At 69.7% G+C, this 115343-nt stretch carries 99 protein-coding genes (1 of these 99 running past the window's edge); 61 read left to right on the forward strand and 38 right to left on the reverse strand.

All coding sequences use genetic code 11. The features are described from left to right. Positions 1-329 precede the first annotated feature (329 nt). From AB0C28_RS34105 to AB0C28_RS34125, 5 genes are all read left to right on the forward strand, one after another. Complete coding sequence (locus tag AB0C28_RS34105; protein ID WP_346114820.1) at positions 330-1313, forward strand: LacI family DNA-binding transcriptional regulator; 984 nt, start codon at positions 330-332, stop codon at positions 1311-1313. A gap of 155 nt (positions 1314-1468) precedes the next feature. Further along, entirely contained in the window at positions 1469-2824 is a 1356-nt protein-coding gene (locus AB0C28_RS34110) for an extracellular solute-binding protein (protein WP_357859481.1), read from the forward strand. Between the two features lie 5 nt (positions 2825-2829). Then, positions 2830-3696: a sugar ABC transporter permease gene (locus tag AB0C28_RS34115; protein ID WP_357859478.1), complete on the forward strand. Its 867-nt coding sequence runs from the start codon at positions 2830-2832 to the stop codon at positions 3694-3696. Further along, the gene (locus tag AB0C28_RS34120; RefSeq protein ID WP_357859475.1) at positions 3693-4625 is read left to right on the forward strand and encodes a carbohydrate ABC transporter permease; all 933 of its coding nucleotides are present in this window, start codon (positions 3693-3695) and stop codon (positions 4623-4625) included. The genes AB0C28_RS34115 and AB0C28_RS34120 overlap by 4 nt, the downstream gene beginning before the upstream one ends. Before the next feature lie 4 nt (positions 4626-4629). Next, positions 4630-6138, forward strand: coding sequence for a glycoside hydrolase family 13 protein (locus AB0C28_RS34125; protein WP_358080017.1), 1509 nt, complete (start codon positions 4630-4632; stop codon positions 6136-6138). Between the two features lie 80 nt (positions 6139-6218). Here the strand turns inward: AB0C28_RS34125 and AB0C28_RS34130 are convergent, their stop codons facing one another. Beyond that, a complete protein-coding gene (locus tag AB0C28_RS34130) occupies positions 6219-7706 on the reverse strand; it encodes a nitrilase-related carbon-nitrogen hydrolase (protein WP_358080018.1) in 1488 nt (495 codons plus the stop codon). A 138-nt stretch (positions 7707-7844) separates the two neighbouring features. Here AB0C28_RS34130 and AB0C28_RS34135 point away from each other — a divergent pair, with 138 nt between their 5' ends. Beyond that, entirely contained in the window at positions 7845-8375 is a 531-nt protein-coding gene (locus tag AB0C28_RS34135; protein WP_358080019.1) for a carboxymuconolactone decarboxylase family protein, read from the forward strand. Positions 8376-8447: 72 nt separating this feature from the next. On the opposite strand, the gene AB0C28_RS34140 is transcribed toward AB0C28_RS34135, so the two are convergent. The 8 genes from AB0C28_RS34140 to AB0C28_RS34175 all read right to left on the reverse strand — a co-directional run bounded on the left by AB0C28_RS34140 (position 8448) and on the right by AB0C28_RS34175 (position 17973). Next, positions 8448-9428 carry a phosphotransferase gene (locus tag AB0C28_RS34140; RefSeq protein WP_358080020.1) on the reverse strand — a complete coding sequence of 327 codons (981 nt, stop codon included), beginning with the start codon at positions 9426-9428 and terminating at the stop codon, positions 8448-8450. Between the two features lie 2 nt (positions 9429-9430). Next, positions 9431-10426 carry a LacI family DNA-binding transcriptional regulator gene (locus AB0C28_RS34145; protein ID WP_357859460.1) on the reverse strand — a complete coding sequence of 332 codons (996 nt, stop codon included), beginning with the start codon at positions 10424-10426 and terminating at the stop codon, positions 9431-9433. A 33-nt stretch (positions 10427-10459) separates the two neighbouring features. Further along, complete coding sequence (locus AB0C28_RS34150; RefSeq protein ID WP_358080021.1) at positions 10460-11830, reverse strand: GH1 family beta-glucosidase; 1371 nt, start codon at positions 11828-11830, stop codon at positions 10460-10462. Beyond that, entirely contained in the window at positions 11827-12630 is an 804-nt protein-coding gene (locus tag AB0C28_RS34155; protein WP_357859454.1) for a carbohydrate ABC transporter permease, read from the reverse strand. Before AB0C28_RS34155 ends, AB0C28_RS34150 begins: the two co-directional genes overlap by 4 nt. Then, on the reverse strand, positions 12627-13589 hold the full coding sequence (locus AB0C28_RS34160; protein ID WP_357859451.1) for a sugar ABC transporter permease: 963 nt from the start codon (positions 13587-13589) through the stop codon (positions 12627-12629). The genes AB0C28_RS34155 and AB0C28_RS34160 overlap by 4 nt, the downstream gene beginning before the upstream one ends. Beyond that, the gene (locus tag AB0C28_RS34165) at positions 13586-14884 is read right to left on the reverse strand and encodes an ABC transporter substrate-binding protein (RefSeq protein ID WP_357859448.1); all 1299 of its coding nucleotides are present in this window, start codon (positions 14882-14884) and stop codon (positions 13586-13588) included. Before AB0C28_RS34165 ends, AB0C28_RS34160 begins: the two co-directional genes overlap by 4 nt. A gap of 214 nt (positions 14885-15098) precedes the next feature. Next, complete coding sequence (locus AB0C28_RS34170; RefSeq protein WP_357859445.1) at positions 15099-15989, reverse strand: serine/threonine-protein kinase; 891 nt, start codon at positions 15987-15989, stop codon at positions 15099-15101. 151 nt (positions 15990-16140) lie between these two features. After that, complete coding sequence (locus AB0C28_RS34175; protein ID WP_358080022.1) at positions 16141-17973, reverse strand: N-6 DNA methylase; 1833 nt, start codon at positions 17971-17973, stop codon at positions 16141-16143. 76 nt (positions 17974-18049) lie between these two features. On the opposite strand from AB0C28_RS34175, the gene AB0C28_RS34180 reads away from it, so the two are divergent. Together AB0C28_RS34180 and AB0C28_RS34185 are read left to right on the forward strand one after the other, a co-directional pair. After that, on the forward strand, positions 18050-18820 hold the full coding sequence (locus tag AB0C28_RS34180) for a protein phosphatase 2C domain-containing protein (protein WP_346105901.1): 771 nt from the start codon (positions 18050-18052) through the stop codon (positions 18818-18820). Positions 18821-19001: 181 nt separating this feature from the next. Continuing rightward, the gene (locus AB0C28_RS34185; RefSeq protein WP_357859439.1) at positions 19002-19958 is read left to right on the forward strand and encodes a CHAP domain-containing protein; all 957 of its coding nucleotides are present in this window, start codon (positions 19002-19004) and stop codon (positions 19956-19958) included. Between the two features lie 15 nt (positions 19959-19973). On the opposite strand, the gene AB0C28_RS34190 is transcribed toward AB0C28_RS34185, so the two are convergent. Then, positions 19974-21029 (reverse strand): glucose 1-dehydrogenase, encoded by a 1056-nt coding sequence (locus tag AB0C28_RS34190; RefSeq protein WP_358080023.1) that lies wholly within the window; start codon positions 21027-21029, stop codon positions 19974-19976. 118 nt (positions 21030-21147) lie between these two features. Between AB0C28_RS34190 and icmF the strand changes: the two genes are divergently transcribed. Continuing rightward, positions 21148-24333: a fused isobutyryl-CoA mutase/GTPase IcmF gene (icmF, locus tag AB0C28_RS34195; RefSeq protein WP_358080024.1), complete on the forward strand. Its 3186-nt coding sequence runs from the start codon at positions 21148-21150 to the stop codon at positions 24331-24333. A gap of 84 nt (positions 24334-24417) precedes the next feature. After that, entirely contained in the window at positions 24418-24918 is a 501-nt protein-coding gene (gene tpx / locus AB0C28_RS34200; protein ID WP_357859431.1) for a thiol peroxidase, read from the forward strand. A gap of 43 nt (positions 24919-24961) precedes the next feature. Here the strand turns inward: tpx and AB0C28_RS34205 are convergent, their stop codons facing one another. Further along, the gene (locus AB0C28_RS34205) at positions 24962-25768 is read right to left on the reverse strand and encodes an SAM-dependent methyltransferase (RefSeq protein ID WP_358080025.1); all 807 of its coding nucleotides are present in this window, start codon (positions 25766-25768) and stop codon (positions 24962-24964) included. Between the two features lie 87 nt (positions 25769-25855). Between AB0C28_RS34205 and AB0C28_RS34210 the strand changes: the two genes are divergently transcribed. Continuing rightward, the gene (locus tag AB0C28_RS34210; RefSeq protein WP_357859424.1) at positions 25856-26602 is read left to right on the forward strand and encodes a helical backbone metal receptor; all 747 of its coding nucleotides are present in this window, start codon (positions 25856-25858) and stop codon (positions 26600-26602) included. A 15-nt stretch (positions 26603-26617) separates the two neighbouring features. Here AB0C28_RS34210 and AB0C28_RS34215 read toward each other — a convergent pair whose 3' ends face one another. Genes AB0C28_RS34215 through AB0C28_RS34235 form a run of 5 tightly spaced genes read right to left on the reverse strand, consistent with a single transcriptional unit; the run spans position 26618 to position 31815 of the window. After that, positions 26618-27775, reverse strand: a complete 1158-nt coding sequence (locus tag AB0C28_RS34215) for an ROK family transcriptional regulator (RefSeq protein ID WP_357859421.1) — start codon at positions 27773-27775, stop codon at positions 26618-26620. Between the two features lie 3 nt (positions 27776-27778). Then, complete coding sequence (locus AB0C28_RS34220) at positions 27779-28624, reverse strand: carbohydrate ABC transporter permease (RefSeq protein ID WP_346105915.1); 846 nt, start codon at positions 28622-28624, stop codon at positions 27779-27781. Further along, entirely contained in the window at positions 28611-29477 is an 867-nt protein-coding gene (locus AB0C28_RS34225) for a sugar ABC transporter permease (protein WP_357859418.1), read from the reverse strand. Before AB0C28_RS34225 ends, AB0C28_RS34220 begins: the two co-directional genes overlap by 14 nt. A gap of 53 nt (positions 29478-29530) precedes the next feature. Beyond that, positions 29531-30895: an ABC transporter substrate-binding protein gene (locus tag AB0C28_RS34230; RefSeq protein WP_357859415.1), complete on the reverse strand. Its 1365-nt coding sequence runs from the start codon at positions 30893-30895 to the stop codon at positions 29531-29533. Positions 30896-30927: 32 nt separating this feature from the next. Beyond that, entirely contained in the window at positions 30928-31815 is an 888-nt protein-coding gene (locus AB0C28_RS34235) for a sugar phosphate isomerase/epimerase family protein (RefSeq protein WP_358080026.1), read from the reverse strand. A gap of 113 nt (positions 31816-31928) precedes the next feature. On the opposite strand from AB0C28_RS34235, the gene AB0C28_RS34240 reads away from it, so the two are divergent. Then, on the forward strand, positions 31929-32963 hold the full coding sequence (locus AB0C28_RS34240; RefSeq protein WP_357859409.1) for a zinc-binding dehydrogenase: 1035 nt from the start codon (positions 31929-31931) through the stop codon (positions 32961-32963). Further along, the gene (locus AB0C28_RS34245; RefSeq protein ID WP_357859406.1) at positions 32960-33745 is read left to right on the forward strand and encodes a sugar phosphate isomerase/epimerase family protein; all 786 of its coding nucleotides are present in this window, start codon (positions 32960-32962) and stop codon (positions 33743-33745) included. Before AB0C28_RS34240 ends, AB0C28_RS34245 begins: the two co-directional genes overlap by 4 nt. 1184 nt (positions 33746-34929) lie before the next feature. On the opposite strand, the gene AB0C28_RS34250 is transcribed toward AB0C28_RS34245, so the two are convergent. After that, positions 34930-36033, reverse strand: coding sequence for a zinc-binding dehydrogenase (locus AB0C28_RS34250; protein ID WP_358080027.1), 1104 nt, complete (start codon positions 36031-36033; stop codon positions 34930-34932). Further along, positions 36026-36967: a Gfo/Idh/MocA family oxidoreductase gene (locus AB0C28_RS34255; protein WP_357859400.1), complete on the reverse strand. Its 942-nt coding sequence runs from the start codon at positions 36965-36967 to the stop codon at positions 36026-36028. Before AB0C28_RS34255 ends, AB0C28_RS34250 begins: the two co-directional genes overlap by 8 nt. A gap of 119 nt (positions 36968-37086) precedes the next feature. On the opposite strand from AB0C28_RS34255, the gene AB0C28_RS34260 reads away from it, so the two are divergent. Both AB0C28_RS34260 and AB0C28_RS34265 read left to right on the forward strand, forming a co-directional pair. After that, entirely contained in the window at positions 37087-38049 is a 963-nt protein-coding gene (locus AB0C28_RS34260) for a glucosyl-3-phosphoglycerate synthase (RefSeq protein WP_357859397.1), read from the forward strand. Then, positions 38046-39161: a glycosyltransferase gene (locus tag AB0C28_RS34265; RefSeq protein ID WP_357859394.1), complete on the forward strand. Its 1116-nt coding sequence runs from the start codon at positions 38046-38048 to the stop codon at positions 39159-39161. Before AB0C28_RS34260 ends, AB0C28_RS34265 begins: the two co-directional genes overlap by 4 nt. 140 nt (positions 39162-39301) lie before the next feature. Here the strand turns inward: AB0C28_RS34265 and AB0C28_RS34270 are convergent, their stop codons facing one another. Next, the gene (locus AB0C28_RS34270; protein ID WP_357859391.1) at positions 39302-40096 is read right to left on the reverse strand and encodes a universal stress protein; all 795 of its coding nucleotides are present in this window, start codon (positions 40094-40096) and stop codon (positions 39302-39304) included. 79 nt (positions 40097-40175) lie between these two features. Here AB0C28_RS34270 and AB0C28_RS34275 point away from each other — a divergent pair, with 79 nt between their 5' ends. Both AB0C28_RS34275 and AB0C28_RS34280 read left to right on the forward strand, forming a co-directional pair. After that, positions 40176-40478 carry a hypothetical protein gene (locus AB0C28_RS34275; protein ID WP_357859388.1) on the forward strand — a complete coding sequence of 101 codons (303 nt, stop codon included), beginning with the start codon at positions 40176-40178 and terminating at the stop codon, positions 40476-40478. Positions 40479-40651: 173 nt separating this feature from the next. Then, a complete protein-coding gene (locus tag AB0C28_RS34280; RefSeq protein WP_358080028.1) occupies positions 40652-41587 on the forward strand; it encodes a phosphatase PAP2 family protein in 936 nt (311 codons plus the stop codon). A 618-nt stretch (positions 41588-42205) separates the two neighbouring features. On the opposite strand, the gene pip is transcribed toward AB0C28_RS34280, so the two are convergent. From pip to mscL, 3 genes are all read right to left on the reverse strand, one after another. Continuing rightward, positions 42206-43189 (reverse strand): prolyl aminopeptidase, encoded by a 984-nt coding sequence (gene pip / locus AB0C28_RS34285; protein ID WP_358080029.1) that lies wholly within the window; start codon positions 43187-43189, stop codon positions 42206-42208. Between the two features lie 229 nt (positions 43190-43418). After that, positions 43419-43997, reverse strand: coding sequence for a hypothetical protein (locus tag AB0C28_RS34290; protein ID WP_357859379.1), 579 nt, complete (start codon positions 43995-43997; stop codon positions 43419-43421). A 130-nt stretch (positions 43998-44127) separates the two neighbouring features. After that, on the reverse strand, positions 44128-44550 hold the full coding sequence (gene mscL, locus AB0C28_RS34295) for a large conductance mechanosensitive channel protein MscL (RefSeq protein WP_357859377.1): 423 nt from the start codon (positions 44548-44550) through the stop codon (positions 44128-44130). 225 nt (positions 44551-44775) lie between these two features. Between mscL and glgX the strand changes: the two genes are divergently transcribed. Genes glgX through treZ form a run of 3 tightly spaced genes read left to right on the forward strand, consistent with a single transcriptional unit; the run spans position 44776 to position 51236 of the window. Beyond that, the gene (gene glgX, locus AB0C28_RS34300) at positions 44776-46869 is read left to right on the forward strand and encodes a glycogen debranching protein GlgX (protein WP_357859374.1); all 2094 of its coding nucleotides are present in this window, start codon (positions 44776-44778) and stop codon (positions 46867-46869) included. Continuing rightward, positions 46862-49531: a malto-oligosyltrehalose synthase gene (gene treY, locus AB0C28_RS34305; RefSeq protein ID WP_358080030.1), complete on the forward strand. Its 2670-nt coding sequence runs from the start codon at positions 46862-46864 to the stop codon at positions 49529-49531. The genes glgX and treY overlap by 8 nt, the downstream gene beginning before the upstream one ends. Beyond that, complete coding sequence (treZ, locus tag AB0C28_RS34310) at positions 49521-51236, forward strand: malto-oligosyltrehalose trehalohydrolase (RefSeq protein WP_357859367.1); 1716 nt, start codon at positions 49521-49523, stop codon at positions 51234-51236. The genes treY and treZ overlap by 11 nt, the downstream gene beginning before the upstream one ends. A gap of 145 nt (positions 51237-51381) precedes the next feature. Here the strand turns inward: treZ and AB0C28_RS34315 are convergent, their stop codons facing one another. Continuing rightward, complete coding sequence (locus AB0C28_RS34315; RefSeq protein WP_357859364.1) at positions 51382-52362, reverse strand: hypothetical protein; 981 nt, start codon at positions 52360-52362, stop codon at positions 51382-51384. Between the two features lie 1976 nt (positions 52363-54338). Here AB0C28_RS34315 and AB0C28_RS34320 point away from each other — a divergent pair. Continuing rightward, on the forward strand, positions 54339-55403 hold the full coding sequence (locus AB0C28_RS34320; protein WP_357859361.1) for a serine hydrolase domain-containing protein: 1065 nt from the start codon (positions 54339-54341) through the stop codon (positions 55401-55403). Positions 55404-55454: 51 nt separating this feature from the next. On the opposite strand, the gene AB0C28_RS34325 is transcribed toward AB0C28_RS34320, so the two are convergent. The 8 genes from AB0C28_RS34325 to AB0C28_RS34360 all read right to left on the reverse strand — a co-directional run bounded on the left by AB0C28_RS34325 (position 55455) and on the right by AB0C28_RS34360 (position 63511). Continuing rightward, complete coding sequence (locus AB0C28_RS34325; RefSeq protein ID WP_357859358.1) at positions 55455-57050, reverse strand: FAD-dependent monooxygenase; 1596 nt, start codon at positions 57048-57050, stop codon at positions 55455-55457. 92 nt (positions 57051-57142) lie between these two features. Then, positions 57143-57433 (reverse strand): MTH1187 family thiamine-binding protein, encoded by a 291-nt coding sequence (locus AB0C28_RS34330; protein WP_357859355.1) that lies wholly within the window; start codon positions 57431-57433, stop codon positions 57143-57145. 111 nt (positions 57434-57544) lie between these two features. After that, entirely contained in the window at positions 57545-57871 is a 327-nt protein-coding gene (locus tag AB0C28_RS34335) for a hypothetical protein (RefSeq protein ID WP_358080031.1), read from the reverse strand. A gap of 10 nt (positions 57872-57881) precedes the next feature. Then, the gene (locus tag AB0C28_RS34340; protein WP_346105960.1) at positions 57882-58559 is read right to left on the reverse strand and encodes a uracil-DNA glycosylase; all 678 of its coding nucleotides are present in this window, start codon (positions 58557-58559) and stop codon (positions 57882-57884) included. An 83-nt stretch (positions 58560-58642) separates the two neighbouring features. After that, entirely contained in the window at positions 58643-59542 is a 900-nt protein-coding gene (locus AB0C28_RS34345) for a carbohydrate ABC transporter permease (protein WP_357859351.1), read from the reverse strand. Next, positions 59539-60918, reverse strand: a complete 1380-nt coding sequence (locus tag AB0C28_RS34350) for an ABC transporter permease subunit (protein ID WP_358080032.1) — start codon at positions 60916-60918, stop codon at positions 59539-59541. The genes AB0C28_RS34345 and AB0C28_RS34350 overlap by 4 nt, the downstream gene beginning before the upstream one ends. Positions 60919-60930: 12 nt before the next feature. Continuing rightward, complete coding sequence (locus tag AB0C28_RS34355) at positions 60931-62256, reverse strand: ABC transporter substrate-binding protein (protein WP_357859345.1); 1326 nt, start codon at positions 62254-62256, stop codon at positions 60931-60933. A 7-nt stretch (positions 62257-62263) separates the two neighbouring features. Then, positions 62264-63511 carry an ABC transporter substrate-binding protein gene (locus AB0C28_RS34360; protein WP_357859343.1) on the reverse strand — a complete coding sequence of 416 codons (1248 nt, stop codon included), beginning with the start codon at positions 63509-63511 and terminating at the stop codon, positions 62264-62266. Positions 63512-63640: 129 nt separating this feature from the next. Between AB0C28_RS34360 and AB0C28_RS34365 the strand changes: the two genes are divergently transcribed. The 3 genes from AB0C28_RS34365 to AB0C28_RS34375 are packed head-to-tail and all read left to right on the forward strand — an operon-like array spanning position 63641 to position 67136. Beyond that, a complete protein-coding gene (locus AB0C28_RS34365; protein WP_357859340.1) occupies positions 63641-64147 on the forward strand; it encodes a PadR family transcriptional regulator in 507 nt (168 codons plus the stop codon). Continuing rightward, positions 64144-64872 carry an ABC transporter ATP-binding protein gene (locus AB0C28_RS34370; protein WP_106248131.1) on the forward strand — a complete coding sequence of 243 codons (729 nt, stop codon included), beginning with the start codon at positions 64144-64146 and terminating at the stop codon, positions 64870-64872. Before AB0C28_RS34365 ends, AB0C28_RS34370 begins: the two co-directional genes overlap by 4 nt. Beyond that, positions 64869-67136, forward strand: a complete 2268-nt coding sequence (locus tag AB0C28_RS34375; protein WP_357859337.1) for an FtsX-like permease family protein — start codon at positions 64869-64871, stop codon at positions 67134-67136. The genes AB0C28_RS34370 and AB0C28_RS34375 overlap by 4 nt, the downstream gene beginning before the upstream one ends. Here AB0C28_RS34375 and treS read toward each other — a convergent pair. Continuing rightward, complete coding sequence (gene treS / locus AB0C28_RS34380; RefSeq protein ID WP_357859333.1) at positions 67123-68835, reverse strand: maltose alpha-D-glucosyltransferase; 1713 nt, start codon at positions 68833-68835, stop codon at positions 67123-67125. The two genes, AB0C28_RS34375 and treS, sit on opposite strands and share 14 nt — an antisense overlap. Positions 68836-69098: 263 nt before the next feature. Continuing rightward, complete coding sequence (locus AB0C28_RS34385; protein WP_357859330.1) at positions 69099-70733, reverse strand: asparagine synthetase B family protein; 1635 nt, start codon at positions 70731-70733, stop codon at positions 69099-69101. 70 nt (positions 70734-70803) lie between these two features. Here AB0C28_RS34385 and AB0C28_RS34390 point away from each other — a divergent pair, with 70 nt between their 5' ends. The 6 genes from AB0C28_RS34390 to AB0C28_RS34415 all read left to right on the forward strand — a co-directional run bounded on the left by AB0C28_RS34390 (position 70804) and on the right by AB0C28_RS34415 (position 79277). Beyond that, complete coding sequence (locus AB0C28_RS34390) at positions 70804-72648, forward strand: glycosyltransferase family A protein (protein WP_357859327.1); 1845 nt, start codon at positions 70804-70806, stop codon at positions 72646-72648. A 12-nt stretch (positions 72649-72660) separates the two neighbouring features. Further along, a complete protein-coding gene (locus AB0C28_RS34395) occupies positions 72661-73284 on the forward strand; it encodes an anticodon-binding protein (RefSeq protein WP_358080033.1) in 624 nt (207 codons plus the stop codon). Between the two features lie 124 nt (positions 73285-73408). Then, a complete protein-coding gene (lysA, locus tag AB0C28_RS34400) occupies positions 73409-74791 on the forward strand; it encodes a diaminopimelate decarboxylase (RefSeq protein WP_357859321.1) in 1383 nt (460 codons plus the stop codon). After that, complete coding sequence (locus AB0C28_RS34405; RefSeq protein ID WP_357859318.1) at positions 74788-76077, forward strand: homoserine dehydrogenase; 1290 nt, start codon at positions 74788-74790, stop codon at positions 76075-76077. The genes lysA and AB0C28_RS34405 overlap by 4 nt, the downstream gene beginning before the upstream one ends. 210 nt (positions 76078-76287) lie before the next feature. Continuing rightward, the gene (locus AB0C28_RS34410; RefSeq protein ID WP_358080034.1) at positions 76288-77364 is read left to right on the forward strand and encodes a family 2 glycosyl transferase; all 1077 of its coding nucleotides are present in this window, start codon (positions 76288-76290) and stop codon (positions 77362-77364) included. 242 nt (positions 77365-77606) lie between these two features. Beyond that, the gene (locus tag AB0C28_RS34415) at positions 77607-79277 is read left to right on the forward strand and encodes a glycosyltransferase (RefSeq protein ID WP_358080035.1); all 1671 of its coding nucleotides are present in this window, start codon (positions 77607-77609) and stop codon (positions 79275-79277) included. A gap of 172 nt (positions 79278-79449) precedes the next feature. Here AB0C28_RS34415 and AB0C28_RS34420 read toward each other — a convergent pair whose 3' ends face one another. Continuing rightward, the gene (locus AB0C28_RS34420; RefSeq protein WP_357859309.1) at positions 79450-80880 is read right to left on the reverse strand and encodes a glycosyltransferase; all 1431 of its coding nucleotides are present in this window, start codon (positions 80878-80880) and stop codon (positions 79450-79452) included. Between the two features lie 198 nt (positions 80881-81078). On the opposite strand from AB0C28_RS34420, the gene thrC reads away from it, so the two are divergent. The 24 genes from thrC to AB0C28_RS34540 all read left to right on the forward strand — a co-directional run bounded on the left by thrC (position 81079) and on the right by AB0C28_RS34540 (position 105585). Beyond that, entirely contained in the window at positions 81079-82137 is a 1059-nt protein-coding gene (thrC, locus tag AB0C28_RS34425) for a threonine synthase (RefSeq protein ID WP_346105981.1), read from the forward strand. A 39-nt stretch (positions 82138-82176) separates the two neighbouring features. Continuing rightward, entirely contained in the window at positions 82177-83082 is a 906-nt protein-coding gene (gene thrB, locus AB0C28_RS34430; protein ID WP_357859306.1) for a homoserine kinase, read from the forward strand. Between the two features lie 457 nt (positions 83083-83539). Continuing rightward, a complete protein-coding gene (rho, locus tag AB0C28_RS34435) occupies positions 83540-85630 on the forward strand; it encodes a transcription termination factor Rho (RefSeq protein WP_358080036.1) in 2091 nt (696 codons plus the stop codon). Positions 85631-85772: 142 nt separating this feature from the next. Continuing rightward, entirely contained in the window at positions 85773-87041 is a 1269-nt protein-coding gene (locus tag AB0C28_RS34440) for a sensor domain-containing protein (protein WP_358080037.1), read from the forward strand. A 59-nt stretch (positions 87042-87100) separates the two neighbouring features. Further along, entirely contained in the window at positions 87101-87736 is a 636-nt protein-coding gene (locus AB0C28_RS34445) for a response regulator transcription factor (protein ID WP_346105985.1), read from the forward strand. 159 nt (positions 87737-87895) lie between these two features. Next, the gene (rpmE, locus tag AB0C28_RS34450; RefSeq protein ID WP_357859296.1) at positions 87896-88114 is read left to right on the forward strand and encodes a 50S ribosomal protein L31; all 219 of its coding nucleotides are present in this window, start codon (positions 87896-87898) and stop codon (positions 88112-88114) included. Between the two features lie 84 nt (positions 88115-88198). Continuing rightward, positions 88199-89251 carry a peptide chain release factor 1 gene (prfA, locus tag AB0C28_RS34455; protein ID WP_358080038.1) on the forward strand — a complete coding sequence of 351 codons (1053 nt, stop codon included), beginning with the start codon at positions 88199-88201 and terminating at the stop codon, positions 89249-89251. Continuing rightward, entirely contained in the window at positions 89248-90102 is an 855-nt protein-coding gene (gene prmC / locus AB0C28_RS34460; RefSeq protein WP_357859290.1) for a peptide chain release factor N(5)-glutamine methyltransferase, read from the forward strand. The genes prfA and prmC overlap by 4 nt, the downstream gene beginning before the upstream one ends. 119 nt (positions 90103-90221) lie before the next feature. Continuing rightward, on the forward strand, positions 90222-90869 hold the full coding sequence (locus tag AB0C28_RS34465; RefSeq protein ID WP_357859287.1) for an L-threonylcarbamoyladenylate synthase: 648 nt from the start codon (positions 90222-90224) through the stop codon (positions 90867-90869). A gap of 88 nt (positions 90870-90957) precedes the next feature. Continuing rightward, the gene (locus AB0C28_RS34470) at positions 90958-93960 is read left to right on the forward strand and encodes a hypothetical protein (protein WP_358080039.1); all 3003 of its coding nucleotides are present in this window, start codon (positions 90958-90960) and stop codon (positions 93958-93960) included. Then, positions 93960-94319 (forward strand): hypothetical protein, encoded by a 360-nt coding sequence (locus tag AB0C28_RS34475; protein ID WP_357859281.1) that lies wholly within the window; start codon positions 93960-93962, stop codon positions 94317-94319. The genes AB0C28_RS34470 and AB0C28_RS34475 overlap by 1 nt, the downstream gene beginning before the upstream one ends. Positions 94320-94656: 337 nt before the next feature. Then, positions 94657-95922 carry a serine hydroxymethyltransferase gene (gene glyA / locus AB0C28_RS34480; RefSeq protein WP_358080040.1) on the forward strand — a complete coding sequence of 422 codons (1266 nt, stop codon included), beginning with the start codon at positions 94657-94659 and terminating at the stop codon, positions 95920-95922. Positions 95923-95979: 57 nt separating this feature from the next. After that, positions 95980-97272: an MraY family glycosyltransferase gene (locus AB0C28_RS34485; protein ID WP_358080041.1), complete on the forward strand. Its 1293-nt coding sequence runs from the start codon at positions 95980-95982 to the stop codon at positions 97270-97272. Positions 97273-97402: 130 nt separating this feature from the next. Beyond that, positions 97403-97825 carry a hypothetical protein gene (locus AB0C28_RS34490; protein ID WP_357859273.1) on the forward strand — a complete coding sequence of 141 codons (423 nt, stop codon included), beginning with the start codon at positions 97403-97405 and terminating at the stop codon, positions 97823-97825. A 65-nt stretch (positions 97826-97890) separates the two neighbouring features. Continuing rightward, positions 97891-98106 (forward strand): AtpZ/AtpI family protein, encoded by a 216-nt coding sequence (locus AB0C28_RS34495; protein WP_245956295.1) that lies wholly within the window; start codon positions 97891-97893, stop codon positions 98104-98106. Between the two features lie 67 nt (positions 98107-98173). Next, positions 98174-98971, forward strand: coding sequence for a F0F1 ATP synthase subunit A (gene atpB, locus AB0C28_RS34500; RefSeq protein WP_357859270.1), 798 nt, complete (start codon positions 98174-98176; stop codon positions 98969-98971). A 71-nt stretch (positions 98972-99042) separates the two neighbouring features. Further along, entirely contained in the window at positions 99043-99273 is a 231-nt protein-coding gene (gene atpE, locus AB0C28_RS34505; RefSeq protein WP_138666586.1) for an ATP synthase F0 subunit C, read from the forward strand. Positions 99274-99304: 31 nt separating this feature from the next. Beyond that, positions 99305-99865, forward strand: a complete 561-nt coding sequence (locus AB0C28_RS34510; RefSeq protein WP_357859267.1) for a F0F1 ATP synthase subunit B — start codon at positions 99305-99307, stop codon at positions 99863-99865. Then, positions 99865-100674 (forward strand): F0F1 ATP synthase subunit delta, encoded by an 810-nt coding sequence (locus AB0C28_RS34515; protein WP_357859264.1) that lies wholly within the window; start codon positions 99865-99867, stop codon positions 100672-100674. The genes AB0C28_RS34510 and AB0C28_RS34515 overlap by 1 nt, the downstream gene beginning before the upstream one ends. A 23-nt stretch (positions 100675-100697) precedes the next feature. Further along, positions 100698-102347, forward strand: a complete 1650-nt coding sequence (gene atpA, locus AB0C28_RS34520) for a F0F1 ATP synthase subunit alpha (protein ID WP_357859261.1) — start codon at positions 100698-100700, stop codon at positions 102345-102347. A 3-nt stretch (positions 102348-102350) separates the two neighbouring features. Beyond that, positions 102351-103253 (forward strand): F0F1 ATP synthase subunit gamma, encoded by a 903-nt coding sequence (locus AB0C28_RS34525; RefSeq protein WP_357859258.1) that lies wholly within the window; start codon positions 102351-102353, stop codon positions 103251-103253. Between the two features lies 1 nt (position 103254). Further along, the gene (gene atpD / locus AB0C28_RS34530) at positions 103255-104703 is read left to right on the forward strand and encodes a F0F1 ATP synthase subunit beta (RefSeq protein ID WP_358080042.1); all 1449 of its coding nucleotides are present in this window, start codon (positions 103255-103257) and stop codon (positions 104701-104703) included. A gap of 69 nt (positions 104704-104772) precedes the next feature. Next, positions 104773-105174, forward strand: a complete 402-nt coding sequence (locus AB0C28_RS34535; RefSeq protein ID WP_357859255.1) for a F0F1 ATP synthase subunit epsilon — start codon at positions 104773-104775, stop codon at positions 105172-105174. Between the two features lie 30 nt (positions 105175-105204). Beyond that, a complete protein-coding gene (locus tag AB0C28_RS34540) occupies positions 105205-105585 on the forward strand; it encodes a DUF2550 domain-containing protein (RefSeq protein ID WP_357859253.1) in 381 nt (126 codons plus the stop codon). Positions 105586-105645: 60 nt separating this feature from the next. Here the strand turns inward: AB0C28_RS34540 and AB0C28_RS34545 are convergent, their stop codons facing one another. Further along, the gene (locus AB0C28_RS34545) at positions 105646-106236 is read right to left on the reverse strand and encodes a cob(I)yrinic acid a,c-diamide adenosyltransferase (protein ID WP_357859249.1); all 591 of its coding nucleotides are present in this window, start codon (positions 106234-106236) and stop codon (positions 105646-105648) included. Between the two features lie 228 nt (positions 106237-106464). Between AB0C28_RS34545 and AB0C28_RS34550 the strand changes: the two genes are divergently transcribed. The 4 genes from AB0C28_RS34550 (at position 106465) to AB0C28_RS34565 (ending at position 110066) form a co-directional block, all read left to right on the forward strand. Continuing rightward, positions 106465-107361 carry an ATP-binding cassette domain-containing protein gene (locus AB0C28_RS34550; protein WP_357859246.1) on the forward strand — a complete coding sequence of 299 codons (897 nt, stop codon included), beginning with the start codon at positions 106465-106467 and terminating at the stop codon, positions 107359-107361. Beyond that, on the forward strand, positions 107358-108470 hold the full coding sequence (locus AB0C28_RS34555) for an ABC transporter permease (protein ID WP_357859243.1): 1113 nt from the start codon (positions 107358-107360) through the stop codon (positions 108468-108470). The genes AB0C28_RS34550 and AB0C28_RS34555 overlap by 4 nt, the downstream gene beginning before the upstream one ends. After that, a complete protein-coding gene (locus AB0C28_RS34560) occupies positions 108471-109664 on the forward strand; it encodes a histidine kinase (protein ID WP_357859240.1) in 1194 nt (397 codons plus the stop codon). 84 nt (positions 109665-109748) lie between these two features. Next, complete coding sequence (locus tag AB0C28_RS34565) at positions 109749-110066, forward strand: STAS domain-containing protein (protein WP_357859237.1); 318 nt, start codon at positions 109749-109751, stop codon at positions 110064-110066. A gap of 113 nt (positions 110067-110179) precedes the next feature. Here AB0C28_RS34565 and AB0C28_RS34570 read toward each other — a convergent pair whose 3' ends face one another. From AB0C28_RS34570 to nucS, 3 genes are all read right to left on the reverse strand, one after another. Continuing rightward, positions 110180-110722 carry a TetR/AcrR family transcriptional regulator gene (locus AB0C28_RS34570; protein ID WP_357859234.1) on the reverse strand — a complete coding sequence of 181 codons (543 nt, stop codon included), beginning with the start codon at positions 110720-110722 and terminating at the stop codon, positions 110180-110182. Between the two features lie 144 nt (positions 110723-110866). Continuing rightward, positions 110867-112336, reverse strand: a complete 1470-nt coding sequence (locus tag AB0C28_RS34575) for an aldehyde dehydrogenase family protein (RefSeq protein ID WP_358080043.1) — start codon at positions 112334-112336, stop codon at positions 110867-110869. 311 nt (positions 112337-112647) lie between these two features. After that, complete coding sequence (gene nucS, locus AB0C28_RS34580) at positions 112648-113310, reverse strand: endonuclease NucS (RefSeq protein ID WP_357859228.1); 663 nt, start codon at positions 113308-113310, stop codon at positions 112648-112650. 80 nt (positions 113311-113390) lie between these two features. On the opposite strand from nucS, the gene AB0C28_RS34585 reads away from it, so the two are divergent. The 3 genes from AB0C28_RS34585 to AB0C28_RS34595 form a co-directional block, all read left to right on the forward strand. Beyond that, entirely contained in the window at positions 113391-113681 is a 291-nt protein-coding gene (locus AB0C28_RS34585; RefSeq protein WP_106248199.1) for an ATP/GTP-binding protein, read from the forward strand. An 11-nt stretch (positions 113682-113692) separates the two neighbouring features. Next, positions 113693-114397, forward strand: a complete 705-nt coding sequence (locus tag AB0C28_RS34590; protein WP_357859490.1) for an alpha/beta fold hydrolase — start codon at positions 113693-113695, stop codon at positions 114395-114397. A 171-nt stretch (positions 114398-114568) separates the two neighbouring features. Continuing rightward, positions 114569-115343, forward strand: the start of a protein-coding gene (locus AB0C28_RS34595; protein ID WP_358080044.1) for a LamG-like jellyroll fold domain-containing protein. 2480 nt of this gene lie beyond the right edge of the window; 775 of the gene's 3255 nt are visible here — the first part of the coding sequence; the start codon lies at positions 114569-114571; the stop codon falls past the right edge of the window.

Below are 115343 nucleotides of genomic sequence, written 5' to 3' on the forward strand. Positions count from 1 at the left end.
CCAGGTTGGTGTCGGCCGCCGCTAGTGCGGCGGGTGGTGGGGAGATGAGGACTCCGGCGAGTAACGCAAGGGCGGCAAGCAGTGCTCTCATGGGGGTGGCCCTTCGGGTCAGGCGGATGGCCGAACCATAAGATGTCGAGCAGATAGCCGCAATATTTCGATGAGATTGCGCAAACATTCGACTGACTCACGTCGTGCCGTGCTGTTCAGAAGTCCTGGTCAGGAAGCGGGGAATGGCAGGAAGTCCGCCGTGGGCGTGGTGCAAACGACGACGTCCGATCTACGTAAGCGGTTGCAAGCGCTTGCGTGGATAGCCGTATAGTTTGCGCATGACGCGACGACTCGCAGAGGTGGCCAAGAAGGTCGGGGTGAGCGAGGCGACCGTGAGCCGCGTGCTCAACGGCAAGCCCGGGGTGTCCGACGCGACCCGCGAGGCCGTGCTGACCGCGCTCGACGTGCTCGGCTACGAACGCCCCACCCAGCTGCGCGGCGACCGTGCCCGGCTGGTCGGCCTGGTGCTCCCCGAGCTGCAGAACCCGATCTTCCCCGCCTTCGCGGAAGTCGTCGGCGGCGCCCTGGCGCAGCAGGGCTTCACCTCGGTGCTGTGCACCCGCACGGTCGGCGGCGTCTCCGAGGCCGACTACGTGGACCTCCTGCTCCAGCAGCAGGTCAGCGGCGTGGTCTTCGCCGGCGGCCTGTACGCCCAGGCCGACGCCGCGCACGGGCACTACGAGCTGCTGCACGAGCGCAAGCTGCCCACGGTCCTGGTCAACGCCGCCGTCCAGCACCTCGACTTCCCCCAGGTGTCGTGCGACGACGTGGTGGCCGCCGAAATGGCCATCGCCCACCTGCGGGCGCTCGGCCACGAGCGGATCGGCATGGTGCTCGGGCCCAAGGACCACATGCCCTCGCGGCGCAAGCTGGAGACGTTCCAGGCGCAGGGCGGCGACGCGGAGCTGGTCGAGCACACGATGTTCTCGCTGGAGGGCGGGCACGCGGCCGCCGCCCGGCTGGTCAGGCGCGGGGTCACCGGCGTGATCTGCGCCAGCGACCTGCTCGCGCTCGGCACCGTGCGCGCCGCCCGCCGGGCCGGCCTCTCCGTTCCGGCCGACATCTCGGTCATCGGCTTCGACGACTCGGCCCTGATGAACTGCACCGAGCCGCCGCTGACCACCGTCCGCCAGCCCATCGACGCCATGGGCCGTGCCGCGGTCGACCTCCTGGTCGCCCAGATCGACAAGGCCGTGGTGCCCGCCGACGAGCTCCTCTTCGAGCCCGAGCTGGTCGTCCGCGCCTCCACCGCCCGCGCCTGACCCCGGACCGCCGCAGGCCCGTCCCCTCGGCAGGGGCGGGCCTGCGGACGCATGCGGCGTGACGGAGTCGTTATCTTGCAATGTGAAGTCGAAATATTGCGCACTTCGGTCGCTGAACCTATGGTGTGGGCACCTCGCATCAGAAGGGTCAGACCATGCAGAGATCCACCGGACTCTCGCTCGTAACCGTGCTGGCGCTGGCGACCACGGCGGCTTGTGGCTCGGGCGAGCCGCCCGCCCCCGCGGCCGGCGGCGGCGCCAAGGCCGTCTCGATCACGGTGGCCTGCCAGCCGGCGAAGTCCGCGCCGAAGGAACGGCAGGCCTGGGACGACGACGTGGCGACGTTCATGAAGGACCACCCCGGCGTGACGGTCAAGAGCACGGACCAGCAGCCGTGCTTCGACCCCAAGACGTTCGGTCCCAAGCTGGCGGGCGGCCAGATGGAGACGGCCTTCGTGGTGCCCGTGACCAACTACAACGACGTGATCGGCAAGGGCCAGGCGCTGGACATCACGCCGTACACGAGCGCCATCAAGAACTGGAACGACCTGCGCGCCGACCACAAGGAACTGCTCACCAAGGACGGCAAGGTCTACGGCGTCCCCAACGTGCACTACAGCGTCGGCCTGGTCTACAACCGCGCCCTGTTCACCAAGGCCGGGCTCGACCCCAACAGCCCGCCGAAGACCTGGGCCGAAGTCCGCGAGGCGGCCAAGAAGATCGCCGGGCTCGGCGCGGGACACGTCGGCTTCGGCGAGTACTCCGGCGGCAACACCGGCGGCTGGCACTTCACCCAGGCCGTCTACGGCCGCGGCGGCAGCATCCTGACCCCCGACGACAAGAAGGCCGCGTTCAACTCGCCCGAAGGCAAGGCCGTGCTGCAGACCCTGCACGACATGCGCTGGGTGGACAACAGCATGGGCACCAAACTGCTGGTCGGCTGGGAGTCGCTCATGGTCGCCATGGGCAGCGGCAAGGTCGGCATGATGCTCGGCGCGCCCGACGTGGTCACCGACGTGGTGAACAAGTTCAAGGGCAACGTGGCCGACTACGGCATCACCGGCTTCCCCGAGGCCAAGGCGTCGCTCAGCGGCGGCGAAGCGTTCATGATCAACCCGAAGGCCACGCCTGAGGAGGCCAAGGCCGCGCTGGAGTGGATCGACTTCCGCTTCAACACCGTCGGCAAGGGCCGCTTCGACTTCGCCCGCGGCAAGAGCATCGGCAACCCCGTCGGCGTCCCGGACAACGCCGTCTTCGGCGACTCGCCGACCGGCCAGGCCATCCAGGCCGACCGGGTCAAGAACGCCTCGCTCCCGGTCGAGAACTACGCCTCCTACGTCGAGGCGGCCGGCACGATCCCGCCGAAGGCCGAGCCGGTGCACGCCCAGGAGCTGTACGCCATCCTCGACGTGCCGATGTCGGGCGTCCTGAGCCGTAAGGAAGCCGACATCGACCAGCTGCTCGCGGACGCCGAGACCAAGGCCAACTCGGTGCTGGCGGCCAAGGGCTGACCCGTATGCAGATCTTGAGGCGCAACCTGACGGCCTACGGGTTCCTGTGCGCGGCGCTGGCCTGCTTCACGGTGTTCGCCTGGTATCCGATGGTCAGGGAGTTCATCCTGAGCTTCCAGAAGACCGACCTGATCAACGAGCCGATCTGGGTGGGCCTGGACAACTTCAAGACGGCCTTCCTGGACCCGGCCTTCGGCGAAGCCTGGCTGAACACCCTGGAGTTCACGCTCCTCGCCCTGCTGTGCGGCTATGCCGTGCCGTTCGTCGTCGCGCTCGTGCTCAACGAGCTGCGCCACGCCCGGGCCTACCTGCGGTTCGTGGTCTACCTGCCGGTCATGCTGCCGCCGATCGTGGCGGTGCTGCTGTTCAGGTGGTTCTACGACCCGGGGCCCGGGCTATTCAACCAGATGCTCGACGTCCTCGGCCTGCCGCCGCTGGCCTGGCTGGACAGCTCGTCCACCGCCCTGATCTCCCTGGTCATCGTCTCGACCTGGATGAACATGGGCAGCGCGACGCTGATCTACCTGGCCGCGCTGCAGAACATCCCGCCCGAGCTGTACGAGGCGGCCGAGCTCGACGGCGCCGGCATCTGGAAGCGGATCAGGCACGTCACGATCCCGCAGACCCGGCTGATCCTGCTGCTCATGCTCATGCTGCAGATCGTGGCGACCATGCAGGTGTTCATCGAGCCGTACATGCTCACCGGCGGCGGGCCGGAGAACGCGACGGTCACGGTCGCGTACCTGATGTTCCAGAACGCGTTCACGCTGCAGGACTACGGCTCGGCCGGGGCGCTCGGCATGATGCTGATGATCGTGCTGCTCGTCTTCGCGGCCTTCCAGCTCCGGCTGACCAGGGAGGACAAGGCGTGATCTCCGTCGGGGCCCGGGCGACCACCGGGCACAAGCGGGGCAGGAAGAGGTCGCCGAAGCCCATCGAGGTGCAGTTCCGCACGATCGTCTCGCCTCATCAGCTCAACAGCAGGTGGGGCCGGCGGATCTACTGGCTCGTGCTGGCCGCGGTGCTGGTGACGTTCACGCTGGCCTTCGTCTTCCCGCTCTACTGGATGGTGACGGGCGCGCTGAAGACGCCGGAGGAGCTGGCGCAGATGCCGCCGACGCTCGTGCCGGCCGAGCCGAGCACGGACGCGTTCTTCGAGGCGTGGGACCTGTTCGACATCGGCACGCTGCTGGTGAACACCGCCTACTACTCGCTCGGCGGCTGGGTCGTCTGCATGGCCGTGGACGTCTCGGCGGCGTACGCGCTGTCGAAGCTGCGGCCGATGTTCGGCAACGTCATCCTCGCCATGATGCTGGCCACGCTGATGATCCCGGCGATGGTCGTGCTGATCCCGCTGTACGTCACGGTCGTCGACCTGGGCCTGCTGAACAACCCGTGGGCGCTGTGGCTGCCCGCGGCGGCCAACGGCTTCAACATCTTCCTGCTCAAGCGCTTCTTCGACTCGATCCCCAGGGAACTGATCGAGGCCGCGCAGATCGACGGGGCGGGGCCGGTGCGCATCCTGCGCTCGGTGGTCCTGCCCATCTCCAGGCCCATCCTGGGCGTGGTCTCGATCTTCACGATCGTCACCTCGTTCAAGGACTTCGTCTGGCCGCTGCTGGTCATGACCGACAGCGACAAGATGACGATCAGCGTGGGCCTGTCGCAGACGGCCGGCGCCGTCACCCAGAACCAGGTCATGGGCGGTCTGCTGATCACCAGCATTCCCATGATCGTTGTTTTCTTCATCTTCCAACGGCACATCATGGCGGGCCTGACCGCCGGAAGCATCAAGGGATGAGCGCATGTCGCAAACGTGGTGGCGGGGGGCCGCGATCTACCAGGTCTACCTGCGTAGCTTCGCCGACGGGAACGGCGACGGCGTGGGAGACCTCGCCGGCCTGCGCGCCCGCCTGCCGTATCTGAAGGAACTCGGGATCGACGCCATCTGGCTCAACCCGTGGTACCCGTCGCCGATGGCCGACGGCGGCTACGACGTGGCCGACTACCGGGACATCGAGCCCGTCTTCGGCACGCTCGGCGAGGCCGAGCGCTTCATCGAGGAGGCGCACGACCTCGACGTCAAGGTCATCATCGACGTGGTCCCGAACCACAGCTCCACCGAGAGCGCCTGGTTCAAGGAGGCCCTGGCGGACCCGGCCGCCCGCGACCGGTTCTGGTTCGCCGACGAGCCGATCAACGACTGGCAGTCGATCTTCGGCGGCCCGGCGTGGACGCAGCTCCCCGACGGCCAGTGGTATCTGCACCTGTTCGCTCCCGAGCAGCCGGACTTCAACTGGACGAACCCCGAGGTGCACCGGGAGTTCGAGGACGTGCTGCGCTTCTGGTTCGACCGCGGCGTGGACGGCGTCCGCATCGACTCGGCGGCGCTGCTGATCAAGTCCGACACCGCGTACGAAGACCTCGACGAGGTCCACGACGTCTACCGCCGGTGGCGCGAGGTGGCCGACGAGTATGGCGAGCGCGTCCTGATCGGGGAGGTATGGCTCCCCGATCAGGAGCGTTTCGCGCTCTACCTCCGCCCCGACGAGCTGCACACGGCCTTCAACTTCGACTTCCTGTCCTGCGCCTGGGACCCGGCCGACCTGCGCAGGTCGATCGAGCTGACGCTGGCCACGCACACCCCGGTCGGCGCCCCGCCGACGTGGGTGCTGTCCAACCACGACGTGACCAGGCCGGTCACCCGGTACGGCCGCGCCGACACCTCGTTCGCGCACGGCGGAGCCCTGCACGGCACCCCGTCGGACCCCGAACTGGGCTACCGCCGGGCCCGCGCCGCGGCGCTGCTGGCCATGGCCCTGCCCGGCTCGCTCTACGTCTACCAGGGCGAGGAGCTGGGCCTGCCGGAGGTGGAAGACCTGCCGGACGAGCTGCGTCAGGACCCGATGTACGCCCGCTCGGGCGGCACCAACCCGGGGCGCGACGGCTGTCGCATCCCGTTGCCGTGGTCAGGCGACGAGCCCCCGTTCGGGTTCGGCGACGGGACACCCTGGCTGCCGCAGCCGGAGAGCTGGCGCAAGCTGACGGCCGAGGCCCAGCGGACGGACCTCGACTCGATGCTCAACCTCTACCGCAGGGGCCTGGAGCTGCGGCGCAGGCTGCTCGGGGACGGGACGCTGACCTGGCTGCCGCTGGGGGAGGAGGTGCTGGCCTTCACCCGCGACTCGGGCCTGACCAGCGTCACGAACCTGGGCCAGGACCCGATCCCACTGCCCGCGGGCACGGTCGTGCTGGCCAGCGGCCCGATCGAGGACGGCCTGCTGCCCTCGGACACCACCGCCTGGCTGACCTGACCTGACTGACGGACCTGACGGCCCCCGGGCGGTCCTGCCGCCGCCCGGGGGCGCTCAGGGCCTTTCGCCGGTGGGCCCGGTCAGGCTTGGCTTCGCTCGGGGACGGCCCGGCTCGCGCCGTCCCCATTCCCGCGCGTCGTGCGGGACTCTCCCGTACGGGCTGACGGGCGCCTGCGGCGGATGGCGAGCAGTGCGGCCAGCGTCATGGCCACGCACACCCAGCCGAACCAGTCGCCGAAGCGCGCGTAGAACGTGGGTCCTGAGGGCCCGGCGGGCACGTCGGCGACGGCCGTGACGAACGGCTCGCGCGTCCCCTCCGTGTCGGCCGAGGCCAGCACCCGCCCCCACGGGTCGGAGATCATCGGTGTGCCCCACTGCGCCGCCCAGGCCAGCGAGAACCCACTCTCCACCCCGCGCAGCAGCCCCATCCGGCTGTGCTGCCAGCCGTTGCCGTACTCGTCGGCCGCGGGCACCGCCAGCAGCCGCGCCCCCGCCCGCCCGTAGCCCCGGCTGGGGTCGGGGAAGTTGAGGTCCATGCAGTTCGCCAGGCCGACCAGCCCGTCACTGGAGAACGCGAGCTCTGTGCCCTTTCTGAACGGAGCGCCCGGCGCGAAGTGCCACTTCGCGTAGTACACGTGCTTCGTCCCGTCGGCGGGGAGCAGCACCGAGTAGTTGTACTTGAGCCCGGGAGCCTTGTGCACGACTCCCACCACCACGTCGGTGCCGCGTGCCCGCCCGGCCTCCGCGAGCGGGCCGACCACGGTGGGCAGGCTGGTCTCGTCGGTGCCGAACGCCCCCTCGGGCAGCACCACCGTACGCACTCCGCCGGGCAGGGCCGCGATCTGCTCGACGTACGAACGCACCAGATCACGCCCGCCCGCGCTCGCGGCGTCCGGCGCCCACTGGTACCTGGTCGCGGCCAGCACCGCCACCCGCCGCGAGCCGTCGTCGCCGGCGCCGGCCAGTCGCCACGCTCCGAACCCCAGCGCGAGCCCGCAGACCAGCACGGCCGCCAGCCCGCCGCGCAGCCGGGCCCGCGCGTCCGCCCCCGGCGACAGCAGCGCCGCCACCGCGCACGGCACGAACAGCACCAGGAACTCCACGCCCCAGGCCCCCGTCACTGAGGCGAGCTGGACGACGACCGGCACCTCGGCCTGGTTGGTGGCCAGCGGCCAGATGATCCCCGACGGGTTGACCAGCGTGAACAGGTGCAGGGCGGCCACCCAGAGCGCCGGCGCGGCGAACGCCGCCGCCGTCGGACGCCCGCGCCGCACTAGCGCGCGGAAGAGCAGCACCGGCAGGCCGAACAGCAGCGAGCTGCCCACCACGATGAGCATCCCGATCGGCAGCGGCACCGACGGCGTCCGGAGAAAGAACTCGATCTGCCCGGCCAGCCCCAGCAGATAGGCCAGAAAGGTGACTCCGTAGGCCGTCCGGCCGCTCACCCTGGGCGCCAGCCAGAGGATCGGCAGAGGCGCGATCCACGTCAGCGCCGGGATCGGCGCGAAGCCGGTGCCGAGGAAGAACAGCCCGGCCGAGGCGGCGAGCGCCACGACCGAGTACGTCACCGCTAATTTCCCCCGAATCATGTATACACCGTAAACAGCGATTGTTTACGGTGTCAACGTAGGGGCCGCCTCCGCGCGGGCCCGGCCGTCGTATCCTCCAGGCGACGACGGTGAACGCCCCGAGGAGAGGGAACCAGAGTGACCCCACGGCTGCGCAGAACGCTCCCGCACGACCTGGACGCCGAGACGAGGACGCTCTACGACAAGATCACCTCGGGTCCGCGCGGCGGGTTCATGGTCGACGGGGAGGGCGGACTCACCGGGCCGTTCAACGCGATGTTGCTCAGCCCGCCCGTGGGCGATCCGCTGCAGGAGCTCGGGGCGGCGCTCCGCTACCGCTCGACGCTCACCGACCGGGCGCGGGAGCTGGCGATCCTGGTGGTGGCCGGGCACCAGGACAGCGCGTTCGAGCAGGCGGCCCACGAGCCCATCGCCCGCGGTCTGGGCTTCACCGAGGCGCAGTTGCGGGCGTTGCGCGCCGGCTCGCCGCCGGCGTTGTCCGATCCGGGGGAGGCGGCGGTGCTGCGGGTGGCCCGCGCGCTGGTGACGAAGGGGGATCTGGACGACGAGGAGTACGCGGTGCTGAGGGAACGGGAGCTGTTCGAGCTGACCACGCTGGTCGGCTACTACTCGACCCTGGCGCTCCAGCTCCGGGTCTTCCGCGTCTGACTCCTCAGCCGTCGGTCGGCGGCGGGGGTCAACTCCGGCTGCCAGCGGCGGGTCCGTCCCGTCAGCCGTTGGTCAGCGGGTGGCGCCGCTGGGGTCGCGGAGCCAGGCATCCAGGGCGGCTCGGGCGCCGGCGGCGTGCTCGGGGAAGCGCAGCGCCCTGACCAGCACCCACAGCGTGCCCTGCAGCCCGCGCGCCGCGACGAACGTGCGCAGCTCCGGGTCGTCGGGATCGGCCCCGTACGCCCGCACGGCTGCCCGCCCGTCGAGGCGGGTCGTCCGCGACAGGCAGGCCAGGTCCCATCCCACGGGCGCGGACATGCACTCCTCGAAGTCGTTCCACAGCAGCCCGGCCGGCGTGGCCAGCAGATTGCCCGGATGCGCGTCCCCGTGCACGACCTGCGCCGGCGGCGCCTGCTCGGCTCCGCTCGTCCGGACGTCCCCGCCCGCCTGCCCGCCCTGCCCGGTGCTGAGGCCGGCGCCGAGGCGTTCCGCCAGGGCGGCGTGGGCGGTGCGGAGGCGGTCCAGCGCCTCGGGGTCGATCTTGCCCGAGAGCAGCTCCAGCAGCCGTACCGGCTCCTGAAGCACCGGCCCGAGCAGCGGCAGCTCGCCGGGGAACGCGCGCAGGACCGCGTGCAGCTCGGCCAGCATCCGCCCGGCCGTGTCCGGTGTCGGCACGTGGCCTGGATCGTGCTCGGCGTAGGCCCAGAGGGACAGCGTCACCCCGTCCCGTACGTGCGGCCCAGGGGGCAGCAGGTCGCTCGGCGGCACCACCGGCGCCCCGGACGCGTGCAGGTAGGACGCGACGGCCAGCTCGCGTTCCAGCGCCTCGGCGGGCCGGGGACGGCCGAGCGCGGTGACGGTGGGGATCCGCGCCACGATCGGCGCGGGCCGCAGGTGGACGCGCAGGTTGAAGGAGTCGTTGAGCACGACCGGCTCCCGCACCCGCACGCCGTGCTCCTCCGCCAGAGCGACGGCAGCGGACACGGCGGTGGACACAGCGACGGGCCCGTCGGCGGGCCCGTCGGCGGATCCGGCGGCGGCGCGGGAGACCATGCTCAGGCGGACTCTCTGACCACGAGCTCCGTGGGCAGGATGATCGGATCGGTCGGCCCGCCCTCGAAGAGGTTGAGCAGCAGCCGCACCATGGCCGCCGCCTGCTCCGTGACCGGATGCCGCAGCGTCGTCAGCGGCGGCTCGGTGTATTTCGCCGCCTCGATGTCGTCGAAGCCCACCACGGCCACGTCGTCCGGCACCCGCCGGCCCGCCTGCCGCAGCGACTGCAGCGCCCCGACCGCCATCAGGTCGTTGGCCACGAAGACGGCGTCGAGCCCGGGATCGTCGCCGAGGAGCTGGCGCATGGCCACCGCCCCTGACTCGCGGGTGAAGTCGCCGACGGCCACGATCGAGCGGCGGTCGGAGTCGCGCAGCACGTTGCGGTAGCCGGACAGCCGGTCCTGGCCGGCGATCATGTCCTGCGGCCCGGCGATCGTGGCGATCCTGCGCCGCCCGCCCTCGACCAGGTGCCGCACCCCGGCCTCGGCCCCGCCCACGTTGTCGTTGTCGACGAAGGGGATGTCGACGGGGACGGCGGGCCGCCCGTACGAGACGACGGGGACGCGCAGCCGGGACAGCGCGGACGGCAGCGGGTCGGCGCCGTGCATGGACAGCAGCATCACGCCGTCGACGTGACCGCCGGAGATGTAACGCTCCACCCTGGCGTGACTCTTGGGTGAGGACGCCAGCATCAGCACGACCTGCTTGTTGATCGCCTCCAACTCCATCGAGGCGGACCTGATGGCGGTGGAGAACAGCGGGTCCTCGGAGAAGACGCGGGTGCCCGGCTCGCTGACCACCAGGGCGACCGAGTCGGTGCGCTGGGTGACCAGGCTGCGGGCCGCCGAGTTGGGCACGTAGCCCAGCTCGTCGATCGCGCGCTGCACCGCGTCGCGGATGTGGGGGGCCACCGTCGTCTGCCCGTTGACCACCCGGGACGCGGTGGCACGCGAGACACCCGCCCGGGCGGCGACCGCCTCCAGGGTCGGGCGTCTCATGACTGTCTCAGAAGGGAGAGCACGGGCAAAAATCTACAGCCCGTTGCGGCCGATGACGTCCCGGTACCACAGCGCACTGTCCTTGGGCGTCCGGGTCTGCGTGGCGTAGTCGACGTGCACGATGCCGAACCGGCGCCGGTAGCCCTCGGCCCACTCGAAGTTGTCGAGCAGCGACCACACCAGGTATCCGCGCAGGTCGGCGCCCGCCTCGATGGCCTTGTGCACCTCACGCAGGTGCCCGTCGAGGTAGGCCACCCGATCGTCGTCGTGCACGCGCCCGTCCTCCACGACGTCGTCGAAGGCCGCGCCGTTCTCGGTCACCATGAGTCCGACCTGCGGATAGTCCTTGGAGAGCCGGATGAGTAGCCGGGACAGGCCGTCGGGGACGATCGGCCAGCCCATCGCGGTCGTGGGCGCGTCCGCGGCGGCGAACTTGACGTCCTCCGAGCCCGGCCACGCGGCGTCGGCGGGCAGCCCTGGGCCCGACTCGACCACGCACGGGTTGTAGTAGTTGATGCCGATCAGGTCGATGGGCGCGTTGATCAGCTCCAGGTCGCCGTCCTTGACGTGGCCGGTCCCGCCGTTGCGCTCGGCGGCCGCCAGCACCTCCTCCGGGTACGTGCCGCGCAGGGCCGGGTCGAGGAACTGCCGGGTGAGCAGCGCGTGGATGCGGTCGGTGGCGGCCGCGTCGGCCTCCGAGGCCACCGCCGAGGGGTCGTTGACCTGGGCCGGGGTGAGCACGGGCGCGGAGTTGACCACCAGCATGATGCTGCGCGCCCCCGCCTCGCGCAGCCGCCGCGCCGCCAGGCCGTGGCCGAGCAGCAGGTGGTGCGCCGAGCGCAGGGCGTCGGCCGGGTCGCGGCGGCCCGGCGCGTGCACGCCGTTGCCGTAGCCGAGGAAGGCGGCCACCCACGGCTCGTTCAGCGTCGCCCAGTCGGTGACCCGGTCGCCGAGCTTGTCATAGACGGCCTGGGTGTAGTCGGCGAAGCGGTAGGCGGTGTCGCGGTCGGTCCAGCCGCCACGGTCCTCCAGCGCCTGGGGCAGATCCCAGTGATAAAGGGTGACATATGGCGAAATGTTGGCGGCCAGGAGTTCGTCCACGAGCCGGTCGTAGAACGCCAGGCCGCGCGGGTTGATCGGGCCTTCGCCGTCCGGCTGGATGCGCGGCCACGCCACGGAGAACCGGTAGGCCCCCAGCCGCAGCTCACGCATCAGCCCGACATCGTCCCGATAGCGGTGATAGTGGTCGCAGGCCACGGCGCCGGTGTCGCCGTCGGCCACGTTCCCGGGGGTGTGGGAGAAGGTGTCCCAGATCGACTGGCCCCGCCCGTCCTCCTTGACCGCCCCCTCGATCTGATAGGAGGCCGTGGCGGCTCCCCAGACGAAGTCCTCGGGAAAGATCATCCCTTAACAGCTCCTTGCATGATTCCACCGATGATTTGCTTGCCGAACAGGGCGAACACGGCCACGAGCGGCAGGGTCCCGATCGCGGTGCCCGCGAGGCCGAGCACGTAGTCGTTGACGTACCCACTGGCCAAGGTCGACAGCGCCACCTGGACGGTCGGATTGTCCGGGCTCAGCACGACCAGCGGCCAGAAGTAGTCGTTCCAGGCCGACATGAACGTCAGCATGCCCAGCACCGCCGCCGCCGGCCGCGCGGACGGCAGCACCACGTGCCAGAACAGCCCCCAGGTGCTGCACCCGTCCACCCGGCCCGCCTCCAGCAGCTCGTTGGGCAGGGCGCGGGAGAGGTACTGGGTCATGAAGAACACGCCGAACGCGTTGACCAGCGCGGGCACGATCAGCGCGTAGTTGGTGCCGGTCCACTCCAGCTTCACCATGAGCATGTAGAGCGGGATGATGCCGAGCTGCGCCGGGACCATCATGGTCGCGACGGTGATCACGAGCATGACGTTCCTGCCCCTGAACCTCAGCTTGGCGAAGGCGAACCCGGCCAGCGTCGAGAAGAACATCACCGCGATCGAGATCGACCCTGCCACGATGACCGAGTTGACCAGCGCGAGCCCGAAGGGCACGGTGTCGAAGACCCGGGCCACGTTGGCGAAGAAGTTCCCGCCGGGCAGCAGCGGCGGCGGCACCTCGGCCAGCGCGGAGTTGTGCCTGGAGGCCACCACGACGCTGTAGTAGAGCGGGAAGGCCGAGAAGAAGGCCACCGCGGTCAACGTCAGATAACGCAGCTTCACAGCACACCGCCCTTCACCTTGCGGGTGATGAGGAAGTTGATCCCGGCGACGATCACCACGGCCAGGAACATCAGCCACGACGCCGCGGAGGCGTAACCGAAGTCGAACGTCGAGTTCGCGAAGGCCTGCTCGTAGACGTACAGCGCCAGGGTCTGGAACTGACGGTCGGGGCCGCCCGTGGCGATGCCGCCACCGCCGCCGCTGCTCTGCCCGAACAGCAGGGGCTCGGCGATGATCTGCATGGCGCCGATCGTGGAGACGATGACCACGAAGATGATCGTCGGCCGGATCATCGGGATCGTGATCCGGCGCAGCTGGGTGAAGTTGCTCGCGCCGTCGAGGGTGGCCGCCTCGTACAGCTCACGCGGTACGGCCTGCATGGCCGCCAGGAAGATCAGCGCGTTGTACCCGGTCCAGCGCCACATGATCATCACCGACAGCGCGATGTGCGAGGTGGCCGTGCCCGCCGCCCAGTCGATGTTCCCGGCCCCGAACCAGGACAGGATCCAGTTGATCATGCCGAAGTCGCGGCCGAAGAGCTGACTGAAGATCACCACCACCGCCACCACGCTCGTGACGTTGGGCAGCAGCAGCGCGACCCGGAACAGCGTCTGGAAGCGCAGCCGCCGGTTCAGCAGGTGCGCCAGCCAGATCGACAGCGCGAGCTGCGGCACGGTCGACAGCACGCCGATGGACAGGGTGTTGAAGGTGGCGTTCCAGAAGTAGTCGTCGGCGAGCAGCGTCGTGTAGTTGGCCGCTCCGACGAACTCCTGCGTCTCCGACAGCAGGGTCCACTCGTGCAGGCTCACCCAGGCCGTGTAGATCAGCGGGAACAGGCCGAAGGCGCAGAACAGCAGGAAGAACGGGGCCACGTAGGCGTACGGCGACACCCTCACGTCGAGGGTGTGCCGCACGCCGCGCCTACGCCGTCGCGACACCGCGAGGGGAAGGGTGCTCATTTGATCTTCTTGACGTCCTCGAGCACCTGCGCCCACGCCTCGTCCGGCGTCTGCTTGCCCTGCTCGACCCGGCCGAGGCCGTTACCGATGACCGTGCGGACGTCGGCCTCCTTCGGGCCGAGGTGCTGCGGCTTGAGCGCCTTGGCGGCCTCGGAGTAGATCTTGCCGATGGGGGCGTCGCCGAAGAACGGCTTGGTGAAGTTCTGGATGGACGGGTCGTCGTAGAGGGACGGGATCGACGGGAAGGTGCCCTCCTCCTTGAACACCTTGGCCTGGTTGTCCTTGGAGGTGAGGAAGTCGATCAGTTCGGCCGCCTCCTTCGGGTGCTTGCTCTGCTTGGGCACCATCAGGTGCGAGCCGCCGCTGTTGCCCGAACCGCCGGGCACGGCCGCGATGTCCCACTTGCCGGAGGCGTCCTTGGCCTGCTCCTGGATGAAGCCGGTCATCCAGGCCGGGCAGATGATCGTGGCGAACGAGCCCTTGGCGAAGCCGGTGTTCCACGGGGGCGAGAAGGCCGCCAGCTTGGCGGTCAGGCCCTCCTGGGTGAGCCGGTTCGACAGGTCCCAGGCCTTCTTCACCTCGGGGTTGCTCTCCACGATGATGTTGTCCTGGGCGTCGTACAGGCCGACGGGCGCCTGGTTGACCATGGCGCGGAAGATCTCACCGGGAGAGTCCACGAACTTGGCGCCGGCCACGTTCGCCCCGGCGAACTTCTTGCCGGTCTCGATGTACTGATCCCACGTCGGCCAGAGCGCCGCGACCTCCGTGCGGTCGTCCGGCAGCCCGGCCTTCTTGAACAGGTCCTTGCGGTAGCACATGGCCAGGCCGCCCACGTCGGTGCCGAGGCCGAGGACCTGCGTGCCGTCCTTGCTCAGGCCCTGCTGCCACTTCCAGTCGAGGTAGTCGGCCTGCCGCTTGTCCAGCCCGAACTGCTTGAGGTCGGTGAACTTGCCCGGCTGGGCGGTGAACGTGCTGATGTAGCCGACCTCGACCGCCGCGACGTCCCCCGCGCCGGCGTTCGTGGCCAGCCGCTTGACCAGGTTGCTGTGGTGGTCGTTGAACTGCGTGACGTTCTCGACGATCTCGACGTTCGGGTGCGTCTTCTTGTACTCCTCGTAGAGCGGCTTGAAGCCGAAGTCGCCGAACAGGTCGACGGTCAGTTTGATCTTCTCTCCTGGCTTGGCGCTCGACTCCGCCGCGGTGTTGCCACCGCCGCCGCCACCGCACGCGGTCGCCAGGGCGAGGACGGACGCGGTGAGCACGGGCAGGCCGAGCCGCCGGATGCGAGGGGTCATGGAAACCCTCCATGGTTGGAGCTGGGGGACGAGTGAGAGAGCGCTCTCTCAAGAGATTGTTGGAGCTCACACGCTGCTGTCAACGGGTGTTAAATAACGATCCGAATTCTGCGAGAGAGCGCGTTCACTGATTCCCCAGCGTGCCGGGGGCCATGGGGGAAGGGCGGGAAAGAGCCGTCGCGGCCGGTCAGGCGGCGAGGGAGGTCGCGGCCGGTCAGCCGGTGAGCGCGCGTCCCGCCATGCGGGCGTACATGCGGCCGGGGCTCGGGGCCTGTGTCAGGAAGCCGGGCAACATGGGCAGATCCACCGCGAAGGGGTCGAGGCGCTCGTACAGCTCGTTCGCGTCGGCGGGACGGTCGTCCGGCTGCTTGGCCAGCAACTGCGCCAGCAGCGCGCCCAGCGGCCCCGGCAGCCCTGGTATGGTCGGCGGGCGCTCCTTGACCTGCTGCTCGAAGACCACGTAGTCGGTGGGCCCGGTGAAGAGCTGGCGGCCGGTCAGCATCTCGTGCAGGACGCAGCCGAGCGAGTAGAGATCGCTGCGCGGCTCGGCCACGCCGTGCTGGATCTGCTCGGGCGCCATGTACGCCGGCGTGCCCAGGATCTGCCCGATCCTGGTGAACGTGGTGACGTCGGCGTCCCGCAGCATGGCCAGGCCGAAGTCCAGCACCTTCACGCTGCCGTCCGGGCAGAGCATGAGGTTGGTCGGCTTGAGGTCGCGATGGCAGATCGCCAGCGCGTGGGCGGCCGACAGCACCGCGCACGCCTGGGCCGCGATGGCCGCCGCCCACGGCACGGGCAGCGGCCCGTGCTCGTGCACCACGTCGGCCACCGTGACGCCCTCGATGAACTGCATCACCTGGTAGAGCCGCTGCTCGTGGGTGCCGAAGTCGTAGAGCACGGGCGCGCCCGGATGCTCAAGCCTGGCCAGGATGCGCGCCTCGCGGATGAACCTGCGCTCCAGCTCGTGATCGGGCCCGCTGGGCAGCCGCAGCAGCTTCACCGCGACCCGCCGGTCGAGGTGGCGGTCGTGACCCGCGTAGACCGCGCCCATGCCGCCCTGCCCAAGAGGAAGGTCGTCGAGCACATAGCGGTCGCCGATGACCATTACCGTCCCTCCCGCATCCTTCCGGGAAAAACTACACTGTCGGACGGCTGAGCCCGCCTCATAAAGCGAGACGATTCCGGTGCTGGGCGACGACGTGCGGCGAACAGGGCGGCGATCATTGCGCCGATCACTGGGCCAATCACTGCGCCGATCACTGGGCCCCGTGGGCGGGGGGATGGAGGTGGCCGTCGGCCAGGCCGTCGAGACCGAGTCTGATGAGCGTCTGACCCAGCGTCGAGGTCTCGCGGATGGCGTCGTCGAGCACCGCCAGTTGCCTGAACGCCTCGCCGTACGCCTTCTGCTCCTTCAGCGACAGCCGGGGCAGCCGGGTGCGGCGCACGTCGAACCGGCTGGAACCGGTCGTCACCCGCCCGCCGGCCGCGCGCAGGAAGCCGGCCAGGAAGTCGGGGTCGAGCCGACGGCCGTCGACCCGGTAGAGGGTCAGGTGGGGGCCGAGCACCGCCCCTGCGCCGTCCTCCATCACGCGTACGGCGGAGTAGGAGGCCACCACGTCGCCGGGCCTGATCGCGACCAGCCCCTGCTGCACGGTGGTCGAGCCGGACGGCGCGCCGCCGGTGAAGACGTCGTCGGCGGTCAGCACCGGCACGTCGCCCCCGTCGGCGGCCATCTTGGGCGGGGCCTGCGACGTGCTCACCAGGCCTTCCTTGATCAGGTCGCCCAGCGTGGTGGCGGGCTGGTCGAGCGGCTGCTCCAGCACCTTGAGGTCCGGCGGCACGGCGGTGGCGGCGAGGAAGCGGTCGCGTGCCTCGGCGAAGGCCCGCCCGAGGTCGTCGCGCCGCTGGTGCCTGGCCGGGGTCATGTCGACCTCGTCGGCCAGCAGGTCGATGATGCGCACGGTCTGATCGGACCGTTCCTCCAGATACGCCTGCCAGGCCGGCTCCACCACCGACATGTCGGCCGTGGCGTCGAGGATCAGCACCTCGGACGGTGGCCGGTCACCCGCCGCCGGGCGGCGCAGCAGCCACAGGTCGGAGCCGGGCAGCGCCACGACCGCGCGCAGCGCGCCCGCGCGCAGCAGGTTGGCCCGGATGCGGCGGCCCGCCTTGCGGCTGGCGGCGGCCGGGGGCATCAGGATGGCGACCAGGCCGCGCGGCTTGACATGGGTGAGGCAGTGCTGCACCCAGGCCAGCTCGGGCTCGCCACGGGGCGGCAGGCCGTACTCCCAGCGCGGATCGCCGGTCAGCTCCTCGTAGCCCCAGGCCCGCTCGTTGAACGGCGGATCGCACACGACCGCGTCGGCGCGCTCGCCGGCGAACCCGTCGTGACGCATGGCGTCGCCGGCCACGACCCTGGCCGCCAGGCCGCGCAGCCGCAGCCTGGCGGCGGCGATGGCGGCCGAGGTCTCGCTGAGCTCCTGGCCGAGCACCCGTGCCGCACCGGCGGGGGAGAGCAGCAGCGTGCCGACGCCGCAGGCCGGGTCGAACAGGGTCGCGCCGTCGGCGCTCACGAGCCGGACCATCAGCGCGGCGACGTCCTCGCGGGTGATCGACAACTGCCGCGAGTGGGCTTCGAGATAACGCTCACACAGGAACTCGTACGCGGCCCGCGCGCCGTGCTGCTCGCCCAGTTCGAGAACGAGCTCCGCCAGCTCGGGCTCCAACTCGCCGGCCACGCGGGGATCGCGGGCGCCCGGCAGATCATCACGGGATCCCGCGCCGTCACTCGCGGCGGCGGAGGCCCTGGTGAGCAGGGCTCCGGCCTGGGCCACCAGCTCGCCGAGCCGCAAATCGCCCGCGGCTTTCAGGCGTTGCCACACCCGATCTCCCAGGGAGACCTGGTAGGACTTCCCATAGCGCCGCAGCCACGACTCGACCTGCCGCAGGGAGAACAGCGGCTGATTGGCGGTGCCGCCGATGGGCTGGGGGAAGTCGTCGTGGCGACGGCGCCAGTTGCTCACCGCGGCACGCCCGACACCGGCGAGCCGGGCGATGTCCCCGGCATTGACGGTCGGGTCGTGGCTCATGGAGCCCACAGTAGTTCACAAGAGTCTTCAGCGCATCTGCTTGTGAAGTCTTTCAACCAATGATTTACTGCTGGGTATGAAGCACAACATCCGCTATGCCGCCGGATCAGACGTGGGCCGCCGCAGGGAGCAGAACGAGGATTCTGGCTATGCGAGCGGCCGGTTGCTCGTGGTGGCTGACGGGATGGGTGGACACGCGGCCGGCGAGCTGGCGAGCTCGGCGGCGATCGCCGTCATGCGCGAGCTGGATGCCACGCTTCCCGAGACGGGCTCCGACCTGGAGGCGGCCCTGGAGGGCGCCGTGCACGAGGCGGCGCGCAGGCTGGTCGAGCTGGCCGACATCGACCCCGCCCGCAGGGGGATGGGGACCACGGTGACCGCCATGCTGTGGGACGGCTACCGGTTCGCCCTGGCTCATCTCGGTGACTCCCGCGGATACTTGCTTCGCGATGGTGCTCTCTACCAGATGACCAAGGATCACACACTTGTGCAGTCGATGGTGGACGAAGGACGGATAACGGAGGATCAGGCCGCCGTGCACCCCCGTCGTTCCATGGTGCTGCGCGTGCTGGGCAGCGAGGGCCGGGCGGAGCCGGACATGGCGCTGCGCGAAGCCGAGCCTGATGATCGCTACCTCCTCTGCTCCGACGGGCTCACGACCGTGCTCGGGCCCGAGGTCCTGCACGAGGTGCTGACCACGGTGGCAGACCCGGCCGCGGCCGTCCAGCGTCTGATCGATCTGGCCAACGAGGGCGGCTCGCCGGACAACGTGACCGTGGTCGTGGCCGACGTGGTCGCGCCGGGCGCGGGAGACGCGGGCATCTTCCGCGTGGGCGCCGGCGCCTGACCATCGTAGTAGCGCGTCACACCAGCCTCAGCAGTCACATTGCCGAAATTTCGGCTCATAGCAAGACACTTTCCGAATGACACGCGCACTTTCGCGATGGCGCTATTACAGTCCATCGTGATTTGTCGGTTTTCTGGGAGGAGTCGCCCTGGACCCGATCGCGGACGAGCTGCTGAAGACGGTGCGGCAGGAACTCGGTTACAAGGAGAAGAGCAGCCAGTTCACCAAGTTCGGCCAGTGGTACGCGGATCGCGTCCAAGACCCCCAATATCGCGACGCGCCCTGGTGCGACATGTTCCTCGCCTGGGCCGCGAACAAGTCCGGCCTCACCGACTACGTCGGCGAGTTCGCCTGGACGCCCTCCCACGCGGCCTGGTTCATCCAGCGGGGCGCCTGGTCGCAGAAGCCCGAGCCCGGAGCGCTGGTCTTCTTCGACTGGCGCGGCGGCAAGAGCTACAAGGGCATCGACCACGTCGGCGTGGTCGAGCGCGTCAGCGGCAAGAAGATCCACACCATCGAGGCGAACGTCGACCGCGTCTGGCTCAAGCGCAAGACCAGGGAGACGGACAAGGTCGTCGGGTACGGCCTGCCGCGCGTGGTCAAGGCCAACGCCGACAAGCTGGACGAGATCCGCTCGACCGAGCGCCCGTTCGCGTCGCCGCCGCCCGTGCGGGTCGGGCAGGGCTCGCCGCTGGACGTCTTAGGCACGCCGCCCGCGCTGCTCGCCGCCATGGTGATCATGACCATCGTGCTATCGCTCCGCGTCTCGGGCCGCCGCCGTGGCACCCACCGCCGCCTCGCCTGGGCCTGGCCCCTGCGCCGCCTCAACCCGCCCGCGCAGCCGCCGTCCGGCCCGAAGGTCCCGTCCCCCAGAAACCCGCTGACCCCGCCCGCCGCCGACGGCGCGAAAGCGCCGCGCGAGAAGCCGCCGGCCCGCCAGAAGGCACCGCCCCGCGAGAAGACTCCGGTCCGCGAGAAGGCCCCGGTTCCGAAGAAGACCCCGGCCCCCGAGAAGGCTTCCGAGAAGGCTCCCGAGAAGCCCGCCCGTCCGGTCAGGAGCCGGGTGCCAGCCGGTTCGGGCGGTTCCGCCGCGAAACACCCCACCGCGTCGAGACGCAGACCGTACGAACGGGACTAACCCCGGCAAACAGCGCTAAGCGGTCAGGTCGATGACGGTCTTGACATTGTCGTGGCCGGCGGGCTCGAACGCCTCCAGGGCACGCGTCAGCGGCACCCGCCGCGTGATCAGCCGCTCCAGCCAGGCCAGGTCCGCCTTGGCCAGCGCCGCCGCCGCGTCGCGGTAGTGCCGCAGGTTCCCGTTCACCGTTCCGAAGACCACGTCGTTCTCCAGCACGATGTCCCGGTTGATCACACCGGCGTCCACCCGGTGCGACCGCCCGCCGGACGCGAGCCCGCACAGGCAGACGATGCCCGCGGCGGCGGTGGTGGTCATGGCGTCGATGACGAGCGGCCCCGCTCCCGTGCACTCGATGATGAGGTCCGGCTTGGCCTCGGCGAACTCCGCCAGCGACGAGCCGGAGTGGTACGTCGCGCCGATCCCCTCCACCAGGCTCGACTTGAGCCCGGGGCCGGACCGGTCGAGGACATGCACCTCCAGCCCCCGCTGCCGTCCGAGCAGCGCCGCCAGCAGCCCGATCGGCCCGGCGCCGGTGACCAGCAGCGTGCGCGGCTCGAACCAGGACCGCGCGCCGATCCGCTCGATCTGCTCCCACGCCTTGGCGACCACCGACGCGGGCTCGACCAGCGCGCCGACGCTCTCCAGCGAGCGCTCCACCTTCACGGCGTAGCCGGCCTCGACGGTCCAGCGCTCACTGGCGAACCCGTCGAGCTCCTTGATGCCGCGCTCGGTGTAGCCGCCGTTGCGGCACATGTCGAACTCGCCCCGCGCGCAGGCTCCGCACGGCACGGGGTCGGGGCGGCGCACGACGCCGGCGACGAGCTCTCCCGGCGAGAACGCGGACCCGTCGGGGGCTTCGAGCACCCGCCCGAGCGACTCGTGGCCGATGACCATGCGCTCCTCGCCCGGTGGCGGCCAGCCGTAGCCGGCGCCGATCAGCTCCCTGTCGGTCCCGCAGATGCCGACGGTCAGGCCCTCGACGAGCAGCTCGCCCTGACCCCGCCGCGGGTCGGGCACCTCCCGCACGTCGAGCGTGCCCTCACTCCCCGGTTCGAACGTCAGCGCGCGCATCCCCGCCACCTCCTCGGAAGGGCCCTACCCACGCTGCCCCCGTCCACCTCGCTCTTGGGAAATAGTAGGACGTCCTAGTATCTTCGTAAGTGAAGCCTCCACGAAGGAGTGATCAGGCGTGCACGTCCCGCGACACCCCGTCCGTTTCGTGACCGCCGCGGCCCTGTTCGACGGGCATGACGCGGCGATCAACATCATGCGGCGCATCCTCCAGTCCCAGGGTGCCGAGGTGATCCACCTCGGGCACAACCGGTCGGTCGACGAGATCGTCACCGCCGCGATCCAGGAGGACGTCCAGGGGGTGGCGATCAGCTCCTACCAGGGCGGGCACGTGGAGTTCTTCACCTACCTGGTGGACCTGCTGCGCGAGCGCGGCGCCGGCCACGTGAAGGTGTACGGCGGCGGCGGGGGCGTGATCGTCCCCGAGGAGATCGAACTGCTGCACTCACGCGGCGTCGCCCGGATCTTCTCGCCCGAGGACGGCCAGCGCTACGGCCTGCCCGGCATGATCAACAAGCTGATCGAGGAGTGCGACGTCGAGCTGGGTGACCCGCCCTCGGTGGAGGCCGTGGTCTCGGGCGACCAGGCGGCGCTGGCCCGCGCGATCACCCTGATCGAGAGCGGCCGGGCCCCCGCCGAGCTGGTGGCGGGCCTGGCCACGGAGCGGCGCGCGCCCGTCCTCGGCATCACCGGCACCGGCGGCTCGGGCAAGTCCTCGCTCACCGACGAGCTGGTCCGCAGGTTCCGTGTGGACAACGACGACAAACTGCGCATCGCGATCATCGCCATCGACCCGACCCGCAGGCGCGGCGGCGGCGCTCTGCTGGGCGATCGCATCCGCATGAACAGCCTGGGGCCCCAGACCTACTTCCGCTCCCTGGCGACCAGGGGAGCGGCCAACGAGGTGCCCGCCTGCCTCGACGACGTGATCAACGCCTGCCGCGCGGCCGGCTACGACCTGGTGATCGTGGAGACGCCCGGCATCGGCCAGGGCGATGCGGGCATCGTGCCGCACGTGGACGTGCCCATCTACGTGATGACGCCCGAGTTCGGGGCGGCCTCGCAGCTGGAGAAGATCGACATGCTCGACTTCGCCGAGGCCGTGGTGATCAACAAGTACGAGCGGCGCGGCGCCGAGGACGCCCTGCGCGACGTGCGCCGCCAGCTCGTACGCAACCGCGAGGCGTTCGGCGTCTCACCCGAGGACATGCCGGTCTTCGGCACCATCGCCGCCCGCTTCAACGACGCCGGAGTCACCGCCCTCTACCACCACCTCAAGCCCCTCCTCCCGACCGGCGCGAGCCCCGGCCTGCTGGCGCCGGTCCAGGGCCGCACCTCGCAGGCGTCGGCCGCCATCGTCCCGCCCGCCAGGGTGCGCTACCTGGCCGACATCGCCGAGACCGTGCGCGGCTACCACGCCGAGACGCTGGCCCAGGCCGAGGTGGCCCGCCGCCGCCAGCAGCTGGCCGCCGTACGCGACCTGCTCAGCGAGGCGGGTGCGCGGGAGATCGGCCGCGTCGAGGGGGAGCTGGCCGAGGAGAGCCGCGCGCTGCTCGACGGCTGGCCCGCCGTCAAGGAGCGCTACAGCGCCGACGAGCTGGTGGTGAAGGTACGCGACCGCGAGCTGCACACCCCGCTCTGGCGCGAGACGCTGTCCGGCAACCGCATCCCCAGGGTGGCCCTGCCCCGCTACACCGACCACGGCGACCTGCTGCGCTTCCTGCGCTCGGAGAACCTGCCGGGGATGTTCCCGTTCACCGCCGGGGTGTTCCCGTTCAAGCGCGACGACGAGGATCCGACCAGGATGTTCGCCGGCGAGGGCGACCCGTTCCGCACCAACAGGCGCTTCAAGCTGCTGTCCGAGGGACAGCCCGCGACCCGGCTGTCCACCGCGTTCGACTCGGTCACGCTGTACGGCCACGACCCCGACCTGCGCCCCGACATCTACGGCAAGGTCGGCACTTCGGGCGTCTCGATCGCCACGCTCGACGACATGAAGGTGCTCTACGACGGGTTCGACCTGGCCGCGCCGAACACGTCGGTGTCGATGACGATCAACGGCCCGGCGCCCACGATCCTGGCCTTCTACCTCAACGCCGCCGTCGACCAGGCCATCGACCGCTTCCGCGCCGAGCAGGGCCGCGACCCCGACGAGGCCGAGGCCCGCGAGCTGCGCGCCCGCACGCTGGCCACGGTCAGGGGCACGGTGCAGGCCGACATCCTCAAGGAGGACCAGGGGCAGAACACCTGCATCTTCTCCACGGAGTTCAGCCTGCGGATGATGGCCGACATCCAGGAGTGGTTCATCGCCAACGGGGTCAGGAACTTCTACTCGGTCTCGATCTCCGGCTACCACATCGCCGAGGCCGGGGCCAATCCGATCAGCCAGCTCGCGTTCACGCTGGCCAACGGGTTCACGTACGTGGAGGCGTACCTGGCCAGGGGCATGAGGATCGACGACTTCGCGCCGAACCTGTCGTTCTTCTTCTCCAACGGCATGGACCCCGAGTACAGCGTGCTCGGGCGGGTGGCCCGCCGGATCTGGGCGGTGGCCATGCGCGAGCGCTACGGCGCCGGCGAGCGCTCGCAGAAGCTGAAGTACCACGTCCAGACCTCGGGCCGGTCCCTGCACGCCCAGGAGATGAACTTCAACGACATCCGCACCACCCTCCAGGCCCTGATCGCCGTCTACGACAACTGCAACAGCCTGCACACCAACGCCTTTGACGAGGCCGTCACCACCCCCTCGGCCGACTCGGTGCGCCGCGCGATGGCCATCCAGCTCATCATCAACCGCGAGTGGGGCCTGGCCAGGAACGAGAACCCGCTGCAGGGCTCGTTCATCATCGAGGAGCTCACCGACCTGGTGGAGGAGGCGGTGCTGAGCGAGTTCGAACGGCTGTCGGACCGCGGCGGCGTCCTCGGCGCGATGGAGACGGGCTACCAGCGCGGCAAGATCCAGGACGAGTCCATGCTGTACGAGATGCGCAAGCACGACGGCTCCCTGCCGATCGTCGGCGTCAACACCTTCCGCAACCCGCGCGGCGAGGACGAGGCCGAGCCGCACCAGGTGGAGCTGGCCAGGGGCACCGAGGAGGAGAAGCGCTCACAGCTCGACCGGCTGCACGCCTTCCACGAGCGCAACCGCTCCGAGGCGCCCGCGCAGCTGGCCCGGCTGCGGGAGGTGGCGATGTCGGAGGGGAACGCGTTCGAGGTGCTGATGGAGGCGGCCAGGGTCTGCTCGCTCGGCCAGATCACCGACGCCCTCTTCGAGGCGGGCGGCCAGTACCGCCGCAACGTCTGACCGAGCTGCATGCCGGGACGGGGCCGGACATGGGACGCCGATAGGATCACGGTTCTGGGGAATATCCGTATTCTGGAGGATTTCATGTCCGACGTCACGCTCAGAGGTAACCCGATCACGGTCGGCGGCACCTTCCCGAAGCCCGGCGACAGCGCGCCGGCCTTCCGGCTCGTGGGCTCCGACCTGGCCGATCGTTCGCTCGACGACTTCGGTCAGAAGACCAAGGTCCTCAACATCTTCCCGAGCGTCGACACCGGCGTCTGCGCCGCCTCGGTGCGCCGCTTCAACCAGGTGGCCGGTGAGCACCCCGACGTGGCCGTGCTCTGCGTCTCGGCCGACCTGCCCTTCGCCCAGGGCCGTTTCTGCGGCGCCGAGGGCGTGGAGAACGTGACCATGCTCTCGCTCATGCGGGGCCGCGAGTTTCTCACCGACTACGGCGTGGCGCAGGAGTCTGGCCCGATGGTCGGGCTGGCCGCCCGCGCGGTGGTCGTACTCGACGGCGACAACAAGGTGATCTACTCGGAGCTGGTGCCCGAGATCTCCCAGGAGCCCGACTACGAGAGCGCGCTGTCCGCCCTCAAGTGAGCCGCCGCTGAGCGAGCCGCCCGCGTACGTCGCGGGCGGCGCCTCAGCGCTTGACGCCCACGCCGCACAGAGCCAGCGACGACTGCGGACCGGCGGCGGCGAAGTCGATCATGTCCGACAGATCCGGCCGCCACTGCGGCAACCACACCAGACCCGGATCCACCAGCTCGAACCCCTCGAACAGCGCGCCGATCTCGTCGCGGTCGCGCGGGGTGAGCGGCAGGCCGGCGCTCCGGTAGACCTCGGTGCACCGCTCGACCGCGGCCGGCCGGGCCTCGCTGGTGCCGTGGGACATGACCAGGAAGCTGCCCGGCGCCACGGCCTCGCGCAGCGCCGCGACGACCTCGCCGGGCCGGTCGGAGTCGGCGAGGTGATGCATGACCGCCACCAGCAGCACCCCGAGCGGACGGCCGAAGTCGATCGCCTCCAGCACGCCGGGCTCGCGCAGGATCGCCCCGGGCTCGCGCAGGTCGCCATGGACGACGGTGGTGCCGCCCTGGCCCTCCAGCAGCGCGCGGGCGTGCACCAGCACCACCGGGTCGTGGTCGACGTAGACCACCCTCGCGCCCGGATCGACCTCCTGGGCGACCTCGTGCACGTTGCCCGGCGCCGGCAGGCCGGTGCCGAGATCGAGGAACTGGGTGATGCCGTTTCGCGCGAGATGGCGCACCGCCCGGCCGAGAAACGCCCGGTTCGCCCGGGCCGCCGCGGGTAACTCGGGAGCCACCTCCAGGATCTTCTCGGCCGCCGCGCGGTCGGCCGCGAAGTTGTCCTTCCCACCGAGGAAGTAGTCGTAGAGCCTGGCCACGCTGGGCGTGCTGGGATCGAAGCCGAGTGACTCCCGCTCCAACCGTGGTCCCCCGATCAACGAGTGAAACGATCTTAGGCTCGGATCATACGGACGCCGACCGACATTCGCAGGATCTAGGCTGCATACGTGGACGACCTCGGTGTGCCCGTGCGGATTCCCGCGACCGTGAGCCGCATCGTGTCCCTGGTGCCGTCGCTGACCGAGTCGGTCGCGGCGAGCCTGCCGGGGGCGCTGGTGGGCGCGACCGACTGGTGCTCGCACCCGGCCGGCCTCGACGTGACCAGGGTCAGGGGCACCAAGAACCCCGACCTCGACGCGATCAGGCGGCTGCGACCGGACGTGGTGCTGGCCAACGCCGAGGAGAACCGCGCCCCCGACATCGAGGCGCTGCGGGAGTCGGGAGTCGCGGTCTGGGTGACGAAGATCGAGACGGTGGCGGAGGCGTTCACGTCGCTGGAGCGGATGTTCACCCTCGCCTGCCGGGCGGAGCCGCCCGGATGGCTGGAGGAGGCGCGGGAGGCGTGGCGGGCGCCGTACGAGGGGCCGCGGCGGACGGCGATCGTGCCGATCTGGCGGCGGCCGTGGATGGTCGTGGGCCGTGACACGTTCACCGGCGACGTGCTGCGCCGGCTCGGCGTGGACAACCTGTACGCCGGCCACCCCGAGCGCTACCCGAAGATCCCGCTCGCCGAGCTGACCTCGCGCCGCCCCGACCTGGTGGTGCTGCCCGACGAGCCCTACGCCTTCAGCGAGACCGACGGCCCCGAGTCGTTCCCCGGCCTGACCTGCGTCCCCGTCAGCGGGCGGCTGCTCACCTGGTACGGCCCCTCCCTGGTGCGGGCCCCGGAGATCCTGCGCCGCGCCCTCGCCTGACCTGGCCGTGCGGGGTCAGCTCGCCGCGTCGGTCCTGGCGGCCAGGGCGGCGTCCACGGAGGCAGGGGAGAGCACGTGCTCCATGACGATCACTGCCATCCCCACGATCCCCGCACGGTCACCCAGCGAGCTCGTGACGATCTCCAGGTTCCTCGTCGTGTACGGCAGGCTGCGCCGGTAGACGACCTCCCTGATGCCCGTCAGATAGTGCTCCCTGGTCCGCGCCATGTCCCCGGCCAGCACCAGCACGCCCGGGTTGAGCAGGCTCACCGCCGTGGCCAGCACGACCCCCAGCGTGCGCCCGGCCTCTTGGACCCGTGCGATGGCCTCGGCGTCCCCCGCCTGCACGAGCTGGACCACCTCGCGGCTCGACGTCTTGCCGAGGTCGGTGGCCAGGGCGTGGCCGCTGGCCAGCGAGGCCACGCAGCCGCGCGAGCCGCAGGTGCAGACCCGGTCGTCGGTCTCGCGCAGCCGGACGTGCCCGATGTTGCCGGCCGCCTCCTCGACGCCGCGATAGATCTGGCCGTCGAGCACGATGCCGGTGCCGATGCCGGTGGAGACCTTGATCAGGATCAGCGAGTCGGTGCCGCGCCAGGACGACCACCACTCGCCCAGTGCCATCGCGTTGGCGTCGTTCTCCACCAGGATCGGCACGTCGAACATGGATCCGATGGCCTCGCCCACCGGATGGTCGTCCCAGCCGGGCATCAGGAACGACCTGATCACCCGCCCGGTGGTGTGGTCGACCGAGCCGGGCAGGTCGAGACCGACCCCGCACACGTCTCCGGCCGGCCGTCCGGCTCGGTCGAGCATCCGCTGGAACGCCTGCCGCACCCACGACAGCACGGCGTCAGGACCGAGCTCGATGCGCATCTCGGCGCGCTCCTCGGCCATCGGCTTGGCGGCCAGGTCGGTGAGCGCCACCCTGGCGTGGGTGGCGCCCAGGTCGGCCACCAGCAGCAGGCGCCTGGTGGCGTCCACGTCGAGGACGGACGGCGGCCGCCCGCCCCCGGAGACGCCCACGCCGGACTCGTGGATGTAGCCGGCATCGATGAGCCGATCGACCCGGTCGGTGATGGTCGAGCGGGACAGGCCGGTGTACTCGATCAGTTCTTTGCGGGTACGGCAGGTGCCCTTGCGGATCAGCTGGAGGATCTGCCCTGCCGTCAGCATGGTCTATCCCTTCTCCGCTCCTGCGGTGAGGCCCTCCGTCAGCAGGCGTTCGCCGGCGAAGAACACGATCACGATGGGCAGCGTGAGCACCACCGATCCAGCCATCAGGACCGTCGTCGGGATCTCGATGCTCCCCGCCAGCTGAGAGAGCCCCAGGGACACGGTCCAGCTCTCCCGGCTCTCCACCAGGAAGAGCAGGGCGAACAGGAACTCGTTCCACGCGATCATGAACGCGTAGAGGCCGGTGGCCATCAGCGCGGGCTTGGACAGCGGCAGCACCACGCGCCAGATGGTCGACAACCTCGTGCACCCATCGATCGCGGCCGCTTCCTCCACGCTGCGCGGCACGGTCTCGAAGTAGTTGCGGAGCATGTATACCGTGACGGGCACCGTTTGCGCGATATACACGAGGATCAATCCGATCAGCGATCCACGCAGCCCGATCATGGTGAAGAGCACAAACAGCGGGATGGCCAGCACGATCGCCGGGAAGAGGTACACCGCCAGGAACAGGAAGTGCACCTGGCGCCGGCCGAAGAAACGCAGCCGCGCGACCGCGTACGCGCCCGGGATCGAGATCAGCAGCGTGACCGCCACCGAGGCCACCGCGACGATCGCGCTGTTGCGCAGGAAGGTCAGGAAGCCCTGCTTGGTCAGCACGTTCACGTACGTGTCCAGGGTGAAGGCACGCGGCCAGAGCGAGCCGGGGTCCAGGATGAGCTCCTGGATGTCGCGTACCGACAGCATCACCATGTAGAGGAACGGGAACGCGGTGATCAGGAAGAGGAACGCGATCACCAGCGGCTTGAGCACCTTGAGCAGGGCCCGCTCGAACCTATCCCTGCTCACGTTCGCCTCCCGCGAAGAACCTCAGGTAGACGGCCAGGAAGACCACCAGGAAGATCGCCAGCACGATGGCCTGAGCCGCCGAGGCGCCGATGTCGTCGCGCGAGGTGAGGAAGTTGTAGACCCGCACGCTGACCACCTCGGTGCCGGCGCCGCCGCCGGTCAGCAGGTAGACGTCGTCGAACTTGGTGAAGGTGAACACGAAGCGCAGCACCGACAGCAGCGCGATGATCCGCCACAGCTGCGGCATGATCACGTACCGGAAGCGCTGCGTGGGCGTGGCGCCGTCCACGACCGCGGCCTCGTCCAGCTCTTTCGGCAGCGCCTGCAGCCTGGCCAGGATGAACAGGAACGCGAACGGGAAATACCGCCACGCCTCGAACGCGATCACCGTGAGCAGCGCCACCGGCACCTCGATGCCGAGGAACTCGCCCCTGGCCTGGGTGAGGAAGGCGATCGGCTCGTCCAGCCAGGTGTTGACGATGCCGTACTGCGGGTTGAGCATCGTCTCCCACAGGAACGTCACGGCCACCACCGGAGCCACGTACGGGATCAGGATCGAGGCCCTGACCAGGGTGCGCCCCCGGAACCTGTCGCGCAGCGCGAGCGCGGTCACCAGCCCGATCACGATCGACGACGCGGTCCCCGCGACCGTGTAGACGAGCGTGTTGACCAGGGACGTCCAGAAGCCCGGCTCGGACATCACGTACGTGAAGTTCTCCAGCGTGTAGTGACCGAAGATCCCGACCCGCCGGATGTTGATCAGCCGCGCGTCCTGGAACGCCAGCATGATCGCCCACAGCAGAGGAAGCACCACCACGACCAGCGTGATGATCAGCGTGGGCGAGATGAGCACCAACCCCGCCCGAGCTTCCTGTTCCCTTAGTGTGCGGCCGGATGCGGCTGACTTCACTGCCGGATCCCGCGCTTGATGGACTCGACCTCGGTCTTAGCCTGGTTGGCGGCGGCCTGGGGGGTCAGGGAGCCGTCGACGACCATGCTGAGCGCCTTGGGCACGGGCAGTTCGCCCATCGTGGCGCCGACCAGCTTGCCCTGGCCCTGCGGGATCCCCCACCTGGCGAAGGTGTCGGGGCTCTTGCGCAGGGCTTCGAGCACGTCGGCCGGGTAGACGTCGGCCAGCGGCTTCTTGGTGTCGACCCCGGCGGGCAACTTGTTCCACTTGTCCTCGAAGCCCTTGCGCGCGGGGAACTTGCCCTCGGGGGCCATGCCGATCCAGCGCTCGTAGCCCTCGTTCATCATGTAGGAGACGAACGTGCTCGCCGGGTCGGTGGCGGCGCCGTTCGTGATCGCCCAGGAGACGATCTCGCCGTACTGCGCGGGCGCGCCGCCGTCGGGGCCCTTGAGTGCCGTGACGACGCCGGTGTTCTCGGCCAGCCACTCGGGGTTCGCGCGGCACTCCTGGCAACTGGGCAGCGCGTCCTTACGCAGCCCTGCCATCTCGTCGAGGATGAACGACGACCAGATCATCATGGCCGCCTTGCCGGAGAAGTAGGTGGCCCTGGTGGTGTCGACGTCCTGCTTGCCCTTGACCGAGTAGTCCTTGGCCAGCTTCGCGTAGAACTCGAACGCCTTCGCACACTGCGGCGTCCCAAGGGCGACATTTCCGGAATTGTCGACCAGCTGGCAGCCGTTCGCCAGCGCCACGTGCTCGAAGCTCTGCGCTGTGAACGAGTCCTTCGGCGCGATCGCCAGCGTGATGCCCGCGACCCCGCCCGTGTTGAGTTTGGCCGCGGCCGTCTCCAGCGCCTCGTACGTGTCCGGCGGCTCAAGCCCGGCCTTGTCGAACAGGTCCTTGCGGTAGAGGATCAGCTGTGCCCACCCGTCGCTGGGCACCGCCAGCAGCTTGCCCCCCGAGGTGTCGAGCTCCAGCGCCCGCGGAGAGAAGGTGTCGCGGCCGAGCCGATCCACGATCCTGCCCGGCGTCTCGGTGTCGAGCAGGTCGTTGGCCTCCAGCTCGCGGATCGAGGCCAGCGGCAGCGCCCCGATCACGTCGGGCAGGTCGTCCGCGGCGGCGGCCGCCGTGATGGTCTGGCTGAACTGGTCCTCGGCCACGCCGACCAGCTTCACCTTGATCCCGGTCTTCTGGGTGAACTCGGAGACGATCGCGTTCTGCACGGCCATCCGGTCCTCGAGGTTCTCCTCGGTCCAGACCGTGATCTCGTCGGACGACTGCTCGCCACCGCCGTCGCCGCAGGCCGCCAGGGCGACGGCGAGCAGCGTGGCGGAGAGGACGGCGGTTACCTTCGTCGGCATGGCGCGCTCCTCTGGTTGGGGATATGCCGCCCTTACCCCCGGACGAGGTGACGCAACGTGCGGTAGGCGATACCGAGACCGGTCTGTACCCTCTCCGTGCTTCCGCTCCAGACGGCGTCCTCGTGCTCGACGGAGACCACCCCGTCGTAGCCTCCCTCGTGCAGCGCGTCGATCACCCGGGTCCAGTCGACCTGGCCGAGGCCGGGCACGCGGAAGCGGTACCAGCCCTTCTCGCCGCTGATCGGGCCGTGGAAGCCGTACCGGTCGATCTTGCCTGCCAGGATCTGCGTGTCCTTGGCCTGCACGTGCGCGATGTTCGGGATGTACGGGGTCAGCGCCGCGACCGGGTCGATGCCCAGCGCCACCAGGTGCGAGGGGTCCCAGTTGAGCTTGAGCCCGAGGGTGAACATCCACTCCCACAGCTCGGGGGAGTAGGCCAGGTTGCCGGGATATCCGTCGGGATGCCAGCTCTTCATCACGCAGTTCTCGATCACGATCTCGACGCCGTGCCGGGCGGCGTACTCGACCAGCGGGCCGAAGACGTCGGCGGCCCGCTTGAGGTTGTCGTGCACGGTCAGCCCGGGGTCGCGGCCCACGAACGTGCCGACCGTGGGGCAGCCGAGCGCGGCGGCGGCGTCGACGCAGCGCCGTACGTGGGCGTTCACCTGCGGCCCAGCCTCAGGGTGCAGATTGTTCTCGTAGTACGCGATCGAGGAAAGCGTGAGTCCGCTCTCTGCGAAGATTCGCCCGACTCGCGAGCATTCGACGTCGTCGAAACGATCTACTCTGATGTGATTTCGGTCATCCGGAGAGGGCCACCCGGCGACCTCTAGCGCCTCGAAACCCCGGCTGGCAGCCCAGTGTGCAATGTCGGTAAGGTCGCTTTCCGGAAGACACGCTGTCAGAAACCCCAATTTCATCAGTCACCTCCGACAGAAGTCGTAGACTTCAGAGTGTTATCAGCACCACTATCGTGTGCAAACAAGACCTAAATCTTCTACTTTTGTTTGATCAAAACGCATAAGTGTGGGGAATGCGCGTCATCACCTTCCAAGAGCCAGGCAAAGTCCGCGTCAGCCTGGAGTCGCCCGCCGAACTGGTGGCGGGCACAGTGCGCGTGCGCACTCTCTATTCAGGAGTCTCAGCGGGCACAGAACTCACCGCCTATCGCGGTACAAATCCCTATCTGAGTCGCAAGTGGGACACCGAGCGACGGCTCTTCGTCGAGGGCCAGACTCATGCCTACCCGCTGGCCGGCTGGGGCTACCAGGAAGTCGGCGAGGTGGTGGAGGCCGCGCCCGATGTGGCCGACCCGCCGGTCGGCAGCCTGGTGTGGGGCATCTGGGGCCATCGCGCCGAGGCCGTGCTGCCGGCGGAGAAACTCGTCGGCCACGTGCTGCCGCCCGGCGCCGACCCCGTGACCGGCGTGTTCGCCCGGGTCGGGGCCATCGCGCTCAACGCGGTCCACGCCGCCGACATCCACCTGGGCGACCAGGTCGCGATCTTCGGCCAGGGCGTCATCGGGCTGCTCGCCACCCGCCTGGCCGTGCTCAGCGGTGCCCGCGTGGTCGCCGCCGACGGCATCGCCGACCGGCTGGAGCTGGCCAGGAAGTTCGGCGCCGCCGAGACGTTCGACATCGCCTCGGGGTCGGTGGCCGAGTTCATGCGCAAGCGGGTCGAGGGCGCCGACACCGCCATCGAGCTGAGCGGCAGCCACGCCGGGCTGCACGAGGCGATCAGGACCGTGCGCAAGGGCGGCCGGGTCGTCGCCGCCGGCTTCTACCAGGGTGACGGCGTCGGGCTACGGCTCGGCGAGGAGTTTCACCACAACCAGGTCCAGCTCGTCTCCTCCCAGATCGGCGGCGTCGCCTCGTGGCTGGCGCACCGGTGGGACGTCGAGCGCATGCAGCGCACGTTCATGGAGCTCGTGCACCGGGGGGAGGTCGACGCCCGCGAGCTCGTCAGCCACATCATGCCCCTCGACCGGGCCGCCGAGGCGTTCGACCTGATCGACAAGCACCAGTCCGAGGTGCTCCAGCTCGTCTTCGAATTTGAGGAGTCACAGTGAAGCTCGCCGTACAGGAGCAGCTTCTCCCCGGTCGTACCCTCCAGGAGAAGTACGCGTTCGCGCTCGATGCCGGATTCGACGCCATCGAGCTGCGCGGCAAGGGAGACTTCCACTTCGCGGGGCGGCTCACCGAGCTGAAGCGGGCGCTGGCCGACGGCGTGGTGATGCCGACGGTGTGCGTGGACATGCCCCACTTCATCGGCGACTTCGACCCGGCTAAGCGCAAGGACGCCATCCAGCAGCTCAGGTCGCAGCTGACGGTGATCGCCGAGCTGGGCGGCATCGGCGTGATGACCCCCGCCTCCTGGGGCCAGTTCTCGCGCCGGCTGCCCCCGTTCGAGCCGCCGCGCGGGCCCGAGGAGGACCGCGAGGTGCTGGCCGAGGCGCTGGGCATCCTCGGTGAGCACGCGCAGCGCAACGGCGTGCTGATCATGCTGGAGCCGCTCAACCGCTACGAGAACCACATGGTCAACACCCTGGCCGACGCCGTCTCCTACTGCGCGATGGACTCGATCAGGATCGTCGGCGACACCTACCACATGAACATCGAGGAGGACGACCCCTGCCGGGCGCTGATCGACGCGGCCCCGTACATCGCCCACATGCAGATCAGCGAATCCAACCGCAACCAGCCGGGCACCGGCCACCTCGACTGGGGCGCGCAGCTGGCCACGCTCGACGCCGTGGGCTTCGACGGCTACCTCGCCCTCGAATGCCGCCTGCGGGGCGAACCCGAGATCGTCCTGCCGCAAACCGCTGCCTTCGTCAGGAAATATCTATGATCCTCCGCGACGCTGTGCGCGTCCTCGTGAGCAACTGGGACGGCGCGCACACGGTCCCCTCCCGTCGCCTCTACCCCCACCAGTGGAGCTGGGACTCCGCCTTCATCGCGATCGGCAACGCCCGCTGGTCGCCGCGCAGGGCCAGGTCGGAGCTGCTGTCGCTGTTCGGCGCCCAGTGGGCGGACGGCCGGGTGCCGCACATCGTGTTCAACCCGCGGGTGGCGGCCGGCGCCTACTTTCCCGATCAGGGCTTCTGGCAGGCCAAGGCGCCCTCGGGGGCCGAGACCTCCGGCATCGTCCAGCCTCCAGTCCACGCGCTGGCCGCCTGGAAGACGCATCTGGCCGAGCCCGACACCGCGTTCCTACGCCGGATCTACCCCCGGCTGGTGGCCCAGCAGGAGTTCCTGCGCCGCGACCGGCGCTCGCCCGAAGGGCTGATCTCTGTCGTGCACCCCTGGGAGTCGGGCATGGACAACAGCCCGGCGTGGGACCTGCCGCTGCGCGCGGTGAAGACCGGCGCGTCGGGGTTCACCCGCAAGGACCTCGACAGCGTCAACGCCGCCGAGCGGCCCACCGACCGCGACTACGAGCAGTACATCGGGCTCGCCACCGCCTACCGCGACTCCGGCTACACCGGTCCGGGCGCGTTCGAGGTGGAGGATCCGCTGTTCAACGCCGCGTACGGGCTGGCCGAGTCCACCCTGGCCAAGATCGCGAACACGCTGGGCCTGGACGCCGAGCCCCACGAGCGCGAGGCCGAGGCGATCACCCAGGCCATGGTCGAGCACCTCTACGACGGCGGCCTGTTCCAGGCCCGCGACGTGCGTACCGGCTTGCTGACCGACACGGCCAGCGCGGCCGGGCTGACCCCGCTCATGCTGCCGGGCCTGCCCGTCGAGGTGGCCGAGACGCTGATCGCCACCGCGCTCGACCGCTTTCGGATCAAGGACCTGCCGCTGCCGAGCTACGCCCCGGACACTCCCGAGTTCGACCCCGCCCGTTACTGGCGCGGGCCGAGCTGGATCAACGTGAGCTGGCTGCTCTGGCAGGGGCTGAAGGACCGCCGCCCCGACCTGGCGGCGACCCTGGCCGACTCGGTGCTGAGCGCCGTGGTCAAGTCGGGGTTTCGCGAATACTTCGACCCGTTCACGCTGCGCGGGCACGGTTGCCGCGACTTCAGTTGGTCAGCCGCCCTCGTCCTCGACATGGTCGCAGAGCACAGCCTGCACGGTCTGAAGCCGTCCGCCCGCGAGGCCGGTCAGAAAGTCTGGAGCGTCGGCGAAACCCACCAGGTTGGTGATCACGCGCTCACGTAGCGGTCGCCCGCGCTCCCTGAGCAGGCCGATGGTCTCGTGCGAGAGCCGTTCCCTGTCCCAGGCGTGCGCCAGGCCGCGCGGCACCCGGCCGATCTGGGCGCAGCGCACGGTCAGCCCGTTGTGGTGGAACTCCTCGCCGAGCCGCACCTCCTGCGCGCCCTGGGTGTAGAAGGCCAGGTCGACCAGGGTGCCTTGAGGGCGCAGCAGGCGCAGCCCGAGCGCCAGCGCCCTGGTCTGGCCGCGGCACTGGAAGACCACGTCGGCGCCACGGTCGTTGGGGCCGTGGCGCCAGCGCCGCTTGAGGTCCACCGCGGGGTCGTCGCCGGCGGCCATCGTGTCCGCGCCGAGCGCCGCGGCGATCTCCAGCCGCTCCGGGGTCTCGTCCACCACCACGACCTCGGCCGCGCCGCAGGAGAGCGCGAAACAGGCCGTCAGCAGCCCGACGACGCCCGCGCCCACGACCGCGACCCGCCGCCCGCGCACGCCGTCGCCCAGGTGCCGCACGGCCGGGCCGTGCAGGTCGTGGGCGGCGTGCAGGAGGCCGTTGGCGCAGATGGGGCCCATGTGGGCGACGTAGATGCCGAGGATGGGGTCGAGGTCGTCGGGCAGCTCGACGAACCGGTCGGTCATGGAATCGGCCACGTACGCGGTGCGGTGCCCGTAGCACATGGCCACCAGCGAGCCCTCCCGCACGGCCCGCGTCCGCGTCTCGACCACCAGGCCGACCTGCATGTAGCCGATCCCACGCACGGGATAGGACACCGACGGCTCCCCCTCGCGGAACAGCCCGAGCGCCGGATCCCAGCTCGCGCCCAGGTAGGGGTTGGTGCCCTTGACGTAGGTCAGCTCGGTGCCGGCGGAGACGCCGCTGTGCGTGGTGGCCACCATGAAGCCGCCCTCGGGCAGGTCGGGCAGCTTCTCCTCGATCAGGCGCACCTCGCCGGGCGCCTCGATGCTCAGCACTTCAGTCATGCAGGGTCACCGGCCTCCGTTCGGTGGCGGACCGCGCGAGCGCGAGCGCCACACGATGAGTGCGCAGCGCTTCACCGTACGGTACGCGGACATCGGCCGGTCTGCCCTGCACCGCGTTGATGAACTCCCGGTCCACCCGGGTCTTCGCCCGGCCGTCGTCCTCGATCGCGCGTTCGCCGTCCACGAGCAGCCGCGTCTCGCTGAGTTCGAGCGCGATCCCCTCCGCGCACACCTCCAGCCCCACCCGGTGCTTGCGCGTCAGCAGGCACGAGGTGGCCAGCAGGCCGGAGGCGCCGCCGGCGAAGCGCATGACGGCGGAGGTGGCCCGGTCGACCTCACCGTCCACGCTGTCGCCCGCCGGAACCGCGTGCACCATCTCCACCTCGCCCACCAGGAGTCGCGCGAGGTCGAGCACGTGGACCGCCTGCTCGACGATCTGGCCGCCGGACATCTCCCGTTTGAGCCACCAGCCGACCGGGGGCACCTTGTCCAGCCAGTGGCCGAGCGCGAGGCGTACGGGACGGCCGGAGAGCAGGTCACGGGCCTGTTCGACGATGTCGAGATAACGCCAGTGGTGACCGACGGCAGAGGGCAGGGATCTCCGCTCTATTTCGGTCGCGATTTTTTCCGCGGTTTGGAGGTCTAGTGAAAGGGGTTTTTCAACAAATAGCGGGAGATTGCACGACAGAACATCATGTTCCGGGTTGCCGTGCGCGAAAGGAGGCACACAGACGTAAACAGCATCGAGACCGCCGGCACTGAGCAGGTCGGCATGGCCGCCATAGGCGGGGGAGCCGTGCTTCGAGGCCAGAGCCTCGGCCCTGTGGGGATCGGTGTCGGCGATTCCAGCGATCGTGACATCGGGGAAGCCGGACAGGACGTCTGCGTGGCGAGCGGCGACATTTCCGGCACCTACGATGCCGACACGGGTCATTGGGGACACAACCCGGCATATGCCACGTCCAGGCGTCATCAAACAAACATGTTCGTAAGCCTAACCGCTGGGCAGAAGCCGTGACCTCATGAGATCGGGGCTGATGCATGGAGACAGATATGCGAGCCTTGGCCAGGGTCCAGGAATGGTACGGCCCGCACTCGAGCACGTCAGCCGAGTGGCCGGTGGACGCCTTAATGATGGCCAAAGGAGAGACCACGATCAGCGTGGTCCTGCCCGCGCGTGACGAGGAGAGCACGGTGGGCGACATCATCACCACCATTCGCAGAGACCTCATCGAACGCACACCACTCGTCGACGAGATCCTCGTCGTCGACTCCAACTCCACCGACGCCACCGCCGAACGGGCGCGCGAGGCCGGCGCCCGGGTCGTGGCGCAGAACGACGTCCTGCCCCACCTCCCGCCCCTCACCGGCAAGGGAGAGGCCCTGTGGAAGGGGCTGGCGGCCTCCAAGGGCGACATCGTCGTCTACATCGACTCCGACCTGCGCAGCTTCGGCGCGCACTACGTGACGGGCCTGGTCGGGCCCCTGCTGGTGGACGCAGGCATCCACTTCGTCAAAGCGACCTACGAACGGCCCTACGTCGCCGCCGACGGCTCCGTCCAGCAAGGCGGAGGCGGGCGCGTGACCGAGCTGGTGGCCAGGCCGCTGCTCAACATGTTCTGGCCGGAACTGGCCGGATTCGCCCAACCGCTCGGCGGCGAGTACGCCGCCCGCCGCGACGTGCTCGAACGACTGCCCTTCGTCACCGAGTACGGCGTGGAGTTCGGCCTCCTCGTCGACCTGCTCCAGCTCGTCGGGCTGGACGCCATGGCCCAGGTCGACCTGGGCCACCGCACCCACACCCACCAGCCGATGGCCGCCCTGGGCCGGATGGCCGGGCAGATCATGCAGACCGCGTGGTCCCGCCTGGAACGCCAGGGCCGCGTGCTCGCGTCGGAGCCCCCGGCGCACACCCTGCTGCAGTTCGGACTCGAAAACGATGTCGCTGTCGTGGACGTGGCGGTGGCGGAACGACCTCCGCTCGCCTCCCTCGTGCTTGAGGAGGACCTGGCGTGAAAGTCCTGGTGAACGCGGGCCCGTGGCTGGAGGTTCCGCCCGCGGGCTACGGCGGTATCGAGAACGTGGTGGCCACCCTCGTGCCCGCGCTGCGCGAGCGCGGCGTGCACGTCGTGCTGGCCTCCGTCGGCTCCAGCGGGCTGGAGGTGGACGAGCTGATCAGCGCGTACGACGAAGGTCAGTTCACCGAGCTGCAGAAGCCGTACAACCAGGTCATGGGCATCGCGCACGCGCACCTGGCCAGGGTGGCGGCCGAGCTGCGGCGGCGCGACGACATCGACCTCGTGCACGATCACGTCGAGGTGGTCGGCCCGGCCGTGCTCTCGGCGCTCGGCGGGCCGCCCGTCCTGCACACCCTGCACTGGGACCTGCGCAAACATCCGGCCTTCTATGGCGCGTTCCCGCCCGGGATCGCGGTCAACGGCGTCTCCGAGTCGCAGATCGCCCGCGCCCCCGACGCCCTGCGCGCAGCCGCGCTCGGCTCCATCCACCTGGCCACCCCGCTGGTTGACCGCGAACCACGGGTGGAGCGGGGTGAGCATCTGATGGTCATGGGCCGCATCTGCGCGCTCAAGGGCCAGCACGTGGCGGCCAGGATCTGCCAGAAGCTCGGCCTGCCCCTCGTCCTGGCCGGCCCCGTCAGCGGCCGCGACACCGCCGCCGAGCTGGACGTCGTCGCCCAGAACCCGTACCACCCGCTGCACAGCCACCCCGACGTGCGCTACCACCTGGACCAGGTGGCCCCCTACCTGGACGGCGACCTGGTCCGCTGGGTCGGCGCGGTCGGCGGCGCAGAGCGGGACAACCTGTACGCCTCGGCCCGCGCAGCCCTGTTCCCCATTCAGTGGGACGAACCAGGCGGAACCGCCGTCGTGGAGGCCATGGCGCTCGGGGTGCCGCCGGTGGGCCTGCGCCGGGGTTGCCTACCGGAACTCATCGACCACGGCCGTACCGGGTTCCTGGCGGACAGCGAGGAGGAGCTGGCGGAGTGGGTGCTGCGGCTGGACGAACTGGACCCCGAGGAGTGCCGCCGCGAGGCCCGCCGCCGCTTCACACCGTCGGTGATGGCCGATCGGTACGTGGAACTGTACGAGCAACTCGCCCGCCACTGACGGCTCACCGGCCTGGTCGGTGGGTCAGGAGTGCTGAGGGTTCGCCGGCCCGGTCGGCCAGTCAGGAACACTGACGGCTCGCCGGCCCGGTCGGCGGCCTGGGAGAAACCCACCGACGGTTCGCCGGTCTGGTCGGAGGCTCAGGAGAAGCCCCTGGGCAGGACCGTCACCGGGCAGGCCGACGCGCGCAGCACCTTCATGGCCAGCTCACCCAGGAACACCCGGTGCGGCTCCGCGTCCTCGCTCGCCGCGCACACCAGTAGCTCGCCCGGCAGCCACTCCAGGTCCGACAGGGTGGCCACCACGTCGTGCCCCTCGGCCACGGCCGCCTCCGCCTCGATTCCGGTGCTCTCCCAGGCCAGCCGGACCGCCAGGGCGAGATCGTCCCTGAGCCGGCCCTGGTCCTCCGTACGCAGGTCGAGGGTGATCAGCCGGAGCGGGACGCCCAGCCGCAGCGCCGCGTGCGCCACCTGCTCGACCGCCGCGTCACACTGCGGCCGATGCACGTACGCCAGCGTGAGCCGGGCGGGCTCGACCGGCGGCTGATAGCCGGACGGCGCCAGCATCACCGCCTCGGACGAGCGGTGCAGCAGGTGGTCCGCGGCCGAGCCGATGGTGATGCGGCCGTGCTGCCCGCCGCCCGCCGAGCCGACCACGATCAGGTCGGCCCTGATCCGGCTGGCCAGTACCGACAGCCCTCGACCCGTGCCCCGGCTCTCGTACGTCAGATATTCGGCCGTGGCCTGCCCCAGCTCCTCGGCCGCGTGCGCCAGATTGGCCTGCGCCTCCACCGCCAGTCCCGGGCTGCCCGGCGGGTAGATCGTGGCTATCGTCAGCTCGCCGCCGGTGACCCGGGTGATCGCGGATCCCAGCGCGAGGGCGTCTCTCCCACCAGGGTCGTTCGCATAGCCGACGATCACGTGCGCACCGATCACGATCCCCCTCTTACCCGACTTGAGCTGGGAATACGCGACCTCGGCGACAACGTTGTAAACGTACGGAGGCGCAAAGAACGTGAAGATCACCCTTGACACCCGTTTCAACGGGTCCCTCGGCCCCGTCACCCTCGGTGAAGCGGTTCAGCAACTCAAGGCTCGCGACCTGGCCTGCACCGTGGCCGCCGACGTGCTGGAGCAGAAGGTCACCATCTTCTCCGACTGCGTGGAGCGCGGGTTCACGCCGCTCCGTAGTGAGATCATGGCCGCGTACTACATCGCCGAGCGCGACGCCACCGCCGAGGCGTTCGACCGAGGGCTGATCAGCCGGGGCGAGCTGGAGACGAAACAGGCCGCCCTCGTCCGCCAACTCCTGTCCTGACGCCGTTTCAACCACGGCTGAACAGGCCGCGCTCGTCTGCCAGCTCCTGTCGTGACGCCGTTTAACCACGGCTGGACGAAAGAGGCCGCGCTCGTCCGCCCAGCTCTTGTCCTGACGCCGTTTTAACCACGGTTGACGGCCGAAGTTCGTAAGGTCGTGTCCATCGCATATTCATGGATTGGACACGTGTGTACGAGGACATCGTCGACTTCGCCCGCTCCACGCCCGGGTGGCTGCACACCCTCGCCGAGGTCGGGACCGACGCCGGGTTATTCGTGTTCGCGGCGCTCTTCGTGGTCGTCGCGGTGCGGGCGTGGCGGGCGCCGGCCAGAGAACTGGCGCTCGCGGTCTCGGGGCCGGCCGGGATCGTGCTGGCGTACATCCTGAGCGAGGTGATCAAGACCTTCGTCCAGGAGGACAGGCCGTGCCGGGGCGGGATCGCGACGATCGCTGCCTGCCCGCCGCTCGACGACTGGTCCTTCCCGAGCAACCACTCCGTCATCGCGGCCGGCGCGGCCGCCACCCTGGTCCTGGCCTGGCGGTCTCTGGCCTGGGCGGTGTTCCCGCTGGCCGTGGTGATGGCGTTCTCGCGGGTGTTCGTCGGGGTGCACTATCCGCACGACGTGGCGGCCGGCTTCCTGCTGGGGGCCACGCTGGCGCCGCTGTTCGCGCTGCTGCTGGTCGGGGCCGTCACCCCGGCCGTACGGCTGCTGCGCGCCCGCCTCCCCGAACACCTCCGCCCCGCTGCCCCCGACCCGGCCCCGAACTGGCGCCAACGCCCCGCCATCCCGGACGCCCGCCACCCCGCCGACCCACACTTCGAGGACCCGCAGCCGCCGTTCGAACAGGGGCCGGACCCGCGACAGCACGTCGGGCCGGACCCACGACAGGACCCGTCGGTGGATCCCCGGTATGGCCCCGCCGCTGATCCGGGACGGCCGAGCTTCGGCCAGGGGAGGGCGCCGCAACACGGGGCCGCACAGCCGCCGCACCAGTACGCCGAAGGAGCACCCCAGAGCTATGCCGGGGGCGCGCCTCATCGCTACACCGACGGCCCGCCCCATGGTTCCGCCGGAGGGCGGTCGCGGCGCCATGCCGAGGGACCGTAACCCCATCAGCCGCTCCAACAGGGCCGGCGTGGACGCTCCGTCGCTACGGCGAGCAGCCGTCCCCCGCATGAGGCGGCATGCCGGCCCCAAGTTCGCTCGACGCTGCTGTCCCTGACTCTCCATCGCGGGCTCGTCTGGGCTGCATCGCGGGGTCGTCCGGGTTGCACCGTGGGGTCGTTCCGGCTCCATCACAGGGCGGCTCCCGCTGCATCGCAGCTCGGCCTGCCTGCACTGCCTAGGCCGCCTGCCTGCACTGCCTAGACCATCTGCCTGCACTGCATGAGCCACTTGGCTGCATTGCAGGGCCGGGGCGGCTACATCGCGGGCCGCCCTGCCTGCATCGAGGGATCGCCTCGGCTACATGGTGGGGTCGCCCCGCCTGCACCTATCCTGCCCCGGCCCTGCACTGCAGGCCGTCCTGCCTGAATCGCGGGGCCGTCTGCCTACACTGTGGGCTCGCCCTCGCCACACCGCGCGATCGTCCCGGCTGCACCGCGAAGCCATCCCGGCTACACCGCAGGGTCGTACCGGCTGCACCGCGAAGCATCCCGGCTGCACCGCAGGGTCGTACCGGCTACACCGCAGGGTCGTCCCGGCTACGTCGCGAGGCCGCCCCGGCTACACCGCTGTGCCGCCCTGGCTATTCGGGCTGGACCAGCGGTCGGTGATGGAGATCAGGCGGTCCAAGGTGCCGGGTTCCGAGTAGGCGTGGCCGGCGTCGTCGATCACGTGGAACTCGGCCTCAGGCCACGCCTTGTGCAGGTCCCAGGCCGTGGCCACAGGGGTGCAGACGTCGTAGCGGCCCTGGACGATCGCCGCCGGGATGTGCCGGATCCGGTCTACGTCCCTGATGAGCTGGTCGGGCTCGAACCAGCCGCCATGGGTGAAGTAGTGGTTCTCGATCCGGGCGAAGGCGACGGCCATCTTCTCCTCGCCGAACTCCTCGACCAGCCCGGGATCGGGCCGCATCGTGATCGTGCCGCCCTCCCACTGGGCCCACGCCTTAGCCGCCGCCAGCCGGGCCTCGTCGTCCGGACCCTCCAGTCGGCTCCTGAAGGCCGCGATCAGGTCGCCCCGCTCGTCCTCCGGGATCGGGGCGATGAACCGCTCCCACAGGTCGGGGAACATGTGGCTGGTCCCGTCCTGGTAGAACCAGCGCAGTTCCTGGGGCCGCAGCGTGAAGATCCCGCGCAGCACCAGCTCGGTCGTCCTGTCGGGATGCGTCTGCGCGTACGCCAGCGCCAGCGAGCTGCCCCACGAACCCCCGAACACCTGCCACCGCTCGATCCCGAGGTGCTCGCGCAGCTTCTCCATGTCGGCCACCAGGTGCCACGTGGTGTTGGCGCTCAGGTCGGTGACCGGGTCGGAGGCGTGCGGCAGGCTCCGGCCGCAGTTGCGCTGGTCGAACAGGACGATGCGGTAGAGCGCGGGGTTCCACTGGCGGCGGTGCTTGGCGTTGCACCCGCCCCCTGGTCCGCCGTGGAGCATGACGGCGGGCTTGCCATCAGGGTTGCCGCAGACCTCGTAGTAGATCTGGTTGCCGTCGCCGACGTCGAGCAGTCCGGAGTCGTACGGTTCGATGGCGGGGTACAGGGTTCTCATACGCCCTGATCCTGCCGCATAGTCCGGGTCGAACGCGGCCAGGGGCTCAGCTGTCCCGTCCTATCGTCGCGGGTTGAACGCGGGCAGGGCTCAGCCGTCCTGTCGTATCGTCCCGCGCCGAGCACGGGCAGGGGTTCAGTCGTGCCCTGTCGTATCGCCACCCGGATCGGGTGTCGGCACGGGCTCAGCCATCCCGCCGATTCGTCCCGGTTCGGGTGCGGGTCAGGGCTCAGTCGGACCAGTCGTATCGGGTCAGGAACGTACGGTTCCCGGTCGCGTAGTCGTGGAACGCCTGCCGTACCTCCTCCAGCTCCCCCACCTCGGTCCTGATGAGCTTCCCCTCCTTGTACTCCAGCTCGTACCCGGGAGAAACCTGGAGGAAGTGCTGCCCGAAGTTCACCACCGCCACGAACGGGTTCTGCGGTGACATCGTGCCGAGCACGTCGTGGATCAGCCCGAGGTCGGGATCGTTGACCATCATCCCGTCACCGGTGTGGAGCTGCATGCCCTCGTACACCCCCAGCGGCGCCACGTTGTGCACGAGGTCGCGCTGCGGGTCGTAGCAGACCAGGCCGTGCGCCCGCGCGGCCGTGAACACCTGCGCGGACATCTCGTCCATCGTGTCCAGATCCATCGTCACCAGGACGTGCCCGTCCGGATAAGTCGTGACCTGCCCCGGCAGCTCCTTGGCGACGTCGGGTGCGGCGCCGGTGGCGGGTTCCGTCCGCTTGACCGCCAGGTACGTCGCCCGTGCCTGGTCCCTGCTGATCGGTACGGGCTCGTCCCAGACCATCAACTCAACGCTCATCGACTCTCCTTGAGGAGGCTGGAATCCCCGTGCCTCATAGCGGGGAGGGTAGCCGGATCGCGGCCGTGGGATGGAACCCGGGCGCGCCGATCGGGTTCATCTTGGCCGACGCCCGCATCCGGGTCGCGCGTCACTGCCTGGGCTTTTCCGAATCCGGCACCAGCACGACCGTGCAGTTCGCGCAACGGCGGGCCTCGGCGGGAATGTCGGACAGGCATTCGGGGCACTGCTTGGTGGTGGCCGCCTTGTTCCGGTCGAACAGCGAGATCAGCCGGGCCATCGGAGCCACGACGAGCCAGTACACGACGCCCGCGATGATCAGGAAGCTGAGCAGGTGGTTGAGGAAGTCGCCGTAGAGGAAACGGCTGCCGTTGACGGTGAACGAGTAGTCGGCGAAGTCGGGCTGCCGGCCGCCGGTGATCGCCCCGATCAGTGGGGTGACCAGATCGGTGACCAGCGCCTGCACCAGACCGCTGAACGTGGCGCCGATGATCACGGCGACCGCGAGTTCGACGATGTTGCCTCGGAGTAAGAACTGCTTGAATCCGCCCATGACCCCGCATGTTGCCCGTTACGGCGACGGCAAACGGAAGCAGGCGCATGCTGGGTGCGTGAGCCGTCTTCTGCACCGCGCCGCCGAGGGCGGCTCACCCCCCGTTGACCTCGGGCGGAGTAAGGACGACGCAAGCGTGGGAAGGAACAGGGTGATCAGTCGGGCCCGGGGTTGCCGGGTTGAGCGGGGGAACAGACCATGGGGAAAGACCGCAAGGGAGCCTCGATGATCGAGATCTGGCCGGGTGACCCCTATCCGCTCGGGGCCACCTATGACGGCGCGGGCACGAACTTCTCGCTCTACACCGAGGTCGCGGACAAGGTGGAGCTGTGCCTGTTCGACGAGGCCAATGTCGAGTCGAGGGTGCCGCTGGCCGAAGTGGACGGGTTCATCTGGCACGGCTACCTGCCGGGGATCGGGCCGGGGCAGCGGTACGGCTATCGCATCCACGGTCCCTACGAGCCGGCGCGCGGCCTGCGCTGCAATCCGTCGAAGGTGCTGCTCGACCCGTACGCCATGGCCATCGAGGGCGGCGTCGACTGGAACGAGGCGGTGTACGGCTACCGCTTCGGCCAGCCCGACACCAGGAACGACCTCGACTCCGCCCCCTACGTGCCGCGCTCGATCGTGATCAACCCGTTCTTCGGCTGGGGCCACGACCGGCCGCCCGCGACGCCGTACCACGACACCGTGATCTACGAGGCGCACGTGCGCGGGCTGACGATCAGCCACCCGAAGATCCCGCGGCACCTGCGCGGCACGTACGCCGCGCTCGGCCACCCGGAGATCCTCGACCATCTGACCAAGCTGGGCGTGACGGCGCTGGAACTGATGCCGGTGCACCAGTTCGTCACCGACCACATCCTTGAGCAGCGCGGGCTGTCCAACTACTGGGGCTACAACTCGATCGGCTTCTTCGCCCCGCACAACCGCTATTCCAGCCAGGGGCAGCGGGGCGGTCAGGTGCTGGAGTTCAAAGCGATGGTGCGCTCGCTGCACGAAGCGGGCATCGAGGTCATTCTCGACGTCGTCTACAACCACACCGCCGAGGGCAACCACCTCGGGCCGACGCTGGGGTTCAGGGGGATCGACAACCTCAACTACTACCGGCTGGTCGAGAACGACAAGCGGTACTACGTGGACACCACGGGCACCGGCAACAGCCTGCTCATGCGCTCGCCCCACGTCCTGCAGATGATCATGGATTCGCTGCGTTACTGGGTCATCGAGATGCACGTGGACGGGTTCCGGTTCGACCTGGCCTCGACGCTGGCCAGGGAGCTGCACGAGGTCGACCGGCTGAGCGCGTTCTTCGACCTGGTGCAGCAGGACCCCGTGTTGTCGCAGGTCAAGCTGATCGCCGAGCCGTGGGACGTCGGGCCTGGCGGCTATCAGGTCGGCAACTTCCCCTCGCGGTGGACGGAGTGGAACGGCCGCTACCGCGACACCATCCGCGACCTGTGGCGGGGGCAGGCGGCCACGCTGCCCGAGTTCGGCTCGCGGTTCACCGGATCGAGCGACCTCTACAAGGACGACAGCCGCCGTCCCGCCGCCTCGATCAACTTCGTGACCTGCCACGACGGCTTCACCCTGCAAGATCTGGTCTCGTACAACAACAAGCACAACGAGGCCAACAAGGAGGGCAACCGCGACGGCACCGACGACAACCGGTCGTGGAACTGCGGCGAGGAGGGTGCCGCGGGCATCGCCATCGAGTCGCTGCGTGAACAGCAGAAACGCAACTTCCTCACCACGCTGTTCCTGTCGCAGGGCGTGCCGATGCTCTCGCACGGCGACGAACTCGGGCGCACGCAGCGCGGCAACAACAACGGCTACTGCCAGGACAACGACCTGACCTGGGTGGACTGGTCGGACGTCAGGGAGAACTGGCTGCTGCTGGAGTTCACCCAGAGCCTGGCCGAGCTGAGAAAGAAACATCCCGTCTTCCGGCGTAGGAGGTTTTTCTATGGCAAACCGGTGCGCGGGCTGAACGACATCGCGTGGCTCACCCCGTCCGGCGAAGAGATGACCGACAGCGACTGGAACGTGGGGTACGCCAAGTCGCTGGCCGTCTTCCTCAACGGCGACGCCATCACCGAACCCGACCGGCGCGGCCGGCCGATCCGCGACGACTCCTTCCTGCTGCTGTTCAACGCCCACTACGACACCATCAAGTTCACGATCCCCAAGGACTACGGCGAGATGTGGCACACCGAGATCGACACGGCCATGCCGATCAAGCTCGACGTGCGGATGATCAAGGCGGGCGAGGGCATCGCGGTGCCCGGCCGCAGCGTACGGGTGCTGCGCCGTGTCTAGACCCGTCTCCACCTACCGGCTGCAGCTCACCCCCGACTTCGGTTTCGCCCAGGTGGCCGAGATCGCCGGCTACCTGCGCGACCTGGGAGTGAGCCACGTCTACCTGTCTCCGATCCTCCAGGCCACGCCCGAGTCGCGGCACGGCTACGATGTCACCGACCACTCCCGGATCAGGGAGGAGTTCGGCGGGGCCACCGGGTTCAGGGAGATGGCCCAGCAACTCGCCGCCCACGATCTGGGCATCGTGGTGGACATCGTGCCCAACCACATGAACACGGTGAACGCCCAGTTCTGGTCGGTGCTCAAGGACGGTCCCGCCTCGCCGTACGCCAAGTGGTTCGACATCGACTGGCGCGACGGGAAGGTCGCGCTGCCCGTGCTCGGCGACGACACCGAGCCGGTCGTCGACGGCGACGTGCTGCGCTACCACGAGCACGCCTACCCCCACCCCGGCCACTATCGCCTGGTCGACTGGCGTGAAGGGCCCGGCTACCGGCGCTTCTTCGACGTGTCGTCGCTGATCGGGCTGCGGGTCGAGGACCCGTCGGTGTTCTTCGCCACCCACGAGGTGATCTTCTGGCTGCTCGACGAAGGGCTGGTGGACGGCCTGCGCGTCGATCACCCCGACGGGCTGGCCGATCCGCGCGGCTACCTCCAGCGGCTGCGCGAGCGTACGGGCGGCGCCTGGACGGTCGTCGAGAAGATCCTCATCGGCTCCGAACGCCTGCCCCGCGACTGGGCCTGCGACGGCACCTCCGGCTACGAGGTGCTCAACCGCGTCAACGGCCTCTTCGTGGACCCGGCGGGAAAAGAGCCACTGATCCGCCTTTCCTCCGACATGACGGGACAACCCGCCGAATACCGGCCGGTGATGGAGCAGTCGAAGGCGGACGTGCTCGACCTGTTCTTCGGCGCCGAGATCGACCGCCTGGCCAGGGCGACCTCCTGTGACCCCGTCGCCGTGCGCGAACTGCTCGCCGCCATGCCGGTCTACCGGGCGTACGTGGTGCCCGGCGAGCCGCCTCCCCCCGAGTCGGCCGAGATCGTCGAACTGGCCGCCGAGTCCTGCTCGCCCGCCGTCCGCCCGCTGGTCCGCGAGGTGCTGCACGGCTCGCCGGAGGCCGTCGTCCGCTTCCAGCAGTCGTGCGGTCCCGTCATGGCCAAGGGTGTGGAGGACACGGCGCTCTACCGGTGGTTCCCGCTGGCCTGCCTGAACGAGGTCGGCGGCGAGCCCGACGTCTTCGGCACCAGCGTGGCCGACTTCCACGCCTTCTGCCAGGAGATGCCTCCCTACTCGATGACCACCCTGTCCACCCACGACACCAAGCGGTCGGAGGACGTACGGGCTCGGCTGTCGGTGCTGTCGGAGATCCCCGGCGAGTGGGCGGCGCAGGTGGAGGAGTGGTCGGCGCAGGTCAGCTTCGACCCGCACCTTGACTATCTGGCCTGGCAGAACCTCATGGCCGCCTGGCCGATCTCCGCCGAACGCTTCACCGACTATCTGCTCAAAGCGGCCCGCGAGGCCAAGACCGCCATTTCCTGGGTGCATCCTGATCCTTCCTACGAACGCCGCCTGCGATCCTTCGCCGAGGCCGCCGTACGCCTGCCGATCGGCGGTTTCACCGAACGCATCGACCCGTACGCGATGTCCAACTCCCTCGGGGCCAAGCTGGTGCAGCTGATGATGCCGGGGGTGCCGGACGTGTACCAGGGCAACGAGACGACGGACTTCTCCCTGGTCGACCCGGACAACCGCCGGCCTGTGACGTATCCCCGCAAACCGGAGACGTCGTGGGATTCGGCCAAACTGCTGGTCACCACCCAGGCCCTGCGGCTGCGACGCAGACTCGGGGGCGCGGCGCCGTACCTGCCGCTGCAGGCGGAGGGCGAACGCGCCGACCACGTGATCGCCTTCGCCCGCACCGACCCCGTCGCCCCCTCAGACAGCCGCGCAGTCGCCTCCGCCGACGCTGGTGCTGCGGAGGGTGCCGAAGGTGGGCGTGGCGAGGACTCTGATCTCGGGGCCGGGCGCGGTGCGGACTCTGGTCTCGAGTCCAGGCATGGCGAGGGCTCTGGTCTCGAGTCCGGGCGTGGTGCGGACTCGGGTCTCGGGACCGGGCACGCTGCACACTCTGGTCTCGGAACCTCGGGGCCTCGAGATGATCGGGATGTTGGGGCCGACACGTGGCCGGAAACCAGCTCCGGCACCGCCATCCGTGCCGACGCCGTGGTGGGAACCGTGGCCGGCTGGGGCGCGGGACCTTCGACCGGTCCGGGGATGGGGATTCCGGCGGGTTGGGGTGAGGTGACCTCGGCGGGCTGGGGTGGGGAAGATCCGGCTGGTTCGAGTGCGGGGATGTCGGCTGGGTCAGGTGTGGGGACGCCGACCAGCGCGGGGGCGGAGGGTTCGGCGGATGTGGAAGTGGATGCGGAGGTTGGGGGTGGGGTGGAAGTCGGGGCTGGGGTGCGGGCGCGGGCGGTCGTTGTGGCTACCCGGCTGCCTGTACGGCTGGCCGCGACGGGATGGGGAGCCACAACGTTGACGCTGCCGCCGGGCACGTGGCGGGATCTGCTCACCGGCGGCCTCTACACCGGGCGGATTCCGCTCGGGCACCTGCTCGGTCAGTATCCGGTCTCACTGCTGGAGCGACATGATCTTTGAGGTCTGGGCACCGAAGGCGACTGTGGTCGAAGTGGACGTCCTGGGCGGGCGAAGGGCGATGTCCCCCGGGGAAGGTGGTTGGTGGAGGGCGGAGGTGGAGGGCGCGGGGCACGGCACTCGGTACGCCTTCGTGGTGGACGGCGACGGGCCGTACCCGGATCCGCGGTCGCGGCGCCAGCCGGACGGCATCTTCGCATCGAGCGCGGTGTACGACCACGCCCGCTTCACCTGGTCCGACCACGACTGGAAGGGCCGCGACCTGCGCGGGGCGGTGATCTACGAGCTGCATGTGGGCACCTTCACCTCTGAGGGGACGTTCGTCGCGGCCATCGAGAAGCTGCCGCATCTGGTGGAGCTCTGCGTGGACTTCGTGGAGGTCATGCCGGTCGCGCCGGTGCCGGGCGGGCGTAACTGGGGCTACGACGGCGTGGACCTGTACGCCGTGAACGAGACGTACGGCGGTCCCGACGGGCTCAAGTCGTTCGTGGACGCCTGCCACCGGGCCGGGATCGGGGTAATCCTGGACGTCGTCTACAACCACCTGGGGCCGTCGGGGAACTTCCTCCGGCCCTTCGGCCCGTACTTCGCCGGATATGACGGCAGCTACTGGGGTGAAGCAGTCAACCTGGATGGGCCGGACTCCGACGAGGTGCGGCGGTACTTCATCGGCAACGCGCAGCAGTGGCTGCGCGACTTCCACATCGACGGGCTGCGGCTCGACGCGGTCCACGCGCTGCACGACAGACGCGCCACGCACCTGCTGGCCGAGCTGGCGCAGGAGGTGGACGCGCTGGCCTGCTCGCTGGGCCGGCCGCTGTCGCTGATCGCCGAGTCCGACCTCAACGACCCCCGGATGGTGCGCTCGCTCGACGCCGGTGGGCTGGGCATGACGGCGCAGTGGAACGACGACGTGCACCACGCCCTGCACTGCGCGGTCAGCGGCGAGAGCCACGGCTACTACCAGGACTTCGCCCAGCTCTCGGCGCTGGCCAAGGTGCTTACGCAGGGGGTGCTGCACGACGGGACGTACTCCAGCTTCCGGGCTCGGGCGCACGGTGGCTCCTTCGACGGTGTGGCCGGTCACCGGCTGGTGGCCTGCCTGCAGAATCACGACCAGATCGGTAACCGGCCCGTCGGGGACCGGCTGCCCATTCCCGCGCTCAAGATCGGTGCCGGGTTGCTGCTGACCTCGCCCTTCACGCCGATGTTGTTCATGGGGGAGGAGTGGGGGGCGCGCACGCCGTTCCTGTTCTTCTCCGACCACGTCGAACCGGAGCTTCGGGAGAGCGAGGGGACGCGGAGGGAGCGCGAATTCGACGGGTTCGGGTACGTGTGGGAGGCGCCGAACCCCTCGGACGAGGAGAGCTTCCTGCGCTCCAAGCTGGACTGGACCGAGGTGAAGGAGGAAGAGCACTGGTCGCTGCTGTGCTGGTATCGCGACCTGATCGCGCTGCGCAAGGCCCTGCCTGAACTGTCGGACCCTCGGCTGGATCGGGTCCGGGCCGAGGTCGATCCGGAGGGTAGGTGGCTGCTGATGTGGAGGGGGGAGTTGGCGGTCGCGGTCAACTTCTCCCAGGAGTCGGCGACGTTGCCGCTGGTGCCGGGGAAGGTCCTCCTGACTTCGGACGAGCCGGTGTCGGTGGATGGGGAAGGGCTGCGGCTCCCCGCCCAGTCCTTGGTGATCAGCCGACCCGGTTCCTCCTGATCCATTCGGCTTTCGTGCGGGGCCGCCGGGGCGGGCATGCGTGGTGTGGTGTTCGGCATGCGTGGTCCAGGGCGGCCCGGTGCTCGGCCTGCGTGGGGCCGCCCTCGGTACGGGTGGGCGCGGGTTCGGGGTGGGGAGGTGGGTGTCATGCGGCCAGGGCTCTGGAGGGCTCGGGTGGGTGGCAGCCGATGGAGGTCAGCGTTGTGTGGTGGGTGGCTTGTCTGGCGCAGAGCCAGTCGTTCAGTGAGCCGGTGAAGCCTGAGGGTGGGCCGACCTTGAGGCAGCTGACGCGGCCCGAGCCCGGGGCGGGGCCGATCTTGAGGCGGCGGATGGTGCCGGTGCGACCGAGTTCGCCCACGTTCGCGTCGTACGGTGTCAGCCGCACCCCGAACGGGAGGCCGCCGTCCGGCTGGTCGGAAGGCTGGATGCGGAGGAAGTCGTCGATCGTGCGGTCTCTGGACTCCGGGTGGGCTGCGAGGTAGGACAGGTGATCGGTCAGCAGGCGACCGGCCACCGTACGCAGGAGGTTGGTCGCGCACAGGCTGTGGGCGCAGGCGGCGCCGTCGATGGTGATCTCCGGGAGGGCGAAGCGGCGCAGGCCCTGGGAAGTGACGCGGAGGCAGTCGCACGCTCCCAGGTCGGCAGGGTCCCACGGCGGGCACGTCGCGGCGTCGTGGACCTGGGCGTCCCAGGACAGCCAGTCGTCGTCGAGACTGAAGCCGGCCGGCTCGCCCGGGCATCTGCCGCACGTGAGGATCGTGGAGCTGGTCAGTGGGTCGATCAGCAGGCCGTCGCACTCGCGGGCCAGCCCCCTCGCCGCAGCGCGGGCCACCTGGACGGTGGTGGGGAGCTTGTGCGGCGGCGCGGTGGAGGAGATCACGACGTGATGTCGGGTGCGGCGCAGCCTGTGTCTCTCGTCGTCGGTGAGGGCGGTGCCGATCGGTCTCCATGGGGTCGGGTGGTGGGTCACGGTCAGTGTGCCGTTGGCCGTCGAGGTGATCGCGGCCCGTCTGAAGGTGCTGCCGATGCGCCATGGCACGAATGACTTCACGTCGAAGGGGACGTGCTCCATGGCGACGATGAAGAGGGAGGTCATGGAGTCGGGGAGAGGGATGGTGATCTTCATGAGCGATGCCTCCGGTATGCGGTTTGGTGCGTTGCGGTTTTGGGTGGGATCGGATTGGTGTCGGCGTTCGTGCGGGGTTCGCGTGGGTTCGGGCCAAGGCCTGAGTCGAGCCTTGGGCTGGGGCTGGGGCTGGGGCTGGGGCTGGGGTCGGGCTTCGGGTTGAGGCTGAGCCAACGCGTTGAGGTCGAGGTAAGACGTTGAGGTCTGGCTTCGGCTCGGGGTTGGGGTTGGGGTAGGTGGGAGTTCGGGTCGGGGTTATCGGGAGGAGCCCAGGATCGGGGGCGAGGGCAGGGACGCGGGGAGCCGAACGGGATTCTGTGGACGGCGTTGGGTTATCCACAGGTGGGGAGGTGATTTGGGGCTTGGGGCACGCTGCCCCATGTGGGAGTTGTCCGCCGTTGATGGCCTGGCCTCAGCGTCTTCGTGGGTCAGGCTCCTGCTGGTCCTGGTTGCGTGGGACCCTCGGCGGGAGTGAGGACGGCTTCGCGGGTACGTCGCCTACCGGAAGCCGCCGGAAGGTCGGCAGGTGGAAGACGCAGGATCACCATCAGGTACCGGGGGGCCGGGGCGGGGGTTGCGTCCACGGGAGTGGTGTACGAGTTTGTCCTGGTCACAGGCGTCGCGGTGGTTATGTCCGCAGGTGTTGTGTCGTTCGCCGTCGTTCCGTGCAGAACTCGCCGACATCAGGGGAGACAGTTCCACGGTGATGTTGCGTCGGCTGTCGCCCTACTCCATCCCCGCCGAATTTCGGGTCTCCAGGCAGCTCAGAAAGGCGCCATGGGAAGGCAGTCACTTTGGACCTCAAGGTCCAGCCCTTCTGGAGGGCGGGCGGGCGTATCCCGGCGTGGAGCATGAGGCGGGACAGGGTTCACAGGGTGCAGGATCACAGGGCGCAGGGCACAGGACGGCGGGTTGGTGGGGATCGGCTTGGCAGAGAGTGCGCGGTTCAGGCCCTTGCCTCAGCGGCATCGCGTTCGGCCATTGTTTCCCGACCAGTGGAATCGGGGTCGGAGGGAGGGCGGGACGACGCTCGTGGACGGCAATGTAAAGCCGGTGCTGGCCCGGAAGGTGTTGGCCTGCAAAGTAGGGCCGGTGTTGGCCGGTGAAATAGGGTTGATGCTGGTCTGCAACATAGGGCCAGCATCGGCCAGGCAAAGTAGAGCTGGAACTGGCTGGCGAAATAAGGCCGGTGGTGGACGTGCAAGTAAGGCTGGTGGCAGGTCGCAGGGTGATTCATGACAGCCGTGCATTGCGGTCTTTCGGCGTCGGCCGGCACTCAGCCACACGCACAATGAACGGCTGCATTCTGTGCTCACATATGAGTGCAGAATGCAGCCGTTCAGTTGGCGGTATCAGCTAGCAAAGCCACCTTCGCGCGGATTCGAGGGTGCCGGCCGGGGTCCTGGCCAGCGTGTAGTAGTTTCCGGCGCCGGTACTGCTGCAGTAGGCGTATGCGGTGACGGGGCTGGTGTATCGGGGGCAGCAGCCTGCTCTGATGTCGAGCCCCAGGGGTACGTCGATCCAGATCTCCACCGTGACCACTTGGTTGCCGCAGCCGCCGACTCCGCTGATGACGTCGCCGTTCCGGCCCGGGGGATAGGCGTACGGCTGGTACCCGTTACAGTCAGCCGCAGCCGAGACGTTCGATGCTTCTGGCGCCGCCGACGCCGCCGAGGCCCACGGTAAAAGGAACCCCAGTGCCATGGTGAGAATCATGAGAGTCCGCCGGAATCGCATTCTTTTTCTCCCATCTAGAACGCGTTGTGCTGGTGCCCTCCTCGCCCGATTCTGGTAAGCCGCTGGATCGGCGGCTATCCGGTATCCGCCGATGTCGGGCTGCCCAATGGATTGACGGAATCAGGACTGGTTGCTACCTCAAGGTGACAGGGCCGGTCCGGTGTTGTGGTTTTCCGCAGGTGGAGTGGGTGGAGTGCCTCATTCTGGGGCCCACCCCGTTCTCCCTAGCGTTGGGCCTCATGATTCAGACGATGATGAACGTCCTGACGGCCGTTACGGTCGCCGTAACCGGCCAGGGCGTGACCGGGGTGCGGCCCGAGATGGAGAAGATCGTGGCGGGGAAAGGCGCGACGGCCGTGCTGGCGCGGATCTCCGATGGCGAGAAGAGCTGGTCCGCCGCCGTGGGCGTGCGTGACATCAAGCGCGGCGGCCGGCCGTCGCCTGCCGGATATTTCAGGATCGGTAGCGTCACCAAGACGTTCGTCGCGACCGTGGTGCTCCAGCTCGTGGACGAGGGCAAGGTACGCCTCGACGACCCCATCGAGCAGCACCTGCCGGGCCTCGTGCCGGGCGGTGCGAGCATCACGGTCCGCGCGCTGCTCAACCACTCCAGCCACCTGTACGACTACATGAGCGAGCCGGGCTACTCGACCAACCGGTGGCGCGGCGACGCGCGGTTCCGTTCGTACAAGCCGGGCGAACTGCTCAAGGTGGCCTTCGCGAAGAAGCTGCCCGACGACGGCGAGTGGCACTACTCCAACACCAACTACGTGGTGCTCGGGCTGCTGGTGGGCAAGCTGACCGGACGGCCGTACGGCGAAGAGGTCGAACGGCGCATTCTGCGCCCGCTGAAGCTGCGGCACACGGTGGTGCCGGGCAACCGGACCGGGGTGCCGTCGCCGCACGCCAAGGGGTACGAGCCGATGCCCGAATTGGTGGACGCGACCCGGATGAACCCCTCCCTCGACTGGGCGGCCGGAGAGATGATCTCGACGACGGCGGATCTGGAGCGGTTCATGTCGGCCCTGCTGGGTGGTCGGCTGACCAGCGCCGCGTCACTGCGCGCCATGCGGACGACCGTCCCGACGAAGGCCGGGTTCGCGTACGGGCTGGGGCTGCAGGCGTACCCGCTCCCGTGCGGGAAGGTGTGGGGGCACAGCGGGGAGCTGATCGGGTACATGACGTTCGCCTTCCGCTCCGACTCCGGCAAGTCGATGGTCCTGTCGATCAACCCCTCGACCAGGAATCCGTCCACCGAGGAGGTCATGGGCATCGCCACCAAGGCCTTCTGCGGAAAAGGTTGAAGGCTTCGGTACGCGGGCGGGCGCGGGGTCGGTACGCGGGCGAAGGCCCGGTCAGCGGCTCAGGATCCGGCGCATCGCCTGCTCCAGCGTGCTCACCGGATCGGCGACGCCGTCCTTGGACCGCCACGCCACATACCCGTCCGGCCTGACCAGCACGGCGCCGCCCCCGCCCACCCCGTACCGCTCCTGGAAGCACCCGTGCACGTCCATCAGCTCGTCGTCCACCAGCAGCCGCGTCAGCCGCACCCCGAGCCGCTCCTTGACCAGCCGCCCCGCCTCCATCCACCCCTGCCCGGCGGGGGCGGGGGCCATGAGCACGAAGCCGGAGCCGAACAGGTCGACGGTGGAGATGCGCTGCCCGTCCCAGTCGAGCACCACGTGCGGCGCCCGGCTGCCCGGACGCCCGTCGGGCACGCGCGGGTCTTCCAGGATCGAGCCGTCGTCGCCGGGCTCGTCGAGGATCGCCGTGGAGTGGTAGCGCAGGCCGAGCAGCAGCCCGACCGGGTCCTCCAGCGGCTCCGGGTAACCCACGCGGGCCGCGGGCGGCATGCGTACGCCGAGGTTGGCGAGCTGCGCGTCGGCCGTCAGCGTGCCGGCGGGACGGCGTTCGGCGTCGTACGTGTCCAGGAACCCGTCCCCGGCCTGCCCGCTCAGCACCAGCCACAGCCGCCAGGCCAGGTCGCACCCGTCCTGCAGCGCCGTGCTGCCGCCCTGGCCGCCGGTGGGCGGCATCGTGTGGGCGGCGTCGCCGGCGAGGAACACCCGCCCCGCCCGGTACGTCTCCGCGAGCACATGGGCGATCCCGAACGTGGTCTTGTCCAGCACCCGTACGCCCAGCTCCGGCCGGGCGACGGCCAGGCGGACGAGCTCGACGCAGCGTTCCGTGGTGAAGTCGGCCGCGCTCTCGCCCTCGGCGAGGTTGACGCCGAGCACGTGGGCCCCCACCCCGGTGCCGGTCACGATCACGCCGGTGAAGACGTCGTTCTGCAGGTACCAGAGCGTCACCTCGCGCTCGTTGACCAGCCCGGACAGGTCGGCGTCGAACATGATCGAGCACATCTGCCCCAGCGTGCCCTTGCCGGCGGTGGGCACGCCCAGGGACGCGCGCAGCGGGCTGCGCCAGCCGTCGGCGGCGATCACGTAGTCGGCCCGGACCAGCCGGTCGCCGTCGCGCGAGCGGATGAGCGCCGTCACCCCGTCGTCGTCCTGCTCCAGAGAGATGAGCTCGGTGGAGAAGCGCAGGTCGGCGCCCAGCTCTTCGGCCTTGACGCGGAGCAGGCGCTCGATCTCGGACTGGGGCGCGCCCACCATGTCGACGGGGGTGAGCTCGCGCATGAAGGCCAGCTCCTCCTTCTCATCGCCCATGATCATGTGCGGCGATGGGTCGGCCAGGTCGCGGGCGATCGCGATGCGCATGTTCTCGCCGATCCCGGCCCAGACGCGGGCCAGCTCCTCCTCGATCCCCGGTACGGGACGCAGCAGCTCAAGCGCGCGCGGCCCCACGCCGAACGCCTTGGGCTGGACGGACGTGCCCGGATGCCGTTCGACCAGCATGACGGGCACGTCGCGCCAGGCCAGCAGGGTCGCGGCGCTCAGGCCGGCGTATCCGGCGCCGACCACCAGGACCGGCACTCGCTCTTGCTCCATTGAGACCACCTCCGTAAACGCGTACTATCGCGTCAGCGAAACAGGCAACACGATATGTCGCGTTCGCGGAGACAGTCAAGATATATCGCGATTTAGGAAAGGTGGCGTTCCAGAGACTCCAGCTTGGAGGTCATCCCGTCCGTGACGCCCTGGCGCAGATCGGCCTTCAGTACGAGGCTCACCCGGGGCGCGACCTCGCCCACGGCCTCGACGGCGCGCTTGACCACGTCCATGACCTCGTCCCACTCGCCCTCGACGGTGGTGAACATGGCGTCGGTGCGGTTCGGCAGCCCGCTGTCACGGACGACCTTGACGGCGCGGGCGACCGGCTCGGCGACCCCTTCGCCGACGCCCAGCGGGGTGATGGAAAAAGCGACGATCATCGGAAACCCTCTCAGTCGAAGAAGGGTTCCGATCTTAGACAACGGGGGAAACACGACCGCCGGGAAGCGAAAAGCCACGACGCCTGACAACGCCGTGGCCACCGCTCAACCTCACGCGTGCTCGTGCTCGTGCTCGTCTTCCTCTTCCTCGCTCGGCTCCTCGGCCGGCTCGACGCCGAGAACGGCCTCACGCGGCTCGATCTCGCTGATGTGGTCGACGAGAGCGAGCACGTGGTCGGGCTCGATCAGCCACTGCAGCGCGGAGGCCCCGGAGTCGTCGGAAGAGACCAGCTCGGCCTGCTCGGTCCGCTCCTCATCGGTGAGGTCGGAGTCGGGGTGCCGGATCTCCGCCAGCGCCGCGGCCTGCAGCGCGTCCATGTCGAGCACCTCGACGGTCAGTTCGACCGTCAGGCGCAGGAACTTCGATTCATCACTCATGGCGACGATGCTAGGGCAGCTTCCACTCGACAGGTGTCGCGCCTTGCTGGATCAGCAGCTCATTGGCCCGGCTGAACGGCCGCGAGCCGAAGAAGCCGCTGCGCGCCGACAGGGGGGAGGGGTGGGCGGACTCGACGCGCGGCACGCTGCCGAGCATGGGCGCGAGGTTGCGCGCGTCGCGGCCCCACAGGATCGCCACCATCGGCTTGCCGCGCGCCACGAGGGCGTGGATGGCCTGCTCGGTGACCTGTTCCCAGCCCTTGCCGCGGTGGGAGGCGGGCTTGCCCGGCATGACGGTGAGCACCCTGTTGAGCAGCAGCACGCCCTGGTCGGCCCACGGCGTCAGGTCGCCGTTGGCGGGCCTGGGCAGGCCGAGGTCGGTCTCCATCTCCTTGTAGATGTTGACCAGGCTGCCCGGCAGCGGCCGCACGTCGGGGGCCACCGAGAACGACAGCCCGACGGGGTGACCGGGCGTGGGATAGGGATCCTGGCCCACGATCAGCACCTTGACCTCGTCGAAGGGCTGGTTGAACGCGCGCAGCACGTTCGAGCCCGCGGGAAGGTACTGTCTGCCTTCGGCGATTTCCTTACGCAGGAACTCGCCCATCAGGGAGATCTGCTCGGATACGGGCTCGAGTGCACGTGCCCATCCGGCTTCGACGACTTCGTTCAGTGGACGACCGGCCATGCCCGTTGAGCTTAGTCAGGTCTGGTACGGCTCGTCCCCGAAACGTCGGGGCGAGCCGTACCAGAATGATCACGAGACGGCCGCTACTTCACGGAGCCGGACATCATGCCCTGGACGAAGTACCGCTGGAACGCGAAGAACAGGACCAGCGGGATGATCAGCGACATGAACGCACCGGACGAGAGAATGTCGACGTTCGACCCGAACTGCCGCATCTGAGACTGCAGATACTTGGTCATCGGCTGGTTGCCGGTGTCGGCGAAGACCAGCGCGATGAGCATGTCGTTCCACACCCAGAGGAACTGGAAGATGCCCAGCGAGGCGATGGCCGGCTTGCCCAGCGGGAAGACCACCGAGGCGAAGATCTTCCACTCCGAGGCGCCGTCCATGCGCGCCGCCTCCAGCAGCGACGAGGGGATGCCGACGAAGAAGTTACGCAGCAGGAAGATCGCGAACGGCAGCCCGAACGCCACATGGAACAGCACCACGCCGGGGATCGAGCCGAAGATGCCCGCGCCGCCGTAGAGGGAGGCGACGGGGATCAGCGCGATCTGGATCGGCACGATCAGCAGCCCGACGACGATGAGGAACGAGGTGTCGCGGCCGGGGAAGTCCATCCAGGCGAACGCGTACGCCGCCATGGCCGCGATGCCGATCACCAGGACCGTGGTCGGCACGGTGATCAGCACCGTGTTCCAGAACGAGGCGGTGAAGCCGCTGCCCAGCAGGTTGGCGTAGTTCTGGATGGTCAGCTCGGCCGGCTTGGTGAAGATCGTCCACCAGCCCTCGGCGCTGTTGACCTGGTTGGTCCGCATCGAGACGACCAGCAGGCCGAGCGTGGGCACCAGCCAGAACAGGCCGAGCAGCACCATGATCACCTGGACCGCGCCGCTGCCGATGCGATCGACGATCCTGCTGGCCAGGCTCCTGCGCGGCGCCCCGGCCTCCAGCCCCTTCGGAGCCGTAGCGGTTGCCGTGGTCACGTGTCTTCCCTCCTGAACCTGCGGATGTTCATGATCATGAAGGGAAGGACCAGAACGAGCAGGAAGATGGCCAGCGCACTGCCCAGTCCCTGGTTCCCGCCGCCGCCGAACGACACGCGCCACATCTCCAGCGCGACCACGTTCGCCTGCGGCTGCACCGAGGACGGAGCGATGATGAAGACCAGGTCGAACACCTTCAGGGTATTGATGATCATCGTCACGAAGACGACGAGCAGGACCGGCGACAGCAGCGGCACGGTGATCTTGCGGAACACCTGCCACTCCGTGGCGCCGTCGATGCGGGCCGCCTCCAGGGCGTCACGCGGGATCGCCGCCAGGCCGGCCGCGATCAGCACCATGGCGAACCCGGCCCACACCCAGACGAACGCGCCGATGATGGCGGGGGTGATGAGCGCCGGGCCGAGCCAGGTCAGGCCGCCGTACGAAGCCTCGAAGTTCGACTGCGGCAGCCGTACGACGTAGGACCCGGGAGCCAGGCCGTCGAAGCGGAACGAGCCGTTCTCAGCGGTCGTGGCGGTCGCCGCGACCTGACCGTTCTGGACCGCCTCGACCGTCATGCCGGGCAGGCCCTTCTCGGTGCCGTCGATCGCGCCGCTCTGGCCGCCGCCTCCTGGCGTGAAGTCGAACCAGACGGTGCCGGACACCCCGTCGGCCGCCGCCGGAGCCTGCGCGGTCTGCGCGTTGGACGGCATGACGTCCGGCTTGACGCCGACGATCGGGATCAGCACCGGCTGGCCCGCCTGGGCGGGCTGCTTGGTGACGACGCCGCCGTCCTGGGCGGCCACCTGGGACTGGTCGCCCTCACGGGGACGCGCCTCGGGGTAGCCCTGCGAGGAGGAGAACGTGTCGTGGACGGTGGTGAGGATGGCGTTGGCCAGGCCCTTGTCCGGGTTCTCCTCGTAGACGAGGCGGAAGATGACGCCGGCGGCCATCAGCGAGACGGCCATCGGCATGAACACGATCAGCTTGAACGCCGTCGCCCACCTGATTCGCTCGGTCAGCACCGCGAAGATCAGGCCCAGCGTGGTGACGATGATCGGCGCGACGATGACCCAGATGAGGTTGTTGCGGATCGTGGTGAGCATGCCCTGATCGCTGAAGATCGTGGCGTAGTTGCCCAGCCCCACGAATCCGGTGCCCACCGAGTCAAACAGGCTCCGGAAGATGGAGAAGACGATCGGATAGATCACCCAGATGCCCAGCAGCAGCGCCGCGGGCAGGAGGAAGAAGATGGCGACCGTCGGCGAGGGGCCTAGGCGTGTTCTCTTGCGGGGGGTATCAGCCGGTCCGGTGGGGGGCTCGCCCGCGGCCTCCACCGCGGGCGAGTCCTGCCGGCCGTCCAACCGTTCGGTCACGGCCTTACCTCTTTACTTCCAGGCCTTTTTGGCCTCGGCTTCGAGCGCGTCCTGCGTGCCCTTGACGTCGGTGGGGTTGCGCAGGAAGTCCTGCAGCACCTTCCACTCGCCCTTGCCGTCGGTGCCGCCGAAGGCGCTCGGGGCCAGGTCCGACATGTCGTAGCGGACGGCGTCGCCGGCCGAGACGATCGTCTGGCCGAGCTGCTTGGTCAGCTCGTCGGGGTAGTTGTCGGGGGAGACGTTCTTGTTGGGCGACAGGTAGCCGGGCAGCTTGGCCCAGATCTCGCCGCCCTCCTTGGAGGCCAGGAACTGCACCAGCGCCATGGCGCCGGGGGAGTCCTTCATGGCCACCGCGACGTCGCCGCCGAGCACGACCGGAGCGGTGTCACCGGCCTTGGGGAACGGGAAGTACTTGGCCTCCTCGCCGAGCTTGGCGCCCGACTGCACGGCCTCGACGGCCACGAAGTCGGCCTCGATCACCATGGCGGCCTTCTTGGTGCTGTAGACGTCGTTCACGCAGGTGGGGAAGTCGGTCTGGAGCGCGCCCGACGAGCCGCCCGCGACGAACTCCTTCTTGCCGGCGATCTGCGCGATCTTCTCCAGCGCGGTCTTCACGCTCGGGTCGGTCCACGGGATCTCGTGCTTGGAGAGCTTGTCGTAGTTCTCCGGGCCCGCGGTGGACAGGTAGACGTTCTCGAAGAGGTCGGTCAGCGTCCAGCCGGAGGCGCCGCAGAGCGAGAACGGCGCGGTGCCGGAGTCGGCCAGGGTCTGCGCCGACTTCACCAGCTCGTCCCAGGTGGTGGCCGGCTGCACGCCCGCCTCGTCGAAGGCCGACGAGCGGTACCAGACCAGCGACTTGTGCGCCGCCTTGATCAGCACGCCGTAGACCTGCCCGTCGACGGAGCCGAGCTCCTTCCAGTACGGGGTGTAGTTGGCGTCGATCTCCTTGGTGACGTCGGCGGACAGCGGCTTGAGTGCCTTCTGCTCCGCGTACTGCTGCACCAGGCCGGGCTGCGGCAGGATCGCCACGTCCGGCGGGTTGTTGCCCTGGATGCGCGGGCCCAGGTAGGCGCCCGTGTCCTCGCCGGTGGAGGCGTAGGTGACCTCCGCGCCGGTCTTGTCGGCGAAAGCCTTGAGCACCTGCTCGAAGTTCTTCTGCTCCGCCCCGGTCCACTTGGCGGCGACTTCGAGCTTCACGCCCTGGAGCGTCTTGTCGCCTCCGCCGCTGGCGGGCGCCGACTCCGACGCGGTGGGCGCGGTGGTCGTCGGCGCGTTACCGCAGGCGGCGACGGCTACCGCGAGCCCGGCCAGGATCGCTGCTGCTCTGCCTTTTCGCATGGCTGCCTCACTGGGTTCTGATGATTTCTTCGAGTTCTGACTTCATGGAGGCCGCGACGTCGTCGGCGGACTCCGGGGAGGGGTTGCCCAGCGCCTTGGAGACCGAACTGGCGATCACCAGGCTGAGCTGGTTGTAGTTGGCGCTCACCGGCCGTGCCCTGGCGGCGAGGATGCTCTCCTTGAGCACCGGCAGGTAAGGGAAACGCTTGATGAGCTCGGGGTCGTCGTAGAGCTCGGTCCACACGGGCGGGAACGAGCCCTCGGTGAGGACCCGGCGCTCGTTCTCCAGGCTCGTGAAGTAGCGGATGAACTCCTGGGCGGTGTGCTGGTGCTTGGAGTAGGCGCTGATGGCGAGGTTCGCGCCGCCCAGCGTGCTGGAGCCGGGGCCGTTGAGGCCGGGCAGCCGGGTTACGCCCAGCTTGCGGCCCAGCTCGGCCTTGGCCGGTCCGTACGCGTGCGGCCAGTTCCTGGCGAAGGCCAGGCGGCCCTCCTGGAAGGCCAGGCGCGACTCCTCCTCCTTGTAGCTCAGCGACTCCTTGGGGATCCAGCCCTCGCGCAGCCCCTGGAGCAGGAAGCCGAGCGCGGTGCCGCCTGTGACGGGGTCGAGGGTGACCTCGGTGCCGTCCTGGCTGACGATCTGCCCGCCGGCCGACTGCACGGCCTCGGAGAAGTTGACCGTGAGCCCCTCGTAGGCAAGAAACTGCCCCGCATAGCCCCCTATGTTGTGCTTTTTCGTAATTTGTCGGGATTGCTGGCGAAGCTCGGCCCAAGTCCTGGGCGGCTTCTTCACCAGGTCCGTCCGGTAGTAGAGCAACCCGGCGTTGCTCGTGTACGGGACGGCCCAGAGCTTGTCCTTGTAGATCGCCGTCTCCACGACGGGCGGCAGGAACCTGTCGAGCGGGAACAACCCGCGCTCCAGGGGGATGATCCAGCCGTTCTCCGCGAATTCGGCGGTCCACACGACGTCGAGCCCCAGCACGTCGTAGCGGCTGCTGCGGGCCTGGAGGTTGGCGCCGATCTGGGCACGCTGCTCGTCGGCGGCCTCGGGCAGCTCCAGCAGCGTCACCTTCTCGGCCGGGTGGGCCTGGTTCCAGCGGTCCAGCAGGGGTTGCAGGTACGCCGTGGTGTCGCGTCCGGTGGCGAACGTGATCGGGCCTGTTCCGCCCGTCCCGGTCTCGCCGCCGCCCTCGTCGCCCGTCGCCGCGCATCCAGCCGCCAGAGCGACGGCCAGCAGCACCGGCAGCGAGCGAAGCACTGTTACCTCCGCGTTCGGATCGGTTTACATACGTGTTAGGTAGATGCATTCATGTTATGCACACCTGTAATCTGTAGGTCAACGGATATCTCTGTAACGCGTACGTAACATGAGTGAGGGAGGTGGGCGGTGCGGCCGCACCTGCTGGCGCTTCTGGCCAAGGAGCCGGCTCATGGCTACGAGCTGAAACAGGCGCTTGAGCAGACCTTCGGCAGCGCCTATCCCTCCCCCAACATCGGCCAGATATACGTGACCCTCGGCCGGCTGGAGAAGGACGGCCTGATCAGGGCGGTCGACGTCGAGCAGTCCAACCGGCCCAACAAGAAGGTCTACTATCTGACCGCCAAGGGCCGGGAGTCGCTGGAGGCCTGGGTCGACGAGCCGACCGAGGGCCCCAGGGTGCGTGACGAGTTCTTCATGAAGCTCGTGCTCGCCCCGCTCACCGGCATCGCCGACCGGATGGCGCTGATCAGCCGGCAGCGCCGCCACTATCTGTCGCTCATGAGCGATCTCAACGACATCCTCTCCCGTACGCCCGACACGGATCGGGTGGCGATGCTGCTCATCGAGGGAGCGATGTTGCACCTTCAAGCCGACCTTGACTGGCTGGAGCGATGCCAGGAGGATCTGGCATGAGCACGGTTGTGAAAACGGTCAATCTGGTCAAAATCTACCAGGATGGCGCGGTGCCCGTGCCTGCCGTGCGCGGGGTGGACCTCCAGGTCGAGCCGGGAGAGTTCGTCGCGATCATGGGGCCGTCCGGCTCGGGGAAATCCACGCTCGTCCACATGCTGGGCGGGCTCGACACCAGGACCAGCGGCGAGATCTGGCTCGACGGCAAGCGGGTGGACACCCTCTCGGAGAGCGCCTGGGCGCTGCTGCGCCGCAAGCGCATCGGCTTCGTCTTCCAGTTCTTCAACCTGGTCGCCAACATGACCGTCGGCGACAACGTCGAGCTGCCCGCGCTGCTGTCCGGAGCCTCGCCCAAGGTGGCCCGCGAGCGCCGGGAGAGCCTGCTGGCCGCGCTCAACCTGACCGACAGGGCCGAGGCCGCGCCCGCCCAGCTCTCCGGCGGTGAGCAGCAGCGGGTGGCGCTGGCCAGGGCACTGGCCAACGAGCCCAGCCTGCTGCTGGCCGACGAGCCCACGGGCAACCTCGACAGCCGCAACACCCGCGACGTGCTCCGCCTGCTCGGCGAGGTGCACAAGGAGGGCCAGACCATCGTCATGGTCACCCACGACGCCCGCGTGGCGAGCCTGGCCGACCGGCTGGTGTCGCTGTTCGACGGGGAGATCGTGGACGACGGGCGCATCGCGCGCAGGCGTACGCGCACGGCCGGTGAAGTGATCGACCTCCGGTGAGCGCGTCTCTGGCGGGAAACCGGTGGATCAGGGCCGACCTGCGGGCCAGGAAGGGCCAGGCGGTGCTGACCGTGCTGACCGTGGCCGGGATCGTGGCCGCGCTGATCACCGCGGCGACCCTGCTCGAAGACGGCACCAACCCGTGGCGCAGCCTGTTCGCCCAGACCGACGGGGCCCACGTCTGGCTGCACACCAAGGACAGCCCCCAGGTGGCCCTGGGCGGCATCGACGGCGTCACCCAGACCGCGGGCCCCTACCGGTCGGCGCCCGTCACCGTGGCACAGGACGGCAAGAAGGAGCCGGCCTCGCTGCGCGCGATGCCGGCCACCCCGCCGCTGGTGGCCCATCCCGTGGTGGCCGAGGGCAGGTGGCTGGACCCAGCCCAGCCCGACGGAGCCGTGGTCGAGCGCTCCTTCGCCGCCTCGCTGGGGCTGCGCATCGGCGCCGCGTTCACCATCATCGCGATCAGCGGCGAGCGCCACACCCTCTACGTACGCGGCATCGCCGACTCCGCCGACCAGGGCTTCTACCCCGAGTGGACGCCCGGCCTGGCCTACGTGCTGCCCATCATGCTCGACCGCATCGAGCCCATGCTCGGCCGCAGCGAGTGGGTGACCGGGTTACGCCTGGCCGACCCCGAGGCGTCCCAGGTGGTCTCGCAGCGCGTGGTCGTCATGCTGGAGGACCGCCTGCAGCGCGTCTACACCTGGCGCGAGGTCAGAGCCGCCATGGAGCTGGACAACCGGCTGCTGGGCACGCTGCTGGCGCTGTTCGGCGTGGTCGGGCTGGTGGCCGCCGCGCTCGCGCTGGCCAACGCGGCCGGCGGCCGGGTGCTCGGCCAGCTTCGTGACCTGGCCACGCTCAAGTCGCTGGGCTTCACCCGGGGCCAGGTCGCGCTGCTGCTCCTGGTCGAGCACGGCGCCCTGGGCCTGCTGGGGGTGGTGATCGGCGCGCTTTCCGGCTGGGGCGTGATGGCGGCGATGCTCGGCGCGACCTCCGTGGCGCCCATCCCCGTGCTGGCCATCGTCGCGGGCACGGCGTTGACCGTACTGGCCGCCGTCGGGGTGCCGGCCTGGCGGGGCGGGCGCACGCCGCCCATCCCCGACGTGCCCGCCGCGCCGCCCAGGGGCCGCCTGTCCAGGCTGGCCCGGCTGGCCCTGCTCGTACGCCTGCCGCCCGCCCTCGTCCTCGGCACCAGAGACGCCTTCACCCGGCGGGTGCCGGCCTTCCTGACGGCGTTCGGCCTGGCCGTGCCGATGATGATGATCACCATCGGGCTCGGCGTGTGGGCCACGCTCGACAACTTCCTCGCCCACCCCGAACAGGTGGGCCAGCACGCCGGCCTCTACGCCAGGCCGGGCAAGATCGAGCCGGCCGAGGCCGAACGGCTCGTCAGGGCCGACAAGGACGTGGCCGCCGTCTATCCGGGCACCGACGTGAACGCGCTGGCCCCTGGCGAGGCCCGGTCGGTCAGGGTGCGGGCGATCGGCAGCTCGACGCAGCCGTACCCGTTCCCCGTGGTCGAAGGCCGCGAATACGGGCGCCAGGGCGAGGCGGTCGCAGGGCAGGGCCTGCTGGACCTGCTCGGGGTCAAGATCGGTGACCGGGTGCGGCTCACCGTGGGCGGCACCCCGCTGATCGTCAGGATCGTCGGCAGGACCGTCGAGCCCGAGCAGGACGGCGAGGTGCTCTCGGTGGGGCTCGACAGCCTGGCGGCCAAGGACTCGGTGCCGCCGGAGTTCTACGCGCTGGCCCTCAAGCCGGGCGCCGACCCGTCGGAGGTGCGCGGCCGGTTGCTGGCCGAGTCGAAGGAGGGCCTGGACGTGCAGGCCGCGATCAACCCGGCCGACCGGCTGTCGATCATCAGGGTGGTGATCGTGGCGCTGATCGCGGTGCTGACCCTCATCGGCCTGGCCAACCTGCTCACCGCCAGCGCGCTCGGGCTGCGCGACCACGCGTTCGACCTGGCTGTGCTCAAGGCCATGGGGCTGACCCCGCGCCAGGTCATGGCCACGCTCGTGACCGGCACGGGCCTGCTGGTCGTGCTCGGCATCGGCGTGGGCGCCGCGGCCGGTGTCTCCGTCGTCACCGGCCTGATCGACCTTCAGGGTCACACCAGCGGGGTCGGCGCGGGCATCGGCCGCGCGCCGTCACCGCTGACGGTGACCCTGACGGTGCTGGTGGCCGTGGGCACGGCGCTCGCGGTCGCGCTCATCCCCGCGCGCCGCGCGGCCCGTGCCCAGGTGCCTGTCACTTCTCGGTGAGGTTGTCCTCGGGCTTCTTCAGCGCGAACCAGTAGAAGCCGTGCCCCGGCAGCGTGAGCAGGTAGGGCAGCTCCCCGATCGACGGGAAGGGCACCCCGCCCCGCGCCTCGACGGGCGTCATGCCCTCGAAGCGGCGCAGGTCCAGCTCCACCGGCTGCGGGAACTTCGACAGGTTGTTGACGCACAGCATCACGTCGTCGCGGTCCTCGCGCACGTAGGTGAGCACGCTGGGGTTGGAGGACCACATTTCCGTGTACGCCCCGACGCCGAACACCGGGTGCCTGCGCCGGATCTCCAGCATCTTGCGGGTGAAGTGCAGCAGAGATCCCTCGTGGCGCTGCTGGGCCTCCACGTTGACCGCCTGGAAGCCGTAGATCGGGTCCATGACCGCGGGCAGGTAGAGCCGCCCGGGGTCGGCGGAGGAGAACCCGGCGTTGCGGTCGGGGCTCCACTGCATCGGCGTGCGGACCGAGTCGCGGTCCTCCAGCCAGATGTTGTCGCCCATGCCGATCTCGTCGCCGTAGTAGATGATCGGCGAGCCCGGCAGCGACAGCAGCAGCGCGGTGAACAGTTCGATCCGGTCCCTGTCGTTGTCGAGCAGCGGGGCCAGGCGCCGGCGGATGCCCAGGTAGGCCCGCATGCGCGGGTCCTTGGCGTATTCCTTGTGCATGTAGTCGCGCTCTTCCTCGGTCACCGTCTCGAGCGTGAGCTCGTCGTGGTTACGCAGGAAGATGCCCCACTGCGCGTTCTCGGGCAGCTTGGGGGTGAGCGACATGATCTCGGAGATCGGCTCGCGCGTCTCCTTCTTCACCGCCATGTAGATGCGCGGCATCAGCGGGAAGTGGAAGGCCATGTGGCACTCGTCGCCCCCGGTGGTGGGGTCGCCGAAGTACTCGACCACGTCCTGCGGCCAGCCGTTGGCCTCCGCCAGCAGCACCCGGTCGGGGTAGAGGCGGTCGACCTCGGAGCGGACCTTCTTCAGGTACGCGTGCGTCTCCGGCAGCCCGGAGCAGGCCGTGCCCTCGCGCTCGAACAAATAGGGCACCGCGTCCAGCCGGAACCCGTCGATGCCGAGGTCCAGCCAGAACCGCAGCACCTCCAGCATGGCCTCCTGCACCGCCGGGTTGTCATAGTTCAGGTCCGGCTGGTGGTGGAAGAAACGGTGCCAGTAGTACTGCTTGCGCACCGGGTCGTAGGTCCAGTTGGACTCCTCCGCGCCGATGAAGATGATCGGCGCGTCGGGATAGCCACCAGGATGGTCCGACCACACGTAGAAGTCGCCGTACGGCCCTTCGGGGTCGTGCCGGGACGCCTGGAACCAGGGGTGCCGGTCACTGGTGTGGTTCATCACGAGGTCGGTGATGATCCGCAGGCCGCGCTCGTGCGCCGCCTCGATCAGCTGCACGAAGTCCCCCAGGTCCCCGAAGTCCGGGAGGATCTTCATGTAGTCCGAGATGTCGTATCCGCCGTCGCGCAGCGGGGACTCGTACAGCGGCAGCAGCCACAGGCAGTCCACGCCCAGCCACTCGAGATAGCCGAGCTTCTCGATGAGGCCGCGCAGGTCGCCGGTGCCGTCGCCGTTGGAGTCCTTGAACCCCCGGACGAGAACCTCGTAGAACACCGCCCGCTTGTACCAGGCTGGATCCTCCGAGACGAAGGCCTCGGAGATCGGCTCTGATATTGGGGATGCGTTGATCATTATGTCGCTCACAGGAAGAGATGTGGGCAGGACGAAGTCACCGGTTGCCCCGGCGTTGTTATCTGGTGACCGCGCCGCGTGGGGTCGTCATCCCTGCGAACCCCATGCCCTCGGACGGAACCTGATTTGTGATCTGGTGCCCGTTTGTGCGGCGCTTACGGGCCGAACACTACCAGCCCGTTGGCTTTCCGGAACCCGCTTCTGCTGTGCGACGGTTAATACCCGGGAGATCCGTATGTAATCGCCCTGTTACCGAGAGTTCACTAAAAAGGTGTGGCCAGGTCCGAGAGGTCGCTCTCGAAGTCATTCAGCCACAGTCCGAACAGCACCAGACCGCGCACCCAGAATCGATCGTTCCAGCCGTTGAACCTGGTCAGCGCGTCCGGTCCGCCGGCCACCACCTCGTGCAGCTCGTCCGACAGCAGCCCCGGCACCCGGCTCACCACGATCTCCAGCATGCGGTGCGAATAATTTCGGGCAGGCGCCGCCGTGGAACGCAGCGGCACCCTTCGCAGGGGCTGCTTGACCACGTTCGTGGAGGGCAGGGCGGCCACCCTCGGGTTGGCCGCGTGCAGCACCTCGCGGTAGAAGCGGCCCTTGTCCTTGCGGGCCACGCCCACCGACAGCGCCGCGTCGAAGAACTCCGGATGGATGAACGGCGCCGCGAACGACGCCTCAGGGCCCACCAGGTTGACCGCCGAGCGCGCGATGCCCCGCACGGTCCTGGTGTGCAGCACCGACAGGGGCAGCTCGGCCCGGTGCCCGTGGAGCATGGAGGTGGCGGTCGCGAACTGCTCGCGTACGGTCTCCTCCATCCACTGGGCCGCCGCCTTGGACAGGAACGGCTGCGTCGGCTGCCCCAGCGACAGCGAGCCCAGCACGGCCGCCGAGCGCTCCTCCTGCGTGGTGGCCTCCAGGGCGGCCCCGCTGACCATGAAGTTCTTCAGCAGCGGGCCTCCGGCCAGGCCGTCGACCAGGATCCGGCCGGCGCCGTGCACCTCCTTGGCGAAGGGCGCGTACCAGGCGTGGTGCGGGGTCAGGTATTCGAGCCTGCGCGCCACCTCCATCGCGTCCTCGGGGTAGGCGGCCGCGTCCTGGGTGATCACCCGGTGCGCGATGCCCAGCTCCCTGGTGATCGACCGGGCGAACGCGATGTCGGTGTCGGTGCCGTCGTCGGGGCTCGTCGTCCACGACTCCACGTCCATGCCCCTGGCACTGGCCACGCTGGCCAGCAGCCGCGAGTCGTACCCGCCGCTGACCGGCACCAGGAGCTTGCGGCCGTCGTAGTCCTCGTAGACCTTGTGCAGCAGCTCGACGATCTCGCCCGGGCTGATCCACGCCTCGAACGGCTCCGTGCGCAGCCAGCGCGGCAGCAGCCGCTCCGTGGACAGCCGGCCGTCCTCGCAGACCAGCGCGCTCGCGCCCGGCAGGCGCTTGACCTCGCTGTACGGCGTCGCCTCGCCCAGCGGGAACGTGACCTGGAGTATCGAGGCCCACGCCGACCAGTCGATCGCGACCGGCACGAGGTTCAGCAGGGGCTGGATGAGGGAGGAGAAGTAGACCGCGTCGCCCAGGCGCACGTAGTAGAGGTCCACCAGGCCCAGCGCGCCGGTGTGCAGCGTCACCTTGCGCCCGTCGCCGATCAGCCCCGGCGTCTCGTACGTCTCCGCGACCGTGATCCACTCGTCGGGGGCCTTCGGCCTGCGCTCGCCCCAGGCGAACGCGAAGGCGTGGCCCGCGCGGTGATAGGGCGGCAGCGGCGCGGAGCTGTACAGCGTCGCCTCGGGCGACTGCAGGGCCGGGAGCACCTTCGGTCCTGAGGCTGTCAGCTTGCCGAGTACGGCGGCGTCGATCCGGCCGAGAGCGCCACAGATATAGGGCCTTACATTGAACTGCACCGGATCTCATCCCTTCGAGACGCTTCCCGCAAAAGAGTATCCTTTGCCGGGCTGAGAGAGCGGAGGTCCAGTGTCCACAGAGCTTGAAAGCACGCGCCGGGCGTTGCGTGAGGCCGTGTCCCAGGCCGGACGGGCGGCCGAGCTGGCCAGGCTGCTGGACGCCGCCCAGGCCAGGCTGGCAGCGGCTGAGCAGAACGCCGAGGAGGCCAAGGCGCTGGCCGAGCAGTTGAGCGAGGCCGAGGAGCGGCTCGCCGCCGAGCAGGCGGCGGCCGACAAGCTGCGCAAGGAGCTGGCCGAGCAGCGCTTCCAGGCCGAGGTGGCCAACTGGAAGCTGTCGTCGATCAAGGTCGCCCGCTGGAACCGCCTCGGTGACGCCATCAAGAGCGGCAAGAGCAACCCGGTGCGCCTGGCCAGGGGCCTCAAGGGCGCCGCCAAGCCGGTCAAGCGGCCCAGCGCGCCCAAGCGCAGGCCCGTGGCCGCGGTCAAGCCCAAGGACGAGCGCCCGGGTGCGGCGTTCCAGGCCACCAGCACCACCAGGACGCTCGGCGGCGCCTCATTCAAGCTCAAGCCGTTCCGGGTGCCGACGGGCCCCAACACGCGCCCGCACCTGACCACCGCGGTGATCGCCGACCCGCACGCCGAGGCGCTGCTGCGCTACGAGTGGCGGCAGACCACCGGGTTCACACCCCGCGACTTCGCCAGGGTGCTGCCCCTCGAAGTGCCCCACCTGCTGGTCGTCGAGTCCGTCACGCAGGGCCCGTGGGCCGAGGAGATCACCGGCGAGCCGGGCGAGGGGCTCAAGGCGCTGCTGGCCTGGTGCGCCGAGCGCGGCATCCGCACGGTCTTCTGGCACACCGGGGGCGACGTCGCCGCCTACGCCGCCGCGGCCGACCTGTTCGAGCACCGCTTCACCACCGACCTGACCGTGGCCTGGCCGCGGCTGCAGTTCGGGGTGCAGCCCCGGGTGCACAACCCGCTGCCGCTGGCCGGGGGCCGCATCGACCGGGTGCTCACGCTCGACCAGCTCCTGCCCGGCCACCTGGCCTACCCCGACGTCCTGACCTCCTACCGCTGGCCCGCCGCCGCCGACTGCCCGCCGGGCACCCCGCAGTGGCGGCTGGCCGAGATCGCGGCCTGCGGCACGCCCATCGGCACCGAGGACGACTCGCGGCGGGCGCACGTGGCGCTGCGGCGGGCGTACTCGATGGGGACGATGAGCGAGCGCATCGACGAGCTGCTCGACGCCGTCGGCCTGCCCAGCGCGCGGCCCACGCTCAACACCTCCGTGCTGCTGCCCATCCTCGACCCGTACCTGATGGAGCACGCGCTCGCCCAGGTCGCCCGGCAGTCGGGCGTCGACCAGCTCATCGTCATCGGGCCGCCGGAGGCCGAGCTGCGCGCCCGCGACGTGCTGCCGGACGTGGAGGTCATCTACCGCCGCCCGCAGCCGGCGATGACCGAGGGCGCGATGCTCAACGCCGGCATCGACCTGTGCGAGGCCGACCTCGTCGCGGTCATGGACCCGCGCGACGTCTACGGCCCCCACTACCTGTCGGACCTGCGCCGGGCCTTCCTGTTCACCACCGCCGACATCGTCGGCAAGGCCGCCTTCTACGCCCACCTGCGCAAGCCTCAGGCCACGCTGCTCAAGCAGCCCGACGCTGAATACTCCTACCTGCCCGAGATCACCGGCGGCACCCTCCTGGCCAGGCGCAACGCCCTGCGCGAGCTGGGCTTCGCCGACCTCACGGAGGGCTGGGACGAGGTCCTGATGCGGCAGTGCCGTACGGACGGGATCAAGGTGTTCTCCGCCGACCGGTTCGGCTACGTGCGGGTGCGGGACGAGGACCGCTGGCTGCTGGGGGCGGCCCACCTGGTCGAATACGGCTCGGCCGAGCCGCACGCGCTCATCTGAGAGGGTGTCCCCATGACACCCGAGGAGCTGGCCGCCGTGCTCGGTGAGCCGCCGGCGCCCGAGGAGTCGTGGGAGCGCGAGGCCGTCTACGTCTCGGCCGCCGCACTGCGGCGGGGCCTGGACGCGGGGGAGCTGGCCGGGCGGGTGCGGGCGCTCGACGGGGTGGCTTCTGTGGAGGTGCGCGGGAAGGGGTTCCTGCGGATCGTCGTCACCGTGCCGGGTGACCTGCTGCGGTCGGCTTGGGCACGCCCGCCGTTCGAGCCTCCGTGGCCGGACTTTCCCCGTACGTGGGACAACCCCGGCTTCGTGGTGCGCTACGGGCACGCGCGCGCCTGCGCCGCGCTGAGGTGGGCCCGCGAGCTGGGGGTGCCGGAGACCGGGTTCGCGGCCGAGCTGCTCGACGACCCCTGGCACCGCCGGGTGCTGCGGGCGCTGGCCGAGCTGCCAGGGCGGCTGGTCAGCAGGGAGCCCGGCTGGGAGAGCTACCTTTTGCGGCTGGCGCTGGCCTATCACGACGCCCACGAGCGGGCTCCGGCCGTTCCTGTGGGGGACGAGGAGCCAGGCGCTGTGCACACGGCGCGGGTACGGGTGGCGGCGGCCGTGCGCGAGGTCCTGCCGGGCCCCGACCGGCTGTAATGAATCACAAAATATTCGGTTAAAAGGCGAAAAAGCGTAAAAATATCCCTTCCAGGGCGTGATCGTGTCTCGATACGTGGTCACAGGGTCATGGCTCCCTGGTGCTTCCGATAGCCTCGATCGGGTGAGTCGATTCGCCCACCCCGCCGGGGACCGGCACGCCGAGATGCTGCCGCACGAGCGCCCGCCGCTGGCGCCCGCCGACCTCAACCGGATCAACCCCTCGATCTGGCCCCGAACGTCGAGCCGGGCGGAAGGCGCGCTCACCGTCGGCGGCGTGGACGTGCGCGACCTCGCTCGTGATTACGGCACCCCGCTCTACGTCATCGACGAGGACGACGTGCGCTCGCGCATGCGCGACTACGCGACGGCGTTCTCCGGCTCCGAGGTCCACTACGCCGGCAAGGCGTTCCTGTGCAAGGAGATCGTGCGCTGGCTCCAGGACGAGGGCCTCGGCCTCGACGTGGCCAGCAGCGGCGAGCTGGCGGTCGCGCTGAGCGTCGGCTTCCCCGCCGAGCGCATCACCATGCACGGCAACAACAAGTCCAAGGCCGAGCTGGCCAAGGCCCTGGAGGCCGGGGTCGGTCACATCGTGGTCGACTCCTACGACGAGATCACCAGGCTCGGCTACCTCGCCGAGCAGCTGGGCAAGCGGCCCAAGGTGATGATCAGGGTGACCACCGGGGTCGAGGCCCACACCCACGAGTTCATCGCCACGGCCCACGACGACCAGAAGTTCGGCCTGTCGCTGAACGCGGGCGCCGCGGCCGAGGCCGTGCGCCGCATCCTCGCCATGCCGCAGCTCGAGCTGGTCGGCCTGCACTCCCACATCGGCTCCCAGATCGTCGACACGGCCGGGTTCGAGGTGGCCGCGCGCCGGCTGGCCACGCTGCTCGTCCAGATCAAGGACGAACACGGCGTCGTGCTGCCCGAGCTCGACCTGGGCGGCGGCTACGGCATCGCCTACGTCGACGGCGACGAGGCTCCCGACATCAAGGAGCTCGCCGACGGCCTGCGCGAGATCGTCGCCAAGGTCTGCGTGGACGCCGGCCTGCCCGTGCCCCGCCTGACCGTCGAGCCCGGCCGCACCATCGTCGGCCCGGGCGGCATCACCCTCTACGAGGTCGGCACCATCAAGGACGTCGAGGGCCTGCGCACCTACGTGAGCATCGACGGCGGCATGAGCGACAACGTGCGCACGGCCCTTTACGGTGCCGAATACACCGCCGCGCTGGTCAGCCGGTCCAGTGAGGCCGAGCCCATGCTCAGCCGCCTGGTCGGCAAGCACTGCGAGAGCGGCGACATCATCGTGCGCGACTTCCATCTGCCGGCCGACCTCGCCCCCGGTGACCTGATCGCCGTGGCCGCGACCGGCGCCTACTGCCGTTCGCTGGCCAACAACTACAACTACCTGCCCAGGCCCGCCGTGGTCGCCGTCTCAGGCGGTGTCTCGCGCGTGATCGTGCAGGGCGAGACCGAGGACGACTTGTTGAGGGGGCAGCTGTGAAACCGCTGAAAGTGGCTCTGCTGGGCTGCGGCGTCGTCGGGTCTCAGGTCATCAGGCTCATGCACGAGCAGGCCGGCGACCTGGCCGCGCGCGTCGGGGCCCCGCTGGAGCTGACCGGCGTCGCCGTACGCAGGCTGGGCCGCAAACGCGACGTCGAGGTCGACCCCGCGCTGCTCACCACCGACGCCGAGGCGCTGGTCACCCGCGACGACGTCGACATCGTGATCGAGGTCATCGGCGGCATCGAGCCCGCCCGCTCGCTGATCGTCTCCGCCCTGTCCAGGGGTAAGTCCGTGGTCACCGCCAACAAGGCGCTGCTGGCCGCCGACGGCGCCGCGCTCCACGAGGCCGCCAGGACCGGGCGCGGCGACCTCTACTTCGAGGCCAGCGTGGCCGGGGCCATCCCGCTGCTGCGCCCCCTGCGCGAGTCGCTGGCCGGCGACCACGTCAAACGGGTGCTCGGCATCGTCAACGGCACCACCAACTACATCCTCGACAAGATGGACTCCACGGGCGCCTCCTTCACCGACGCCCTGGAGGAGGCCCAGACCCTCGGTTACGCCGAGGCCGACCCGACCGCCGACGTCGAGGGCTTCGACGCCGCCGCCAAGGCCGCCATCCTCGCCGGGCTCGCCTTCCACAGCCGGGTGCGCGCCGAAGAGGTGCACCGCGAGGGCATCACCGACATCACCGCCACCGACGTCGCCTCCGCCAAGGCCATGGGCTACGTCATCAAGCTGCTGGCCATCTGCGCCCGCTCCGACGACGGCCGCTCGTTCGGCGTGCGGGTCCATCCGGCGATGATCCCGCGCTCCCATCCGCTGGCCGGGGTGCGTGAGGCGTACAACGCGGTCTTCGTGGAGGCCGAGTCGGCCGGGCAGCTCATGTTCTACGGCAAGGGCGCCGGCGGGGCTCCGACCGCCTCCGCCGTGCTCGGCGACCTGGTGGCCGTCGGCCGCAACCGGCTGGCCGGCACGCGCGGGCCCGAGGAGTCCACCTACGCCGACCTGGCCGTCCACCCGATGGGCGACACCGTCACGCGCTGCCACGTGGCGCTCGACGTCGCCGACAAGCCGGGCGTGCTGGCGCGGGTGGCGGAGCTGTTCGCCAAGCACGACGTGTCGATCCAGACCGTGCGCCAGGAGGGGCACGGCGACGACGCCCAGCTCGTCATCGTCACCCACCGCGCCACGGACGCCGCGCTGACGGCGACCATGGAGGGGCTGCGCGAGCTCGACATCGTGCGGGCGGTGGCCAGCGTGATGCGGGTCGAGGGCGACGAGTAACGCAGGGATCCCGCGCTCACCGGTCCGCGCGGTGTGCTGAGGTTCGCGCGGGTCTGCGGCGTCCTGACGTCGTTCGCGCAGGTCTGCACGAACGGGCCGGCGGGCGCGTTCACCGGTCGTGAACGAGGGCCGTATCCGCGTCCGCCGGGTGGTGGAACGGGCGTAGGGTAGGCGCCGATCGGTTGCCGAGCGGTCAGGAGCACCTCGTTCATGTCCCCCACCCCCTGCGGTTTCGCGCGTACGCCGGAGAAGGAGCCGGCCCGCCTGCACTGGGCCGGAGCCGGCTGGGCGGTCGACGGGCAGCCGCCCGACGTGGCCGCCCTGCGTCCGCTGCGCGGGCTGGAGATCGAGTGGCCGGACGGCCCGGTGCCGCTCGACGGCCTGCTGAGCCTGGCCGCCGCCGGCGTGCCGCTCACCGCCGAGCGTGCCGCGCTCTGGGTGCCCGCCGATCTGGCCGAGCTGCTCACCGACCGTGAGTGGCTGGCCCACACCGCCGACGGCACCGCCCGCTGCCTGGCCGACCTGCGCCGCGAGGAGCACAGCGTACGCCTGCGCCGCCTCGCCCATCCGTTGGCGGCCGTGCCGCAGGTGAGCATCGTGATGGCCACCAGGCGGCCCGCGTTCGTCGGTGTGGCGCTGGCCCAGATGGAGCGTCAGCGCGACGTCTCGGCGGAGGTGCTGCTGGGCCTGCACGGGGTCGCGTTCGAGCAGGTCCGTGAGGCGGTCGAGTCCTGCTCCCTGCCCGTGCGGTGGATCGAGGCGGACGCGTCCGTGCCGTTCGGCGACGTGCTCAACCAGGCGGCGGCGATGGCCGGCGGCGACCTGCTGGCGAAGTGGGACGACGACGACTGGTACGGCCCGCGTCACCTGGCCGACCTGTTCATGGCGCTCACGTACGCGGGGGCCGACGTGGTGGGCACGACGGCCGAGTTCTTCTACCTGGAGCCGTTGCGGGCGACGATCAGGCGCACGACGTTCGCCAGTGGGGCGAGTTATCCGAGTGAGGTCTATTCCGACCATGTCGCCGGTGGCACGATCATGGTGTCGCGGGCGAAATTCCAGGAGATAGGCGGCTTTCCGGCGCTGCCGCAAGCCGTCGATCGCGAATTCCTCAAGGCGGCGGAGCAGGCAGGAGCCCGCATCTACCGCACCCACGGGCTGGGCTACGTCCTGCGGCGCGGGCTCAGCGGCGACCACACCTGGCAGCTGCCGCTGGCCCACTTCCTCAAGGTGGCCGTCAACCAGTGGCGGGGCTTCCGTCCGAGCGCGCTCATGGAAGCGGCGTGACCGTGCACGACGGCTCCGTGAGCCACCCGGACGACCGGGGCCCAGGCGACGCCGAGAGCCCGTCCACGGCAGGCCGGCCGTCGGAGAGCGGGTCGGCCGGAGGCCGGTCGGCGGCAAGTCCGTTGGCGGAGGGCCGGGCAGTGGGGAGTCCGTTGGCGGAAGGTCGGCCAGGGGTGAGCGCGTTGCCGGGAGACCGGTCGGTGGGGAGTTCGTTGCAGAACGGCGGGTTGGCGGGGAGTTCGGTGGTTCGTCGGGTGCGGGGGAACGACTATCGCGTACTCGCCGGGCCCGACCAACACTTCACGCCGACCCTGACGGTCAGCGTCGTCGTCCCGGCCTACGGTGGGCAGCAGCAGCTTGACCTGGTGCTCGCCGCGCTGGCCAGGCAGACGTACCCGGCGGAGCTGACCGAGGTCGTCGTGGTCGACAACGGCAGCGAGCCGCCGCTGCGGCTGCCCGCCGAGCGCCCTGACATGACCCGGTTGATCGGCTGCGAACGGCCCGGCCGGGCCGCCGCGCGTAACGCGGGGCTGGCCGCGGCCACCGGTGAGGTGATCCACTGGCTCGACTCCGACGTGGTGCTCACGCCGGGCGCGATCGAGGCCCACATGCGCTGGCACCACGCGGCGCCGTACGTGGTGGTGACCGGCTACCTCAGGTTCACCGAGGCGGAGCTCCCCGCGGAGCTGCCCGCCGACCTCGAAGGCCACTTCGAGCCGGCCGAGCCGCACGCCTGGATCGTGGACCTGGTCGACCGCACCGACGGCCTCACCGCCAACCCGCAGCGCCCCTTCAGCCTGCACGTCGGCGGCGCGACCTCGGTCAACGCCCGGCTGATCAGGGCGGCGGGGCCGATGGACGACGATCTCGTGCTCGGCCAGGACACCGAGATGGGCTACCGGCTGTGGCAGGCGGGCGCGGTCTTCGTACCGGAGCCGGTGGCCCGCGCCTACCATCTCGGACCGACGATGCGGATGCGCGACAAGCCGTCCATCGACCGGGTCAGCCACGCGTTCGTGGCCGACCGTATCCCGGCCTACCGCTGGCTGAGGGGTCATCCCGGGCGGCAGTGGAAGGTCCCGTACGTCACCGCGGTCGTGGACGGCACGGCCGGATACGACCCCGTACGGGCCAGCGTGGACGCGCTGCTGGCCGGCACCGTCCCTGATGTGTCCGTGCTGCTGACCGGGCCCTGGGACACCCTCGACCGCGACCGCCGCGCCCCGCTCAAGGACCCGGCCCTGGAGTTGGTGCTGGTCCATGGGCACTACGAGCACGAGGGCCGGGTACGCCTGGCCACGACCGGCGACGGCGGGGGACACGCGGGTGGCGACGGGGCCGTGGACCCGGCCGTCCCCTACGTGCTGCGCCTGCCCGCAGGCTGGATCCCCGGCGAGGACACCCTCGCGCGCCTGCTCGACCTGGCCCGCGACGAGGGCCTTGGCCTGGTGAACGTGCTGCTGCGCGAGTCGGCGGATGACGTCGTCACGGCCCGCCTGGAACGCGCCGCGGCCTTCGCCAGGGCCCGCCTGGTCGCCGCGCCGGGGGAGGACCTGGACGACGCGGTGGACACGGTGTCGGGCGTCGTCTGGGTGGACGGCGAGACCTACGGCTTCACCACCGAGGCACGGACGCCGGTGGGCCGGCGGGGGGCGTACCGGGCCGGGGTCGAGGCGCGAGCGGAGGTGGAGCGGCTGACCGCGGAGGCCGAGCGGCTGCGGGGTCAGATCGCCAAGTGGAAGGAGGAGGCGGGCCGCTGGCGCAAGTCGGCGGTGGAGCTGCGCCGCGAGGTCAGCACGCTGCGCCGCCGGGTCGCCGCCGCCGAACGCGCCGCACAGGCACAGGCCCAGCAGGGCCTGCGCACGATGATGTCGGCCACAAAACGCGCCCTCCGCAAACGCCTACGCGGCTGACACCCCACGCGACCAGGTCCCATGCGGGTCGGTCCCGTGCGGGCCAGCGGCGCGCGGCCCGGCCCCGAGCTCAGGGCAGTCCCTGGTCGCCCCCGTGTCCCAGTTCGGGCTCAGGGGCGCAGGGCATCGCGCGGTCGGTTCGGTCGCAGCGGGTGCCAGGCGTCGCGGCTGGTCAGTTCGGGCGTAGGGCCGACTTGAGGCGGCGGAGGAGGGTCTTCTCCGGTGGTTCCACCGTCACCTTCACCGGCGCCGGGATGGTGACCGGGTCGGGTTGCGCAGGCGCGGGCCAGAAGCGGTCCGGTGGCTCGTGGCGTACCCCGTGCGTGGCGTCGATGACCGCGTCGAGGTCGTCGCCGGGCCCGGAGAGGAGCGCGGCGCGGCCGAGTGCCGAGGTGCGCTCCAGGCGGGCCGTGCGCCCGTCGGGCAGGTCCACGACGAGCACGCCCGCGAGGTCCTTCTGCACCGACTCGATCATCCGCTCCAGCGTCGCCCGGTGCAGCGGCACGTCCACCGGCCCCCGGTAGCGGAACGGGCTCGGCGCGGGCGTCGGCGCGGCTTCGTCGATCAACCGGACGCGTTCGTCGTGCGCGAACAGGTCACGCATGAGCCGCAGCTCGAAACACGGGTCGGACAGCGCGAACCGGCGCGAGTCGTCCAGCCGCGACCACGGCCCCACCAGCGTCACCACGACGTCCTGCAGTTTGCCGTCCAGCGCCGCCGCGACCGCCTGCCGCACCACGGACTCCGAGGTGTCGGTCACGTCGAGCACGACCTCCACGTACGGCACCAGCCACCGCCGCCCCCGGTCCTTGCGCAGGTCGCGGCGCAGCGGGATCCGGTGCGCCAGGTACGGCTCCACCGCCCGCACCGCCCGCTCCCTGTCGCGGTGCTGGGCGGGCAGCCCCAGGTGCACGGCCTGGGCGTCGGCGTCGGGCACGAAGACGACGCCGTGCATGGCCAGGCGGTAGGAGAACTCGGTGTCCTCGCCCCGCGCCACGTTCGGGTCGAGACCGCCCACGGCGTGGAAGACCTCCCGGGGCAGGGCGAAGGTCGGGCCGGTGCACACGTGGTACGGATTGCGGCTCTTGCGCAGCCCGTCCGTCTTGGCGATCGTCGCCTCGGTCGAGCTCGACCTGGCCCCTTCGAGGTCGAACACCTCGTCCAGTCGCTTCGCCGCGGCGATCTGGGCGGCGGTGACGGGCGGCACCTCGACGAACTTCTTCATCCCGATCGTGACCAGGTAGTCCGTCACGTGGTGCCACCGGGCCAGCGCCTCGATGTGCTCGCGGCAGGCCACCATGTCGGCGTCGAGCCGCTGGATGATCTCGCCGTCGGCCGCCTTGGCGCCGGTGTTGACCGCGTTGGAGATGCCCCAGCCGTCCCGGACCCGTACGAGACGGGTGTTGACCGGGCGCAGCTCGGGCAGCCGGATCGGCGGCCGGCTGCCGTCGTCGACGACCAGCACCTCCATGAGGTGCTCCGGATACGTCTGTACGGACAGCGCGGCCAGCGTCAGATCGAGCTTGTCCTGCCCGCCGTGCGCGGGTATCACCACGCTCACGGAAAGTGCGGGTGACCAGGCGCCGAGCTGCGGTGCCGCCACTGGTGAATAGTCGTTCTGCCTCAGAGCAGGACGCGCGTTCATGGTCGTGACCCCCTGCCGAGACCTTATCGGGAGATGCTGAGAATTTCCTGAATAGTGCCCCTGTCCAATGGACGGGTCCGACCCGTGGACACGGCTCAGCGACGGTCCCCGGCACCCCGTACACTCTGTGCCCAACAGCGCAGGTAGGGAGTCATCATGAGCAGGTCGTGGCGTGGCCTCATCGAGGAGTACCGCGAACGTCTTCCGGTCACCGCGAAGACGCCGGTCATCACGCTGCTCGAGGGCGGCACGCCGCTGGTGCCCGCGCACCGCGTCTCGGCCCTCACGGGGTGTGACGTCTACCTGAAGGTGGAGGGGGCCAACCCGACGGGCAGCTTCAAGGACCGCGGGATGACGATGGCCATCAGCAAGGCGGTGGAAGAGGGGGCCAAGGCGGTCATCTGCGCCTCCACCGGCAACACCTCGGCCTCGGCCGCGGCCTACGCCGTGCGCGCCGGGCTGACCTGCGCCGTGCTGGTGCCGCGGGGGAAGATCGCGATGGGCAAGCTGGCCCAGGCGCTCGTGCACGGGGCCACGCTGCTGCAGGTCGAGGGGTCGTTCGACGACTGCCTGGAGATGACCCGCAAGTTGTCGTCCAGCTATCCCATCGCGCTGGTCAACTCCGTCAACCCGTTCCGGCTGCAGGGGCAGAAGACGGCGGCGTTCGAGATCGTCGACACGCTCGGCGACGCCCCCGACATTCACTGCATCCCGGTGGGCAACGCGGGCAACATCTCGGCCTACTGGATGGGCTACCAGGAATACTTCGACGACGGGGTCGCCACCAGGCGTCCGCGCATGTTCGGCTTCCAGGCCAGCGGCTCGGCGCCGATCGTCGAGGGCGCGCCCGTCGCCCATCCCCACACGATCGCCACCGCGATCCGCATCGGCAACCCGGCCTCCTGGTCGCTGGCCACGGCGGCCCGCGACGAGTCGGGCGGGACCATCCAGGCGGTGACCGACCGGCAGATCGCGGCGGCGTACAAGCTGCTGGCGCAGGAGGAGGGCGTGTTCGTCGAGCTCGCCTCGGCCGCCAGCGTCGCGGGCTTGCTGCAGGCCCACGCACAGGGCATGGTGGAGCCGGGGCAGCGCATCGTCTGCACGGTCACGGGCAACGGACTGAAGGACCCCGACTGGGCCATCTCGGGGGCGCCGGCGCCGGTGGTCATCCCCATCGACGTCCACGCCGCCGCGGCGGCGCTCAACCTCGCCTGACGGGGGCGCACGGGGGAGTGACGAGAGAAAAGTGAACGCATGAGGACCGTTGCCATCCGCGTGCCCGCCACCTCGGCGAATCTGGGGCCCGGATACGACGCGCTGGGGCTGGCGCTGAACCTGCACGACGAGGTCAGGGCCACGCTCGCCGACGAGCGCGGTGTCCACGTCACCGTGGAGGGCGAGGGCGCGGGGGAGGTGGATCTCGGCGAGGGGCATCTGGTCGTCAAGGCGATGCGCGCGGCGTTCGGCCGCATGGGGGTGCCTCAGCCGGAAGGGATACGCCTGCACTGCCACAACCGGATCCCGCACGCGCGCGGGCTCGGATCGTCGTCGGCCGCCGTGTGCGCGGGCATTCTCGCCGCGCGCGCCCTGGCCGACGGCGAACTTTCCGACGACGACGTCTACGCGCTGGCCACCGAGATGGAGGGCCATCCCGACAACGTCGCCCCCTGCCTGGCCGGTGGGCTGACCGTGGCCTGGTTCGACCACGCCGGGGTTCCGCGTATGGTGAAACTGGCTCCCGACCAGCGCGTCCGTCCAGTCGTCGTCGTTCCTTCGACGCGGCTGTCCACGGAGGCCGCGCGGGGGCTCCTGCCGAAGGACGTGCCCCACGAGGACGCCTCCTTCAACGCCGGCCGGGCCGCGCTGCTGATCGCCGCGCTGACCCAGCGGCCGGAGCCGGGGCTCCTGCTCGCCGCCACGGAAGACCGCCTTCACCAGCACTACCGCGCGCCTGCCATGCGGCAGAGCGCGGATCTGGTAGAACGTCTCCGTGCAGTGGGCGTGCCCGCGGTCGTTTCGGGAGCGGGTCCCACGGTTCTTGCGTTTTCGACATCGGATACGCAGGATTTGATCGCGCCAGAAGTGGGTAATGACTGGCACATCCAGCAAATGGACGTCGACCCGGTTGGTGCGGACGTTCAGTTCCCCGAGACACGCTGATACCTCTTTAGACCTTCAGGGAATAGCCGTGTGCGCTGGTGATGTTAGGCTGATAGCCGCACCAGATGCCCCCTTGGTGGGTGCGTGCTTGTCAGCCATACATCGCTGCATCATGCTTCACGTCGCGAGGCGGAAGCAGCGCGGCTGTCTCCCCGGAATCCGTTGCCTCCGGTTGGCCCACACCCGGTTGGCTCAACGTGAGGTGGCGACGACGGGGATCTGCGCGTTCGAATCATCTCGACATCTGGTTGGCGACAGCAATCTGGGGGGTGTCAGCCACGCGCCAAGGGCCATCGGCGGCGTGGACGAACCCCTCCCCAAGAGTGGCGGCTGCCTGAGACGACAGCCGAAGATCGCAGAGTGCACCCCGACCCGGTCTGTCCCGCCGGATCGCAAGCACCTCCGGGACGCCCGGGAGAACGAAACCGGCGCCCGACCCCTGGGAAGGACCTTTTAGTTGAGCGACACCACCGAACTCCTCTCCGACGCATCAGGCGCTGAGCCGGCGTCCGGCGACACCCCCACCCGCGCAGCGGCTAAGCCGCGTGCGCGTCGCTCCGGCACCGGCCTGTCCGCCAAGGTGCTGCCCGAGCTGCAGAAGATGGCCGCCGAGCTGGGCATCAGCGGGACCGGGCGCATGCGGAAGAGCCAGCTGATCGCGGCCATCCAGGAGAAGCAGGGTGGCGGTTCCGGAGACGGCGCAGCGACTGCCGCACCCGCGGCTGAGGCGCCCCCGGCTTCGACGGAGGCGGCCCCCGCGACGGAGCGGCCCACCCGTGCACGCAGGGAACGTTCCCGCTCCAAGACCGCCGAGGACTCCGCTCCGCAGCCCGCCGCCGCGGCGCCGGTGGCCGCCGCCGAGCCCGTGGCCGTCGCGCCCGAGCCGGTCGCGGCCCCGGTCGAGACCGTGGTGGAGCAGCAGGCGCAGCCGGTCGAGGCCGGCCAGAGCGACACGCGCGCCGAGCGCGGCGAGAGCCGGCGCGAGCGCCGCAGCCGCGGCGAGCGTCGTGAGCGTGGCGACCGCGGCGACCGTTCCGCCGACCGCGGTGAGGGCGGCCGCGCCGAGAGCCGTGACAGCGGGCGCGACAGCGGTCGTGACCGTGACCGTGATCGTGACAGCCGTGATCGTGACAGCCGTGATCGTGACAGCCGTGATCGTGACAGCCGTGACCGTGACAGCCGTGACCGTGACGGCCGCGACGGTGGCCGCGACGGTGGCCGCGACGGTGGCCGCGACGGCCGTGGCGAGCAGCGAGACCGCTCCGCCGTCGACGCGGGCAGCCGTGGCGACCAGCGCGGCAGCGACGACGACGACCGCGGCGGGCGTAGCCGCAGGGGCCGCTTCAGGGAGCGCAACCGTGGCCGTGGCCGCGACCGCTTCGACAGCAGCGAGCCCGTCATCGGCGACGACGACGTGCTCATCCCGATCGCCGGCATCCTCGACATCCTCGACAACTACGCGTTCGTCAGGACCAGCGGCTACCTTCCGGGCAGCAACGACGTCTACGTCTCGCTCGCCCAGATCCGCCGCAACGGCCTGCGCAAGGGCGACGTCATCACCGGCGCCGTCCGCCAGCCGCGCGACGGCGAGCGGCGCGAGAAGTTCAACGCCCTGGTCCGCCTCGACACCGTCAACGGCATGGACCCGGAGCAGGCTCGCAGCCGGCCCGACTTCAACAAGCTGACGCCGCTCTACCCGCAGGAGCGCCTGCGCCTGGAGACCGAGCCGAACATCCTCACCACGAGGATCATCGACCTCGTCTCGCCGATCGGCAAGGGCCAGCGCGGCCTCATCGTCTCGCCGCCCAAGGCCGGTAAGACGATGGTGCTGCAGGCCATCGCCAACGCGCTCACCCGCAACAACCCCGAGTGCCACCTGATGGTCGTGCTCGTGGACGAGCGGCCTGAAGAGGTCACCGACATGCAGCGGTCGGTCAAGGGCGAGGTCATCCACTCGACCTTCGACCGTCCCGCCGAGGACCACACCACCGTCGCCGAGCTCGCCATCGAGCGCGCCAAGCGCCTGGTGGAGCTGGGCCACGACGTGGTCGTGCTGCTCGACTCGATCACCCGTCTCGGCCGCGCCTACAACCTGGCGGCCCCGGCCTCCGGGCGCATCCTGTCGGGTGGTGTCGACTCCACGGCGCTCTACCCGCCGAAGCGGTTCTTCGGCGCCGCCCGCAACATCGAAAACGGCGGCTCGCTGACGATCCTCGCCACGGCCCTGGTCGAGACCGGGTCCAAGATGGACGAGGTCATCTTCGAGGAGTTCAAGGGCACCGGCAACATGGAGCTCAAGCTCAACCGCTCCCTGGCCGACAAGCGGATCTTCCCCGCGGTGGACGTCGACGCGTCCAGCACCCGTAAGGAAGAGATCCTCATGGGCAAGGACGAGCTCCAGATCGTCTGGAAGCTGCGTCGCGTGCTGCACGCGCTCGACATGCAGCAGGCGCTCGAACTGCTCCTGGAGAAGATGAAGGAGACCAAGTCCAACGCGGAGTTCCTGCTCCAGGTCCAGAAGACCACGGTGAGCAACGACCGCGACTAGCGTCCGCGTTCGCCGAAGGGGCGGTGGGGGTCTTCCCCCGCCGCCCCTTCCGCGTCCGGGCCGGGGCACTGGGGCTAGCCCTACCCCGTGACGGGAGTCATCCGTATTCACCGCGAGGCCCGGCGCGTGCACTCTGAACTACATGCGTTCTGTGGCGTTGAAGGACCGCGTGCCGCTCGGGCCCAAGGGGCCGCTGGGAGTTCTGGTCGACCCGATGACCTGGCGGGCGGCCCCCTACCTGCTGGTCACCGGCTTCGTCGGGCTCGGCTGGTTCGCGGTGCTGAGCATCACGATCCCCCTCTCGCTCACGCTCACGATCGTCTGGGTGGGCGTCCCGCTCATGATGGCCACCGTGCTGATGTGGCGCGGCGGGGCGATGCTGGAACGCCGGCTGCTGCACGCGGCGTTCGGCGTCAGGATCGCCGACCCGTACCGGCCGCGGCCCGAGCGCGGTGTCGGCGCGCACCTGCGCTGGCTGCTGTCCGACCCCGCCACCTGGCAGGACCTGGGTTATCTGCTGATGCTGCTCCCGCTCGGCGCGGTCGAGGTGGGGTTGTCGTTCGGGCTGTGGTTCGCGTCGATCACGTTCCTCCTGCAGCCGCTGCTCTATTTCGGGTACGCGACCGGCGGCGGCTACAACGACCTGCTGGTCGGCGACTGGGCGCCGGGGGCGGTGATCGCCGCGGTCTTCGGCGGCCTGCTCCTCGTGCTGACGGCCTACCTCGTCCGCGGCATGGCCTGGCTGCACGGCACCCTCGCCACGGTGCTGCTCGGCGGCAACGAGGAGGAACGGCTGCGCGCCAGCAGGGCCAGGGGCATCGACGCCGCCGAGGCCGAGCGGCGCAGGATCGAACGCGACCTGCACGACGGCGCCCAGCAGCGGCTGCTGTCGGTCGCGGTGGATTTGGGACGCGCCCAGGCGAAGTTCGACAGCGAGCCCGACGAGGTCAGGACGCTCATCGCCCAGGCGCACGCCGGCACCAAGGCGGCCATCGCCGAGCTGCGGAACCTGGCCAGAGGCATCCACCCGGCCATCCTCAGCGACCGAGGGCTCGACGCCGCCCTGTCGGGGCTGGCCGCGCGGGCGCCCATCCGGGTGGACGTCTCGGTCGAACTGGACGAACGGCCGCCGCCCGCCGTGGAGAGCATCGCGTACTTCATCGTGGCCGAAACTTTGACCAACATGGCCAAGCACTCCGGCGCCACCGAGGCGTCCGTCACCCTGATCAGGGATCACCGCGGCGTGGTCGTGGACGTCTGGGACAACGGCATCGGCGGCGCGCTCCTCAGCCCGGGCGGCGGGCTGTCCGGGCTGGCCGACAGGGCCGCCACCATCGACGGGGTGATGGTCGTGCACAGCCCGGTGGGCGGCCCGACCCTGATCCGCGCGGAGCTGCCCTGCGAGTGGTAGCCGTGCCTGACGCGCGGGGCGGTGGACAGCCCGGCGTCCTGCCCTGTAGTCATGGGGCCATGCGCGTGGTCATCGCCGAGGACTCCGTACTGCTGCGCGAAGGGCTCGCGCGTCTGCTCGCCGACGGCGGCATCGAGACGGTGGCGAGCGTCTCCGACGGGCCCGCGCTGGTGACGGCGGTGCTGCGGCACGAGCCCGACCTGGCGATCGTCGACGTGCGCATGCCGCCGAGCCACACCGACGAGGGGCTGCGGGCGGCGCTGCAGGTGCGCGCCGCCAGGCCGGACTTCCCGATCCTCGTGCTGTCGCAGTACGTCGAGGAGCGCTACGCCGGCGAACTCATCGGCAGGGCCGTCGGCTACCTGCTCAAGGAGCGGGTCGCCGACGTGGCCGAGTTCCTGGAGGCGGTGCGCCAGGTCGCGTCCGGCGGGACGGTCATCGACCCCGAGGTGGTCGTGCAGTTACTCAGCCGGCAGCGGCGCGGCGCCCCGCTCGACTCGTTGTCGCCGCGCGAGCGCGAGGTGCTGGCGCTGATGGCGGAGGGCCGCTCCAACACCGCCATCGCCGCCCGGCTGGTCGTCACGGAGGGCGCGGTGGAGAAGCACATCTCCGGCATCTTCGCCAAGCTGGCGCTGGGGCCGGCGCCCGAGGACCACCGGCGGGTGCTCGCCGTGCTGACGTACCTGGGACGCTGAGGCGCCGGCGGGGCCGGCGGGGCCGGCGGGAGGCGGTGGGGAATGCCCGATGGCCTGGGATGGTTGCACGATCTGGCACACTGGTAGCTGACCATTTTGCGGTTCCGGTTCCCGCCATGCGTGAAGGCGACCCGGCGGCCGCACCCCGAAAGGACAGCGATGAAGCGCGACATTCACCCTGACTACAACGTGACGCAGGTGTCCTGCTCCTGCGGCAACACGTTCACCACCCGCAGCACCGCGAAGAACGGCGTGATCCACGCCGACGTGTGCTCGGCCTGCCACCCGTTCTACACGGGCAAGCAGAAGATCCTCGACACCGGCGGCCGGGTGGCCCGCTTCGAGAAGCGCTTCGGCAAGAAGGCCGCGGGCAAGTAGCTCCACCCACGCCGGCCCGGACGCACGCGTGCGCCGGGTCGGCGTTGTTGGTGAAACGGCCACACTCCACGAAAAGGGACCACGGTGAATCTCGACGAGTTGCTCAAGGAGTATTCCGAGCTGGAGTTGAAGCTCGCCGATCCCGCCGTGCACGCCGACCAGAACAAGGCACGCACCCTCGGCAGGCGCTACTCACAGCTGACGCCGATCGTCGGCACCTACCGTGAGCTCGAATCGGCCCGCGAGGACCTGACGGCCGCCAAGGAGCTGGCCGGCGAGGACGAGGGGTTCGCCGCGGAGGCCGCCGAGATCGAGGCGCGCATCCCGCAGCTCGAGGACAAGGTCCGCCATCTGCTCATCCCGCGCGATCCCAATGATGACAAGGACATCATCATGGAGATCAAGGCGGGCGAGGGCGGCGAGGAGTCCGCGCTGTTCGCCGGCGACCTGCTGCGCATGTACCTGCGTTACGCCGAGCGGCTCGGCTGGAAGACCGAGGTCATCGACAGCCAGCCCTCCGACCTGGGCGGATACAAAGACGTCACGGTCGGCATCCGGGCCAAGGGCGACGAGGGTGTGTGGTCCAGGCTCAAGTACGAGGGCGGGGTCCACCGCGTGCAGCGGGTGCCCGTCACCGAGTCGCAGGGCCGCATCCACACCAGCGCCGCCGGCGTGCTCGTCTATCCGGAGGCGGAGGAGGTCGACGTCCAGATCGACCCCAACGACCTGCGCATCGACGTCTACCGCTCCAGCGGCCCCGGCGGCCAGAGCGTCAACACCACCGACTCCGCGGTCCGCATCACCCACCTGCCCACCGGCGTGGTCGTCTCCTGCCAGAACGAGAAGAGCCAGCTCCAGAACAAGGAGTCGGCGCTGCGCATCCTGCGTGCCCGGCTGCTGGCCATCGCCCAGGAGCAGGCCGAGGCCGCCGCCCAGGCCGAGCGCAAGTCGCAGGTGCGCACCGTCGACCGCTCCGAGCGCGTACGCACCTACAACTTCCCGGAAAACCGCATCTCCGACCACCGCGTCGGCTTCAAGGCGTATAACCTCGACCAGGTTCTCGACGGTGAGCTCAACGCCGTCACCCAAGCCCTCATCGACGCCGAGATGGCGGAGAAGCTCGCACAACACTCATGACATTTCTGCTGGACGAGATCGCGCTCGCCACCGCCCGGCTGGCCGAGGCAGGTGTGCCTTCGCCGCGCACCGACGCGGAAGAGATCGCGGCATTCGTCCACGGCGTGCGCAGGAGTGAGCTGCACGCCGTCAGGGACTCCGAGTTCGACGCGCTGTTCTGGGAGGGCGTCGCCCGGCGCGAGGCCCGCGAGCCGCTGCAGCACATCACCGGTCACGCCTACTTCCGCTACCTGGAGCTCGCGGTCGGGCCCGGAGTGTTCGTGCCCAGGCCGGAGACCGAGGTGATGGCCGGATGGGCCATCGAGACGCTGCGGGAGATGGACGTCACCGCGCCGCTCGTCGTCGATCTCGGCACCGGGTCCGGCGCCATCGCGCTGTCGATCGCCCAGGAGGTGGCGCTGGCCGAGGTCCACGCCGTCGAGGTCGATCCGGGGGCGTACACCTGGGCCAAGCGCAACATCTCCGAGCACGGTCAGGGCCGCACCCACCTGCACCCGGAAGACCTCGCCGAGGCGCTGCCCGAGCTCAACGGCAAGGTCGACCTGGTCATCTCCAACCCGCCCTACATCCCGCCCGGCGCGATCCCGCGCGACCCCGAGGTGCGCGACTACGACCCGTCCCGCGCCCTGTTCGGCTCGGGCGACGACGGGCTCGGCGAGGTCCGCGCGGTCGAGCGCACCGCGCGCCGGCTGCTGCGTCCCGGCGGCTGGGTGGCCGTCGAACACGCTGACGAGCAGGGCAGGGCCGTCTACCTGACCTTCCCCGAGGACAACGGATGGCGGGACGTACGCCTGCGCCAGGACCTCACCAGAAGAGACCGCTTCGTCACGGCCAGGCTGGGCCAGGACTAGGATTCACGCCAGCGGCGCGGCCCCCTCCTGACCAGCAGGAAGCCCGGCGACCGTACCAGGAGGAAGGAGGAGGCCTCGCGAACGCCGCTCCCCGCCGAGCGGAGCGAGGCGATGAGATCGTGGGACGACGTTTTGACTGCTCCAACGCCGAGCAACGGACCGAGGGCCTGACGGAGGCGGCGGCCGCCGTCCGCCGCGGCGAGCTCGTGGTGCTGCCCACCGACACCGTCTACGGCATCGGCGCCGACGCTTTCACCCCTGCCGCTGTCACCTCCCTGCTCGACGCCAAGGGCCGGGGCCGCGACATGCCGCCGCCGGTGCTCGTGGGCACCGTCAGAGCCGCCACAGCGCTCGTGGACGACATGGGGGCGTACGGGCAGGACCTGATCGACGCCTTCTGGCCTGGGCCGCTCACGCTCGTCTGCAAGGCCAACAGGGCCCTTTCCTGGGACCTGGGCGACACCAAGGGCACGGTGGCCGTACGCATGCCGCTGCATCCGGTCGCGCTCGACCTGCTCAAGGAGACCGGGCCGATGGCCGTCTCCAGCGCCAACCGCTCCGGCGCGTCCGCCGCGACCACCGCGGAGGAGGCCGAGGAGCAGCTCGGCGAGTCGGTCGCCGTCTACCTCGACGCCGGCAAGACCACCGACAACACGCCCTCCACCATCCTCGACCTCACCACCGCCGTGCCCCGGCTGCTGCGTCGCGGGGCCATCCCGGTGGAGAAGCTGCGCGGCATCATCGGCTACGTCGCCACCGACGACTGACGTATACCCGCTGCTTATTCCGGCCGCCATCGCGCTCGGGCCGACACTACGGTGAGGCCCGGAGCGGCGATACGTCGGGGAGTGGCCCATGGGCAAGTACGACGGCATGGATCCCAAGCTGGTCCGCGAACTGCTGGCCGAGGTGCGGCAGGCGGCCACGCGGATGCGCGAGGTCGAGGACCGCGTCAGGGGCGCCATGCGCACCGCCGGGCTGCCCACCCAGACCACGCACCGTCCCGTGCAGATCGCCGAGCGGATCGACGCGATGGTGAAGGACGTCAACGGGCGGTTGGGGGATCTGGAGAAACGGGTCGACCCCCGCAAAACCGGCACCGGCCCCGACCCCACCCGCCCCGGAGGGCCCGGCACGGGAACCGACCCGACCCCGGACGCGAACGGCAAGACGGACACCGACGGCAAGACTGGTACGGACGGCAAGACCGGTACGGAGGGTAGGACCGGTACTGATCCGGACGGTAAGACGGGCACGGACGGCAAGACCGGCACGGACGGTCGGACCGGTACCGACCCGGACAGCAAGACCGGTACTCGTACGGACGGTAAGACCGGCACGGACGGTCGGACTGGCACCGACCCGGACGGAAAGACCGGCACAGACGGTAAGACCGGTACCGATGGTAGGACCGGGACTGACCCGGACGGAAAGACCGGCACCGGTACGGACGGGAAAACGGGCACCGGCGCGGACGGGAAGCCTGACGCGGATGGCAAGACCGGCACCGACGGCAAGACGGGCGCTGACGGGAACACGGGTGCCGACCGGAGAGGCGATTCCGACGGGAAGACCTGCGACGACGCGGGGACCGGCCAGGACCGCGGGACCGGCCAGGATCGCGGCACTGGCAAGGACACAGGAACGGGCCAGGGCACGGGAGTCGGCCAGGGCACGGGAGTCGGGCAGGGCGACGATGCGGGTCAGGGCAGGGGCACCGGGCGGGACGACGGCGCGGGTCAGGGGGTAGGCGGCGGCCAGGGCGCGGGATCCGACCAGGGAACGGGAACCGGCCAGGACGGCGGGACGGGCCAAGGCACAGGCACCGGCCAGGACTGCGAAACCGGCAAGGGCACCGGAACGGGTCAAGACACGGGAGTCGGCCAAGGCGACGGCGCAGGTCAAGGCGGGGGCGTCGGCCGGGGTGACGGCGCCGGTCAGGGCGCGGGCGTCGGCCAGGGCGATGGTATGGGCCAGGGCACCGGGATCGGTCAGGGCGACGGCACCAGTGGGACCGGCCAGGGCACCGGCACCGGTCAGGACGGCGGAACCGGACGGGATGGCGGCGTAGGCCAGGACACCGGAACAGGACGGGACACAGGAACGGGCCAGGACTCGGGAACCGGCCAGGACGGCGACACCGGAGCAGGCCGGGATGGTGGCGTCGGTCAGGGTGGTGACACCGGGCAGGGCACCGGTGGTGAGGCCGGTGGTGGTGCGACGGGCGCTCCCGTCGGGGACGGCCAGGAGGCCACCAAACCGCAGGTCGTGGTGGTCGACGGGGTCAAGGTGCTGCAGGTGCCGCTCGACCCGCCCACGGCCGCGGCGATCGAGGACATGCTCGAGAACTCCCGCGACGTCCAACCGGCCGACATGCCGAAGGTCTCGGCCGACCGCCCCGACGTCACGAACGTCAGCGGGTACGCCAACGACGGCAGCGACGTGGTCTCCGCCGAAGCGAACCCACCGAACCTGGACGCGCTGAGAACGGTGATCGAGAACCACCGGGACATCGCCCCACAGGACATGCCGAGCGTGGAGGTCCCGGCCGGCGAGTACGGCAAGGGCGAGTGGTCGGAACGCACCATCCGCCCGGACGGCCCGCCCGGCTCGATCGACGCCGGCAGACCCAACGCGGGCAGCGAATCAGTGCCTCTCCCACCAAGAGACACCCCCTCAGCAGACACCTCCACCACGACGAACACGACCGTGGGCGGCACTCCCACCACGACGGACACCTCCTACGGCGGCGGTTCCCACTCGGCGGCAACGTCCTACGGCGGTGGCTCCGCATCAGGGGACACGACGACCTACGGCGGCGGCTCTGCAACAGAGGACACGACGACCTATGGCGGTGGTTCCGCATCAGGGGACGCCGTCTATGACGGTGGCTCCAGATCGACGGATGCCTCCCACGGTGGCGCCTCCTCGTCGGAGGACACGGGCCGGCGCGGTGGCCCGGCCTCGGGTTACGGCTCTCCCTTGGGAGACGGCACGACATCAGGTGGCTCGGGCACCCCCGCACCGACCGACGACCCACGCGGCACGGGGACCGACAAGGAATGTGAGCCGGGCAAGGACACCACCCCTGACCGCCCGGCGGGAGATCGACCTGGCCAGGGCACTGGAGACGGCCAGGGAACCGGCGACCGCGGCACAGGCGAGCGTGGAACTGGTGATCGGGGCACAGGTGACCGAGGTGCGGGTGGTCAGGGCACGGGCGATCGTGGCACGGGCGGCCAAGATCGGCCCGTCACGATCCCACCGACCAACCCGTCCGTCGATCCCCCCGGCGGCTCGCCGACCGGCGGCGCAGGGACGGCGACGGAGCCCGACTCCAGGACCGGCGGCATCCGGGCGGGCGACAGCGCGGCCGTGTACGGCATCGGACCGGGCGAAAAGGCGGATACCGGGCCGGGGCTGAGAGCGGGCGACAGCGCGGCCGCGTACGGCATCGGACCGGGCGAGAAGCCGGATGCCGGGCCAGAGCTGAGGGCCGGTGACGGTGCGGCCGTGTATGGCATTGGACCCGGAGAGACGCCTGGGCAATCGGCCGGGAGTCCCGTTCGGGAGTTGCCGAATGCCTACGACGTGCGGCCCGAGCCCGACACCACGGCCTCCCAGGTCAGCGCATGGGCGAATGACGGGAGTGACGTCGTGTCGGCCGAGGCGGCGCCGCTCGATCTCGACGCGCTCAGGACCGTGATCGAGGACCACCGTGACATCCCGCCCCAGGAGATGCCGTCCGTGCAGATCCCGCCGGGCGAGTACGGCAAGGGCGAGTGGGCCCCCGAGGACATCAGGCCGGACGGCCCGCCGGGTGAGGTCGGCCCGGGCCGGCCGGAAAGGAGCTCGTGATGTACGCCGACCCACCCGCGCCCAAGGAACAGGGCCCCGGCGAGACACCGCCCGGCGGCCCGCTGGCGGCCCCTCAGTACTTCAATCCCGACTACGAGCGCCTGGTCGTGGCGTGGAAGGCCGTGCTGCCCGAGCTCGACGCCCTCAGAGCGGCCCTCGACAAGGCGTACGGCCTGGCCAGCAACCCCCAGACGTGGGACGCCCCCGTGGGCGAGCGTTACGTCAAGGAGATGCGCGAGTGGCGGATGAGGCTGTCGCTCTACCGCCATTCGGTGCTCACGGCGATCAGCGACGAGGCTGCCGGTACGCCGCGATGGGTGAAGGCCAGGGCGGACGCACCACACGCCTTCCCAGCGTGAGGCACGCGTGGGACCAGCGTGAGGGCCGGGTGGGACCTGTGTGAGGCCAGCGTGAGGGCCGCGTGGGACCTGCGCGAGGCCAGCGTTGAACCGGCCTGAGAGCGGTCCGAGCCCGTCTGGGTTCGGCCCGTGCCCGCGCTCGTGCCGTGTCCCACCCGTGCCCGGATCCGGTCCGATCCCGGTCCGCGCCCGGTCCGATCCCGGTCCGATCCCGGTCCGCGCCCGGTCAGAGACCGGCCCTGTTCGGCAAGAGAGCGGCCGTAGGACGGCATGAGATGAGATTTCCGGGCATGACCGATGTATGGGAGAAACGGACATACGGTCGTACAGTGGGGAAATGGGTACGGAGCCCTACTACGGTCCGGACTTCGGGATGCTGCGGAAGCGGGATCCCGAGATCGCCCGGATCCTGATCGACGAGCTCGACCGGGTACGCGGCGGCATCCAGCTGATCGCGAGCGAGAACTTCACCTCGCCGGCCGTCATGGCCGCTCTGGGCTCCACCCTGACCAACAAGTACGCCGAGGGCTACCCGGGCCGGCGCTACTACGGCGGCTGCGAGGTCGTCGACCGGGCCGAGCGGCTGGCGATCGACCGGGCGCGCGAGTTGTTCGGGGCCGAGCACGCCAACGTGCAGCCCCATTCGGGCGCCTCGGCGAACCTGGCCGCCTATGCCGCGCTGCTGCAGCCCGGCGACACCATGCTGGCCATGGCGCTCCCGCACGGCGGCCACCTCACCCACGGCTCGAAGGTGAATTTCTCGGGAAGATGGTTCGACGTCGTGTCGTACGGCGTGCGTCGCGACACCGAACTCATCGACTACGACGAGGTGCGCGACCTGGCACTGCGCCATCAGCCGAAGCTCATCGTGTGCGGCGCGACCGCGTACCCGAGGCTCATCGACTATTCGGCGTTTCGCGGCATCGCGGACGAGGTGGGCGCTTGGTTGCTGGCCGACGTGGCACATCCGATCGGGCTGATGGCCGGCGGCGCGATCCCGTCGGCGGTCCCGTACGCGGATGTTGTGACGTTCACCACGCACAAGGCGCTGCGCGGGCCGCGCGGCGGCGCCATCCTGTGCACGGAGGAGCTGGCCAGGCGGATCGACCGGGCGGTGTTCCCGTTCGTGCAGGGTGGGCCGCTGATGCACGTGGTGGCGGCCAAGGCGGTGGCGTTCGGCGAGGCGATGCGGCCGGAGTTCGCCGGTTACGCCAGGCAGGTGATCGTGAACGCGCGGGCGCTGACGGAGGCGCTGGCGGTGCAGGGGATGCGGGCGGTGTCGGGTGGCACGGACACCCACCTGGCGCTGATCGACCTGCGCGGGGTCGGGGTGTCGGGGGCCGAAGCGGAGCGCAGGTGCGCGGCGGCGGGCATCACGCTCAACCGCAACGTGATCCCGTACGATCCCGAGCCCGCGGCCGTCACCTCGGGGATCCGGGTCGGCACCCCGTGCGTGACCACGCAGGGGATGGGGCCCCAAGATCTGAAAGAGGTGGGCGCCCTGGTGGCGCGGGCGGTGCTGGAACCGGCCCGCGCAGGGGAGGTAAGGGCAAGAGTGGCGGCGCTTCTCGCCATCCATCAGCCATATCTGAGCGAATTTTAAGAGGGTCTGTGTCGTTTTCCGGTCACAGTCGGCCGGAGCATCCGGGAAACTAGGTACGTGCGCGAATACCTCTTCATGGCGCTCATCTCAGCAGCGGTGACCTACCTCCTGGTCCCGCTGGTGCGCCGCTTCGCCATCCGTATCGGCGCCATGCCCGAGGTTCGCGAGCGCGACGTGCACACCACGCCGACGCCCAGGCTCGGCGGGCTGGCGATGTACGGCGGGCTGGTGGTGGGCCTGCTGACGGCGAGCCAGCTCACCCATACCGGACAGGCGCTGGCCGAGTCCGAGGCCAATGCGGTCACGGCGCTCATCGTCGCGGGCGGGCTCATCACGGTGACCGGGTTCCTCGACGACTGGTGGGGCATGGACGCCTTCATCAAGCTCGCGGGCCAGATCGCGGCGGCCGGGGTGCTGGTCTCCTTCAACCTGCGCCTGCTCTACATCCCGCTGCCGAAGGACTGGGGCGGCTCGACCAGCCTCGACTACACGCTCAGCACGATCATCACGATCCTGGTCGTGGTGGTGACCATCAACGCGGTCAACTTCGTCGACGGCCTCGACGGGCTCGCCGCCGGGATCGTCTGCATCGCGGCCATGGCCACCTGGGCCTACTCGATCTTCCTGGCGCAGAGCATGAGCGTCGGCAACATCACCACGACCGCCGCCATCGCCGCCGTGCTGATCGGCACCTGCCTGGGCTTCCTGCCGCACAACTTCCATCCGGCGAAGATCTTCATGGGCGACACCGGCGCGATGCTGATCGGCCTCGTGCTGGCCTCCTCGATCGTCACCGTGACCCCGCTCGACCCGGCGGCCATCGAGGACATGAACAAGGTCCCCGTGCTGCTCCCGCTGATGCTGCCGGCCGCGGTGCTGGTGCTGCCGCTGATCGACCTGATCACCGCCGTGGTGCGGCGCACCTCGCAGGGCCTGTCGCCGTTCGCGCCCGATCGCGGCCACCTGCACCACCGGCTGCTCGACATCGGCCACTCGATGCGCCAGTCGGTGCTGATCATGTACGCGTGGGCGTTCCTGTTCGCCTTCGGCGTGGTGCTGATGTCCCGCCAGGGTGTGCCGGTGCTGATGTTCCCGGTGGTCATCATCCTCGCGGTGGCCGTGCTCGTGCTGATGGCCGCCCCGCGCTGGCGCGGCAGAGGCGGGTCCCACTCGGCGCCGAGAGGCAAGCAGCCCGAGGACGACGACGGCCCGCCGACCGGGCCGATGCCGCCGATCGTGCCGGAGGTCCAGGTCAGACAGCAGCCGCCGCCCGCGGAGGGCGGCCCGTCCGCGCAGCGCGCGACCGCCGATGGCAATCCGGTCATTCCAGCATTTCCGAGCCGTTCTTGATCGCGAACTAGAAACGGCAGGTAAAAGCGGTCTTCCGTGAGCTTGTGATATCTTTCACGAGCAGGGACTCCAGACGTACCGGTTCTGGGGGTAGCAAACGCTCGCTTGATAACTTGCTGATGGAGCTTTGATGCAGGCCAACGACGTGCGCGTACTCAAGAGCGCCGCGATCCCGACCCTGGCGGTCGGAGTGGTCGCCGTGGTCGTGGCGCTGCTGATGGCAGGTGGCAAGGGAGCGCTCGGCGCGGCCATCGGTGCTCTGCTCGTCGGGATCTTCTTCAGCATCAGCGTGGTCGCGGTGTCGTACGCCGCCCGTGTCTCCCCGCAAATGATGGCGATCGCCGCGATGCTCAGCTATCTCGTCAAGGTCGTCGTCATCATGCTCGTGCTGAGCGCCTTCGGTGACACCACGGCCTGGAACTCCAGGGCTTTCGCCTGGACGGTCGTGATCTGCACGCTGGTGTGGACCGCCTTCGAAGTGCGCGCTTTCGTCAAGACGAAGATGCTTTACGTCGACCCCGAGGGCCGGGTCCCCGGTAAGGGTGACTCATGAGTCCGGTTCCCGGACGGGGTCCGATATGACTAGTCCTCCACTCGCCTGCTATCGTCGGGGCCGCGATGAGCGCACAGGAACGCCGACCGGAAGAAGACGGTCGCGACTTCGCCGACGCCATGTGGTCAGTCCCCAGCTATCTGCTCGCAGGGATGGCTTTCTACGGCGGTCTCGGCTGGTTGCTGGACCGCTGGTTGGACATGTCCGCGTTCTTCCCCATAGGCGTCGTCCTGGGGGTCGTGCTCGGTGGCTATCTGGCCTACCGGAAGTCCGGTCGCTAGCCCGACGCAGCGATCGCTTCGCTGAGGAAACCCTTGTGAATCACTACGACGTTGAAGGGAACGCCGCGTGAACGCGCTGACGGTCCTCGCTCCACCAGCCGACCAGTTCGGGGCGCCTACGCCTGAAGAGCTGTTCAACCTGCCCCCCATCATTCCCGGGGTCGAATGGTTCACCAAGCCGGTCCTGCTCGCGCTGCTCAGCGGAGTGTTCGTGATCGGCCTGTGCTGGGCCGCGTTCGCCAGCCCCAAGGTCGTCCCGAGGGGTGTGCAGAACGTCGTCGAGTACGGCTACATGTTCGTCCGCGACCAGGTCGCCCGCCCCTTCCTGGGCAAGGACGCCGACCGGTGGATGGGCCTGCTGGTGACGCTGTTCTTCACGGTCCTGGTCTGGAACCTGATGGGCGTCGTCCCGGTGCTGCAGTTCCCGGTGGCCTCGCACATCGCCTTCCCCGCCGTGCTCGCGATCGTGATCTACGTGCTCAAGGTCTACCTCGGCATGAAGCACCAGGGTCCCTGGGGCTACTTCAAGAACATGCTGTTCCCCCCGGGGCTGCCGAAGCCGATCTACCTGCTGCTGTCGCCGATCGAGTTCCTGTCGAACCTGATCATCGCGCCGTTCACGCACGCGGTCCGACTGTTCGCCAACATGTTCGCCGGTCACATGCTGCTGGCGTTCTTCAGCATGGTCGGCTTCTGGTTCCTCTTCGAAAAGCTCTCGCCGCTGGGCGCCCCGATCGGTGTCGTCGGCGTGGTGATGACCATCATCCTCACGGGTTTCGAGATGTTCATCCAGTTCCTGCAGGCATTCCTGTTCGCGATGCTGGCCGCGATGTACATCGGCGGCTCGCTGCACGCAGAGCACTGAGATCCACATACCGGAATATCCATGACCGGTGACACCCGAGTCGCCGGCCGTCCAGTAAAGGAATAACAGCAATGAGCGTTCTCGCTGAGGTCTCCGGCAACGTCACCGCCATCGGTTACGGTCTCGCCGCCATCGGCCCCGGCATCGGCGTCGGCATCATCTTCGGTCAGGGCGTGCAGGCCATCGCCCGCCAGCCGGAGGCTTACGGTCTGATCCGCCAGAACATGCTCCTCGGCTTCGTCCTCACCGAGGCCCTCGCCCTGATCGGCCTCGTCGCGCCGTTCATCTTCCAGGGCATCTGATAGACCGCCCTTCTGACGAAAGGCTGCACTCATGACTTACATGGCAGCTAGGCTTCTCGCCGCGCCGGAGGAGCACGCAAGCAACCCGCTCATCCCGCACACGTACGAGCTGGTCGTCGGTATCTTCGCGTTCGCCGTCGTCTTCTTCGTCGTCGGCCGGATGCTCGTCCCGCGGATCCAGAAGACGCTGGCCGAGCGCACCGACGCCATCGAGGGCGGCATCAAGAGGGCGGAGGAGGCGCAGGCGGAGGCCCAGGCCCTGCAGAAGCGCTACACCGAGCAGCTCGAAGAGGCCCGTCGCGACGCCGCCAGGCTGCGCGAGGAGGCTCGCGAGCAGGCCGCGCAGATCAAGGCCGAGCTTCGCGAGGAGGCCCAGGCCGAGGCCCGCCGCCTCGTCGAGGCCGCGCACGCGCAGATCGAGGCGGACCGCCAGGCGGCCTTCGCCCAGCTCCGCACGGAGATCGGCCGCCTGTCGACCGATCTGGCCGGCCGCATCGTCGGCGAGTCCCTTGAAGACGAGGCTCGCCAGAGCCGCATCGTCGACAGGTTCCTCGACGAGCTGGAGAGCTCGAACGCGCAGGCGGTGCGCTGATGCGCGGTCTGAGCAGGGCCTCGCTGGCCGACGTCGAAGAGCGGTTCAACGCGGTCGCCGGTAGCGCCGACCTCGGTGCGCTCTCCGACGAGCTGTTCGCGGTCGCGGATCTGCTCGACCGCGAGCACGGCCTGCGCCGCGCCCTGTCCGACCCGGCCAGGCCGGCCGAGCAGAAGGCGCGCGTCGTCGGCAACCTGCTCGACGGCAAGGTCGGCGCGGCGGCCCTGGCCACCACCGAGGCCGCGGTCTCGGCGAAGTGGTCGCGGGCCGGTGACCTGGCCGACGTGCTCGAACGGCTCGGTGTCGTCGCCGCTGCGGCGGAGGCCGAGGGTCAGGGCAAGCTCGACGAGGTGGAGGACGAGCTCTTCCGCTTCGGCCGCATCGTCGCCGGCAACGCCGAACTGCGTCGCGCGCTCGCCGACGCGGCCGCTCCCGAGGAGGGCAAGCGCGAACTGCTGCGCGGCCTGCTCGAGGGCAAGGTGGCCCAGTCCAGCCTGCGCCTGATCGCGCAGCTGGTTGTGCACCCGCGCGGGCGTAGCCTGGAGACAGGCCTGGAAGAGGTCGGCCAGCTCGTGGCCCAGCAGCGCCAACGCCTTGTGGCGGTGGTGCGCACCGCGGTCGAGCTGACCGAGGCGCAGAAGGCGCGCCTGGTGACGTGGCTGAGCACCTCTTACGGGCGTGACGTGCACCTGAATGTCGAGGTGGACAAGCGAGTGCTCGGTGGGTTCTCGGTCCGCATCGGCGACGAGATCATCGACACCACAATCGTGGGACGAATCGAAGAAGTCCGCCGCCGGTTGGCCGGCTAGGCGAAGAGGGAGACAGAGTAGAGATGGCGGAGCTTACGATCCGGCCGGACGAGATCCGGGACGCGCTTGAGCGCTTCGTCCAGGCGTACGAACCGGAAGGCGCCGCGCGCGAGGAGATCGGGACCGTCGTCGACGCCGGCGACGGCATCGCCCATGTCTCCGGCCTTCCCTCGGCGATGGCGAACGAACTGCTTGAGTTCGAGAACGGCACGCGCGGCCTGGCACTCAACCTCGACACCCGCGAGATCGGTGTCGTCGTCCTGGGTGAGTTCAGCGGCATCGAGGAGGGCCAGACGGTCCGCAGGACGGGCGAGGTCCTGTCCGTGCCCGTCGGCGACAACTTCCTCGGCCGCGTGGTCGACCCCCTGGGCAACCCGCTCGACGGCAAGGGAGCCATCGAGGCCGAGGCCACGCGTGCCCTCGAGCTACAGGCCCCCTCGGTCGTCCAGCGCCAGCCCGTGAAGGAGTCGCTGGCCACGGGCATCAAGGCGATCGACGCCATGACGGCGATCGGCCGCGGTCAGCGCCAGCTGATCATCGGCGACCGCGGCACCGGCAAGACCGCGATCGCCGTGGACACCATCCTCAACCAGCGCGAAAACTGGGCCTCCGGCGACCCCGCCAAGCAGGTCCGCTGCGTCTACGTCGCGATCGGCCAGAAGGGCTCGACCGTCGCGCAGGTGCGCGCCCGCCTGGAGGAGGCCGGCGCGATGGAATACACCACCATCGTGGCCGCGCCCGCGTCCGAGGCCGCGGGCTTCAAGTACATCGCCCCTTACGCCGGCTCGGCGATCGGTCAGCACTGGATGTATCAGGGCAAGCACGTCCTGATCGTCTTCGACGACCTGACCAAGCAGGCGGACGCCTACCGCGCCGTCTCGCTGCTGCTGCGCCGCCCGCCGGGCCGTGAGGCCTTCCCCGGCGACGTCTTCTACCTCCACTCCCGGCTGCTGGAGCGCTGCGCCAAGCTCTCCGACGACATGGGCGGTGGCTCGATGACCGGCCTGCCGATCATCGAGACCAAGGGCAACGACGTCTCGGCCTTCATCCCGACCAACGTCATCTCCATCACCGACGGCCAGGTCTTCCTTGAGACCGACCTGTTCAACGCCGGTGTGCGCCCGGCGATCAACGTCGGCGTCTCGGTGTCCCGAGTCGGTGGTTCCGCCCAGGCCAAGGCCATGCGGAAGGTCGCGGGCACGCTGCGTCTGTCGCTGTCGCAGTACCGCGACCTCGAAGCGTTCGCGTCCTTCGCCTCCGACCTGGACGCCGCCTCCAAGGCTCAGCTGGAGCGTGGTCAGCGGCTGGTCGAGCTGCTCAAGCAGGCCCAGTACAGCCCGTTCTCGCTGGAGCGCGAGGTGGCCTCCATCTGGGCGGGCACCACGGGCGAGCTGGACGACGTGCCGATCGAGGACGTCCGCCGCTTCGAGACCGAGTTCCTGGACTACCTCCAGTCCTCGCACAAGGGCATCTTCGACACCATCCGTGAGACCAGGGAACTGGTCGACGACACGGTGACCGCTCTGAAGGACGCCATCACGGAGTTCAAGAAGGGCTTCACCACCTCTTCGGGCGAGCTGCTGGTCAAGGACGAGCCGGTCGAGCCGCTGGCCGCCGCCGAGGTGGGCCAGGAGAAGATCAAGAAGGTCGTCCGGCCGGCGGAGAAGAAGTAGGACATGGGTGCCCAGCTAAGGCTGCTGCGGCGGCGGATCAGCTCGGTCAAGTCGACCGCGAAGATCACGCGCGCCCAGGAGCTCATCGCCTCTTCACGGATCGTGAGGGCGCAGCAGCGGATGCAGGCGGCGCTGCCGTACGAGCGTGAGATCACTCGCGCCGTCACGGGCGTCGTCAGCAACGCCGCGAGCGTCGACCATCCGCTGACCGTGGCGAAGGAGAACCCCGCCAAGGCGGGCGTCCTCATCGTCACCAGCGACAGCGGGTTCTGCGGCGGCTTCAACGCCAACGTGCTGCGCGAGGCCGAGGCCCTGCGCGGCCTGCTGGAGAGCCGCGGGCTCGACGTGGTGCCGTTCGTCACCGGGCGCAAGGGTGTCACCTGGCACACCTTCCGCAACCGGGAGATGGGCGGCAACTGGGTCGGGTTCTCGCGCAAGCCGGCCTACGCCGACGCCAAGGAGATCGCGAACACGCTGATCGACTCGTTCAAGGACGACAACGGCATCGACGAGATCCACATCGTCTCGACCGAGTTCGTCTCGATGCTGACGCAGAACGTCGTGGTCAAGCGGGTCCTGCCGCTGGAGGTCGAGGAGACCGAGGCGTCGGAGTCCACCGCGATCCCGCCGTACTTCGAGTTCGAGCCGACCGCGGGCGACGTGCTGGAGTCGCTGCTCCCGCGTTACGTGGAGTCGCGCATCTTCACCGCGCTGCTCCAGTCCGCGGCCTCCGAGGAGGCCGCGCGGCGGCGCGCGATGAAGTCCGCGACCGACAACGCCAACGAGCTGATGCGGGTGCTCACCCAGCAGATGAACCAGGCTCGCCAGGCCGAGATCACCCAGGAAATCAGCGAGATCGTCGGTGGCGCCAACGCGCTCGCTGACGCCGCAGCGGGGAAAGAGTGAAATGACTGCAGAGGCTGTTGAAACTGTAGAAGCCGCCGCGGCCGGCACTGGCCGCGTGGCCCGAGTCACCGGCGCCGTCGTCGACGTGGAGTTCCCCGTCGAGGCGATGCCCGACATCTATAACGCGCTCAAGGTCGAGGTGACCCTCGGCGGTGACACGAAGGCGCTGACCCTCGAGGTCGCCCAGCACCTGGGTGACAACATCGTCCGCGCCATCTCCATGCAGCCCACCGACGGCCTGGTCCGCGGCCAGGCGGTCACCGACACCGGCGCGCCGATCTCGGTGCCCGTCGGCGACGTCGTCAAGGGCCACGTGTGGAACGCGCTGGGCGAGACGCTCGACGTGCCGACCTCGTCGCTGAAGATCGAGGAGCGGTGGGGCATCCACCGTCCGTCCCCGGCCTTCGACCAGCTCGAGTCGCGCACCGAGCTGCTGGTCACCGGCATCAAGGTCATCGACCTGCTCACCCCGTACGTGCAGGGTGGGAAGATCGGCCTGTTCGGCGGCGCCGGCGTCGGCAAGACCGTCCTCATCCAGGAGATGATCCGCCGGGTCGCCCGTAACTTCGGTGGCACCTCGTGCTTCGCCGGTGTGGGCGAGCGCACCCGTGAGGGCAACGACCTCTGGCTGGAGATGGAGGAGGCGGACGTCCTCAAGGACACCGCGCTCGTCTTCGGCCAGATGGACGAGCCGCCGGGCACCCGGCTGCGGGTCGCCCTGTCGGCGCTGACGATGGCGGAATACTTCCGCGACGTGCAGAAGCAGGACGTGCTGCTGTTCATCGACAACATCTTCCGCTTCACCCAGGCAGGTTCCGAGGTCTCGACCCTGCTCGGCCGTATGCCGTCCGCCGTGGGTTACCAGCCCACGCTGGCCGACGAGATGGGTGTACTCCAGGAGCGCATCACCTCGACGCGCGGTCACTCGATCACCTCCATGCAGGCGATCTACGTGCCCGCCGACGACATCACCGACCCGGCCCCGCACAACGCGTTCGCGCACCTCGACGCGCAGACCGTGCTTTCGCGGCCGATCTCGGAGAAGGGCATCTACCCCGCGGTGGACCCGCTCGACTCCTCCTCCCGGATCCTCGACCCGCAGATCGTCGGCGAGGAGCACTACCGGGTGGCCCAGGAGACCAAGCGGATCCTGCAGAAGTACCGCGAGCTCCAGGACATCATCGCGATCCTCGGTATCGACGAGCTGTCCGAAGAGGACAAGGTCACCGTGCAGCGGGCCCGCCGCATCGAGCGCTTCCTGTCGCACCCGATGTACGCGGCCGAGGCCTTCACCGGCCAGCCGGGCGAGACCGTGCCGCTGGACGAGACCATCGCCTCGTTCAAGGGCCTGTGCGCCGGCGAGTACGACCACCTGCCCGAGCAGGCGTTCTTCATGGTCGGTGGCATCGAGCAGGCCATCGCCAAGGCCAAGGAACTCGAGCGCCGCTAATCGCCCATGGTGGCGGCGCGGGCTTCCCGTAGCCCGCGCCGTCATCTGATCGGAAAGGAACCTACAAAGGTGGCGAAGCTACGCGTAGGGGTTGTCTCACCCGAGCGTGAGATCTGGTCGGGCGAGGCCGACATGGTGATTGCCAAGACCGTGGACGGCGAGATCGGTATTATGCCGCAACACGCACCTGTTCTCGGCGTCCTCGTCGAGGGCGGCGTGCTTCGCGTGAAGCGGGAAGGCGAGCAGGAGCTGGTCGCCGCGGTGCACGGGGGTTTCATCTCCGTCGCCGACGACGAGGTCTCCGTGCTGGCCGAGATGGCCGAGCTCGGTTCCGAGGTGGACGTCGCGGCGGCCCGTGACGCTCTCGACCGGGCCCAGGCTTCGATCGAGGCCGACCAGGAGGACGCCGACGCGGCTGTCGAGGCCAAGCGTGCCAGGGCACGTCTGCGCGCGGCGGGCGAAGAGGTTTAATAACAGGTAAGCGGTGCTCAGGGGGGCGGCATGGTAGCGACGGTTGTGATTCTCGTGGTGCTGCTGGCCGCCCTCGTCGCGTTGCGCGCGGTCATGCTGACGCGCTCGCGCGGGAGCGTACCCTGTCGCCTGCGCGTAGCGGAGCAAGGATGGCAGAGCGGGATAGCCCGCTACGCAGACGGGGAGCTCCACTGGATTCCGCTCCTGGGCGTCCGACTGAGGCCGCGCCACGCTATCGCGAGGCGCGGCCTCGTCGTTTCCGCCCGTCGTGAGATCGACGGCGGCCTGTACGCGGTCGACTGCGGGGGCACCACGCGGGGCATCTCCCTCGCGATGAGCGCCGACGCGCTCACCGGCTTCCTGGCCTGGCTGGAGTCCGCCCCGCCCAGCGCCTATCTCGACGTCGCCTAGCGATCGGCCGGAGCAGTCACGCGATCGCCCGGCGAACGGCGCGGGCGGGTGCGGCTTCGATCAGCGGGTGCCGCCGGGCTTCCAGAGGATCTCGTCGCCGGCGTGGGCCACGCGGCAGGCGATGAAGAGCAGGTCCGACAGGCGGTTGAGGTATTTCGCGGTCAGCGGGTTGACGTCGTCGTGGGCCTGTAGCGCCGCCCAGGCCGTACGCTCGGCCCTGCGCACGGTCACGCGGGCCACGTGCAGCGCCGCCGTGGCGGGGTCGCCGCCCGGCAGGATGAAGCTCCGCAGCGGCTTGAGGTCCGCGTTGAGGCGGTCGCACTGCTCTTCCAGCCACTCGATGTACGACGGCTCCACCCGCAGCGGCGGGAACTCGGGATTCTCGACGACCGGCGTGGCCAGGTCGGCCCCGACGTCGAAGAGTTCGTTCTGCACCCGGATCAGCACCGCCACGAGGTCGGCCGGCAGCGTGCCGTGCGCGAGCGCCAGGCCGAGGTGGGCGTTGGCCTCCTCCACGTCGGCGTAGGCGGCCAGCCGGGGATCGGTCTTCGCGGTGCGGCTCCCGTCGACCAGCCCCGTGGTGCCGTCGTCACCGGCCCGGGTGTAGATCTTGGAGAGGACGACCGGTTTGTCCTTGTCGGCGCGCGTCATGGCCACAGCGTAACGGCCTCCGCCGGCGGCTCCCGCTGACAGCCCGCGCCGGCGTCCTGCCCGCGGCGGCGTCAGGCCGTGAGAGGCGTTCCGCCTGTGCTGATCGCCGCGAGATGACAAATGTCATCGCGATCGGACGCGAGATCCATATCGGGTGGATGATTTCCGCGACTACCAGGCCGAACATCGCGAAAGCCACTATGGACCCATGATGAAGGAGATGACCTGATGCTCGAGATCAACGAGCTGCGCAAGCGTTTCGCGGGCGGCCCCGACGCCCCCGGCGGCAAGGTCGCCCTCGACGGGATCGGCTTCACCGTGAAGCCGGGCGAGATGTACGGCTTCGTGGGCGCGAACGGCGCGGGCAAGACCACGACGATGCGCATCGTGATGGGCGTGCTCCAGGCGGACTCCGGCTCGGTGAGCTGGCAGGGCAGGCCCCTCGCGTACGACGACCGCCAGCGGTTCGGCTACATGCCGGAAGAGCGCGGCCTGTACCAGAAGATGCGGGTCGCCGAGCAGATCGAGTACTTCGGCCGCCTGCACGGCATGGCCATCCCGGTCGCCAGGAAGGCCACCGACGACCTGCTGGAACGGCTCGGGCTCACCGAGCGCAGGGGCGAGACCGTGCAGGCGCTGTCGCTGGGCAACCAGCAGCGCGTGCAACTCGCCGTGGCGCTGGTGCACGACCCCGAGGTGCTCATCCTGGACGAGCCGTTCTCCGGGCTGGACCCGATCGCGGTGGACGCGCTGGCCACGGTGCTGCAGGAGCGGTGCAGGGGCGGCGTGCCGGTGATCTTCTCCAGCCACCAGCTCGAACTCGTCGAGCGGCTGTGCGACTCCGTCGGCATCGTCTCGGCCGGCCGGATGGTGGCCACCGGCACGGTGGAGGAGCTGCGCGCGGCCGAGAGCAACATGCTGCGCGTGGTCGTCCGCGACCCGGCCCCCGGCTGGGCCGACGGCCTGCCCGGCACGGTCACCGTGGACGGTGACCGCCACACCCTGCGTACGGCCGGCGGCGACGACCAGGAGATCCTGCGCCGCGCCGTGAAGGCCGGGCGGGTCGAGCACTTCGGCGTCGAGCAGCCGACCCTCACCGAGATCTTCAAGGAGGCCGTGGCGTGAACGGATTGTTGCTGGTGGCGCGCCGCGAGGTGGCCACCCAGGTCAGGACGAAGGCGTTCGTCATCGGCCTGATCGTCACGGGCCTGCTGGTGGCGGCGCTCTCCTTCGCCCCCAAGCTGCTGGGCGGGGACGGCGACGTGTACAAGATCGGCCTGGTCAACTCCCAGCAGTTGCCGCTGCACACCGCCGCGCCCGACATCGAGTTCGAGTGGCGCAAGTTCGCCGACGAGCCGGCCGCCAAGCAGGCCGTGCTGGACGGTGACGTGGACGCGGTGCTGGTCGACGGCGCCAGGGTGCTCACGGACGGCGAGATCGACACTCAGCTGGGCGTCCTCATGCAGAGCGTGAACCGGGAGTTCAAGCTCGGCGCGGCCGGCGTGGCCATCCCGCCGCTGGAGATGCAGTCGGTGGGGGCCGACACCCGGTACGAATCGGCCCGCAAGGGCATCGCCACCGTGCTCGTCCTGGTGCTCTTCATGCTGATCATCGGGCAGGTCGTGATGGTCGCCATGGGCGTGGTCGAGGAGAAGGGCAGCCGGATCGTGGAGATCCTGCTCTCCTCCGTACGGCCGTGGCAACTGCTCGGTGGCAAGATCGTCGGCCTGGGCGTGCTCGGCCTGATCAACCTGGTCGTGATCCTGGGGGTCGGGCTCGGCGCGGCGATGGCCTCGGGACTGGCCGCCGAGTTCCCGCCCGGCATCCCCGGGCTGGTGGCGGCGGTGCTGGCCTGGTTCGTGCTCGGCTATGCCTTCTTCGCCACGCTGGCGGCGGCCTTCGCCTCGCTGGTCTCGCGCCAGGAGGAGGTGAACAGCGTCCTGACGCCGCTCACCATGGTCATCATGGGCACGTACTTCGTCAGCTTCTATGCCACGAACGATCCCACGGGTACGCTGGCCACGGTCATTTCGTACATCCCGCCGTTCTCCTCCATGGTCATGCCGGTGCGGATGGCGGCGACGGAGGTGCCGATGTGGCAGGTGGGTCTGTCGATGGCCGCGATGGTGCTGGGCGTGCTCGCGGCGCTTGCCTTCGGCGCCAAGGTGTACGAGCGGGCCGTGCTGCGGACGGGGGCCCGGCTGAAAATCGGCGACGTGTTGCGTAGCCGGTAGATGGACACGATCGAGCAGGCGCGGCGGACGACCTGGAAGGTCCTGGTCTTCAACTTCGTGGCCATGTGGGTGCTGATCGCCATCAGCGTCCTGGTCCCGCTCTGGGCGGGCCGGTTCGACGGATGGTGGCGGATCGGGCCCGCGCTGGTCGCCGCCGCCTGCTTCACCTGGATCTGCACCCGCATCATGGGCCCGCTCCTGGACCGCCGTCACTACCCCACCAAGCAGGTGGCGGTGGCGGCGGTCCTCGCCATGGTGGCGACCGGGCTCGGCGGGGCCGATCCGTTCGGCTGGGGCTTCGTGGCGCTGTGCTGGCTGGGCGTGGCCACGCTGGAGATCCCCAAGCGCGTGGTCCGGCTGCTGCAGATCGGCACGTTCGTGCTCTGTGTGGGGCTGAGCACCCTGCCCTGGCAGGCGGGCATGCTGGGGTTGGGGGCCGTGCTGACGGGGATGGACGTGGAGCCGGCCAGCTTGCAGGCGCTGGGCTACCACGCGATCGCCTTCGGCGTCTTCTGCGTGATCGTGCCGCCCTCCAACCGGATCTGGGTGTGGATCTGGCGGCTGGCCGTGGAGGCGCACCGGGGCAGGGAGGCCCACACCCGGCTGGCGCTGGCGGAGGAGCGGCTGCGCTTCGCCAGGGACCTGCACGATCTCGTCGGGCACCAGTTGTCGGCCATCGCCGTGAAGACCGAGCTCGCCGTACGGCTGTCCGACGTGGACGCGGGCCGGGCCAAGGAGGAGATGGCCGAGGTCAACCGGCTGACCAGGAAGGCGCTCAAGGACCTGCGCGAGGCCGTACGGGGCTACCGCGAGCTTGACTTGGCCGCTGAGCTGAATAGCGTTAAAGGTGTGCTCGAAGCGGCGGGAGTCCGCTGCGAGGTGCGTCTGCCCTACCGCGACCTGCCCGCGGGCGTGGCCCCGGTGTTCGCGTACGCCGTGCGCGAAGCGGTGACCAACGTGCTCAAGCACAGCACCGCGACCTTCTGCGACATCACGATCCGCTTCACCGAGCAGGAGGCGGAGCTGACGGTGCGCAACGACGGAGTGGCCCGGCGGCAGGCCGACGATCTGGGCAGCGGCCTGACCGGGATGTCCGAGCGATTGGCCGCCGTGGGCGGCACGATGAAGGCCCGGCTGGTCGAGGACCGGGAGTTCCTGCTCCATGCTGTCGTGTCATTGCCGATAGATGGGTAGGGGAAGTCATGTGGGGGGTTTCGACCCCTGTGAGCGCTTGGCGAAGGCATCTGACTACGCTACGCGCGTGACTGAGGAGGTGGCATGCGCGTCCGGGGCAATCCGAGAGCCCAGGTGGTGCGGATCGGCGCCCGGCTCGACGCCGGCACGTCGGCGGGAGTACGTGAGCGGCTGCACAAGGCTCTGGACTCTGGCGAGGGTGACCTCATCCTCGATCTCTCCAAGCTGGAGATGATCGACGCGACCGGGCTCGGGGTGCTCGTGGGCGCGCATCGGCGCGCGCTGAGCGTGCAGCGCCGCCTCGTTCTTCGGGGGGTGCCACCGAGGATCATGCGGATACTCGCGGTGACCCGGCTGAATCGGGTGCTGCACGTGGAGGCTCCGGCGGCCGCGGTGGCCTGATGTGACATATCGAGCGGGTGACGATCAGCCGTCACCCGCTCTTTCTCTGGAAAGACAAAATGGCGATTACGGATGTCCGATTGTGCGAAACAGGAATGGCATTCTTGACGCGATCATGTGTCGCCGAGACTTCGGTTGAAGATGTGCACGGCCGCGGCCACCAACTCGTCGATCTCCGGCTGCTCTTCCGACAGGAGCCATTCGATCAGCAACTCTTGTAACGCTCCGACGACACCGAGTGCCAGCAGCCGCGGATTCACCGGGGCGGCCTGCGGGAAATCGGCGGAGGCGTCCTGCACCAGACGCGCGAACGCGTCCACCGCGCGCTGCCGCGACACGGCCAGGACATCACCCGATCTCCGCACTTCGACATGCATGATGCGGGCCCGTCGCCAGTCCGCGGTGGCGAACTCGATATAGGCGCGAATCCCCGCCTTGGCCCTTCCCTCGATCGAGGCGGGCGCCTCCTCCAGCGCCTTGGCGACGACCGCGAAGCTCTCCTCGACGCAGCGCTCGTGCAGGGCCCGCAGGAGCTCCTCGCGCCCGCCGAAACATTCGTAGAAGGCGCGGTTGGAGATCCGCGCCTCCGAGCACAGCCTTTCGATGGTCGTCGCCGCGAAACCAGGCTTCGCGTATAGCGTGTACGCGGCCGTCATCAGCCGCTCGCGTCTGTCCGCCAGCCTTTGCTCAGCCGACATTCCCCGGTAAGACCGGTTCACATTCCACCCGTCCAACATGATCGTGGCCCCCAGAGCACACAATTATGGTCGGATGATCCGTTTTGGGAAAGGGTAAGAAGATTAACTTTTACGTCGGCCGTGCAAGAACGTGACAAGCCTGATCAGCCGCTCAAGCTCGGCGGGGCCCCTTGTGAACGAGGTCAGGTTCATGCCGGGCATGGCGAAGCGCTGCCGCGAGATCGCTTTGGGCCTGGCGAACTCACGCAGTCCGTCGGCTCCGTGGATCCTGCCGAAACCTGAATCGCCGATTCCGCCGAAAGGCAGGGCGGGCACTCCGGCGAAGGAGATGACCGAGTTGATCGCCGTCATGCCGCTGCGCATCCGGCGGGCCAGCTCCGTCGCGCGGCGGGCGTTACGGCTGAAGACCGTGCCGCCCAGCCCGTACGCCGAGGCGTTGGCCAGCTCCAGCGCCTCGGCGGCGTCGCGGGTGCGGCGCACGGTGATGGTCGGGCCGAACGTCTCCTCGCGCACCGCGGGGGAGTCCTCGGGAACGTCCTCGACGATCACCGGGTCGACGTACGGGGCCCGCACCGACGCGGGGCCGCCCGCGACCGTGCGCCCCGACTTGGTGGCGTCGTCGATGTGCCGCTTGATGATGTCGACCTGGCCGGGCATCGTGATCGGGCCGTAGTCCTCGCCGGCCCTCACCTTTGTCACCCTCTCGGACAGCTCCCGCATGAAACTTTCATAGACGGCGTCGACGACGTAGACCCGCTCGACGCCCACGCACGTCTGCCCGGCGTTGGACAGGGCGCCCCACAGGCAGGCGTCGGCGGCGGCCGCGAGGTCGGCGTCGGCGTCCACGATGAACGCGTCCTTGCCGCCGCACTCGGCCACGATGGGCGTGAGGTTCTCGGCGCAGGCCGCCATGACGCGCTTGGCGGTGGCGGTGGAGCCGGTGAAGGCGATCTTGCGCACCCTGGGGTCGGCGGCCAGCGCCGCGCCCGTCTCGCCGAGGCCGGTGACGGTCTGGAACACCTCGTGCTCGGGGACCGACTCCCTGAACAGCTCGGCCAGCCGCACGCCGATGCCCGGCGTCAGCTCGCTGGGCTTGAACACCACGGCGTTGCCCGCGGCGAGCGCGTAGGCGATGGAGCCCATGGGGGTGAAGACCGGATAGTTCCACGGGCCGATGACGCCGACGACGCCGAGCGGGAGGTATTCGAGCGTGGCGGCCAGGTTGAGGCCGATCATGCCGGTGGAGACGCGGCGGCGGCCGAGCACCTTGTGGGCGTTGCGGGCGGCCCAGTCGAGGTGGGTGATCGCCAGCACCACCTCAAGGGTGGCGTCGCCGACCGGTTTGCCGGTCTCCCGGTGCACGAGCCCGGTCAGCTCCTTGAGGTGCTGGGTGAGGACCGCCTTGTAGTCGAGCAGCCGGCGCCTGCGCTCGGCGTGCCCCAGCCCGCCCCACCACGCGGCCGCCTCCTCCGCCCGCCCGACGGCCTTGTGTACGGTGTCGGCGGAGTGCTTGGGATGGCTCCCGACGACCTCACCGGTCGCCGGATTGAGTGAGTCGAACGTCGTCGTCATGACGCCACGATAATCCGGTAACTTACTACTTACTAGACCATCCGAACCCGTGGGAACACACGCGCCACCGCCACAATGGCCCCTCGACGCGCCTGATCCCGCCCCTCAGCGCCGTAGACGGGGCAGGGGTGCACGGGGCCATGCCGGGACATGACGGGCCGTGAGCGCTCGGCAAGGGGCGCTGGAACCACAAAGGGGGCCCACAAACGCTCCGTTATGGCGGGCCACCACTGAAGGGTCAGCAGCCGTTTCCCTGGAGGGCCCTCAGCCGAAGTGCGGCGGGAGGCAGGCCGCCGCGAAGCCGTAAAAGATCAGAACAGGGTTGGATTTTCTGGTTCGATGCCGCGAAGGGCGTCGTAATCCAGCGTGTGGCAGGCGATGCCGCGGTCGGTGGCCAGCACGCGGGCCTGGGGTTTGATCTCCTGGGCCGCGAAGACCCCGCGCACGGGCGACAGCAGCGGGTCGCGGTTGAGCAGCTCCAGATAGCGGGTCAGCTGCTCGACCCCGTCGATCTCGCCCCGTCGCTTGATCTCCACCGCCACCGTCGCCCCCGTCGCGTCCCGGCACAGGATGTCGACCGGGCCGATCGCCGTCATGTATTCGCGGCGGATGAGCGAGTAGCCGTCGCCCAACGTCGTGATGTGCTCGGCGAGCAGCTCCTGCAGGTGGGCCTCGACGCCGTCCTTGATCAGCCCCGGGTCCACCCCCAGCTCGTGGCTGGAGTCGTGGAGGACCTCCTCCATGGTCAGGACCAGCTTCTCGCCGGTCTTGCCGTGGGTGACCGTCCAGGTCGCGCCGTCCTCCTTGAGCTTGCACGGCGGATTCATCCAGTTGAGCGGCTTGAAGGCGCGGTCGTCGGCGTGGATGCTCACGCTGCCGTCCGCCTTGATGAGCACGAGCCTGGGCGCCATCGGCAGGTGTGCCGTGAGCCGTCCGATGTAATCCACGCTGCAGCGCGCGATGACCAGCCGCATGACCATCCACCTTAGTGCCTCTGGAAAACTGGACGCATGGCGTTTGAACGGGTGAGGCCGACGACCGAGCTCCCCCCACGATGAGTCCGCGTCGCGCCCGCCGCAGGGAGTCCTCCCGTCCCTTCGGTTTCCCGACCGGCCTGGACAAGGTGGAGGAGTGGCCCGACGGCGAGTGGAAGGTCCGCATGCTCACCGGCGCCTCCTCCGCCAAGAACTACCGGTGCCCCGGTTGCGACCAGGAGATCCGCAGCGGCCAGCCGCACGTGGTGGCCTGGCCCAACTGGCCGGGCGGCGACGAGGAGCGCCGGCACTGGCACCAGACCTGCTGGCGTAAGAGACTCGACCGCGGCCCCGGCCGCAGCCGTTACTGAAGGGATCCATGGTGGAGATTCGCGCGGCGACCGTGCTGCCCGCCCGGCGTGAGCCGATCGAACTGCACACGGGCGACGGATTGACCCTGGTCGGCGAGCTGGCCCAGCCGCTCGACCGCCCCCCGGTCGCCACGCTGGTGACCCTGCACCCGCTGCCCACCCACGGCGGGTTCATGGACAGCCACGTGTACAAGAAGGCCGCCAACCGGCTGCCCGCGCTCGCCGACCTGGCCGTGCTGCGCTTCAACACCCGCGGCACCTCCTCCGACCGGGGCACCTCGCAGGGGGCGTTCGACGGGGGCGAGGGTGAGCGGTTCGACGTGGCCGCGGCGCTGGAATACGCCGAATATCACGATCTGCCCAACGTGTGGGTGGTCGGCTGGTCGTTCGGCACCGAGCTGGCGCTCAAGTGGGCGCACGACCCGCTGGTGGAGGGCGCGATCCTGCTCTCCCCGCCGCTGCACAGGGCCACGGACGCCGATCTGGACGCCTGGGCCCGTTTCGGCCGGCCGCTGGTGGCGCTGGTGCCGGAGTTCGACGACTACCTGCGGCCGGAGGAGGCGCGTACGCGGTTCGCCCGGGTTCCGCAGGCCGAGGTGATCGGGGTGGAGGGCGCCAAGCACCTGTGGGTGGGTGAACCGTACGTGCGCATCGCCCTCGACGAGATCGTCAAGCGGGTCAATCCGGCCGCCCATCCGCTCCCGACCGAGGTCTGACGGTTATCTCCCTTGGGGGTTCCGGTCATGAAAGATATTTTGAGCACAATGCACAAAACTCTGGACCCCGGCCTCCACCCAGGGTGAGAATCCGATCGTCAACCGAAGATCGTGGAGACGCCGGGTGCGCGCTGCCCGCGCGTAACCTCTGCTCAGCATGGGCGGTCACGTATGCGGGTACTGCACGGGCTGGTCGCGGCGGCGTTATCTCTCACCACCCTGGCGGTGGTGCGGCCGGTGGTGGCGGAGGAACGGCCACAGACGACGCAACCCCCTCCGGACAAAGAGCTAGCGGCGGTCGCCCAGGCGCGCGGCGCCGGCCGGCCGGTCGAGATCGAGTCGATGCGCAGCGAGACCCGCACGGTCTTCGCCAAGCCCGACGGCACGCTGTCCATGGAGCTGAACGTCAGGCCCATCCGCGTGCGCAAGAACGACCGCTGGGTGCCCGTGGACACCACCCTGCGCCTGCGCCCCGACGGCGCCGTCGAGCCGGTGGCCACGGCGGTCGGCCTGACCTTCTCCGGCGGCGGCTCCGCCCCGCTCGCCCGGCTCGCGCGCGGCGCCAAGTCGATGGAGCTCGGCTGGACGGGCACGCTGCCCACCCCGACGCTCAACGGCGACACCGCCACCTACGCCGAGGTCATGCCGGGCGTGGACCTCCAGGTCACCGCCGACGTGGACGGCTTCTCGCACGTCCTGGTGGTCAAGAACAGGGACGCCGCGGCGAAGCTGACCGAGCTGGCCTTCCCGCTGTCCGCGACCGGCCTGACGCTGGAGTCGGACAAGGCGGGCAACCTGGAGGCCACCGACAAGAACGAGGGCACGATCTTCATCGCCCCCACCCCCAAGATGTGGGACTCCGAGGGGATCTCCAGCCCGCAGGCGCTCAAGGAGGGCCGCTCGCCCGAGGCCCGCGAGGCCACGATGGGCGTGGAGCTGGCCGGCA

It is taken from the genome of Nonomuraea sp. NPDC048892, from assembly GCF_040649735.1.
GTDB classification, from domain to species: domain Bacteria; phylum Actinomycetota; class Actinomycetes; order Streptosporangiales; family Streptosporangiaceae; genus Nonomuraea; species Nonomuraea maheshkhaliensis.

What these genes read in the sequence shown, in the direction of transcription:
- tpx (WP_357859431.1), top strand. Translation starts at nt 24,418, where the DNA reads ATGTCCGACGTCACGCTCAGAGGTAACCCGATCACGGTCGGCGGCACC.
- AB0C28_RS34510 (WP_357859267.1), top strand. Translation starts at nt 99,305, where the DNA reads ATGACTTACATGGCAGCTAGGCTTCTCGCCGCGCCGGAGGAGCACGCA.
- thrC (WP_346105981.1), top strand. Translation starts at nt 81,079, where the DNA reads ATGAGCAGGTCGTGGCGTGGCCTCATCGAGGAGTACCGCGAACGTCTT.
- AB0C28_RS34180 (WP_346105901.1), top strand. Translation starts at nt 18,050, where the DNA reads ATGAAGCACAACATCCGCTATGCCGCCGGATCAGACGTGGGCCGCCGC.
- rpmE (WP_357859296.1), top strand. Translation starts at nt 87,896, where the DNA reads ATGAAGCGCGACATTCACCCTGACTACAACGTGACGCAGGTGTCCTGC.
- AB0C28_RS34475 (WP_357859281.1), top strand. Translation starts at nt 93,960, where the DNA reads ATGTACGCCGACCCACCCGCGCCCAAGGAACAGGGCCCCGGCGAGACA.
- AB0C28_RS34560 (WP_357859240.1), top strand. Translation starts at nt 108,471, where the DNA reads ATGGACACGATCGAGCAGGCGCGGCGGACGACCTGGAAGGTCCTGGTC.
- AB0C28_RS34290 (WP_357859379.1), bottom strand. Translation starts at nt 43,997, where the DNA reads ATGAGCGTTGAGTTGATGGTCTGGGACGAGCCCGTACCGATCAGCAGG.
- AB0C28_RS34115 (WP_357859478.1), top strand. Translation starts at nt 2,830, where the DNA reads ATGCAGATCTTGAGGCGCAACCTGACGGCCTACGGGTTCCTGTGCGCG.
- AB0C28_RS34440 (WP_358080037.1), top strand. Translation starts at nt 85,773, where the DNA reads ATGCGTTCTGTGGCGTTGAAGGACCGCGTGCCGCTCGGGCCCAAGGGG.
- AB0C28_RS34340 (WP_346105960.1), bottom strand. Translation starts at nt 58,559, where the DNA reads ATGGCCGGTCGTCCACTGAACGAAGTCGTCGAAGCCGGATGGGCACGT.
- AB0C28_RS34110 (WP_357859481.1), top strand. Translation starts at nt 1,469, where the DNA reads ATGCAGAGATCCACCGGACTCTCGCTCGTAACCGTGCTGGCGCTGGCG.
- AB0C28_RS34370 (WP_106248131.1), top strand. Translation starts at nt 64,144, where the DNA reads ATGAGCACGGTTGTGAAAACGGTCAATCTGGTCAAAATCTACCAGGAT.
- mscL (WP_357859377.1), bottom strand. Translation starts at nt 44,550, where the DNA reads ATGGGCGGATTCAAGCAGTTCTTACTCCGAGGCAACATCGTCGAACTC.
- AB0C28_RS34255 (WP_357859400.1), bottom strand. Translation starts at nt 36,967, where the DNA reads ATGACCCGTGTCGGCATCGTAGGTGCCGGAAATGTCGCCGCTCGCCAC.
- AB0C28_RS34315 (WP_357859364.1), bottom strand. Translation starts at nt 52,362, where the DNA reads ATGAAGATCACCATCCCTCTCCCCGACTCCATGACCTCCCTCTTCATC.
- AB0C28_RS34175 (WP_358080022.1), bottom strand. Translation starts at nt 17,973, where the DNA reads ATGAGCCACGACCCGACCGTCAATGCCGGGGACATCGCCCGGCTCGCC.
- atpA (WP_357859261.1), top strand. Translation starts at nt 100,698, where the DNA reads ATGGCGGAGCTTACGATCCGGCCGGACGAGATCCGGGACGCGCTTGAG.
- AB0C28_RS34190 (WP_358080023.1), bottom strand. Translation starts at nt 21,029, where the DNA reads ATGCGCGCGCTGACGTTCGAACCGGGGAGTGAGGGCACGCTCGACGTG.
- glyA (WP_358080040.1), top strand. Translation starts at nt 94,657, where the DNA reads ATGGGTACGGAGCCCTACTACGGTCCGGACTTCGGGATGCTGCGGAAG.
- AB0C28_RS34515 (WP_357859264.1), top strand. Translation starts at nt 99,865, where the DNA reads ATGCGCGGTCTGAGCAGGGCCTCGCTGGCCGACGTCGAAGAGCGGTTC.
- thrB (WP_357859306.1), top strand. Translation starts at nt 82,177, where the DNA reads ATGAGGACCGTTGCCATCCGCGTGCCCGCCACCTCGGCGAATCTGGGG.
- AB0C28_RS34160 (WP_357859451.1), bottom strand. Translation starts at nt 13,589, where the DNA reads ATGAGCACCCTTCCCCTCGCGGTGTCGCGACGGCGTAGGCGCGGCGTG.
- AB0C28_RS34490 (WP_357859273.1), top strand. Translation starts at nt 97,403, where the DNA reads ATGCAGGCCAACGACGTGCGCGTACTCAAGAGCGCCGCGATCCCGACC.
- AB0C28_RS34585 (WP_106248199.1), top strand. Translation starts at nt 113,391, where the DNA reads ATGAGTCCGCGTCGCGCCCGCCGCAGGGAGTCCTCCCGTCCCTTCGGT.
- AB0C28_RS34105 (WP_346114820.1), top strand. Translation starts at nt 330, where the DNA reads ATGACGCGACGACTCGCAGAGGTGGCCAAGAAGGTCGGGGTGAGCGAG.
- AB0C28_RS34570 (WP_357859234.1), bottom strand. Translation starts at nt 110,722, where the DNA reads ATGACGGCCGCGTACACGCTATACGCGAAGCCTGGTTTCGCGGCGACG.
- AB0C28_RS34470 (WP_358080039.1), top strand. Translation starts at nt 90,958, where the DNA reads ATGGGCAAGTACGACGGCATGGATCCCAAGCTGGTCCGCGAACTGCTG.
- AB0C28_RS34235 (WP_358080026.1), bottom strand. Translation starts at nt 31,815, where the DNA reads ATGAAATTGGGGTTTCTGACAGCGTGTCTTCCGGAAAGCGACCTTACC.
- AB0C28_RS34140 (WP_358080020.1), bottom strand. Translation starts at nt 9,428, where the DNA reads ATGGTCTCCCGCGCCGCCGCCGGATCCGCCGACGGGCCCGCCGACGGG.
- AB0C28_RS34165 (WP_357859448.1), bottom strand. Translation starts at nt 14,884, where the DNA reads ATGACCCCTCGCATCCGGCGGCTCGGCCTGCCCGTGCTCACCGCGTCC.
- AB0C28_RS34260 (WP_357859397.1), top strand. Translation starts at nt 37,087, where the DNA reads ATGCGAGCCTTGGCCAGGGTCCAGGAATGGTACGGCCCGCACTCGAGC.
- AB0C28_RS34545 (WP_357859249.1), bottom strand. Translation starts at nt 106,236, where the DNA reads ATGACGCGCGCCGACAAGGACAAACCGGTCGTCCTCTCCAAGATCTAC.
- AB0C28_RS34445 (WP_346105985.1), top strand. Translation starts at nt 87,101, where the DNA reads ATGCGCGTGGTCATCGCCGAGGACTCCGTACTGCTGCGCGAAGGGCTC.
- AB0C28_RS34540 (WP_357859253.1), top strand. Translation starts at nt 105,205, where the DNA reads ATGGTAGCGACGGTTGTGATTCTCGTGGTGCTGCTGGCCGCCCTCGTC.
- atpD (WP_358080042.1), top strand. Translation starts at nt 103,255, where the DNA reads ATGACTGCAGAGGCTGTTGAAACTGTAGAAGCCGCCGCGGCCGGCACT.
- AB0C28_RS34230 (WP_357859415.1), bottom strand. Translation starts at nt 30,895, where the DNA reads ATGCCGACGAAGGTAACCGCCGTCCTCTCCGCCACGCTGCTCGCCGTC.
- treZ (WP_357859367.1), top strand. Translation starts at nt 49,521, where the DNA reads ATGATCTTTGAGGTCTGGGCACCGAAGGCGACTGTGGTCGAAGTGGAC.
- AB0C28_RS34325 (WP_357859358.1), bottom strand. Translation starts at nt 57,050, where the DNA reads ATGGAGCAAGAGCGAGTGCCGGTCCTGGTGGTCGGCGCCGGATACGCC.
- AB0C28_RS34565 (WP_357859237.1), top strand. Translation starts at nt 109,749, where the DNA reads ATGCGCGTCCGGGGCAATCCGAGAGCCCAGGTGGTGCGGATCGGCGCC.
- glgX (WP_357859374.1), top strand. Translation starts at nt 44,776, where the DNA reads ATGATCGAGATCTGGCCGGGTGACCCCTATCCGCTCGGGGCCACCTAT.
- AB0C28_RS34170 (WP_357859445.1), bottom strand. Translation starts at nt 15,989, where the DNA reads ATGGTCATCGGCGACCGCTATGTGCTCGACGACCTTCCTCTTGGGCAG.
- AB0C28_RS34330 (WP_357859355.1), bottom strand. Translation starts at nt 57,433, where the DNA reads ATGATCGTCGCTTTTTCCATCACCCCGCTGGGCGTCGGCGAAGGGGTC.
- AB0C28_RS34215 (WP_357859421.1), bottom strand. Translation starts at nt 27,775, where the DNA reads ATGCTGACGGCAGGGCAGATCCTCCAGCTGATCCGCAAGGGCACCTGC.
- AB0C28_RS34145 (WP_357859460.1), bottom strand. Translation starts at nt 10,426, where the DNA reads ATGAGACGCCCGACCCTGGAGGCGGTCGCCGCCCGGGCGGGTGTCTCG.
- treS (WP_357859333.1), bottom strand. Translation starts at nt 68,835, where the DNA reads ATGATCAACGCATCCCCAATATCAGAGCCGATCTCCGAGGCCTTCGTC.
- AB0C28_RS34125 (WP_358080017.1), top strand. Translation starts at nt 4,630, where the DNA reads ATGTCGCAAACGTGGTGGCGGGGGGCCGCGATCTACCAGGTCTACCTG.
- prmC (WP_357859290.1), top strand. Translation starts at nt 89,248, where the DNA reads ATGACATTTCTGCTGGACGAGATCGCGCTCGCCACCGCCCGGCTGGCC.
- AB0C28_RS34355 (WP_357859345.1), bottom strand. Translation starts at nt 62,256, where the DNA reads ATGCGAAAAGGCAGAGCAGCAGCGATCCTGGCCGGGCTCGCGGTAGCC.
- AB0C28_RS34495 (WP_245956295.1), top strand. Translation starts at nt 97,891, where the DNA reads ATGAGCGCACAGGAACGCCGACCGGAAGAAGACGGTCGCGACTTCGCC.
- AB0C28_RS34525 (WP_357859258.1), top strand. Translation starts at nt 102,351, where the DNA reads ATGGGTGCCCAGCTAAGGCTGCTGCGGCGGCGGATCAGCTCGGTCAAG.
- AB0C28_RS34150 (WP_358080021.1), bottom strand. Translation starts at nt 11,830, where the DNA reads ATGATCTTTCCCGAGGACTTCGTCTGGGGAGCCGCCACGGCCTCCTAT.
- AB0C28_RS34240 (WP_357859409.1), top strand. Translation starts at nt 31,929, where the DNA reads ATGCGCGTCATCACCTTCCAAGAGCCAGGCAAAGTCCGCGTCAGCCTG.
- AB0C28_RS34550 (WP_357859246.1), top strand. Translation starts at nt 106,465, where the DNA reads ATGCTCGAGATCAACGAGCTGCGCAAGCGTTTCGCGGGCGGCCCCGAC.
- AB0C28_RS34410 (WP_358080034.1), top strand. Translation starts at nt 76,288, where the DNA reads ATGTCCCCCACCCCCTGCGGTTTCGCGCGTACGCCGGAGAAGGAGCCG.
- nucS (WP_357859228.1), bottom strand. Translation starts at nt 113,310, where the DNA reads ATGCGGCTGGTCATCGCGCGCTGCAGCGTGGATTACATCGGACGGCTC.
- AB0C28_RS34280 (WP_358080028.1), top strand. Translation starts at nt 40,652, where the DNA reads ATGGATTGGACACGTGTGTACGAGGACATCGTCGACTTCGCCCGCTCC.
- AB0C28_RS34575 (WP_358080043.1), bottom strand. Translation starts at nt 112,336, where the DNA reads ATGACGACGACGTTCGACTCACTCAATCCGGCGACCGGTGAGGTCGTC.
- AB0C28_RS34335 (WP_358080031.1), bottom strand. Translation starts at nt 57,871, where the DNA reads ATGAGTGATGAATCGAAGTTCCTGCGCCTGACGGTCGAACTGACCGTC.
- atpE (WP_138666586.1), top strand. Translation starts at nt 99,043, where the DNA reads ATGAGCGTTCTCGCTGAGGTCTCCGGCAACGTCACCGCCATCGGTTAC.
- AB0C28_RS34250 (WP_358080027.1), bottom strand. Translation starts at nt 36,033, where the DNA reads ATGACTGAAGTGCTGAGCATCGAGGCGCCCGGCGAGGTGCGCCTGATC.
- AB0C28_RS34320 (WP_357859361.1), top strand. Translation starts at nt 54,339, where the DNA reads ATGATTCAGACGATGATGAACGTCCTGACGGCCGTTACGGTCGCCGTA.
- pip (WP_358080029.1), bottom strand. Translation starts at nt 43,189, where the DNA reads ATGAGAACCCTGTACCCCGCCATCGAACCGTACGACTCCGGACTGCTC.
- AB0C28_RS34395 (WP_358080033.1), top strand. Translation starts at nt 72,661, where the DNA reads ATGACACCCGAGGAGCTGGCCGCCGTGCTCGGTGAGCCGCCGGCGCCC.